Origin of the sequence: Parasedimentitalea denitrificans (assembly GCF_011813015.1) — a bacterium.
GTDB lineage: Bacteria > Pseudomonadota > Alphaproteobacteria > Rhodobacterales > Rhodobacteraceae > Parasedimentitalea > Parasedimentitalea denitrificans.
On sequence record NZ_QHLQ01000006.1, the window covers coordinates 1 to 114344 of the forward strand.

Below are 114344 nucleotides of genomic sequence, written 5' to 3' on the forward strand. Positions count from 1 at the left end.
GAGCCGAACCAGGAATCACAGGAATGTCGTCGCCAGGGTATTCGTAAGAAGACAGCAGCTCGCGGATTTCCATTTCCACCAGTTCCAGCAGCTCTTCATCGTCTACCTGGTCAACTTTGTTCATGTAGACAACCATGTAAGGGATGCCAACCTGGCGACCCAACAGGATGTGCTCACGTGTCTGAGGCATTGGGCCATCAGCAGCGTTAACAACCAGGATAGCGCCGTCCATCTGAGCCGCACCAGTGATCATGTTTTTCACGTAGTCAGCGTGACCTGGGCAGTCAACGTGAGCGTAGTGACGGGTCTCTGTTTCGTACTCAACGTGAGCTGTCGAAATGGTGATACCACGTGCTTTTTCTTCCGGTGCGCCATCGATCTGGTCGTAGGCCTGGAAGTCACCAAAGTACTTGGTGATCGCTGCTGTCAGCGTGGTTTTGCCGTGGTCAACGTGGCCGATGGTGCCGATGTTGACGTGTGGTTTGTTACGTTCGAACTTTTCCTTAGCCATAATGGCCTCCTATTTGTTTGAGGCGAGTGCGCGACAATCGCGCACTCGCTAAATATTTGACGCTTATGCGTATTTCGCCTGGATCTCTTCCGAAATTGCATTCGGAACCGGATCGTAGTGGTCAAACTGCATGGAGAACTGGGCGCGGCCCGAGCTCATCGAACGCAGAGTGTTGATGTAGCCGAACATGTTGGCCAGAGGCACCATGGCGTCGATAGCAATCGCGTGACCGCGAGGCTCTTGGCCAGTTACCTGACCACGACGGGATGTCAGATCACCAATGATACCACCTGTGTATTCTTCAGGTGTGATCACTTCGACCTTCATGATTGGCTCAAGCATCTTCGCACCGGCAAGGCGCATACCTTCACGCATACACATCCGGGATGCGATTTCGAAGGCCAGGATGCTGGAGTCAACGTCGTGGAACTTACCGTCAAGCAGCTGAACCTTAAAGTCGATCACAGGGAAGCCAGCCAGAGGGCCAGAGTCCATGACAGACTTGATGCCTTTTTCAACGCCAGGGATGTATTCCTTAGGCACCGCACCACCAACAATTTTGGATTCGAAGGAGAAACCTTCGCCCGCTTCTGTTGGAGAGATCAGCAGTTTCACTTCGCCGTACTGACCCGAACCACCCGACTGTTTCTTGTGGGTGTAGGTGTGCTCGACTTCGTGACCGATGGTCTCGCGGTAAGCAACCTGAGGGGCACCGATGTTGGCTTCAACCTTGAATTCACGACGCAGACGATCAACCAGAATATCCAGGTGAAGTTCGCCCATGCCTTTCATGATTGTCTGACCGGATTCGATGTCGGTCTCAACACGGAAGGAAGGATCTTCTGCCGCCAGGCGCTGAAGGCCAGTCGACATCTTTTCCTGGTCGCCTTTAGTCTTAGGCTCAACCGCAATCTCGATAACCGGATCAGGGAAGGTCATTGTTTCCAGAACAACAGGTTCGTTGACAGCACAGAGTGTGTCACCGGTTGTTGTGTCCTTCAGACCGCCCAGAGCGATAATGTCGCCAGCGAATGCTTCGCTGATTTCATCACGGTCGTTGGAGTGCATGATCATCATGCGGCCAACGCGCTCTTTTTTACCTTTGGTCGAGTTCAGGAAGCTGTCGCCCTTTTCGAGTTTACCGGAGTAAATACGAGTGAAGGTCAGCGAGCCAACAAAGGGGTCATTCCAGATTTTGAATGCCAGCGCCGAGAACGCCATGTCATCATCCGCACGGCGGGCGATGTTACGGACTTCTTCTTCGTCACCGGGAGCAAAACCCATGTAATCAACAACGTCCAGCGGGCTGGGCAGATAGTCGATTACAGCGTTCAATAGAGGCTGAACACCTTTGTTTTTGAACGCGGAGCCACCAAGCACAGGAACGAATTCCATAGCCAGTGTACCTTTGCGGATCAGGCTGCGCAGCGTGGCTACGTCAGGCTCTTCACCTTCCAGGTAAGCTTCCATTGCGTCGTCGTCCATTTCGACGGCCGCTTCGATCATTTTGCCGCGCCATTCGTCAGCCATGTCTTGCAGGCTTTCACGAATAGGAGCTTTGACCCAAGATGCGCCAAGGTCTTCACCTTCCCACAACCATTCTTCCATGGTTACGAGGTCCAGCAGACCTTCCAGCTCGGTTTCTGCACCGATAGGAATAGCCACTGGAACAGCACGTGTACCGGTACGCTCTTCAATCATGTTTACACAGTTGAAGAAGTCAGCGCCGATCTTGTCCATCTTGTTGACAAAAACCATACGCGGAACTTTGTAGCGGTCAGCCTGACGCCAAACGGTTTCAGTCTGAGGCTCAACACCAGCGTTGGCGTCAAGAACACAGACAGCACCATCGAGAACCGCTAGCGAACGCTCAACTTCAATAGTGAAGTCAACGTGGCCAGGGGTGTCGATGATGTTCATGCGGTGCTTTTCAGAATCCGCAGAAACGCCGTCTTCGGTGCGTTCCCAGAATGTGGTTGTCGCAGCCGAAGTGATGGTGATGCCACGTTCCTGCTCCTGCTCCATGTGATCCATGGTAGCAGCGCCGTCGTGAACTTCGCCGATGTTGTGTGACTTACCAGTATAAAACAGGATGCGCTCGGAGCAGGTAGTTTTACCTGCATCGATGTGCGCCATGATCCCGAAATTACGGTAGCGGTCGAGGGGATATTCGCGAGCCATTGTTCTCGTCCTAATCCTTAGAGGTTACCAGCGATAATGGCTGAATGCTTTGTTAGCATCGGCCATCTTATGGGTGTCTTCGCGCTTTTTAACGGCGGAACCACGGGACTGGACAGCGTCCATAAGCTCGCCTGCAAGGCGCTCTTCCATGGTGTTCTCGTTGCGGGCACGGGAAGCGTTGATCAACCAGCGGATGGCCAGAGCTTCGCGGCGCTCAGGGCGTACTTCAACAGGAACCTGGTAAGTAGCACCACCAACACGGCGCGAACGAACTTCGACCGAAGGTTTGATGTTGTCGAGGGCTTCGTGGAAGACTTCAACAGGCGAACGCTTGATCTTGCTTTCAACGCGATCCATCGCGTTGTAAACGATCCGCTCTGCGACCGACTTCTTACCGTCGATCATCAGGTTGTTCATGAATTTGCTCAATACGCGATCGCCGAATTTGGCGTCGGGTAGAATTTCGCGCTTCTCAGCGGCGTGACGACGTGACATCGAATATTCCTCTTACTTAGGACGCTTCGCGCCGTACTTCGAACGACGTTGTTTACGGTCTTTAACGCCCTGGGTATCCAGAACACCGCGCAGGATGTGGTAACGAACGCCTGGAAGATCCTTTACCCGGCCGCCACGGATCAGAACCACAGAGTGCTCCTGAAGGTTGTGGCTTTCACCTGGGATGTAGGAGATCACTTCGAAACCGTTGGTCAGGCGAACCTTGGCAACTTTCCGCATCGCGGAGTTAGGTTTCTTAGGAGTGGTCGTGTACACGCGTGTGCAGACGCCGCGCTTTTGCGGGCAGCCTTGCATGTGCATGGACTTCGAGCGTTTTACTTTCGGCTGCCGCGGTTTGCGGATCAGCTGTTGAATCGTTGGCATTCCGGTTCATTCCCCGTTTTGCAACTCATGGTCATGCACGCCTAGGCGTGCGGCTCAATTCTTTCACGCTATGATATCACAAGCGCAAAAACCGCAATCGCTCCCATTCCGAGGTGAACGACGCGGTGGGTTTACAGAGGAAGCAAGCGATAGGTGCTTGAATCTTGGTCCACTACAGTTTTGATATCGGCTTATGAGGAGACCCCCAAATGCCGGATAACGCGCGTATATGGGGAGTCGCTGATGATGTCAACAGGGGCCAAGTCAGCCTTATCTGCCTGCTCCATTCCCCGCTGAAACGGCCCGTGGAACAACTTGTCGACAGTCATTGGCCGCGCCATAGTGCTCTATACGTTTCCATTTTGCGATCGAGGTTGAATTTCATGCAAATCATTGGACTGTGCCGGTTCTCATACCCTGCTTATGGTGGGTTCCAAGTAGAACATGATACGATAGAAGAACGGATCGCCTATCTTTATGGTGAGCAACGTATGGAAGAACGTTTTCAACTGATGGAAACCGTCGCCCTGCCCTGCCTGAAAGAACAGACAGATCAGGATTTTGAACTGATCATCGTGATCGGCGACAGCTTGCCTAAACACCATCTTGATCGACTACGTGATCTCTGTGTGGGCATCCCACAGATCCGAATTCATTCCGAGCCGCCAAGGAAACAACGGGCGGTGATGAAAGAGATCCTGAACGCGGCGCGCCGGGATCCATCACAACCCTGCCTTCAGTTCCGCCATGATGACGATGATGCCGTTTCGGTGAACTTTATTGAACGGCTGCGGGGCACGGTGTCAGATTGCTCGGGTCTTGTCGCCAAGAACCGCACCATCGCCTTTGACTTTAATCGCGGCTACGCGGCGAAAGTCGGTGCCAACGGCATAACAGCGACCGAAATCCACCGCCCATACTATGTAGCGTCCCTAGGCATGTATGTGGAAGGTAACTGTCACCTAACCATCATGAACTTTGCCCATGAGAAAATTCACCGGTTCATGCCCACCGTAACAATCACTGACGACCCAATGTTCGTCCGCACCCATAATACATTTAACGACTCACGACAAAAGCCAGTAAAGGCCATTCCGGTCGAGACTCTTACTCCGGAACAGGAAGGTGAGTTTCTCGCCCGGTTCGCAATGGACAGCGATCATATTCGGCGAGTGTTTTCACCCGGCTGAAATCTTCCGTTCGCGGTAAAGCGTGAACAGACCGGTGGCGACGACAATCATGGCCCCCAACAGTGTCAGCACGTCTGGCCAATCGCCAAACACCAACCAACCCAACAGCAAGGCCCAGAGCAACCCAGTGTAGCGGAACGGCGAGATAAAGGCGACGTCTCCAACCCGCATTGTCATGACCGAACAAAGATAGCCGGCGAAAATGAACAAGGCCGCGCCGACAACTGCAGTTAGGCTATGCACTGAAACCGGCTCCCATGTGACCTGTGTAGACGCCACGATCGCGCACAACAGAACTGTGAGCGAGGCCATCAAAGTCACCACCATAGACGGAACCTCGGCCGACATGCGCCGGGTCACCAGATCGCGCGCGGTAATGGCTAAAACCGCTGCCAACGCATAAAGCGTCCCTTCACCGAACCCATCAACACCGGGGCGAATGATCAACAGAACGCCGCAAAACCCAACCAAAATGGCGGACAACCTACGCCAGCCAACAGGCTCGCCAAAGAACACGGCGGCCCCAAGCGTGATGGTCAGCGGCAAACTTTGAAGGATTGCGGTAAGATTGGCTAGGGGTGTCACCATCAGGGCGGTCAGGAACAGATAGGTGGCAGTGACTTCGGCTGCACAACGAGCAGCAATGAGCCCCCAGTCGCGCCGAGGCAAGTTCCACCGGAGCGACCCCATCCGCCGTGCTAGTACATAAATCAGGATGCTGGCAACTGCACCGCGCAGGGTCAGGATCTGCGACAATGGCATCGCGGCCCCGACAGATTTCACCAGCGCATCATTAAAGGTGAACCCCGCCATACTGCCCATCATCAGCAGCGCACCAAGCTGGTTGCCGGTCACTGAAGCAGATCCTGCAAAGTGTCTACCGACAGACCAAAGTGCTGCTTCAACTTTTCGTCGATCTGATCTTTGCTCCAATTACGGGTCAGGCCCATCTGCGTTGGCTGGGATTTGTTGTCGCCATGAATAGTGCGCACAAAGGACGGCACCGAAATATCCGAGAATGTGTTGAAGTGCTGGGCAAACTTTCGGTGGTTATAGCGATAGGGATTGGAACCATGGCCAGCAGGCGCCACCAATGCGGTTCCCGTCGATAAAGGTGCCCTTTCGCAAGCGTCATATATCTCGACGCCATCATCAGTCTTGTGTGCGTAAAAGCCACGGTTGTTAGCAAGAACAAAGGGTGTGCCCGACCCTTGCAAGGGGATCATTCCCAGCGCCAAATGTTTGGCCCGACGCACAAAGTCAAAATCCACGGCGTCATCATCATCCAGCCGAAACAGGATCTGGTGGCTGGCACCGTCCAGCGGCACCGAAGCATAGGCTTGCTTTAACAGGTTGTAGTGATTGCCAGTACCCACAGGGCGAACGACCACATTGGGGTACGGCTCCAACACATCAAGAAGGTGGGCCATATATGGGGCGGGCATGGATTCGGCGGTCAGAACCACCAGAGTAAAGTCTTTGTCGCTTTGCCGAACCAACGACGGCAAGCACAGGGTTTCAAAGATCCGAAATCGAAGCTCCATCCGCTCTTCTGAAAACAGATGCGCGGCAGTTTCCTCAATCGTCTTGAACCGCTCGGAATAATAGGTCGGGCTGAGTACTGAAAAGCGCAACAGTCCAACCATTTTGACACTCAATTCCATAGTTCGCCCCGGAGCTTTTGCTTGTTTTGCCGACCCAATCATCATGAACAGGGAAAGAAAAGAGAAATTTCGACGGTTTCCAGCACGCCCGATGCCTCTGCCATCTGTAATAAAGGGAATGCAGCCAAATTGGTATTTTGAGGTGCTGGAAGTTGCACCATGAAAAAAGCCCCCGCGCATCTCTGCGCGGGGGCTCTTCAATTCATGTGATCAAGCGATCAATCGCGGCTTTCCGGCGTTTCCACCAGATTGTCGAAAGTGTCGCCACCAATGATGTCTTCTTCCATCACAGGGGCAGCCAGGGCTGCAGCAGCTTCGGCCTCTTCGCGGCGCGCTTCGAGCACGACATTGTCGCGACCCTGAGCAATATTGCGCACACGATCGGTAGCACCACCAGTACCGGCTGGGATCAGACGACCAACAATGACGTTCTCTTTCAGACCAACCAGTTTGTCGCGCTTACCCTGTACCGATGCTTCGGTCAGAACTCGTGTGGTTTCCTGGAACGAAGCAGCCGAGATGAACGAACGGGTCTGCAACGAAGCCTTGGTGATCCCAAGCAGGATCGGTTCGCCACGGGCCAAACGACCACCCTTGGAGTCAGCTTTGGCACAGGCCAAGTCGAACTCGTGCTTATCGACGTGTTCGCCCTTGAGCAGGGTGGTGTCACCGCTGTCCAAAACTTCCCACTTCTGCAGCATCTGACGAACGATAACCTCGATGTGCTTATCGTTGATCTTCACGCCCTGCAGACGATAAACGTCCTGCACTTCGTCGATCATGTAGTCAGCCAGCGCTTCGACGCCCATAACCGCAAGAATATCGTGCGGAGCTGGGTTACCGTCCATCAGGTATTCACCCTTAGCGATGAAGTCACCTTCTTGAACCGGGATGTGCTTGCCCTTGGGCACCATGTATTCCACGGTTTCCATTGACTCGTCAGCTGGTTCAATCGAGACGCGACGCTTGTTCTTGTAGTCGCGGCCAAAGCGGACGTAACCATCGATTTCGGCGATGATCGCGTGATCTTTTGGACGACGTGCTTCGAACAGTTCCGCAACCCGTGGCAGACCACCGGTAATATCCTTGGTCTTGGCGCCTTCACGCGGGATACGCGCAATAACGTCACCGGCCTGGACTTCGTCACCGTCTTCAATCGACAGAACCGCGTCAACCGACATGCCATAGTGAACCGGGTGTCCCAGATCATTGCGGACAGGTTCGCCATCTTTGTCCACCAGAATAAGTTCCGGCTTCAGCTCGCCACCCTTTGGAGCCGTACGCCAGTCGATCACGATCTTCTGTGTCATACCGGTGGCTTCATCGGTTTCTTCGCGCAGTGCGATACCGTTCGCCAGATCGACGTATTTAATAGTACCCGCTTTCTCGGCCAGGATTGGCAGAGTGTAGGGATCCCATTCGTACATCTTGTCACCGCGGATCACTTCCTGACCTTCGGATACGAACAGCTTGGAACCATAGGCCAGTTTGTGGCTGGAGCGCTCTTCACCGTGCTCATCCTGGATGATCAGCTTCATGCTGCGGCCCAGAACCATGACTTCGCCGCTGGCGTTCGTCAGTGTCTGTGCGTTCTCAAAGACAATCTTACCGTCAACCGAGGCTTCCTGGAACGACTGCTGACCAGCCTGCGCAACACCACCAATGTGGAATGTACGCATAGTCAGCTGTGTACCAGGTTCACCAATCGACTGCGCCGCGATGATACCGACGGCTTCGCCAGTGTTCACCATGGTACCGCGCGCCAAGTCACGGCCGTAGCACATGACGCAGACGCCTTCTTCGGCCTCACAGGTCAGCGGGCTACGCAGACGGGCAGAGCGAACGCCAGCCTCTTCGATGGCGTCAGCCATACGTTCGTCAATCAGCTGACCATGAGCAACAAGCACATCCTCGGTACCTGGCTTCTTGATGTCTTCGGCTGCAACACGACCCAGAACACGTTCGCCCAGAGTTGCAACAACCTCACCATCGTTGACCGCTGCCACAGCAGTGATCGCAGCATCGGTGCCACAGTCATGATCGCGAACGATACAATCCTGAGCAACGTCCACCAGACGACGGGTCAGATACCCCGAGTTCGCAGTTTTCAAAGCCGTATCCGACAGACCCTTACGGGCACCGTGTGTAGAGTTGAAGTACTCCAACACGGTCAGACCTTCTTTAAAGTTCGAGATAATCGGTGTCTCGATGATGTCGCCGTTTGGCTTGGCCATCAGACCACGCATACCACCCAGCTGTTTCATCTGAGTAACCGAACCACGCGCACCAGAGTGGGCCATCATGTAAACCGAGTTCGGCTCCATTTCAGCACCAGCCTCGTTGCGCTTGGATGCCGAAATGGCACCCATCATCGCGTCGGTGACTTTGTCGTTACACTTGGCCCAGGCATCAACAACTTTGTTGTACTTTTCGCCCTGTGTGATCAGGCCGTCCATGTACTGCTGTTCAAAATCCTTGACCATCTCACGGGTTTCATCAACCAGTGGCCACTTGGTGTCCGGGATCAGCATGTCGTCTTTACCGAACGAGATACCGGCCTTGAACGCCTCTTTAAAGCCCATGGTCATGATCTGGTCACAGAAGATGACCGACTCTTTCTGACCGCAGTAACGGTAGACCGTATCAATAACAGTCTGGACTTCTTTCTTACGCAGCAGGCGGTTGACCAGCTTGAACGGCGCCTTGGCGTTCATTGGCAACAAAGAACCCAGGATCATACGGCCCGGAGTGGTTTCAAAGCGCTCTTGCACTTCGTTACCTTCTTCGTCGATCTGCGTCATCCGTGCAGTGATCTTGGAATGCAGGTGAACCTGCTTGGCATCCAGCGCGTGCTGAACTTCTTCCAGTGACGAGAACACCGAGCCTTCACCCGGCATGCCTTCACGCTCCAGGGTCACATAGTAGAGACCCAAGATCATATCCTGCGACGGAACAATGATCGGAGCACCGTTTGCAGGTGACAGAACGTTGTTGGTCGACATCATCAGAACACGTGCTTCCAACTGGGCCTCAAGGCTCAGTGGAACGTGGACCGCCATCTGGTCACCATCAAAGTCAGCGTTGAACGCCGAACAGACCAGTGGGTGCAGCTGGATAGCCTTACCTTCGATCAGCGTGGGTTCGAATGCCTGAATACCAAGACGGTGCAGTGTAGGCGCACGGTTCAGCATGACTGGGTGTTCGCGGATCACTTCGTCCAGGATATCCCAAACTTCTGGACGCTCTTTTTCAACCAGCTTCTTGGCTTGCTTCACTGTGGAAGACAGACCTTTGGCCTCAAGACGCGAATAGATGAACGGCTTGAACAGCTCCAATGCCATCTTTTTCGGCAGACCACATTGGTGCAGCTTCAGCTCCGGACCAGTCACAATGACCGAACGACCTGAGAAGTCGACGCGCTTACCCAAAAGGTTTTGACGGAAGCGACCTTGCTTACCTTTCAGCATGTCGGACAGCGATTTCAGCGGACGCTTGTTGGCGCCAGTGATTACGCGACCACGACGGCCGTTGTCGAAAAGAGCATCAACCGATTCCTGCAACATCCGCTTTTCGTTACGGACGATGATGTCAGGTGCGCGCAGTTCGATCAGGCGCTTCAGACGGTTGTTCCGGTTAATAACGCGGCGATACAGATCGTTCAGATCCGACGTCGCGAAACGACCGCCATCCAGAGGCACCAGCGGGCGCAGTTCTGGCGGGATCACTGGGATCACAGTCAGAACCATCCACTCAGGGCGGTTGCCGGATTCCAGGAAGCTTTCGACAACCTTCAGGCGCTTGATGATCTTCTTAGGCTTCAGCTCACCAGTGGCTTCGGCCAGATCAGCACGCAGCTGGTCAGCTTCGGCTTCCAGATCGATAGCCGAAAGCATTTCACGGATCGCTTCGGCGCCGATGTTGGCGGTGAAGGCGTCCATGCCATAGGCATCCTGAGCGTCCATGAACTCTTCTTCGGTCATCATCTGACCGTAAGTCAGATCAGTCAGACCGGGTTCGATCACAACGTAGTTTTCGAAGTACAGAACACGTTCCAGATCACGCAGTGTCATGTCCAGCATCAGGCCGATGCGCGATGGCAGCGACTTGAGGAACCAGATGTGTGCTACTGGCGAAGCCAGCTCGATGTGGCCCATACGCTCGCGGCGTACCTTTTGCAGCGTAACTTCAACACCACATTTTTCGCAGACAACGCCGCGATATTTCATGCGCTTATATTTGCCGCACAGACATTCGTAGTCTTTGATAGGGCCAAAGATACGTGCGCAGAACAGGCCATCACGCTCTGGCTTGAACGTACGGTAGTTGATGGTTTCTGGCTTTTTGATTTCGCCATACGACCACGACAGGATCCGCTCTGGCGAGGCCAGCGAGACTTTGATCTCGTCGAACACCTTTGGTGGTGTCAGCGGGTTGAACGGGTTGTTCGTCAGTTCCTGGTTCATTTTTGAATCCTCAAATTCGTGCGGAAGGGTTGTGGGGGTAAGGGCGCGAGACCCTTACTCGTCCACCTCCGCATCCAGGAGTTCCATATTCAGGCCAAGGCCACGAACTTCTTTCACCAGAACGTTAAACGATTCTGGGACGCCTGCTTCGTAGTTGTCCTCGCCCTTGACGATGCTTTCATAGACCTTGGTCCGGCCTGCCACGTCATCCGACTTAACGGTGAGCATTTCCTGCAGGGTATAGGCAGCGCCGTAAGCTTCGAGAGCCCAGACTTCCATTTCCCCGAAACGCTGACCACCGAACTGCGCCTTACCACCCAGCGGCTGCTGAGTAACAAGCGAGTATGGTCCGGTCGAACGTGCGTGGATTTTGTCATCCACCAGGTGGTGCAGTTTCAGCAGGTACTTCATGCCGACGGTAACAGGGCGGGCAAACTGCTCACCTGTACGACCATCAAACAATACCGACTGACCGCTTTCCGAGAAGCCAGCGCGAACCAGAGCGTCATTGACGTCTGCTTCTTTGGCACCATCGAATACCGGAGTAGCGATCGGAACACCGCTGGTAACGTTACCAGCCGCTTCAACCAGCTCTTCCTCGGTCATGTCTGCCAGACCATCGGCATAGACCTGGTCGCCATAGGCGTGCTGCATCGCATCGCGAACTGGGGTCAGGTCGCCGGAACGACGGTACTCACCCAATGCTTCGTCGATGTTGATACCCAGACCGCGAGCGGCCCAACCCATGTGAGTTTCAAGGATCTGACCAACGTTCATACGCGAAGGCACACCCAGGGGGTTCAGACAGAAGTCAACCGGCGTACCATCGGCCAGGAACGGCATGTCTTCCATAGGTACAACCTTGGAAATAACACCTTTGTTCCCGTGACGACCGGCCATTTTATCACCCGGCTGCAGCTTACGCTTCACCGCGATGAATACTTTGACCATCTTCATCACACCTGGCGGCAGATCGTCGCCACGACGGACTTTCTCGACTTTGTCCTCAAAACGGGCATCCAAAGCGCGCTTTTGCACTTCGTACTGCTCGTTCAGAGCCTCAACAGCCTGAGCGCCCTTCTCGTCTTCCAGAGCCAACATCCACCACTGACTGCGGATCATTGAGGTCAGCATTTCCTCGGTGATCACGGTACCACCGCGGATACCGCGTGGACCTTTGACAGCTGTCTGACCCAGCACCATGCCTTTTAGGCGGGCATAGATGTTGCGGTCCAGGATTGTCAGCTCATCGTCGCGGTCACGGGCCAGACGTTCAACTTCTTCACGCTCGATCTGGATCGCACGTTCGTCTTTTTCCACACCGTGGCGGTTAAAGACGCGAACTTCTACGACTGTACCAAAGTCACCTGGCTTGACGCGCAGCGATGTATCGCGAACGTCCGAGGCTTTCTCACCAAAGATGGCGCGCAGCAGTTTTTCTTCTGGCGTCATTGGGCTTTCGCCCTTTGGTGTGATCTTACCAACCAGAATGTCGCCCGGCTCTACATCGGCGCCGATGTAAACAATACCAGCTTCGTCAAGGTTGCGCAGGGCTTCCTCGCCGACGTTTGGAATGTCGCGGGTGATTTCTTCTGGGCCAAGCTTTGTATCACGGGCTGCGACTTCGAATTCTTCGATGTGAACCGATGTGAATACGTCATCACGCGCGATGCGCTCAGAGATCAGGATGGAGTCTTCGTAGTTGTAGCCGTTCCAAGGCATAAACGCGACGACCACGTTTTTACCCAGAGCCAGTTCACCAAGATCCGTAGACGGACCGTCAGCAATAACTTCGCCCTTACGAACAGTGTCACCCACCTTCACCAGCGGACGCTGGTTGATGCAAGTGTTCTGGTTCGAACGCTGGAACTTGCGCATGCGATAGATATCAACGCCTGCATCACCCAGTTCGAGATCAGCTGTCGCGCGGATAACGATACGCTGAGCGTCAACCTGGTCAACGATACCAGCGCGCTTGGCCATGTAGGCCGCACCAGAGTCACGGGCAACAACTTCTTCGATACCGGTTCCGACCAGCGGAGCTTCGGCACGCAGCAGTGGAACCGCCTGACGCATCATGTTCGAACCCATCAGGGCCCGGTTCGCATCGTCGTTTTCTAGGAACGGGATCAGCGAGGCAGCAACAGATACCAACTGCTTGGGCGACACATCGATCAGGTCAACGTTTTCACGCTGCGCCAGTGTGTAGTCACCGGACTGGCGTGTAGACACCAGTTCGTTGATGAAGTTGCCGTTCTCGTCCAGCGTCGCGTTGGCCTGCGCCACAGTGTGACGCATTTCTTCGGTTGCTGACATGTAGTGAACTTCGTCGGTCACGTGACCGTCGGTTACCACACGATAAGGTGTTTCGATGAAGCCGTATTTGTTCACGCGGGCATAAGTAGCCAGCGAGTTGATCAGACCAATGTTCGGGCCTTCAGGCGTTTCAATCGGGCACATCCGACCATAGTGGGTCGGGTGAACGTCGCGTACTTCAAAGCCAGCACGTTCGCGGGTCAAACCGCCAGGTCCAAGCGCCGAGAGACGGCGTTTGTGTGTCACTTCGGACAGCGGGTTGGTTTGGTCCATGAACTGAGACAGCTGCGAGGAACCGAAGAATTCACGCACCGCAGCAGCAGCTGGCTTGGCGTTGATCAGGTCCTGCGGCATCACAGTGTCGATTTCGACCGAAGACATACGCTCTTTGATCGCGCGCTCCATGCGCAGCAGACCAACGCGGTACTGGTTTTCCATCAACTCGCCAACGGAACGCACACGACGGTTGCCCAAGTGGTCAATGTCGTCAACGCCGCCGCGACCATCACGCAGGTCAACCAGCGCTTTGATGCAAGAAATGATATCTTCTTTGCGCAGTGTCCGCTGAGTATCGTCAGCATCCAAAGCCAGACGCATGTTCATTTTCACACGACCAACGGCCGACAGATCATAACGCTCGCTATCGAAGAACAGGGTGTCGAACAGCGCCGAAGCTGCTTCGACGGTGGGTGGCTCACCCGGACGCATAACGCGGTAGATGTCCATGAGCGCGGTGTCGCGACCCATGTTCTTGTCTGCCGCCATAGTGTTGCGCATGTATGGGCCGACATTGATGTTATCGATGTCCAGTACAGGAATCTCGGTGATGCCCGCGTCCATCAGGTCCTTGAGCGAGCCGCCAATGAGCTCACCGGACTTGTCGTATTCCATGGTCAGCTCGTCGCCGGCCTCGACATAGATGGCGCCGTTTTCTTCGTTGATGATATCCTTGGCGACGAATTTGCCCAAGATGTGATCAAACGGAACAAGCAGATCCGAAACAGACCCCTCGTCGATCAGCTTCTTAGCTGCGCGAGGAGTGATTTTCTTGCCGGTTTCAGCAATGATTTCGCCAGTCTTGGCGTCAACCAGATCATAGGTAGGACGGGTGCCGCGCACGCGCTCAGGGAAGAACGGGGTAACCCAACCACGGCCTTGCTCCAGAGTGTAGCTAACGGTGTCATAGTAGGCATCCATGATGCCTTCCTGGTCCAGACCCAGAGCGTAAAGCAGGGTTGTGACAGGCAGTTTGCGGCGACGGTCGATACGCGCAAAGACGATGTCTTTGGCGTCGAATTCAAAGTCCAGCCACGAGCCGCGGTACGGGATGATGCGGCAAGCAAACAGCAGTTTACCTGAAGAGTGGGTTTTGCCTTTGTCGTGATCAAAGAACACACCAGGCGAACGGTGCATCTGCGAAACGATTACCCGCTCGGTGCCGTTCACAACAAATGTGCCGTTCGGTGTCATCAGTGGCATGTCGCCCATGAAGACGTCTTGTTCTTTGATGTCTTTAACCGATTTCGCACCGGTATCTTCATCGATATCGAATACGATCAGACGCAGTGTAACCTTCAGCGGAGCCGCATAGGTCATGTCGCGCTGCATACACTCTTCGACGTCATACTTAGGCTTTTCAAGATCGTATTTCACGAATTCCAGAATGGAAGTTTCGTTGAAATCCTTAATCGGGAAAACCGACTGGAACACGCCATTGATGCCTTCGCCGTCCAACGGCTGGGGTTCATCACCGGAGCGCAAGAAAAGATCATAAGAAGATTTCTGCACCTCAATGAGGTTCGGCATCTCCAGAACTTCACGGATTTTGCCGTAATATGTACGAAGACGTTTCTGGCCAAGGAACGATTGAGCCATGTCAGATGTCACCTTTTTAAATTCTCACCGGTCAAGGATGCCGCCGGGTTCCAGCACCTTGCCCATACGAGACAGCTTGGTCGGATCAATTCATGGCCACCGTCCCGAATGGCGGCCTCCCGATCCATATAACCTCGCCTTAGAAAACGCCTGACTTCATCAGGCCCTTTCTAAGACAGGTTCGGCTGGACCCGGATATTGTCCGGATCCAGCCAAATTTCGAAAGCAGCCCGCAGAGCGAGCCACCCTCAAGCAACCTAAGCTTAGGCCACTTCGACTTCGGCGCCAGCTGCTTCCAGCTTGCCTTTAACGTCTTCAGCTTCGTCTTTCGACACGCCTTCTTTGATCTTGCCGCCAGCTTCGACCAGAGTCTTAGCTTCTTTCAGACCCAGACCAGTGATGCCGCGGACTTCTTTGATCACGTTGATCTTAGAAGCGCCTGGGCTCTTCAGGATCACGTCAAATTCAGTCTTTTCTTCTTCAGCTGCACCGGCGTCGCCACCAGCAGCCATTACAACAGCGCCACCAGCGGCAGGCTCGATGCCATACTCATCTTTGAGGATGGTTTTCAGTTCTTGTGCTTCCAGCAGGGTCAGGCCCACGATGCTTTCTGCGAGTGCTTTCAGATCAGCCATTTTATCAGCTCTTTCCGTTTATCAGTGTGTTTTTCCAACGTCAGGGCACATGCCCCACGCCAGTCATTCAGTGCCAACCGCTTACGCAGCTTCCGCCTTCTCTTCGATGGTCGAAAGGATGCTTGCGATATTGCTTGCAGGTGCGCCAATTGCGCCAGCGATGTTGGAAGCAGGTGCGCCGATGCAGCCAGCGATGGAAGCAATAAGCTCCTCGCGGGAAGGCATTTTCGACACGGCTTCAACGCCAGCAACATCCAGAGCATTCTCACCCATTGCACCACCAAGGATAACGAACTTTTTGTTCTCCTTGGCGAATTCCTGAGCAACCTTGGCCGCAGCCACTGGATCCTCAGAATAGGTTAGAACGGTCATCCCTGTCAGCAGGTCAGAAATGCTTGCACATGACTTTCCCTCGAGGGCGATTTTGGCGAGCCTGTTTTTGGCAACACGCACAGATCCGCCGGCTTCGCGAGCGCGGCCCCGTAGATCTTGCATATCAGCAACTGTCAGACCGACGTAGTGTGATACCACAACAACGCCAGAGCTTTCGAAGATCTGGCCGAGTTCGTCGACCAATTTCTCTTTCTGGGCTCTATCCACAGTTCTCTCCAAATTTGGGATGTCAGACATCCCGGCTCAAGTTTGCCAGGCTTCGAAAAACCCAGCGTTCAGGTCCGTAGTTACGGGGTGAGCCAAAAATCGCCCGAGGGTTTGAAAGTCCTCGATCTTTTTTGTCTTTTCCCGTCTCAGGAGGGAAATTAAGACCCTTAGAAAGGGCCACCCACCATCTTGGACGAAACGAAACAAAGCGCACGACGAATCGCACGCTTCACTTCGCGGTCACACCTAAGAGGATTTTAAGGGCTTTCCAAGCAGAAAATGCAGGTTTCGGCGATATCATCAGACTGTCCAACTGTTGCACCAATGTCAGGTCTGCGCACGGTCTCTTTATGCGAAGTTTTGATTTACCCGTCAGAGTGCTTGCAATCGCGCGATTACCGCCGGCCTCACACCCCGGCACAGGTTCAGGACCCCGGTTGTAAACGGGGCGCTACAGGAATGCATTTACGCACGGGAGATAAAGTCCCCGTCCGTCTCCGCTCTGGTGGTACCACCATCGATATTCGGATCAGATGTTAGGATGCAAATACAGCTGGCTGAACATTGGAAAACCGACACGGGAGAACGCCTAGTCGGCCCATTGGCACGGCCTGTCTATGTGAAAAGGCCCGGAACTGCGGCAGCAGATCCGGGCCTCTAATTTAACAGTCTACGCCGATCTTACTCAGCAGCAGCGTTGTCTACATTAACAGTCACGCCTGGGCCCATAGTCGAGGACAGAGCGATTTTCTGCATGTAGGCACCTTTGGCGCCTGCTGGCTTAGCCTTGGCAACAGCAGAAACAAATGCGCGGATGTTTTCTACCAGCTTAGCTTCGTCAAACGATGCTTTGCCAACACCAGCGTGCACCACGCCACCTTTTTCAGCTTTGAACTGAACTTCGCCACCTTTGGCTGCTTCTACGGCTGCTTTCACATCCATAGTCACAGTGCCAACCTTTGGGTTTGGCATCAGGTTACGTGGGCCCAGAACTTTACCCAGACGACCAACGATTGGCATCATGTCAGGTGTCGCGATGCAACGATCGAAATCGATTGTGCCGCCCTGAATGGTTTCCATCAGGTCTTCTGCACCAATGATGTCAGCGCCAGCAGCCTTGGCTTCGTCAGCCTTGGGGCCACGTGCAAAAACAGCAACGCGCATGGATTTACCAGTGCCGTTTGGCAGGCCGATAACACCACGAACCATCTGGTCAGCGTGACGTGTGTCAACACCCAGGTTCATTGCGATTTCGATGGTTTCATCGAACTTAGCATTGGCATTGGCCTTGATCAGAGCAACAGCTTCTTCAACCGACACATCTACTTTGCCAGCGAATGCTTCGCGCGCAGCGCGAGTACGTTTTCCAAGCTTAGCCATATTACTTCACCTCGATGCCCATAGAGCGGGCAGAGCCCAGGATGATCTGCATAGCGCCTTCGATATCGTTGGCGTTCAGATCTTTCATCTTGGCTTCGGCGATTTCTTTCACCTGAGCCGCGGTCACAGTACCGACGGTTTCGCGCGACGGTGTTTTAGCACCGGACTTAACCTTGGCAGCCTTCTTCAGGAAGTAAGACGCAGGTGGCGTCTTGATGTCCATAGTGAAGGACTTGTCCTGGTAGTAGGTGATCACGGTTGGGCACGGCGCACCGGGCTCCAGATCTGCAGTTTTAGCGTTGAACGCCTTACAGAATTCCATGATGTTAATGCCGCGCTGACCCAGCGCCGGACCAACTGGTGGCGAGGGGTTCGCTTTACCTGCAGGAACCTGCAGCTTCATTGTACCAGCAAGCTTCTTAGCCATTTGGTTTTCCTTTCAACGTGAGCGAAACGCGTTCCGCCCGGTTTGTGTTGCGTGGTCCAGTCCGACATCGCGATGCCTGCAACCTCCCACGAGAGAATCTCGCCCGAAGACGATAATGGCGGCGTGTACGCCTGTTTTGAGATATTGACAAGGGGAGCTGACAAATCAAACCGACAATGATCTGTGGAAGCGCCGCTCAGCCCCTCAAACCGGATGCAAAAGCTGAAAAACCTCTACCGGCTCCCGAATTCCTTTAAAAGTCTGCGCCCCTCTGGACGCAACTTCAAACTGCGTCTCAACCGCGATACCAGCCTTTGGACTCAGCAGAATCTCTCCGTCCTTTGCCTCATCACACAATCGAGCAGCCAAATTGATCGCGGTGCCCGATGCTGTGTAGTCAAACCTGTCTTCGAAGCCAACGATCCCCACCGTGGCATAACCTAACGACACGCCAACCCCAAACCCGAGACGATACCCAAGGCGCTGCCATTGCGCGCAGAGCTCTTTCATCCGCTCGCACATTGCGACAGCCAACCTAACCGCATCCCCTGCCGGGTCGTCACATTTCAGCGGATCGTTGAACAAAGCCATGATGCCGTCCCCCATCCTATGGTCCACACCGGCGCCATGGACATTGATCAGTCGCCCCATCTCTTCGTGATAGGTTTGCAGGACGTCTATGGTTTCCTCTGGTTCCGCCGTTTCACAAAACGCCGTAAATCCGCGGATGTCACAAAACAACACCCCCAACAGCACGCGATGGCTGGACAACACTTTCTCGGAACCGGATTGAATAATGGCGTCAGCAACCGCTGGCGGAAGAAACCGCTTGAGCTTGCCTATCCGCTCAATTTCCCCCACCTGCGCCTGCACCCTTCCCTCCAACTCAGCATTGAGCTGCTCCAAGGCCTTGAACTGGCGCGCATTCTCAATCGCAATCACAGCCTGAGATGCGAAAGCCTGTACCAGAGCAACCTCTTGTTCGCTGAATGGGCATACCTCCTGACGAAACAGGGTGATGTTTCCGATAGCCTTGCCATTCTGGAGCAACGGTACAAACACCACGCTTCGTATCGAAGAATGATCGACCATGGATCGCACCACCGGACTATTGGCCTTATAGAGGTCGCTGTCCCGCATATCAGGCAAAACAACCAAGCGCTCCTCAATGATGGATTTTGCCGCATAGGACACTGACACATCCAACACCATTTGCCCGGTCTCAAACAGCTCAACGGCTTTGGGAAACAGGCCACGATAGGCCGCAAGAACTTGGTGGTCGTCACCGGCCTGCGCCAAGATCAATGCAGACATCGGCGCATTACAAAGCGCCTGAGCGTGGTCGAGAATAGCCTCGAACACCGGCTGGTCGTCATCGCGAGATTGGCTGATGACCTCCAAAATCTCTTGCAAGGCACGTTCGCGAGCTGTCGCATTAACCGACTTTGATGCTGGAACACCGCCTTCTTCGGAAGGGACGTATTGCTCAAATGAGTGCGCCAAAAAATTCCCCGGCCATCATAGTGGATTGGTGACGTTAATGTCCCCATGCTAGCTGAATGCGAGATTCGGGCAAGGTGAGCGTTACAGGCACAATAACGACTGGCACTTCCACCCAACAAAAAAGCCCCGAAGGATATCCCTCGGGGCGTGCAATCACTTCACCATTTGGCTAACTCAGCCCTGTTTAGTAACCTGAGTGAATTCCAATTCGACCGGGGTTTCCCGACCAAAGATCGAAACAGTAACCTTGAGGCGCTGGTTATCTTCGTCAACTTCCTCAACCATACCGTCGAAGTCTTCGAACGGACCTTCGTTGACCTTGACCTTCTCACCCACTTCAAAGTGGATAAGTGTACGAGGCGCTTCTTCGCCTTCCTGCACGCGGTTCAGAATCTGGTTCACCTCGGCGTCACGCATTGGCATCGGACGGCCCTGCGGACCCAAGAAGCCAGTAACGCGGTTGATCGAGTTGATCAGGTGGTATCCGTGGTCGCTCATTTCCATGTGGACCAGAACATAACCCGGCATAAAGCGACGCTCGGTGGTCACCTTTTTACCGCGACGGACTTCGATCACTTCTTCGGTAGGCACCAGAACCTCGTCGATGTCACCATCCAGACCAGTTTCTTCAGCCGTCGTGCGAATCTGTTCTGCGATCTTCTTTTCGAAGTTCGAAAGCACGCTGACCGTATACCACCGTTTCGCCATGAAACTGACCGTCCTTGTTCTGTCGGGTTGGCACCATTGCCTTGCCGTCGCTTGAATTTCCGTTGCAGCCGCTTGCTGCATCTTAACAAAAATCGGCGCGCAACACGAATCGCCGCACGCCTCTGTTTTAGACATGGCCCACCTACCCGCCAATCGAGACGAGATCAAGAGGTACGCCTTCTTTTCGATGAAGCATCAACGCCCCATCCGTCAGCATGGCCTACTTGAACATATCCAGCACGCCAGACAGCCCAAAGCGGATAATGATATCGACCAGAGCAAAGAACACAGCCGTCAGCGCAGCCATGATAAAGACCATTACGGTGGTCAGCAGAACTTCACGGCGGGTCGGCCAGACGATTTTGGAGACCTCGGCCCGAACCTGCTGGATGAACTGAACTGGATTAATAGTGGCCATTTGGCTGGTTCTCTCTGCTAACAATCAGCAAACGACTTAGCTCGTGGCACCACGGAATTCAAGCCCTGTTCGATGCCCGCAGCCCTGCTATCCGCGCCAAGCCCCATAGTGCGTTGGGCCAGAGCCGATTGCAGTCAATTCAATGTTAATTCTACTCACCTATGTAGGGGGCAATCCTACCCGACCTCAGAAGGGTCTTTAATGGGTATAGCGTGATCAGTGAGGTAGAAATCCATGGCTCTCGCCCAGTCTTCAAACACAACCAATCAGCTGAACCAAATCGACGACCTGAACGGTGTAACTGAAACACTCCGCAATGTTCTTCGGTGCAACTCAACGGCAAGCCCGGAAATGGCGCCGCTGGCGACATTGCCCACCCTCCTAAAGAAGCCAGCCGAACCGCCAGTTTCGGAACTGGTAAGACTATCCAACGGTTTTATTGCGGGACGGCTTCGTGCCACCGCCAACGGGGCCGCCGAAATGGTGCGTTCCCGGCAGAAATCTCTGTTCCTTTGGGCACTATTGGGACGATGCTATCTGGAACTGGGCGCCTTCGAAAAGTCGGCGATCTGCCTGACCCGCGCCACTGCCGTTGCGCCACAACTGGGTGAGCTATGGTCATTGCTCGGTGAAGCGTCCGAGAAAGATAACAAAATCGACGAGGCTGCCACCCAGTACCGCAAGGCGGTTGAGCTAGCGCCCAAGCATCTGACTGCACGTTCAAACTTGGGAACACTTCTTGCGTCCTTGGGACAGTTTTCTGCTGCGGACAAACACCTGTCAGCAGCAATTAGCCTAGAACCAAAGGACCCGGTACTTCACTTTAGCCGCGCCGAGGCCCTTTACCAATTGGGGCAGCTAGATGCCGCAAAACAGGGCTACATGTCTGCAATCTCGATTGATCCAGGCTTTGCTGACGCTCAATTCGGCCTAGGTCAAATCAACGCCGAGCAAGGCAACCACGCCGCCGCTATCAGGAATTTCAGCGAGGTTCTGGAAAACGACCCAAATAACGATGCAGCCCGCGTTCTTAAGATGAACCAGATGGCACATATCAACGACTGGAGCTGGTCAACAGAGTATCAGGAGCACCGCAAGCTCCTTGGCCTGCACGGCATCGGTTGTGATCCGCTTTCCCTCATCACACTCGAAGACAATCCGGACCTGCTACGGCTGCGCACCCATGCCTTTGCCGCGCAGGAATTTGGCCCTATCACCCCTCGCCCGCCGGCCCGGGTGTCCCAGCGGCCAAACCGCCTTCGGATCGGTTACTTTGCATCAGACATTGGGGCTCAGGTCGACCGGAACCAGTTGAATGGCCTGATTGAAAATCATGACATGAACCGGTTTGAGGCCTTCGCCTATTCCTATGGAACCAGCCGACAGGTAGATCTGCCTGTTCGCATGTCCGAGAACCTAGCCCGGTTCCGCAATGTGCAAGGCAACAGCAATGCCGAGATCATTGCAATTGCACAGGCAGACAAACTCGACATTGCTGTGGACCTAAGCGGTTACACTCAGGACAGCCGCAGCTCGATTTTTGCCAGCCCGCTGGCTTCTTTGCATATGTCCTATTTGGGCCACCCCGGAACCATGGGGAACACCGCCTTTGACTATCTGATTGGCGATCACACCGTTTGCCCGCCAGGAAGCGAACGTTTCTACTGCGAGCATCTGATCCGCATGCCGGACAGCTTTCAGCTCAATGACGATCAACGTCTGATCTCTAGCCGACAGCTTACCCGGCAGGCCTGCGACCTACCCGACGACGCGTTTGTGTTTTGCAACTTTGGCAGCAACCACAAAATCACCTCGCAGGAATTCGGCATCTGGATGCGATTGCTGTCACAGGTCGAAGGCAGCGTTCTGTGGCTGATGCGAAGCTGCGACCAATCCATGTCCAACCTTCAGCGCGAAGCCTCCGAACAGGGTATCGACCCGGCGCGGTTGATTTTCGCAGACAGGATGCCAAAACCGGAACACCTTGCGCGGCACAAGATCGCAGACTTGTACCTTGATACATTCACCTGCAACGCCCATCGAACGGCCAGTGATGCACTCTGGGCTGGCTTGCCAGTTTTGACCCTCGCTGGGCAGCAGTTTGCCGCTCGTGTCGGTGCAAGCCTGCTGGATGCAGTCGGTCTGCCAGAACTCATCACTCAGACCACGGCAGATTACGAATCCTGCGCCATGGATCTCGCGACATCCCCCGACAGTCTCCTGTCGCTGCGCAGCAAGCTGAAAACCCTTGGGCGACGGGCACCGCTGTTTGATACTCAGAAAATCACCCGATCGCTGGAACTGGGCTTAGACATGGCCTTTGATCGGCACATATCCGGGCAAAGCCCAACACATCTGGACGTTCCCGAAGCATCCGCGTCAGAGCCTATGGTGACGACAAAGACACCAAAGTCCTCAGCCGCCTGATAGAATGTCGATCTCAACCGGGGCGATGTCGCGCGGACGCAGTCCGCGCGCGGCCCAACGGGAGTAGATCATGTAGTGATCGTACGACGGGCGGGAGCCGCTACCAGCGGGTCAATGCGTCCTCGTCTTCGTCCTTGGATGCAACCCAATCTGCCGCCCCGTCGTGCAAAATTTCCTTTTTCCAGAACGGAGCTCGGGACTTCAGATAATCCATCAAATACTCAGCCGCTTCAAACGCATCCTTGCGATGCCGTGAGGCGGTCGCGACCATCATGATCTGTTCACCCAGTTCCAGACGGCCATACCTGTGAATGACCAGCGCGTCACCCAGCGACCAGCGGTCTTTGGCAGTCTGCGCGATTTCAGTCAACGCTTTGAGCGTCATGCCGGGATAGTGTTCGATTTCCATCGCCACCAATCCGCCCTGATCCGCATCTCGGACAATTCCAGTAAAGGTGACTATGGCGCCTGAACCATTGTTGGCTTGGGCAAAGGTCTCGGCCTCAACACCCAAGTCAAAGATTTCTTCCTGTACTGATACCCGCATTGGATCAGCCGCCTGTCATCGGAGGGAAGAATGCCACTTCGCGCACGCCATCCAGCGAAGCGTCAAAATCACTCAGCTCTTGATCCAAGGCCACCCGCAGGGCCGACAGGTCGGAAAAGGCAGCAGCATAGCGGTCCTCACGGGCGCGTAGCTCCTCTACCAATGCCGCGACTGTGGTGGCATTGGTTTCAACACGTTCACGTGGCAGGCCGATGCGTTCGCGAACCCAAGCAAAATAGAGAACGTTCATCAGGTGCTTTCTTTCAGATGTGGGAAGGCCTTACGCAGGTAGTCGGCACCGGTAATCAGTGTCAGCGCAGCAGCAATCCAGAGCAACCACAAACCAACTCGGCCCGTCCAAACCATAGCCTCAAATTTCCAACGAATACCTTGCAAGTCTTCGACCTCGCCCAGCATGATTTGATCGACCAAAGGCTGGTCCATTCCCCAGGCTGCCATGCCCAGGTAATGTTCAAAAATCCCCTGAGCGAAAAGCACAGCAATCGCCACCATCTGAGCGGTCGTCTTCCACTTAGCCAGCTGGGTTACTTTCAACGTGCCGGCTGTGTCCCCAAGGAATTCACGCAGGCCCGAGACGAAAACCTCGCGAAACAGGATAAAGGTGGCGGGTAGCACCAGCCAGGGCGACATCGAAGAATAGCCAACTATCACCATCAGGGCGATCACCACCATCGCCTTGTCCGCGATCGGATCCAGCATGGCACCCAGTTTGGTTTCCTGCTTCCATGTTCGGGCAAGATACCCATCGACCCAGTCGGTCAGCGCTGCAACGACGAACAACATCAATGCAAACCAATCTGCATAGGGCCGACTGAAATAAAGGAACATCACAGCAAGACCAGGAGCGGCCACCAGACGAAGCAAAGTCAGAATATTAGGTACAGTCCATGTCATGGGCGGACCTTAGCTTGCCCGCGCACGAGTGGAAAGCCGATGCAGACAAAATCTGTCCCGAAAGGGACAGATGCCTCCGGCGGGGATATTTAGGGCCAGATGAAGGTCGGATCTTGTCCTATTTTCAGAACGTTGCGGCATCATTTATCCTGAAAGAAGTCATATATTCGCTGCGCCAGCGCAACCGAAACACCATCGACCACCTTAAGATCAGACAGATTAGCGCGGCTTACGGCCTTGGCACTGCCGAAATGCGCCAGCAAGGCGCGCTTGCGACTGGCGCCAACACCCGGCACATCATCGAGTGGTGTGGCGCCAATGGCCTTGGCGCGTTTGGCACGGTGAGTGCCGATGGCAAAGCGGTGGGCCTCGTCTCGCATGCGCTGCACGAAATAGAGTACGGGATCGTTGCGTTGCAGGGCAAAAGGGCGCTGGCCGGTACGGTGGAATTCTTCCTTGCCGTGGTCACGGTCGACCCCCTTGGCAACACCCACCATTGGGATGTCGCCAACGCCGTGTTCTTGCATGATTTCTTCGACCGCCGAGACCTGCCCGGCGCCGCCGTCGATCAACAGCAGGTCAGGCCAATGGCCTTTGCTGCGGTCCGGGTCTTCCTTTTGCAGGCGCGAGAAGCGGCGGTGCAGCACTTCCTTCATCATGCCAAAGTCATCACCGGGGACCAGATCGTCGCCCTTGATGTTGAATTTGCGGTAGGCGTTTTTCATGAACCCTTCGGGGCCGGCCACAATCATGCCCCCTACTGCATTGGTGCCCTGAATATGTGAGTTGTCGTAGACCTCTATCCGATTGGGAGGGCCTTCCAGGTCAAAGGCTTCAGCCAAGCCGCGCAATAGCTTGGCCTGGGTGGCGCTTTCAGACATGCGACGGGCCAGAGATTCGCGGGCATTGCGGACGGCAAAGGCGATCAGTTCAGCCTTTTCACCGCGCTGCGGGGTGATGATCTCAACCTTGTGCGAGACCTTGCCGCTTAGCGCTTCAATCATCAGGTCTTCATTTTCGATACCGTCCGACAGGATCAATTGCCGTGGTGGTTCTTTGTTATCGTAGAACTGACCAATGAAGGCCTCCATCACCTCAGCCGGGCTAACGTCCGCGCCGACCCGTGGGTAGAAATCTTGATTTCCCCAGTTCTGATTGGCACGGACAAAGAAGACCTGCACGCAGGCCTGACCGCCATCCATGTGAAGCCCAATGATATCCGCCTCGGCCACGCCTCGTGGGTTGATACCCTGCGCCGTCTGAACCTGTGTCAAAGCCTTGATACGGTCACGCAAGGCAGCAGCGCGTTCAAATTCCATAGCTTCGGATGCCGCCATCATTTGCTCCGCCAGATCTTCCTGCACTTTGGTTGAACGTCCTGACAAGAAACGTTCGGCATCACGCACGCTGTCGGCATAGTCTTCTTGGCTGATTTCGCCGGTACAGGGCGCCGAGCACCGTTTGATCTGATATTGCAGGCACGGCCTAGTGCGGCTCTCAAACATCGGGTCAGTACAATTGCGCAGTAGAAATGCCTTTTGCAGCTGGTTCAGGGTTCGGTTCACGGCCCCGGCGCTGGCAAAGGGGCCAAAATAGCTGCCCTTTTCCTTGCGCGCGCCGCGGTGTTTTTTGATTTGCGGGTAGTCGTGCGTTTTTCCCAGCAGGATATTCGGAAAGCTTTTGTCGTCGCGCAGCAGCACGTTGTATTTCGGCTTGAGCTGCTTAATCAGGTTCTGTTCCAGCAACAGCGCTTCGGTTTCAGTGCGCGTGGTCAGGAACATCATCGACGTGGTCAGAGCAATCATCCGCTCGATACGCGGACTGTTGCCGGGGCGGCTGTAATTGGACACCCGCGCACGCAGGTTGCGTGCCTTGCCTACATAGAGCACTCGGTTCTCGGCATCGAGCATCCGATACACGCCGGGAGACCCATCCAAAGTCTTCAGGTACCCCAACACAACGGCATATCCGGTGGTTGGCTTAAGTGGCTCAGAGGTGGGTGAATCAGTCATGTTACCAGAGATATGATTCCCTGCCCTGCGCTGCAACGTTCAACCGCGCAGTTCAAGCGCTAACAAATCCACCGATCCTGTGGATAACTGTGGAGATATCTTTTGTTTAAGCGGCAGTTTTCGTTGGAAACGGGTGAATATACAATTCTGCTCAATTATTAGGCACGATTATAAGCGATTGAAATTATTAGACTATCTTTTTAAGGTTTAGTAACACATTGAAAAATAACACATTTTCGTTACATTTCCTCGAAGAAATTACTGCCGGTGCAAAACTTTTTGCAGTTTGCGCGATTACAGCACAGAAACAGTCTACTCGCAATCAACCCTATCAGAGGTTTTCCAGCCCAAATACTGCTGCCATCGCCCCAAATCAACCGCCCAGAAGCCACCGATCCATCCAGCGTATTGACTGGCCTCTCGGCAACTTAATCAGCCTCCGCGCCACACTGCGCACCGCCCCCTGCCCATTGGCGATTGCTGACGTCCAGAGCGTATCCCAGCCTTGTTTATGTCAGCCCCAGCGCAGACGCTAACCGAGTCTGCAACCAATTCGCACGATCAATTCACCTTTGCCCAACGGCACCTGCTCTACAGAACCATCGCCATGTAAGCTAGATAAAGCCCCGACAAGACGAAACCCCAGGCTCGGGTGATGTCTTGCTTAAGGAACACAAATGGAACCAGCAATAGCGACGCCCCTAGCATAACCCACAGGTCAAACGTCAGAAACGCAGATTTGACCGGAATTGGCCCGATAAATGTAGCAACACCAACGATAGCCAACAGATTGAACATGTTCGAGCCGATCACATTGCCCAGAGCTACATCCGCCTGACGTCGCAATGCGGCCATTACAGTTGTGGCCAATTCGGGCAACGAAGTACCTATGGCAATCAGCGTCAGGCCGATCACCCGTTCGCTGACATGGTATGTGCGGGCGATCTCGGTTCCATTGTCGACCAGAATATGAGCCCCCAGCGGCAGGCCAATTAGGCCCAGAACCAGATATACCCCAACCCGCCAATAGGGCATATTGGGGTCTGCTTCCTCGATGTCCTCTAGGTCATCTGCGCCATCATCACAGCACCGACGATGATCCCGCGCCTCGCGGAAAGCCATGCCCAGAACTATGGCCAAAGCGGCCAACAGCACCAGTCCCGACCAGATTGTAAACACGCCGCAGAACGCAAGTCCGATGAACAGGACCGACGCGATCAGCATGTAAATGTAATTTTTCCGGCTATCGCATTCGCTGGTGTGTAGGCCAGTTAGAATTGCAGGTACACCCAAGACCAGCAAGATGTTGGCCGTGTTTGACCCTACAACATTACCAAGTGCGATACTTGGGGCATGCTCTGCCACCGCTTGGATGGCGATCAACAGCTCTGGGGCAGAGGTGCCAAAGGCAACGATTGTCAAACTTACTATCAATGCTGGCACACCCAGCCGGAGGCTTAGGTTTACTGCCCCGCGCACCAGCGCATCCCCGGCTAGCAACAAGATTACCAAGCCCAAGCCTGACATCAGCCATGGCATCATCATCCGCGACGTCCTTTTCCGCAGGCACAGGGCCCTTTACCTATCTTAAAGCGCCCACATTTGGGGCACCGGGCTGATTGCAGCCGCTTTTGTCCGGGGAACCTGAGCTTGCCGAACATTGCCAGCACAGCCATTCCCACCAGAAACAGAGAAACAATCTTGAAGATCATTTCAGAGGCCAAAACGCGCAAAAGCCGCGCGTTCCTCAATGCTGCCTAGCGCCTCTTGCGCCATCGACACACCAAACCGGCTGAGCAACGGCTTTTTCATACCGTAGCGACGAAAGCGAACTTTCTCGCCAAATATGTCCTGCATTTTGGGTTTGAGATGGGCGATGCCGTCGATCAATCCCAATTCCGCTGCCCGGCGCGCCAGCCAAATCTCGCCAGTGAACAGGTTTTGTTCTTCGGTCAGCTTGCCCTCGCGGCGCGTGGTCACATGCTTGATAAAGTTTTGGTGGATGTCACCCAGTAGCACCTTCAGCCGCGCCACGTCTTCGGCGTTTTCAGGGCGGAACGGATCTAGCATCGATTTGCTTTCACCTGCGGTATAGACCCGCCGCTCTACCCCTTGGCGAGCCAAGAGTTCATGGGCGCCGAAACCGGACGAAATAACCCCGATCGAACCCAGAACAGAACTGTCGTCAGCCCAGATTTCGTCCGCCGCAGCTGCCAGCCAATACCCACCCGAGGCGGCAACGTCCTCGACAAAGGCGTAAACCGGCACATTCAGTTCGGTAGAAAGTCGGCGAATACGGGCACCGATCAGCGAGCTTTGCACAGGTGAGCCACCGGGCGAATTGATCTCTAGCGCAACGGCAGCAGGTTTGCCCTTGCGAAATGCGCGGTGGAATACTGGGGCCAAAGCGGCGTCACTTAGCGCGCCACGGCCAGGCATTCCGATTGCACCAGAAAGACGCACGACAGCGACCAGTGGCGGTTTCTTGAGAAAGGGGAGGCGTAATGTCATTAAGCCGATGTAGATCGCCCCCCCGCCCGAAACAAGGTATCGGCGGCCTGCGAAACGTCACGGCGTGAAAAAACAACACACGAGCGGGTAAATTTGCAACGCATTTAGGCGCTGGTTAACATTCAGTCAGCACGTTCACCTATGCGGCACAGTGAAACAAGATCTCCCGCCCGTCTCAGGCATCCAATGGATGCCTGAGACGGGCGGGCATGGCACGCTGACGCGTGCGGGTCGGACTTGGTTACACAGGTCAGCGCGCGGGACGGTGCTTCGCGCCCTGCGCCACGCGATAGCGTGGCGCTACACCCAACGGGAGCAATGCATCAGAGATGCATCTGCGACGGGCGGGAGACCTTGTTTTAGGAACGAATGCGCCAGCCGGTTTTGAAGATCCACCAGATCACGGCCATACAGGCAACCGTAAACCCACCGATCGCCATCAAGCTAAGCCCCACCGGCACATCAGCTGTATCGAAGAACGCCCAGCGGAACCCCGAGATAAGGTAGACCACTGGATTGAACAGAGTGATCTTCTGCCAGATCGGTGGCAGCATTGAGATCGAGTAGAACGAACCGCCCAGGAAAACCAATGGCGTCACAATCATCAGCGGAACCAGCTGCAACTGTTCAAAATTACCGGCCCAGATACCTATGATGAAACCCAGAAGCGCAAAGCTAAGGCAAGTCAGCAGCATAAACAGCACCATCGCAATTGGATGGGCTATGGTCAGATCCACGAACAGGGACGCAGTGGCCAAGATTACCACACCGATAAACAAGGCCTTGGTTGCGGCTGCCCCGACATAGCCCAGCACGATCTCCAGAAAATTGACCGGAGCCGACAACAACTCATAGATAGTCCCGATGAATTTGGGGAAGTAGATCCCAAACGAGGCGTTGGAAATAGCCTGTGTCATCACGCTGAGCATGATCAAGCCCGGCACGATAAATGCGCCGTAGTCGATGCCCTCGACCTGATCAATCCGGCTGCCGATGGCAGCGCCGAAAACCACGAAATATAACGATGTCGACAGCACAGGCGACATAAAGCTCTGCATCAAGGTGCGAAAGAACCGGGCCATTTCAAACCGGTAGATGGATGCTACTGCTGTCCAGTTCATGCGGCATCTCCTGAAACGAGGTCGACAAAGATATCTTCTAGGCTGGATTGACGGGTTTGCACATCTGCCAGCACAAGGCCAGCCTGAGCAACGTCGTTCAGCAAAGCGGTAATGCCAGTGCGTTCCCCGCGTGTGTCATAGGTGTAAATCAGTGCACCACCGCCGTTCGCCAGTTGCAGATCGTGGTGTGCCAGTTCCTCTGGCAGGGCGGCGACCGGAGCAGACAGTTGCACTTCCAGTTGCTTTTTGCCCATGCGGGTCATCAGGTTTTCTTTTTCCTCGACCAGCAACAGGGCACCAGCATTGATTACACCAACCCGATCGGCAATTGCCTCGGCCTCTTCGATGTAGTGCGTGGTGAGGATGATGGTGACGCCCGTCGCCTTTAGCTCGGCGACGATGTTCCACATATCCTTGCGCAGCTCGACATCCACGCCGGCGGTGGGTTCATCCAAGAACAGCACACGTGGCTCGTGGCTTAGCGCCTTGGCGATCAGCACCCGGCGTTTCATGCCGCCAGACAGTTCCATAATCCGGTTCTTGCGCTTGTCCCACAGCGATAGCTTACGCAGGATGTCCTCGATCAGCGCATCATTGCGCGACTTGCCAAACAGCCCACGCGAAAAGCGAACCGTGTTCCAGACTGTCTCAAAGGGTTCCAGGTTGATTTCCTGTGGCACCAGCCCGATCAGAGACCGCGCAGCGCGGAAGTCATTGATGATGTCATGGCCGCCAACTGTCACACTACCTGAGCTAGGCGTGATGATTCCGCAAATCGTCGAAATCAGAGTTGTCTTGCCTGCACCGTTAGGGCCAAGCAACGCCAGGATTTCACCTTCTTCGATGTCCAGGGTCACGCCTTTCAGCGCCTCAAACCCGCCAGAGTATGATTTCCGCAAGTCGCGGATGGTAAGGATTGCAGGCATGACGCTCCCGTTCTGAACTGATCAGTTTGGAACTAGGTAAACATTGGAACCCTCAGCGACCAGAGGGGCATGCCAAAAAAATGATGCGCAAGTAGGTGTGCATCTGTGCAGGGGTTAGCTGCGGGCAATAACTTTCTTTAACCAGCCGTTCTTTTTCCCAGCGTCTGGGGCTGTGTCATTCTCTGCGGCGTCTTCATCCGGGGACAAGACCTGTTGCAGGTTGGTAAAGAACTGATCGGCCATCTTTTTGGCAAAACCGTCGATTAACCGGCTGCCCAATTGCGCTAGCTTTCCGCCGACGCGGGCGTCGACATCATAGGTCAGCAGGGTACCGACCTCGCTGGCACTCAGGGTTACCACTGCGCCTCCCTTGGCAAAGCCTGCCGCGCCGCCCTTACCTTCGCCCGCAATGGTCAGCGTTTCATTTTCAACCAAATCGGACAGTGTCACATGGCCTTTGAACGTCGCCTTAACCGGACCAACCTTCTGCGTGACCGTCGCCTCGAACCCGTCGTCAGGTGAACCGGTCACCTCTTTGGCACCAGGCACGCAGGCCATCAAGACCTCTGAGTTAAGCAGCGCAGCATAGACAGTGGCCGGATCAGCAGCGATCTGTTTCTGGTCACTCATATGCATAGCTGGTCCTTTCTGACATTGCGTTACCCCCGACCCTACCCCTGCCGCTACCCGTCTGCCAAGTCTCGACCGAGCGATTGATCATATCGACTTTGCGTGTCGCTACTGCGCGCGCATTTACCACTTGGCGTGATAGCCAAGCACGTGAGAGGAGCACCATCATGAGCCAGACAATCACCATCGAAGCCCGCAAGGGAATTCTGTTCATCCTTGCCGGGATGGCCGCGATTTCGTTGAATGATGTGCTTATAAAACAATTATCTGGCGGTTATGCACTGCACCAGATCGTTTTTGCCCGCGCCTCTATCGCGCTGGTTTTCACTTTGGTTCTGGTTCACGTCGAAGGTGGGTTTTCGATTCTGAAGACCCGAAATCCGGTCCTTCATGGCATCCGAGGTCTGATGCTGGTGATTTCAAACATGTCGTTTTTTGTCGCATTATCGGTGATGCCCCTAGCCAATGTCACAGCACTGTTTTTTGCGGCACCGCTGTTTATCACACTTCTGTCGATCCCATTGTTGGGCGAGAAGGTCGGAGTAATGCGTATGGGCGCCGTGGTAGTTGGCTTTATAGGCGTTATCATTATGCAACGTCCGTGGGAGGGAAGTGACACTGCGGATATTGATCGCATTGTATTGCTGATGCCATTGCTAGCGGCACTGACATATGCGCTGAACCAGGTATTCACCCGAAAACTGGGCGCCACGACCAAAGCGGCAGCGCTGGCGGTTTATGTGCAGGGCGCGTTCATTCTAGTGTCTATTGGGTTCTACACGGTGGCTGGAGATGGCCGTTATGCCCAAGGCGTTGCCGATCCTTCGCTGCAGTTCCTATTGCGGGCTTGGATCTGGCCTAGTGCAAGCGATTGCTATTTGCTCATCGGTCTAGGCTTTAACGCTGCCATCATCGGGTATTGCCTTAGCCAGGCCTATCGACTGGCAGACGCTGCCACGGTTGCCCCGTTCGAATACATCGGGTTGCCCCTCGCGGTGATGTGGGGCTGGCTGTTCTGGGCAGAGCTACCAGAATGGGAAGTTTGGTTGGGCATGCTACTGATCATGGGGGCTGGCTTGTTTGTATTCTTGCGCGAACAGCAAAAAGCCCGCCAGATTGCCCGCACAGGCGCCCGAGGGAGATACTAAGACATGCTGAACGGCATTCGAATTATCGAGGTCGAGGGCCTGGGCCCCGGACCCTTTGCCGCCATGCTACTGGCTGACCTTGGCGCTGACGTCATCTGCGTGCATCGTAAGGGCGGCGCTGTCACGCCCGGGATGCCCGAACGGTCCATTCTGGATCGCGGCAAACGATCCATCGAGTTGAACCTGAAAGACGCCGATGACGTTCAGACCTTCAAATCGCTGGTAGCCACAGCAGACGGATTGATCGAAGGGTTTCGCCCCGGCGTGATGGAAAAGCTAGGGTTAGGGCCAGATATCTGCCAGGCGCTGAACCCAGCACTGGTGTTTGGTCGCATGACTGGCTGGGGGCAGGATAGCGCGCTGTCGCATACGGCCGGTCATGATCTCAATTACATCTCGCTGTCTGGGGCGCTGTGGTACAGTTCTGCCCCCGGCGATGTGCCGCTAACACCGCCAACTTTGGTTGGCGATATTGGTGGCGGTGCCATGTACCTGGCGGTGGGCATGCTGGCTGCGATCCTAAAGGCCAAAGCCACGGGTCAGGGTTGCGAAGTCGATGCGGCGATCTATGATGGCTCGGCCCATATGATGAACCTGCTTCTGACCATGCGCCAAACCGGAAATTTTGGCATCACGCGCGGGCAAAACCTGCTCGATGGGCCACACTGGAGCCGTACTTACCGATGTGGGGATGGCGGGTTTATTTCTGTGCAAAGTCTGGAGCCCAAATTCTACGCCGAGTTCCTGCGCCTGCTGGAGCTAAGCGAAGACCCCGGATTTCAAAAGCAATATGACCGCGAAAGCTGGCCTACTCTGACCGACCGCCTGATAGGACTATTTGCCAGCCAGCCGCGCGATCACTGGGCTAGGCTGTTCGACGGCAGTGATGCCTGCGTTGCGCCGGTGTTGAACCCCGAAGAGGCAATGAGCCATCCGATGAACAACCGCGCCACATGGGTTACGGCGCAGGGCGCATTACAAGCTGCCCCTGCCCCGCGATTTTCCGGCCAACCAGACTGGACGGCACCACCCAGCCCGTTACGCGGCCAACACACTGCTGAAATTCTGTCTGAATTGGGTATAACCGACTAAGGATCAGTCCTGCTTCTTGGCAGCTGCTGCCGCCTTCATCCGCGCAAGCAGCTCTGCCTTGGATGCATTTTTGCCAAACGGGTTTTTCTTTGACCCTTTGGCGTTGTGCTCTTTGTGCCGAGGTACGTTATTGCCCGCCTTTTGGGGCCCACCGGTTTTCCCGTAATCCATGATCATACCCTTTCAGCTGGTACTCGTTGCCGCGCTCATGCCTGAAACTGCGCGCCACAACAAGGCAAAGACCGGATCCAGCTTCATCTGGCCCTAAATATCCCGGGGGCGAGCAGGCATCTTGGAAACTGTCCAGTGGACAGTTTCGCCTGTGAGCGGGCAGAGCCCAACGAGGGGCTTGCCCCTCGCCCTCAACAGATCAGCCTTCGCGAACCGTGTCGATCATCAGCTGCACGTTGTCCGGATCTGCATCCGGTGTAATGCCATGACCCAGATTAAAGATATGTGCTCCGCCTTTGAACGCCTGAACAATAGCACGGGTTTCATCTACCAGATCCTGACCGCCAGTGACCATATGGCGCGAGGCCAGATTGCCCTGAACACAGCCGTCGACTTGCACGTTTTGCGCAGCCCAGGTCGGCGAGACCGAGTTATCTAGTGCTACACAGTCGACACCCGTAGCTTTGGCAAAGCCGATATACTGCTCACCCGCTTCACGTGGGAAACCGATGATAGGAATGCCCGGGTGGCGCGCTTTTAGAGCGGCGGTGATCTCACGTGCAGGCTCTAGCGCATATTTTTGAAACGCATCGCCCTTGAGTGACCCAGCCCAGCTGTCGAATATCTTGACCACTTCGGCACCTGCCTCGATCTGGCAAGACAGGTATTCGATGGTCGCCGCAGTAATCCGCGCCAGCAGTGCCTCGAACAGGGCATTGTTTTCTTCACGCAGCAGGTGCGCAGGCCCCTGATCCGGGGTGCCACGACCGGCGATCATATAGGTCGCCACGGTCCATGGCGCACCAGCAAAACCGATCAAGGTAGTTTCGGACGGCAGTTCGCGCGACAGGATCTTGACCGTTTCGTAGATCGGGTTCAGGACTTCGTGAATATCGCTGACCGGCCCCAACTTGTCGAAATCGGCCTGTGTGGTCGCGGTAGACAGACGCGGGCCTTCGCCAGTGACAAACCACAGATCGGCGCCCAGCGCCTGTGGCACCAATAGGATATCTGCAAACAGAATCGCCGCATCAAAGCCATAGCGACGGATCGGTTGCAGCGTGACCTCGGCGGCCAATTCAGGATTGTAACACAGCTTAAGGAAATCGCCGGCCTGCGCGCGGGTGGCGCGATACTCGGGCAGATAACGCCCAGCTTGCCGCATCATCCAAATCGGCGGCACATCCTGAGTTTCACCCGCCAGTGAACGCAGCAATTTTTTAGTCTCGGCCATGTCATTCCTCATCTCTCGCTTGCCGACTGAGGTCAGGCCTTAGCGGTGTTTTGTCAAGGCCAAGCCGCGATTAGCAACTATATGAGGCCATGTGACGCGAAATAAGCCTTCCCTATACGTCTTTTCTTTGTCCTACATCAAAGCGAACAAATAACCAGTGCGGCAAATGCAATAGAAGTTTCCACTGGACCGAAAAGTACATTAAGGCTGACGCCATGACATTGATGCTGCCCTCCCCCGCTTCGCCCCTGAAAATCGGCACCCGTGGTTCGCCGCTGGCTCTGGCTCAGGCCTATGAAACCCGCCGCCGTCTGGTTGCTGCGTTTGATTTGCCCGAAGCGGCGTTTGAAATCGTCATCATCAAGACGTCAGGCGACAATCAGGCGCTGATTGCGGCCGACAAGCCGCTGAAAGAGCTGGGTGGCAAAGGCCTGTTCACCAAAGAAATCGAAGAAGACCTGCTGTCCGGCGCGATCGACATCGCGGTGCATTCGATGAAGGACATGCCAGTCGCCCAACCCGATGGGTTACTGCTGGACACTTACCTGCCGCGCGAAGACGTGCGGGATGCATTTGTTTCGCCGGGGGCATCAGGGCTGGACCAGCTTTCCACCGGGGCGGTGGTTGGCACTTCGTCACTGCGCCGCCGCGCTCAGTTGCTGAACCGTCGGCCAGATCTGAAAGTGGTGGAATTCCGCGGTAACGTGCAGACCCGGCTGAAAAAGCTGAGCGATGGCGTGGCCGAATGCACGTTCCTTGCGATGGCAGGCCTGAACCGGTTGAACATGGATGACGTTCCAGCCTCCGCAATCAGTGTCGAGGACATGCTACCCGCCGTAGCGCAGGGTGCCATTGGGATTGAGCGTCGTGGCAATGACAACAATACCGCAGAGATGCTGGCCGCGCTGCATCACACTGAAACAGGCCAACGTCTAGCTGCCGAACGCGCCTTTCTTGCTGCGCTGGATGGCTCCTGCGAAACGCCGATTGCCGGATTGGCTGAACTGGATGGCAATACCCTGCGACTACGTGGCGAGGTTCTGCGCCCTGACGGCAGTGAAGCCATTGCAGCGGACGAGACTTGCGCCGTTGAAGATGGCGCAGATCTGGGCCGAGAGATGGCTGAAAACCTGTTGAAACGCGCCGGCGAAGGTTTCTTTGACTGGCGATAAATCAGTTTTCCGCCCTAGGGCTTATGTAGCCTCGGGGCGGTTGCCTATCTTAGCTGTTTGCCTACGACGCAGAGAGCTGATTGCTCCAGCGTAACCAACTCTCAGGGTTGCCCCTGAACACATTCAGATCCACATCCCCTGCAATACCGGGTACCTTACCGGTGCCGCTGTATTGCCAGAACTGCCAGGACGCTCCGGGATATACCTGTGCAGGATGGCCCGCGACCGACCTTAGCCAGAACTCGGTTCCCGCCAGACGTCCAATCCCCGTATCCTGATAGAAATCAACCGTCGTATAGACCACAGGTCGACGGCCATAATGCGCCTCTAGCATATCGAGGAAACGTTTGGCCTCTCGACGCACCGTTGCACCGTCCGGGCGCTTGGTGCAGGTCGGGGAATGCGGCGTCCACTCCATGTCCAGCACGTGCGGCAACCCATTTTGGGTGCGTGGCACATGTTTGATAAACCAGCGCGCCTGCTGGGCCGCCGGTCGGCAAAAATAGAAATAGTGATAGGCCCCACGCGCCACTCCTGCCCGCTGTGCACCGGTCCAATAGTCGCGGAACTTGGGATCTATGACATCACCGCCCTCAGTCGCCTTGATGTAGGCAAAGGACACTCCGCCAGACCGGACTTTGCGCCAGTCGATGTCTCCCTGCCAACGTGACACATCTATACCGTGAATAGGATAGGACGTCGGTTTGCGCCGTTCCCAATCATAAGGGTCGCTATCGCCAAATCGCGGGTACGTGACCAATCTGGCGACGGCTACGGCTGATGGGTTCGGCACGGCTTGCACAAGCTCGGGTTTTGGTGTGGACGCAGACTGTCGACTACACCCTGCCAGAACGGCTCCTACCACTATCAACCAAATGAACTTGCCCATGACCCCTTCGCCCTAATCCGGCGACACTTGCCAACAACTGCATCCAGAATAACGTCAGAACCGCCCAAGCCTAGAGGTTTGAGCGGTTGCTGAGATCTTTTACGATACAGTCGCCTGTGACCGGACTGCGAGCATAGGAACAAGGCCAGCCTGTTCAGAATTTAGAGAGGCCTATACCCACTTGGCCAGTGGCGGCAGGCTCATCAGCACTGCGTTGGCATCATGGCCGGTTTCAAGACCAAACTTGGTTCCCCGATCATAGACCAGATTGTATTCAGCATAGAGCCCGCGATGCACCAGCTGGGCGTCTTTGTCGGCGTCAGACCAATTCTGCACCCGGCGTTTTTCCACGAGTGGCACAAAGGCAGGCAGAAACGCACGGCCGATGTCTTGTGTCAGGGCAAAATCTTTCTGCCAATCACCACTGTTGCGATCATCCATGAAGATACCGCCAACGCCACGGGCGCGATTACGGTGAGGGATGTAAAAGTACTCATCTGCCCAAGCCTTTAGCTCTGGATAGAGCGACTCTCCATGCGGATCCAAATGCGTTTTTTGCTGATTGTGGAAATGCGCGGTGTCTTCATCATATTCGATACAGGGGTTCAGGTCGGATCCTCCGCCAAACCACCATGCGTGTGGGGTCCAGAACATCCGGGTATTCATGTGTACTGCTGGCGCATGAGGGTTCTGCATGTGCGCGACCAAGGAAATACCGGATGCCCAGAACCGTGGATCGTCCTTCATTCCCGGAATGCCCTTACGCGCGGCCATCGCGTTTTGTGCCCGCTCGCCCAAAGTACCATAAACCTCGGACACGTTGACGCCGACCTTTTCAAACACCCGGCCGCCACGCATGACGCTCATCAACCCGCCGCCAGCATCCGCACCATCGTCGGCCGCGCGCTTGGTCTCTGAAACCTCGAACCGGCCCGGAGCCTGATCAGAGAGCGGCCCTGTATCGTGGCTATCCTCCAATGTATCAAACGCAGCAACGATCTGATCACGCAGTGTACGAAACCATGCAGCGGCCTCGGTTCTTTCGGCCTTCATTTCAGCACTCATGCTTGTGTCTTCCAATGTTGTAATAGAGCGAAGGTATTTTAGTGGACAGGAGCCGCCACCGGATCAAGCAGCGTGCGCCCACCGTCCAGTGTCATCACTTGCCCAGTCACAAAACTGGATGCCTCTGACGCTAGAAACTGTGCCGTTTCGGTCAATTCCGTCGGAGAAGCGATGCGGCCCAGCGGTGTGTGCTGTTCGATATCCTCGCGGTAAGCGCGGTTTTCTTTCAGCACCGCCTTGAGCGAGCCGCTCATCACCGACCCAAAGGCAATGCTATTGACCCGAATGCGATGCGGGGCCAAGGCCACTGACAATGACCGCGTCATCTGATCCATCGCCGCCGAGGACACTGAATAGGCCATCAATTCGGGGTGGGTACGACGGGCCGCGATTGACGACAGATTGATGATCGACCCAAGCGGGCCGTTGTCTTCACGACCTTCGCCCTGCTTTATCATCCGCTTTGCCACCTGCTGAGACAGACGCAGTGTCGGCAGCAGATTCTGTGTTAGCAGCATATGTGTCGAGTCATCATCGGGGTCGAGCGGATCACTGGTCAGCACCTGACGCGCGCCGTTGACTAGGATATCAACCTGATCAAAGGCATCAATGGTGGCAGACAGTAAGTTCGCGATGGTCAGTCGTTCGCGCAAGTCACCAGCAAAGTAGCGAGTACTGCTGTCCTCGGGTTGCTCTCCCACTTCGCGGATCAGTGCTGCCTCGTCCGCATCGGCAAACATCACATTCGCACCGGCAGCGGCAAACTGCTTGCCGATCGCTAGGCCAATACCATTGGCTGCACCCGTCACGATGGCCGTCTTACCGGAAATGGAAAAGGACATATTATTGGGCTCCGTCAGGATTGTGCAAACGTCAGACTAGACCGCATTTGCCTGCTTGGGAACTGTTACCGATAACCTGGTTACCGGCGCGAGCGTTTGGGGCGGAAAGCGTGCAACACCTTGAAACGGTTATCACCCGCAATCTCAGACACCTGCACAAACAGTTCAGACAGGGTTGTCTCATATGGCAGATGCCGGTTCGCGACCATCCACAGGCTACCCGAGGGTGTCAGCACCCGTGCAGCAGTGGCGATAAAGGCCTGCCCCAGCGACGGCTCAGCCTTGCGACCGGTGTGAAACGGTGGGTTCATGATAACGCCATCCAACAGATGTGATGGCTTCCACCCCCGTGCGTCTTCCCAGTAAAACTGAGCGCGCGGGTCTGTCACGTTACGTTTGGCGCAGGACACCGCGTTGTGATCGGCCTCAACCAGATGCAGGTTTTCGATAACGGTATCGCGCTGCAACAGCTGTGCTGACAGGTATCCCCAACCAGAACCAAAATCTACCAGATTGCGCCCCAACTTGGCAGGCAGTGAGTCAGCCAACAAACGCGAAGCAGGGTCAATACCATCCGCCGAGAAGACGCCCGGAGCGGTGACGAAACCGTCGACTTCGCTGAAATCTTCGGCCAGCCAATCGGCAAAAACCTGCCCGTCAGCGGCGACCCAAAACGCTTTACCATGCGCCTTGGAGATCGCAGCAGACGGCTCGGCTATCCTGCGGGCCGCCTTATAGAGCGAATCGATTCCATCCGTTTTGGCTCCATCGATCAGCACTGGACCACTGCTGGCCGCAACGGCTTGGGCAACCAAGTGCCGCGCCAGCGCCTTGGATCTGGGCAAAAAGACTACAGCAGCGGAAACTTCGGTGCCCGGTTCCAGCGCTGCAACACAGTCATAACCGCGTTCGACAAAACCGTCGTGATCCGGGCGCATGGGTTGAACCACCAGCACCTGATCGCGTGGCAGGTCCGACAGATCATGTTCAGCGCGAGGAAGGAAAACAGCAATCTTGCCCGTTGCAGGCACGGCAAAACCACCTGACGTGATCGCCAGGGACAGACGGATGGACATGCGGAGAGCCTCTTATTCTTCTTTTTCCATGGTACATTGCAGCGGATGCTGCTGCCGACGGGCGAAATCCATCACCTGGCTAACTTTGGTTTCGGCAATTTCATGGCTGTAAACACCCACGACCGCCAGGCCCTTTTTGTGGACCACCAACATGATTTCAAACGACTCGGCGTGGGTCATACCAAAGAACCGTTCCAGTACCATCACCACAAATTCCATGGGTGTATAGTCGTCATTTAGCAACAACACCTTATATCGTGGAGGGCGCTGGGTCTTCGGTTTTGTCTTCGTAATGACTCCGGTGTCCGTAGAGTCATCTGACTGGTCCGACATGGTAATGGGCAGCAATGTCATTTGAGGTTCTATCCGGGTCAGGCAAATACGTTCTTGTCCCGCTTATATAACCTCTATGTCGGCAAGGAAAAGAGAAAGCGAGCAAGACTATGGCACGCACTTTAACTACTATCGGTTTCGACGCTGATGATACGCTTTGGCATAACGAGCGATTCTTTCGGATTACACAACAAAGATTCGCTGAATTACTTGCCGATCATACGCCCGTGGATTTGGACCCAGAGCGCCTAAATGACCGTTTGTTGGCCGCCGAAAAACGCAACCTTGGGCGCTATGGCTACGGCGTCAAAGGGTTCACCCTTTCGATGATCGAAACCGCAATCGAAGTGACCGATGCGCGGGTTCCTGCAACTGTCATTCATGAGTTGATAGAGGCCGGGCAAATGATGCTGGCCTTTCCCATAGAACTGCTTCCCCATGCGCGAGAGGCGGTTACGGCACTGGCCGACGATTATCGCGTGGTACTGGTCACCAAGGGGGATCTGCTGGATCAGGAACGCAAGCTGGCCCAATCTGGTTTAGGCGACCTGTTTGATGCAGTCGAAATCGTATCCGAGAAAACACCCGCGATATATCAAGAGATTTTCGCCAATCATCCCGGCGGCGTTGCCCACACGATGATGGTCGGAAATTCGGTCCGTTCAGACGTTTCCCCAATGATTGAAGCCGGAGGCTGGGGGACTTATGTACCTCACAATTTGACTTGGAAATATGAACACGAAACACCCCCCAAGGACGAACCACATTTCAACCAAATCCAAGACCTGTCTGAATTGGCAGGGCTGCTGGCTAAGCTCGGCTAGGACCTGCACTGAACAACGACGTCAGGTGTCAATTACAGTTTTCTTTGCGAAAAACTGGCCCGGAATTAGTTCCCCCCCTTCGCCAAACGCATTATGTTGCCCTGAAAATTTGACTGGGGAACCGCAATGCCGCACGCAGAAATCAAATACTCCACCAACCTTACCGTTGATGCCCCAGCGATATTGGCTGCAATCGAATCTGTGATTTTGGACCACGACAGCGGCGCAGGTGACTGTAAAGGACGCGGCTATCCGACCAGCCACTACTATCACAGTCATGTCCATATTTCTATTGCTGTACTGGCGAAGCCCCATCGCGACGAAGCCTTCTTTAAGGCTTTGCTCAGTAAGCTGGAAACGCGGATTAAGGCGATGATTCCCGAGGCCTGTTACGTCTCTGTAGAGCTTGAGCTCTTGTCCGCTTACTACTCCGCAGGCCCACACATCCCATCAAACTAAGGCGATGAAACTTGTGGCTCGATAGCATCAGATAGCAATAAAATGCCCGCAAAAAGGGTAACACTTCCTTAACGAACGCCCTATCTAGCGTACCGACCTGCACTAACCTACCGTATATTGCCGATACACTAAAGGATGCCACTGATAGCTCCAAAGCGCGTGTATCTTCTAAACTGGTGATGTGTTAACCTCTGATCAGGCAAAAAAAGTCAGCCGGAAAACCGGCGGCATGAGGCAGACATGGCAAATATCGCGCAGGTTCGGTGCATCCTTCCGGCCCGTTTGGGTTTGGGTATTCTAACAGCATTCTGGCTGGGCATTCTGATGCCCTTGGCCGCTAGCGCCGCGCCTTATGCGGCGATGGTGATGGATGCCCGCACGGGTAAGGTTCTTCACTCTCGAAACGCTGACACCCGGCTTCATCCGGCGTCGTTGACCAAGATGATGACGCTGTACATCGTCTTTGAAGCGGTTCGGAACGGTGAAATCTCACTGGACACCAAGATCAAGATCAGCCGCAATGCAACGGCAGAGCCGCCCTCAAAACTGGGTCTTAGAACCGGACAGAAGATCGCCTTGCGTTATCTGATCCGTGCTGCCGCCGTGAAATCCGCAAATGATGCAGCTACTGCTCTGGGCGAGGCTATCTCGGGTTCCGAAGCGGCGTTTGCCCGTCGTATGACACGCACCGCCAAATCGCTGGGCATGACCCGGACGACATTCCGAAACGCACATGGTCTGACGCAGTCAGGGCACCTGTCCACGGCCCGCGACATGACCATTTTGGGGCGTCATATCCTGTATGATTATCCTGAGTATTATAACCTGTTCTCGCGCAAATCGACCGATGCAGGTGTCAAGCATGTGAACAACACCAACCGCCGACTGCTGGGGTCGTACCGCGGCGCGGATGGTATCAAGACCGGATATACCAATGCTGCTGGCTTTAACCTTGTTGCCTCGGCCAAACGCGGCAACGAACGTGTTATCGCCACTGTATTCGGCGGCAAATCCAGCGCTTCTCGGAACGCCAAGGTTGCCGAGCTGCTGAACCTTGGCTTCCGCCAGGCACCGTCACAGGCCAGACTGCGCCGTCCGGCACTGCCGCAATACGTCGGCAATGTCGAAGCACCAGTGGTCGCAGGTGGCGTTGGTAAAACTGTACGACCCAATGGGTTGGTCACCACCAGCCTACGCCCCAAGACCCGTCCAAGCGCCGAAACCACCGAGGAAGTCGTGCAGCTAGCAGAAGCTGGAACCGCGCCTGCGCCAAATACGCCCGAGGTTTCGGAAACCGATCAGAACCTTCTGCAAGCCGGTATTCAGGCCGCCTTGGCCGAGATTGATGAAACACCAGAAGCAACTGTCGCCGTGGCGGAACCTGCCCAAGTCGACGAAGCAGCCGTGCAAGTTGCCAATGCGGTCGTTGTCTCAGCCCCGGAGCCCGTTGCTGTACCCGCTGTATATACCGGACTGCGCCCAGTCGCCCGCCCCGCTAATTTGCGAACATCCGAAGTTGCTGCTGCCGAACCAGTTGTTGTGACCCGTTTGTCCACGTCAGGTGGGCGTCATTGGGGCATCAACGTTGGCCTCTTCAACACACGCTACCAGGCTGAAAAGGTGCTTTTGCGGACCGCCTTGGCTGAAATGTCGACTCTGGACGGTTCCCTGCGGAAGGTTGCAAAATCCAGTCGTGGATTTGAGGCAAACTTCCTTGGGATGACCCAGGAAGGCGCCGATTTGGCCTGCCGTCGCCTGAGCGCCCGCAATATTACCTGCAACCCTATTGGGCCGTCCTAAAACCTCTGGCTGAACAGTGCGTTCTGCTACACACCGTTCAGCAATCACCAGAGCTTAGGGTTTGGGCTGATCGTCCCACTCGTCACTCAGAATGCGACGCGAATCCCCTTCGGGGTCGTCGTACTGATTGCTGCGCACGGTATACAGGAACCCGGCCAGCCCTAGCCCACCGAGGATCAGGGAAATCGGGATCAGAAATGTCAGGACCTGCATTCTTTACCTCAGGCGTAGTGCGTTCAGGGACACTGTAATCGACGACGTCGACATCGCCAAGGCAGCGATCAGTGGTGTCGCCAGGCCGGCCACCGCCAATGGCACCGCAATCACATTGTACAATGTGGCGAGTTGGAAGTTCTCGCGGATGCGTTTGGTGGCACGTTTGGCAACATCACAAGCTTCGGCTATGGGGGTAAGATCCTGCCCTAACAGCACAATATCCGAGGCAACACGCGCAGCATCCAGCGCTGATGCAGGTGAGATCGAAACATGTGCAGCCGTTAGTGCAGCCGTGTCATTCAGCCCATCGCCAACCATCAGCACCTTTTGCCCCTGATCAAACAGAGTCTGAATCAAGTCCACTTTGTCTTCTGGCAAGGCTTCGGCCACCCAATCAGAAACACCAAGCCGTGTCGCCACACCTTCTACTGCTTCACTGGAATCCCCGGAAAGCAGGAATACTTGTTTGCCAGCATCCAGTAGTCCCTGCACGGCTTCGGCAGCGCCAGGGCGCAGCGCGTCGGTGAATTCAAAGCCACGCGGCGCGGCACCATCCCCAGCATCCAGCCAAGCAGTGGTACAAGCATTAGAAGGCGCATCAACCCAAGCCGCACGACCCAGACGCACGCGGGTCCCCTGATATTGCGCCTCAGTGCCAAAGCCCGGCACCTCGCGGATATCTGTGACTTCTGCCGCAGAAACACCTGCGTCCCGTGCGGCTTGGGCCAAGCTACGTGACAGCGGATGCGCCGAGGCCTCGGCCAGAGCCAGCGCCAGTTCCAAGTCTGCTCGGTAGAAATCATCCAGGTTGGTCAGCTGTGGGGTGCCGGCTGTCAGGGTTCCGGTTTTGTCAAAGACCACCGTATCCACCTGCGCCAGCCGTTCCAACGCCGTGGCGTCCTTGATCAGCATCCCCTTGCGGAACAAGCGCCCCGACGCCGCAGTGGTAACCGCAGGTACGGCTAGGCCCAATGCACAGGGGCATGTAATGATCAGTACGGCAGCAGCGATGTTCAACGCCGTGCGCAGATCCCAAGTGTACAAATACCAGCCAGCAAAGCTAAGCGCCGACAGGATGTGCACGCCGGGGGCATATAGTTTGGCTGCGTTGTCGGCCAGTGAGGTATACCGCGACCGGCCAGACTCGGCGATAGCTACCAGATCGCCCATCCGGTGCAACGACGTGTCCTTGCCCACCGCAGTGGCGCGGATGGTCAGCGGCCCGGTCAGGTTGACCTCTCCTGCAGAAATCACTGTGCCCTGCCCCGCAAACACTGGCAGCGTTTCACCTGTCAACAGCGAACGATCCAGCTCGGACTGACCGGACACAACTTCGCCGTCCACCGGCATACGACCACCGGGGCGAACCAAGATCAGATCACCAATCGACAGATCCCCAACCGCAACTTCGGCTTCAACTCCGTCGCGCAGCAGGATGGCACGGGGCACCTCTAGCGCCGCCAGTTCCTCAGCTGCGGATCGCGCCACAGCTCGGGTGCGGAAATCCAGATACCGCCCAGCCAGAAGGAAAAAGGTCAGTGTTAGAGCCGCATCAAAGTACGCATGCTCGCCAGAGAGCGAGGTTTCCCACAGCGATGTAACCAGCGCCAGCACCAGCGCCAGCACGATCGGCACATCCATGTTCAGCCGCCGCACCCGCAGCGCTGTCCATGCGTGTTTGAAGAAAGGTTGTGCAGAAAACGCGATTGCCGGCAGGGTGATCGCCGCCGAGATCCAGTGGAACATGTCCCGCGTCGCATCCGAGGCCCCTGCCCAAACCGAAACAGACAGAAGCATCACGTTCATCGACGCAAACCCAGCCACAGCAAGACGCATCAACAGATCACGCCCGGCCTTGTCGCTTTGGGTTGCAGACAGCACCCCCAGATCCAGTTCATGCGCCTCAAATCCAAGCTTGGTCAGCTCCGGGATCAGATCGGTGGCATGGATGTTGGGGGCAGCCTCGATCAGCGCACGCTTCAAGGTCAGATTAACGCGGGCTGAGTTCACACCGGGGACTGCATTCAGCCCCTTCTCTACCGTCGTTATGCAGGCCTGACAGTGGATACCCGGCAGCGACAGCGCTAAACGTGCGGCTTCTTGGGCCTCATCAGCCGCATCACGGGGCACAACCAGACAGCCTGGACAGGCTGCCAGTGAGGGATTTACCTGGGCTGTCATTTCCGATCAGCCTTTCACGTGCAAAATGACTCGCTGGCTAAACTCGGTGCCATTTTTGGCCCGCGCCACCATGCGGATATTCCAGTTCCCGGCACCCAGTTGTGCCGGTGCGACATAGGCCTTGCCATCGAATTTGAAGTCAGGGTTTTGGTCATCCTGGACGTGGGTGGCGCGGCCTAATGTGGCGGTCAGCTTGACCACCTCTACCGGGTTCCCGTCGGCATCGGTGATCTCTAGCTTTACCTGATCATCGCTTGCCGAAGCATAGACAGACCAGCCAAGCGCAGTCTGTGCGCTGCGGCGGCTGTCAAACTCTTGACTGGCGACATACGAGTTTTTCACCTCAAGCCCGGGAAAGGTTTTCACTGCATTCACAGCCAGAGTGATGTTGACGCCAATGATCACAGCAAAGGCGCCACCAAAGACCATCAGCGCATGGCGTCCTGTAAATTCCCGCTGCGGCTTTTCCGATGTCATCGCTTAGTTCCCCTTGCCGTTAAAGGTGGTGTCTTTGTAGGCGCGTTCACCATTGGCGTTGTCTTCAACCCAGATCCTAAACGGTGTCGCATCCTGGGTCGAGGGCGCCGAGCCCTTGGGGCTGATCACATAGACCCGCTGCTGGTGCGCAGCGTTGGCCTCTACTGGAACCGACGCATAAGGCGTACCTTCGATCTGGATGTGCAACGTAGGATCGCCGGAAACAGAAAGCTTAAACTGGCGCTGCTCTCCATGCTTGTTGCGTAGCTGTACGTCATAGGTATTGCGGATCGAGCCGTCGGACATTGTCACAAACGTTGGATTGCGGACCGGGGCCACTGTCAACTCTATATCGGCGCGAATGAACAAGGCAAAAACAAGCCCAACGCCCACCAGGGTCCACAGCGTCGTATACATGATAGTTCTGGGCCGCAGTATATGCTTCCAGATATTTACGGCAGGTCGCCCAGCACGTTCGTTGCTCTCATCGCTGACCGCCATGTAGTCGATCAAGCCACGTGGCCTGCCGACTTTTTCCATAATCTCATCGCAGGCATCAATACACAGCGCACAGGTTATGCACTCCATTTGCTGGCCGTCGCGAATGTCGATCCCGACCGGGCAGACATTCACACAGGCCATGCAGTCGATACAGTCTCCCTGAGGCTCGGCCGGTTCTGGACCTTTTTTCTTGAGCTTGCCACGGGGTTCACCACGCCAGTCGCGATATCCGACAACCAGAGTGTCTTCGTCCATCATCGCAGCCTGAATACGCGGCCATGGGCAGGCATAGATGCAGATCTGTTCACGGGCGAAACCACCAAAGAAGAAGGTGGTTAGTGTCAGGATGGCCATTGTCGAATAGGCAATCGGATGGGCGTTACCCGTGACCAGATCAACCAGCAGGGTTGGCGCGTCGGCAAAGTAAAATACCCACGCCCCGCCTGTAGCCAAACCAATCAGCAACCACGCCGTCCACTTTGTGACCCGTAAACGGACCTTTCGAAAGTCCAGTTTTTTCTGGTGATACAATCGCAAGCGGGCATTTCGGTCCCCCTCGATCCAGCGCTCGACCAAGATATACAGGTCAGTCCAAACGGTCTGCGGACATGCATAGCCACACCAGACCCGGCCTAAGGCTGAGGTGAACAAGAACAACCCCAACCCTGCCATAATCAACAAACCGGCAACAAAATAGAACTCGTGTGGCCAGATTTCGATCCAGAAGAAGTAAAAACGTCGGCCACCCAGATCCAACAATACCGCCTGATCCGGCAGGCTAGGCCCGCGATCCCAGCGAATCCATGGAACCAAATAGTAGATCCCCAATGTCACAGCCATTATTATCCACTTTAGATTCCGGAATTTACCGGAAACTCTTTTTGGAAAAATGGGCTCCCTAGCGGCGTAAAGGCTGGGGGGGGAATTGGAATCGCTCACGGCAACTCTCCGACTGTTGGCTAATTCCAGTCTTGTCTCAGAAGACTATCAGGTCAACTTTGACATGGATCAAAGGCGTATCGTGAAAACATGTTTTTCACCTACGTCATTGTCGCCGCAGCCACTGAACAAATTTTCGCGCAGTGGGCCGCAGAACACCGGGCCGTGTGACGATATGATAACCGCGGCTATCGTCCTCGCAGAACAATTCGACCAAGCGACCTGATTTCAGATCATCTTCGACGAACATGCGTACGGTGACCACCACCCCTTGCCCTGACCGCACGCCGTCTAGCAATAGGTTACCCGGCACGTGAATTCGGCTTTTTAATTCTGTCGGCTTCACTCCGTATGCCTCGGCCCAGTTGGTGGACTCCGTTGTTCCCAACTCGTCCAGCCAAGGATAATCCACTAATTCTGCTGGGGTGATTTTGCCTTCTGTCTTTAACAACCCCGGCGCAGCAACAATAACCATCGGAGAGGCGAGCAACATTTCAACTTCATGCCCAGGCCAGTCGCCTTTGCCATAACGAATGGCCAAATCAATTCCACCGGGCTTCAGGGTCACAAGGTTAGGTGAAGGGTCCAACATCAAATTGATCTCGGGATGCAACGCACGGAAACCAGCCAGACGTGGCATCAGCCAAGATGAGGCAAAGGAAGAGGTGCACGAGACATGCAAGGGGCGGTTTGCATCAGCACCTTTCAGGTCCTGAATGGCAGCGTCGATTGCCCCAAAACCAAGGTCTAGTGCGCGGGCCAATTGATCTCCCTCAACTGTCAAGGAAAGCGAACGGCCCGAACGGTCCAACAAGGACGCCCCGAGATGGGTCTCTAGTGCGCGTAATTGCTGGCTGATGGCAGCGTGACTTACATTTAGCGCATCACCCGCAAGCGAGACATTTCCGGTCTGCGCAAAGGCAGCAAACGCCCGGAGTGAAGCTAACGGAGGGAACTCAAGCCAGTTCATATGTAAGCCCACCTTACAGGATAAAATTCCAATTGATTCGCATAACAGGTCGTTTTTCGCAAGAGTGAGGCAAGGAAAACTTACATTAAGGAGAAAATCATGTTGAATATTTTTGCAAACAGTATGCTCACCGCCACCCGGATTCAGGACCACACCATTAGCGACGTGCGGGGAAAAACTAAGTCTCCGCAAAAACGCAGCCGGTGGTGGAACCAGACTCCCAAGTCCACTGACCTGAAGAACCTTTAAGTGGCTGCACCTGTCACCCCGCCGCATGGTGCGGTGGAATTTGAACCAATGAAGGGCAAAAAAGGAGCGTCGGCTTTCCAGGAAACGCGCGAACAGATCGGAAAACCGACGCTTTAGCCTACCCCACTGCAAGCAGCCGAGACAGGTATACCGGACTGCCACGGGCCCACATAAGGGGGAGGTACAAAGGCCGCGAGCAGTCGTTGCATACCTTAAATCACTGATTCCACCGGTTGTGTTTGACGCGGATCAAACTCGCAGCATTATTTGACCCTTTGCACACAAAACCTACCCTTTACTGACAAGATGGTGGGGGACGTCGACATGAGGCCGCAAACCAAAGAGCGCATGACCCTTGCCGATGCCGAAATTGGTGCTGTTGCACACCTGTATCGCGCCGAGGTCTACCGAAGCACCATCTGGCGCACTCGACTGGACACGACCACAAACTGGGCGGTTGTGACGTTGGGCGTGGCCCTGTCGATTACCTTTTCTTCCCCCGATGCATCACCACTCCCATTAATCCTGGTTGGCATCCTGATCATTTTCTTTCTGTTACTCGAGGCGAGACGATATCGCTATTTCAACGTCTTTCGTGCCCGTGCGCGCTGGCTTGAACGGCATTTCTACGCGCCGCTGCTGTATGACGGCGATTTGCATATGGAAGAAAACTGGCAAAAGGTGCTTGCGACCGACTATCTGCAGCCAGAATACCACGTCAATTACATGACGTCCGTAGGGCGCCGTATTCGCCATAACTATCTGTGGATTCTTTTAATCCAATCCCTTGCCTATGCTGGTAAAATTCTGGTCCACCCCAGCCCCATCACGTCAGTTCAGCAAGGCATTTCGCGGGCTGACGTTGGTCCGTTACCCGGCGAATTGGTGATCGCCATTGGCGTCGTCTACGTCATAAGTTGGGGCGCCATTGCCATGTGGAGCGGCTGGAGTGATGCCGCGCGCGCCAGTGTTCGACGCTCAAATACTTATATGGGATAAAGACAGAACACACTGATCACGCTGACCAATCTCCAAATGCGAAACGCAGCGCTGTGTAGCGCTGCGTTCGTGAGGGGCAACTAGAGCCCCCAATTTTCGGAACTTTGAAGCCCCCTCAGGAAGCCAAAACTCTGACTTATTCACCGCCGCCAAGCTGGTGAACATAGGCGGTAACAGCACGGATCTGCCATTCGGTCAGACGTGTGTTCCACGCTGGCATAACGCCATATCGTGAATTGTTCACGGTCTCGCTCAAAGTGGAATAGTCACCACCGTACAGCCAGATCGCATCCGCCAGGTTCGGTGCACCCTGATCACGATCACCAGTGCCGTCTTCGGCGTGGCACGACGAACAGTTGTCTTCAAAGACAACGGCACCGGCTTCTACCTTGGATGCATCCTGCGCTTCGCCTGACAGAGACATGACAAAGTTCACAACCTGGTCGATCTCAGCCGGTTCCAGCAACTCATCACGGCCAAAGGCAGGCATCTCAGAGTAGCGCGCTTCGTCGCTGTCTTCGTTGCGGATACCATGAGTGATGGTGGTATGGATGGCTTCCATGTCACCGCCCCACAGCCAGCTGTCGTCCAGCAGGTTAGGATAACCCTTTGCACCAGCCGCGCCAGAACCGTGGCACTGTGCACACCAGGTCATGAAGACCGCATTCCCAGCCGAAGTTGCATAACCGTTCAGCTCCGCATCACCGGCAATCGCCGTCAGATCAGCCGAGGCCAGCTGTGCGTTGATGGCAGCGTTGCCCTCTTCGACTGCAGCAATCTCGTTTGCGACGTTAGCGCGGGTTGACCATCCCAGCACCCCAGAGGTGGCCTGATTGATCATTGGCCATGCTGGGTAGGCAATCGTATAACCGATACCCCAGATGATGGTCAGATACAGACACCACAACCACCAGCGTGGCATCGGGTTATCAAACTCTTCGATCCCGTCCCACACGTGACCGGTGGTGTTTGGATCGCCCTCGAACTTCTTAGACTTTTTTGTCATGTCCTCGCCTCCTTGGATGCGGCGGGTTTATCTGCGCCCATCTGGGGCGCAGGTGCGTCAACGTGGCGAAACGGGATGTTGGCAACATCGTCGTATATCTTGGTGCTGCCGGGGCGAAACGCCCAGATGATAACCGTTACAAAAACAGCAAACAGGAACAGCAGCATCCAGCTATCGGCGAATTCCCTAAGGAAAGTGTAGATATCCATCTGTCCCTCCCTTAGCGGCTAGCAACGGGGGTAAAGGTCGAGAAATCAACCAAAGTACCCAGCATCTGCAGATAGGCCACAAGCGCATCCATTTCAGTCAGCTCTGCACGACCGTCAAAGTTACGCACGCTCACTTTGTCACCATAGCGTTCGATCAGACCGTCATAGTCGCTGTCCGGATCCGCTTGGACCCTAAAGTCAGCCTGAGCACTGGCGATCATCTCATCTGTATACGGCACACCGACCATTGCGTTGGTGGCGATCAGGTCAGCGACATATTTACCGTCGATAATCGTGTCCTCCAGGAAGCCATATTTTGGCATCACAGATTCCGGCACCACTGACTGCGGATCACGCAGGTGATCGACATGCCACTCATCCGAGTAACGCCCGCCGACCCGGGCCAAATCTGGCCCCGTCCGCTTGGACCCCCACTGGTGTGGGTGGTCGTATTTGGACTCTGCCGCCAGTGAGTAGTGGCCGTAGCGCTCTACTTCATCGCGCATTGGACGGATCATCTGGCTGTGGCAGGTGTAGCACCCTTCACGAACGTAGATATCCCGCCCAGTCAGCTCCAGCGGAGTGTAGGGGCGCATGCCCTCTACATCTTCGATGGTGTTTTCCAGCCAGAACAGTGGTGCGATTTGCACCAAACCGCCGATGGACACGACGAGCAGGCTGCAAACCAGCAGCAGGGTCGCGTTGGTCTCGAGGACCTTGTGTTTGTCGAGAAATGACATTGTTTCAGTCCTCCTTATTCAGCTGGAACCGCGACAGTAAGGCTGGCCTCTTTGGCCGGTGCCCGACGAACGGTCATCCACAGGTTGTAACACATGACCACAGCGCCAGAGAGGAACATAAGTCCGCCCAATCCACGCACGATGTTCATTGGAGTTTTGGCAGCAACGGTGTCAGCGAACGAGTTCACCAGGAAGCCGTTGGCATCTACTTCACGCCACATCAGGCCTTCCATGATACCGGTGACCCACATCGACGCGGCGTACAGAACGATACCGATCGTGGCGAGCCAGAAGTGCCAGGACACCAGGCTAAGGCTATAAAGGCGCTCACGCTTCCACAGAACCGGAACCAGATAGTACAGCGCACCAAAGGTGATCATACCGTTCCAGCCCAAGGCTCCCGAGTGCACGTGGCCAATGGTCCAGTCAGTGTAATGGCTCAGCGCGTTCACAGCGCGGATCGACATCATCGGACCTTCAAAGGTCGACATGCCGTAAAAGCCAAGCGAGATCACCATCATCCGGATAACCGGGTCGGTGCGCAGCTTGTCCCATGCACCAGACAGGGTCATCAGACCGTTGATCATGCCACCCCAAGACGGCATCCACAGCACAATCGAGAACACCATGCCCAGCGTTGTCGCCCAGTCAGGCAGCGCTGTGTAGTGCAGGTGGTGTGGACCAGCCCAGATATACAGGAAGATCAGCGCCCAGAAGTGGATGATCGACAGCTTGTACGAGAACACAGGACGTTCGGCCTGTTTCGGGATAAAGTAGTACATCATGCCAAGGAAACCGGCGGTCAGGAAGAAGCCCACAGCGTTGTGGCCGTACCACCATTGAACCATGGCATCCTGCACACCAGAGAAGACCTGCACCGACTTGGAACCCCAGATCGAAACCGGGATCGACAGGTTGTTGACCACGTGAAGCATGGCAACGGTGATGATAAAGGCAAGGTAGAACCAGTTTGCCACATAGATGTGCGGCTCTTTGCGTTTGATCAGCGTGCCTAGGAACACAGCCAGATAAGCAAGCCAGACCACAGTCAGCCAGATGTCCACATACCATTCGGGTTCTGCGTATTCTTTCGACTGCGTACCGCCCAACAGGTAGCCAGTCGCCGCCAGAACGATGAACAACTGATATCCCCAGAACACGAACCATGCTGTGTTGCCGCCCCAAAGGCGCGCAGCACAGGTGCGCTGAACCACATAGAACGATGTGGCGATCAGAGCATTACCACCAAAGGCAAAAATCACCGCCGAGGTGTGCAACGGGCGCAGGCGGCCAAAGTTGGCGTATCCTTCGGCCCATTCAAAGTTCAGCGCCGGAAAGGCCAGCTGAAATGCGATAAAAACACCAGCCAGAAAGCCAACCACACCCCAAAGGGCGGTGGCGATCACACCAGCGCGTACGACACTGTCGAAATATTCATTTTCCACTGACCCGGCCATGACTTGCGGCTCGTCGGTGTTGCGAAGAACGTGGATAAACAGCCCAGCAGCAACGACCATAATAATGATCGCATGCACCAAATAAGCTATATCCCGCGCATAATTGGTCGCAAGCATCGCAAAAAGCACAACCAAACCAAGCGCTATTAGCTTGATATAATTAGACATACTATGTCCCTTTATCTTGCCCCGCGCGATTCTTGTGCCGCGCCAGACGGATTTAGACTGAGCGCTTGATGCAAAATGAAAGCACCTACTGCTTTGATCTACATCAAGACATACTATGACGATCTATGTGTAGCCTCTCCACAGAAAGCAATTAGTGCAGCCGTATTTTGGTAAGTTGCACTGCGCATGAGGTAGAAATGTCCTATAAATCGTTGCTTACAGTACTAACTGCGACCGAAACCGCAAAAACACCGTTAAACCAGCTTGCGACTCTGGCTGGTCATTTTGATGGCCACGCCGAGGCTCTCTGTCTGGGCGTCGACCGAACGCAGACGGGGTATTACTACGCTGGCGCCAATGCCATGGTGCTGCAGGAATCCCTGTCTCGGGCCAAGGAAGAGGCGACGCGGGTGCAAGACCACGCTGAAACGGTGCTGGCAAAATCCGGTGTTAACTGGTCTGCGGAATCCGGCGTCGCTCAAATCGCTGATTTGGGTCGACATGTGGCTCAGCGCGCCCGGTTCTCGGATCTTGTGGTGCTAGGCAAACCCTATGGTCGTGACCGCAATGTCGAAGCAGAGCCCATTGTCGAGGCCGCTCTGTTCGAAGGCCATGCTCCGGTTCTTATGGTCCCTGACAAAGCCAACGTGGTGACGCAACCAAAGACAGTTATGGTGGCCTGGAACGAAAGCGTTGAGGCCCTGACTGCGATCCGCAAAGCGTTACCGTTTTTGGTGAAGGCTGACTTGGTTCGGGTCGTGGTAATTGCCCCCCCTCAGCATGGGCCAGAGCGATCGGATCCTGGCGGCATGCTAAGTCAGATGCTGGCGCGTCATGGGGTAAAATGCGAAATCGACGTGCTCAGCAAATCACTAAGTCGCGTGTCTGACATCCTGAACCGCCACGCCGTCGACACCGCGTCCGAAATGATTGTAATGGGGGCTTACGGGCATTCCCGTTTCCGCGAGGCCATACTCGGTGGCGCAACTCGCAATATGCTGGAACAGGCCACAGTCCCTGTTTTCATGGCGCACTAATGACAGATTTAGGGGGCGCGCTTGCTCGCCCCCTAAATGACCGGCAAAGGGTATCAGCCGATAAACCCGCCATCACCATCGTCACCTGCTTCACTTAGCAGGCGCTCCATGTTCGGCACGGTAATATGACGTTTGCCCTCTAGCTTGATCACATCATCGCGTTTCAGCGCTGACATCTGACGGCTAACTGTTTCTAGGGTCAGACCCAGATAGTCGGCCATTGCCTCACGCGTTAGCGGCAAATCAAACACGATGTTTTTGCCAATGCCATTTGATGCCAGCGAAGCGTCGCGGCGCACAATTATGGACAGCAGGCTAGCGATTTTCTCACGCGCGGTTTTGCGGCCTAGAACCAGCATCCACTCACGCGCTGCGTCCAGCTCATCCAGGGTCATTTCCAAGAGCCGTTGCGCAACATGCGGGGTGCGTTCCATCAATTCTTCGAAAGGTTTCTTTCGAAAGCAGCACATCACAACATCGGTGGTGGCGACCACATTATATGCCGCACCGTCTCGCCCGGGGCGACCAACAAAATCGCTGGGCAGAAGAAGGCCAACCATTTGGGTCCGCCCATCTTCCATGGTCTGTGTCAGAGTTGCGACTCCTGACACGACAGAGCCAACGAAGCCCATTAAGTCTCCAGACCAAATTACGGTCTGGCCAGCCTCGTAGGTTCGGTAGTATTTGATAGCGTCCAGTTCCACCAGCTCATCAGCATTGCAACGCGCGCAAACGGCGCGGTGGCGGATAGGGCAACTTTCACAGTTAACTGAAGTAATATTCGGGGTGCTCATCAATCGTCCCAATTGATCTGGGTCAAGGTTAGTCCTGTTAGACCTCGACTACATTACCCAAATGACACAGGAATCACAATTGGCCAAGCTCGGTTTATTCGACGCCAAAGTGCCGCGCTACACCAGCTATCCAACAGCTCCACAATTCCGTAACGACGTTGATCCGACGCGGTTTTCTGATTGGATATCAAAGATCAAGCCAAACAGCTCGATCTCGCTATACATCCATGTGCCGTTCTGCCGCAGGCTGTGTTGGTTCTGCGCCTGCCGAACTCAGGGCACCCAAAGCGATTCTCCAGTCCGCGCCTATCTTGAGGTTCTGAAGGCTGAAATCGCAATGCTGGGCCGAATCCTGCCCGAAGGTGTGAACCTGTCCCGGTTGCATTGGGGCGGTGGCACGCCGACCCTGCTAACACCAGATATGATGACTGAACTGGCCGGGGCCGTGGCTGAAATTGCGCCTTTTGCCCCTGACGCAGAGTTCTCGGTAGAAATTGATCCTAACGAGATTGACGAACGGCGCCTGGATGCACTGGCCGCCGCAGGTATGAACCGTGCCTCTGTTGGGGTTCAGGATTTTGACCCTGAGATCCAACAAACAATTGGCCGTATTCAAAGCTACGAACTCACTCGCAACGCCATTGAGATGATCCGCGCCCGCGGCATCCACAGCCTAAACGCCGACATCCTGTACGGGCTGCCGCATCAAAACCAGGAACGGATGACAGAAAGCGTTCAAAAGCTGCTGTCGCTGAACCCCGACCGGGTTGCGCTATATGGCTATGCCCATGTTCCCTGGGTGGCCAAACGACAGCAGATGATTCCAACAGATGCATTGCCTACACCACAAGAGCGGCTGGGACTATTCGAAACCGCACGCAAGCTGTTCCTGTGGGATCAATATGCCGAAATCGGAATTGACCACTTTGCCACTCAGACTGACGGGCTGACCACCGCGCAAAAGGCTGGTAAGCTGAAACGCAATTTCCAAGGCTACACCGATGATCAGTCCGAAGTTCTGATCGGCCTTGGGGCGTCTTCGATCTCGCGCTTCCCGCAGGGTTTTGCCCAAAACGCACCTGGAACCTCGGCCCATACCAAAGCGATCCGCGAAGGCTCGTTCTCGGTTACTCGCGGTCACACGTTCCAAGGCGAAGACAAATTGCGCGCCCGCCTGATCGAGTCGTTGATGTGCGATTTCCGGATCAACACAAACGAAATCACCGCTGACTTCGACATCACATCTACCGCGTTGCACCAGATGTTCACCAAGGTTGCCAATGACTTCCCTGATGCGCTGCAGGTTCTGCCGGATGGGCTTTATATCCCCGAGCACGCCCGCCCCCTCACACGGATGATTGCCCGTGGTTTCGATGCCTATGACGAAACCAGTCAGGCCAAGCATTCTGCGGCGATTTGATCGAAGGATAACAAAACAGTTTACCGAGCCGCAGCCAACAGCGTACGGGTATACTCGTGCTGCGGATTGACAAAGATGTCCTCGGCGACCCCTGCTTCGACGACATCCCCCTGTTTCATCACAATGACCTTGTGGGACATGGCGCGCACCACGTTCAGGTCATGGGAAATGAACAGATAGGCCAGCCCGTAACGGCGTTGCAAATCGCGCAACAGATCAACGATTTGCACCTGCACCGTCATATCCAGCGCCGAGGTCGGCTCGTCCAGAACCACCAGTTTTGGGCGTAGTACCATAGCGCGGGCGATGGCGATGCGCTGACGTTGGCCACCAGAAAACTCATGCGGGTAACGGTCCATGGCGATTGGGTCTAATCCCACCTCGGTCATGATATCCGCCACCAGATCACGTGGATCACGGTCAGGGTCAATCTTGTGGATTGCGACACCCTCGGCAATGATCTGCGCACAGGTCATCCGAGGTGATAGCGACCCAAACGGGTCCTGAAACACAATCTGCATGTCCTTGCGAAGCTGCCGCAGGTCCTTGGTCGAATACTTGCGCAGATCGTCGCCATGAAAGTTGACCTCGCCCTCAGAAGCAATCAGCCGCATGATGGCCAGCGCCATTGTGGTCTTGCCTGATCCACTTTCGCCAACAATTCCCAGCGTTTCACCCGCGCGGACGGAAATCGACGAGGGGTTTACCGCCTTTATGTGACCGACAGTGCGTTTCAGTAATCCACGTTGGATCGGAAACCAGACTTTTAGATCATCGGTACGGATCAATTCCTGAGAGTTCGCCGGCACCGGCTCTGGATGCCCTGCAGGTTCAGCCGCCAACAACATTTGCGTATAAGGGTGCTGTGGATTGTCGAAAATCTCGACCGTGGGGCCAGTCTCTACAATCTCACCGTCCTTCATCACGCAGACCTTGTCGGCAATTCGGCGCACGATGTTCAGATCATGGGTAATGAACAACAGTCCCATGCCTTCGCTGGCCTTCAACTCGGCCAACAGGTCTAGGATCTGCGCTTGAATGGTTACATCCAGCGCCGTTGTCGGCTCATCTGCGATCAGAACGTCAGGTTTGTTGGCCAGGGCCATGGCGATCATGATGCGTTGCCGTTGCCCGCCAGAAAGCTGGTGCGGATAAGATCCCAGACGATCTTCGGCGTCACGAATGCCAACTTTATTCAGCAGCTCCAGAATACGGGCCCGAGCCCCTGCCCCCGACAGCCCCTGATGTAATGCCAGTGATTCCGCCAATTGCTTTTCAATGGTGTGTAGCGGGTTCAGCGAGGTCATCGGCTCTTGGAAAATGAAACTGATGTCATTGCCGCGCACGTCCATCAACCGGTCAGCATCGGCGCCGATCATTTCTTGACCGTCGTACAGGACTGAACCTTCGACGATCGCGCTATCACCCAATAGCGAGACTGTGGACAGTGCAGTCACCGACTTACCCGACCCCGACTCGCCCACGAGGGCCACGGTTTCCCCGCGATCCACGGTAAAGGACACGCCCTTTACCGCCATTGATGTCTTACCGTCCTGACGAAAAGAAACACGCAGGTCGTTCACTTGCAAAAGCGCGCTCATGAGAAGGTCTTTCGGGGGTCAAATGCATCCCGCACGCCTTCGAATATGAAGACCAGCAGCGACAGCATGATGGCAAAGGTAAAGAACGCGGTGAAGGCTAGCCAGGGGGCTTCTAGGTTCTGTTTGGCCTGCAGGGTCAACTCTCCTAATGAGGGGGCAGATGACGGCAGACCAAAGCCCAAGAAGTCGAGCCCGGCTAGTGTTCCGATGGTGCCGGTGACGATAAACGGCATGAATGTCAGCGTTGCCACCATTGCATTCGGCAGCATGTGGCGGAACATGATGGTCACATTGCTAACCCCAAGCGCCTTGGCTGCGCGGACATATTCCAAGTTACGCGCGCGCAGGAATTCTGCTCGCACCACGCCCACCAGACCGGTCCAGCCGAACAGGATCATAAGCCCGACCAACAGCCAGAAACTGCGGCCCAGAATGGCGAACAGAATGATGATCACATACAGCTGCGGTGTTGCGCTCCAGATCTCGATCACCCGCTGGAACACCAGATCGGTCCAGCCGCCGAAATACCCCTGAACGGCACCCGCTAGAATTCCCAGAACCGAGGCAGCACCGGTGACTATCAGGGTAAACACGATCGACAGGCGGAACCCGTGGATCACCCGCGCTAGCACATCACGTTTGGTGTCGTCAGTGCCCAACCAGTTCTGCGCATTGGGTGGCAGTGGCGCGGCACCGGGGCGGTCGACAGTGGTGTTGTAGGAATAAGGGATCAGCGGCCACAGGGTCCAGCCCTTCTCAAAGCCCTCAGCCTCGTATGAACCCGAACCAATTTCCGCGATGATTTCTTCAGGCTCATCAAAGCAATCCTCGATGCCACCCGAAACGATCAGACATTCGACCTCGGGGTCGCGATAGATTGCCTCGGTCTGGAAATCACCACCAAAGGCGGTTTCAGGGTAGAAGTTGAACACCGGCATAAAGAGCTCGCCGCGATAACTGACCAAGATCGGTTTGTCGTTGGCGATGAATTCGGCAAATAGCGTAATGCCGAACAACACAGCAAAGATGATCATCGACCAAAAGGCACGGGTGTTACGACGGAAATTGCGCCAGCGGCGTTGATTAAGAGGAGACATAGCCATTTTACCCCTCCCTCTTTTCAAAGTCGATGCGCGGATCAACCAGCACATACATCAAGTCGGAGATGATCCCGACCACCAGGCTCATCAAGCCAAACACAAACAGTGTGCCAAAGATCACCGGATAGTCCCGTGCTACTGCGGCCTCAAACCCCATCCGGCCCAACCCATCCAGCGAGAAGATAGTCTCGATGATCAGCGAGCCTGAGAAGAAGATACCGATGAACACGGCTGGGAAACCAGCAATCACGATCAACATCGCGTTGCGGAACACATGGCCATACAACACGCCGGATTCAGACAACCCCTTGGCGCGGGCGGTGATTACGTATTGCTTCTTGATTTCATCCAGGAACGAGTTCTTGGTCAGCAGCGTCATGGTGGCAAAGGCCGCGATGGTCGAGGCCAGCACCGGCAGCGCGATGTGCCAGACATAGTCAACGATTTTGGCACCTAGGCTTAGCTGGTCCCAATTGTCCGAAGTCAGACCTCGCAGAGGAAAAATCTGCCAATAGGATCCACCAGCAAACAGCACCAGCAGCAGGATGGCAAACAAGAAACCCGGGATCGAGTAAGCCGCAATGATCATGCCACTGGTCCATGTGTCAAACTTGCTGCCATCACGGATCGCCTTGCGGATACCCAGTGGAATCGACACCAGATAGGCAATAATCGTCGACCACAGGCCTAGCGAAATCGATACCGGCATTTTCTCCATCACCAAATCCAGCACACCAATTTTGCGGAAATAGCTCTCACCAAAGTCCAGCCGGGCGTAGTTCCCCAACATGATAAAGAACCGCTGCAACGGCGGCTTATCCAGGCCGAACTGCTCCTCCAGCTCTTTGATGAACTCGTCTGGCAGTCCACGCGACCCAACATATTGCTCACTGGAACTTTCGCCCATGGTTTCGACGTCTGACCCACCACCGGCAAAGCCTTCGAACACATCTCCCCCGCCCTGCATCTCGGCAATGATCTGTTCCACGGGGCCACCGGGGACAAATTGCACAAGGGCAAAGTTAATAACCATAATGCCCAGCAAAGTTGGGATGATCAGCAAAAACCGGCGGAGGATATATGCAGCCATGACGCGCGCCTACCGCAACGCGCCAGAGGAAATCAGAGCCGCGGCGTTATCTTGGTCGATCCACCAAAGGTCATCAAATCCCAGTGCATAAGGTGGCAGATTTTCCGGGAATTTATACATATCCCAATAAGCCACCCAGTATTTACCCAGATACCATGTCGGCACCATGATCCGTTTTGACAACAGCACTCGGTCCAACGCCCGTGCATTGGCCTGCAACTCTTCGGTGGTTGTGGCTCCAACGATATTGTCGATCAGCGGCTGGATGTCCGGCCCATGAACACCCGTTGGGTTAAACAGTGAATAGGCCGCATCTTCCTCGCCGAACATCTGGTACAACCCGGTCGAAGGCTGCAGAGAGCTGCGATAGCCCGCCAGCATCATGTCGAAATCCCGGTCCCGACGGCGTGCAGTGAACTGCGCATTGTCGATCCGGTTATAACGGGCATCGACGCCCATGATCACCAGATTGTCGACATAAGGTTGAATGATCCGGTCCAGTGTTGGCTGATCAGACAGAAACTCTACCCGCAGTGTCTCACCTGCGGCGTTTCGACGAATACCGTCATCACCAACCGCCCATCCGGCTGCATCAAGCAGTTTCATCGCCTTGCGCAGGTTGCGGCGGTCGTTCTGGCGTTTCCCGCTGGATTCATGCGCGACAACAACCTCTGTGCTCAGGATCTTTGGATCCAGTGCATCACCTAGGCTCTGCAATATTTCTAGCTCGCGTCCCTCGGGTAGCCCCTTAGCCTGAAGGTCAGTACCTTGCCAGAACGAATGGCGCTGTTGGAACAAGCCATATTGCAGGCTCTCGTTGGTCCACTCGAAATTATAGCCCAATTGCAGGGCGGCGCGGACCTGAATGTCCTGAAACTGTGGCCGATCAAGGTTGAAGACAAACCCACTGGCGTTTGGCACATCACCATCAAAGAAATCACCTTTGATGACATCACCTGCATGCAATGCAGGGAAGTCATATGCCGTGGCCCAGCTTTTTGAGTTATTTTCCTGGCGCAGCGTAAAGGCGCCGGACTTGAATCCCTCCATCGCGGCAATAGCGTCGGTAAAGTATTCGATCCGGATGCTGTCATAGTTATGACGGCCGATGTTCACGTTCAGATGGTCACCCCAATAGTCCGGGTTGCGTTTGTAAACCACGCGCCGGTTAATGTCATAACTATCCAGCGCATAGGGCCCGGATCCGATACCCGGATCTAGCCGCGGTTCGTCCAGACGACGGTTTTCGGGATCGGCCTCGAACCACGCTTTTGAATAAATCGGGGTGCCGCCAACTTGGCTGATCATCCCACGACGCGGAAAATCTGGCGAGAAATAGAATTTGACCCGGTGCGGGCTCAGCGCCTCTGCTTTGGGGATACGTTTCCGCACCGCCTCGGCATAAGATTTCAGGCCCTGATCCAGAAGGATATTATGGGAAAACACCACATCATCTGCAGTTACTGGCGAACCGTCAGAGAATGTCGCTTCGGGGCGCATGTTGAAAATGACCCAGTCCTGGCTTTCCGGGTACTCAAGACTTTCTGCAACCAGCCCATAGTAGGATGCAGGTTCGTCGTATGACGGGGTTAGCAACGATTCAAAATGCTCGGTCGAACGTGCCGCGCCACGGCCCTTGCGGGTGTAGGGGTTGAAACTGTCGAATGTCCCCTGCGCACCATAGGACAGTTCGCCGCCGCGTGGGGCATCCGGGTTCACATAGTCAAAATGAGCGAAGCCCGCAGGATACTTTAAATCACCAAATTCCGAAAACCCGTGGCTGGTGATTATTTTTTCCTCAGCGCGCGCCAAAGTGGCAAAGCCAATCGCCAGGATTAATCCCATTGCCAGAACAGCCAAGGCACGGAGCCTCTCCGTTTGATTAATCACGCGAGCTCGTACAGCGCTGCGGGGTTTGTTCATCTGCCAGTCCTCCCATTCCCGGATCTTTTCGATCTGGTGTGTAAATACCAAGCTAAAGCTCGGGGGTGGTAACATTCAAGTTGCGATTCCGTGTTTCTTTGCTTGTGGATGCGGCATTCAGCAGTTCAGCGCCGACTATCGGTAACATTGTTGTATCACATAGTGCGCCATGCCACTTTCGACCACACATTGTATTCTGGAGAATGAACTATGATTTTACGCAAAACTCTTTCTCGCGGCCTGACTGGTGTCATTTTGGGCACCACAGGGTTGGTTGCCGCCTGCGCTCAGCAAGAAGAAGAGCCCGTGGCCATGGCCAACCCTGCCGCAGTCTATTGTGAGGAAACCGGCGGGCAGCACGTCATTCGGGATGGCAAAGGTGGGCAAATTGGGGTCTGCATCCTGCCAGATGGCCGCGAGGTTGTTGCCTGGGATTATTACAGGAACAACAATCCCGCATAATACACCCCAAAATAGAAAAAGGCCGCTGCACTTGGCAGCGACCTTTTAATTCAGAAATGATCCGTGGATCAATCGTCCAGGCTGTCCAGATAAGCGATCAGGTTAACCCGGTCTTTTTGCTTTTTCAGACCAGAGAAGCTCATCGAGGTACCGCTGGCATAGCTGCTAGGCTTGGTCAGGAAGGCGTCCAGCTCTTCTGCGGTCCAAGTACCGTCGGACATGCCTGACAAGGCACCCGAGTAGCCAAATCCATCAGCTGATGCGATCGGACGACCGACAACACCATAAAGGAACGGGCCAGTTGAGTTATTTCCGTCGTCCAGCTTGTGGCAGGCCGAACATTTCTTGAAGACTTTGGCACCCTTGCCAACGTCAGCCGAGGCCATCAGCTCATCAAAGCTAACTTCAGCCACAGCTTCTTGCTCGCCGGCCTCTTCAATTTCAATCACATAGGCTGCCTCTCCGTGAGACTCCACGTGATAAAGTCCTTCTGCTGCCCATTTGCCCAAAAGGAGAACCAACAACGCGCCGCACAATGCTGCGGCCGCTTTGGTAATGGTCATTGTGTCAAACATGGTTGCGCTTCCGTTTCATATAACTGAAGGCGTGTCTAAGGCTTCCCCTGCCAACTGGCAAGGTATAGACAGTGCGGTGAAATGCCCATTATCAGATCTTTTGCACGGAATTCACAAAAATGACCGGTAAAATTGCCATCCAAGGGGAGCTCGGCTCTTACAGTCACGAGGCCTGTCGCAATGCGCGGCCCGGATTAGAGGTTCTACCCTGCCGTACATTTGAAGACGCTATTGACGCTGTACGTAACGGAACGGCCGAACAAGCCATGCTTCCGGTCGAAAATTCTACCTATGGGCGGGTTGCTGATATCCACCGCCTCCTGCCGCATAGCGGATTACACATCGTAGACGAAGCTTTTGTGCGGGTTCACATCAACCTGCTGGCCGTGCCCGGTGCGACGCTAGAAGATATTCAAGAGGCACACTCACATCTGGTGCTACTGCCCCAATGTGCGAGTTTCCTACGCGAACATGAGATTCGCGGCCGTGTCAGCCCCGACAACGCCCGTGCCGCCCGTGAAGTTGCTGAACGCGGCGATGTCCAACATGCTGCTTTGGCAAGCGAACTGGCCGGCGAGATCTATGGATTGGATGTACTGGCCCGCCATATTGAGGACGAGGGCAACAACACCACGCGTTTTGTCATCATGTCGCCAGAACTCAACACCACCCGGCGTGGTGCCCATGGTATGATCACCAGCTTTGTGTTCCAGGTCCGCAACATTCCGGCAGCGCTGTACAAGGCGATGGGTGGTTTTGCGACCAATGGTGTCAACATGACCAAGCTGGAAAGCTATATGGTCGATGGCTCGTTCACCGCGACACAGTTTTACGCTGATATTGATGGGCATCCAGATGATGCAAACGTCCAACTGGCGCTGGACGAATTGGCTTATTTCACCACCAACATCGAAATCCTAGGGGTTTTCCCAGCCGATAACGGAAGGTTCTGATCTACCAAGAACAGTGTCAGGGTGCGTGGTCATATGCACCCTGAAACGACTTAGGCGATCCGGCTCAGGCGTTCCTCGGTCAACTTAGCGAATTCTGCTACACGCTTCTTGAACCGCTTGGTCAGTTTAGACTTGGCCAGTTTCAAAGATTGCACCAACAGCCGCCCAGACAGCGTTTTGGGGCTAAGGTCCAGTGTAACCACCATCCGGGTCCGGCCCGGGGACAGGGCCAGCAGTTCAACATTCAGACCACCCTCAACACCACCGCCATCAGCGGACAGGTGCATTCCGGTTACTGGATCGTACTCCGTCAGGACCAGATGCATATCGCGGGACTTGCCGCGAAAAGAGAACGTCACGTCCCACGCCAAACCACTGCTCGGCGCCGCGACATCCCCAATCCTGTGTACTTCCACACCACGGCGGATTGCCGAGCGTTCAAAGCCTTCAAATTCACTCAGAACCGAGAAAACCTCTGCAATTGGGGCCTCAATATCTTCTTTGCTGACAAACTTCATTTTTGCCCCCTTCAAGTGCTTATGTACACCGATGTATCAGATGTGGTGTCATTACTCACTTCAATCCAGCGTATCTGCAAGCCAGTTTTGCAACAAAAAGTGTGCAATTGCACCTTTCCGAGATGGTTTAATGTCAGGGTGTTCGCCAGAGAACACAGTCATCATATCAGCGCGGCTAACCCATAGTGCATCTTCAATCTCGGTGTGATCAATGGTCAGATCGCGACCCAACGCGGTTCCCGCACAGCCAAACATCAGCGACATGGGGAACGGCCAAGGCTGGCTAGAAAGGTAGGACACCTCACCGACTTTCACCCCTGCCTCTTCCAGAACTTCACGACGGACTGCCGCCTCTAGCGTTTCGCCGGGTTCAACAAATCCTGCCAGCAAGGAATACATTCCCTCGGGCCACCCCGGTGACCGTCCCATCAGAACTGAATCGCCATGGGTGATCAGCATGATCACCACCGGGTCTGTCCGCGGAAAGTGCGAGGTGTTGCAGGCATCGCAATTTCGCTGCCATCCAGCCTGCGCAACCTGACTTGGTTGACCACACCGGGCACAGAACTGGTGGCTTTTATGCCAAGAAAGCACCGCATTGGCCGTTGCGGCCAGCTCGGCCTCTAGTGGCGTCAGAAATGCCATCATTCGGCGTAATTCGGTAAATACATGACCCGTAGGTAAATCCGGGTGTTGCTGTTCACTGGCGTCGGCAAAGCTGGCCAACATGGCCTGATCCAGCGCATCTGGTGTCCAGTCGCTCATGTCACCGGCAAACTGCGGCACCCCAGCGGGCGTCAAACCCAGAAAAATGGAACTTTGATGATACTTCTCTGCCAATGGGTGATCCGTTGTGATCATCACCAACTGATCCGGAGAAGATCCGCGACCGCTGCGCTCAGACAGTGGCTTCCCCTGCCAAACCAACAAGACAGAGGCCTGCGGATCACCCCAGGCCGCAGCCAAGGCATCCGCGTCATCCCGTAGATGTGCGGCCCGATCCAGACCACCACCGCCAAAGGTCACTTGTTCTGCTCGCTTCACCCTAAGCCCCTCTCTTTACGCCTAAAATTTATCACACCACATCTGGCCAACCTGCCTAAAAAACACGCTACGTGCATTTTTAACAATCAACTGACGTCGTGCATCTTGCAGGTCGGCCCTTGGACTGCCACACATAAAGTTAAAAGTCCAAGCCCGAAGCACGCTAGCTAGGACACGGGGCCGCCGTACCGGCTTTATGGTTAAATATGTATGTAATTGTGACTAGGCAGAAGCCTTAATCACTGGTTTCAACGCACCAAAGAAAAAGCGCCCAACAAGGCGCCGCAAAGACAAGACTGGCGTCAGACGCATCGAACACAGAACGTTGAGAGAAACCGAACGATCCAACCCAAAGCACCAGGTCAGCCTGCGTGTTATGGCGACTACTGATCTGCACATGAACCTGCTTGGCTATGATTACTATCGCGACCAAGCAGACCCTAGCGTGGGCCTTGCGCATACTGCATCTTTGATTGCTGGCGCTCGCGACGAAGCGACCCGCTTAGGCGCGGTTACCTTGTTGCTGGACAATGGCGACTCCATGCAGGGCACTCCTTTAGGCGAACAGCCCGATGCCCGCTCGCCGCATCCGCTGATGAAGGCCTTTCAGGTGTTGAGCTATGATGCCATTGGCTTGGGAAATCATGACTTCAACTTCGGACTAGATACGCTCGAGCACATCCTGAAGACTGCCCCATGCCCTGTCATATGCTCAAATATGAAGGCAGCCTCACCTGAGACAAAATTGCCTTTCGTCGCCTCCGCGATCTTGGAACGGCAAATGTTGGATCATCCTGATGCGCCGCCTGTCCGCATCGGCCTGTTGTCAGTGCTGCCAGAGCAAACCGTGCAATGGGACGCGCATCTGCTACAAGACCGCGTTCAGATGATGAACATTGTGCAGTCAGCCCGCACCACCAGTGCAGCCCTGCGTGCCGCCGGATGTGACATCGTCATCGCCCTTGCGCATACGGGTCTCGGGCATGAAACAGACCCCGACAATTCCGAAAACGCATTGCAACACCTAGTGCAAATCGATGACATCGACGCCCTGATCGGCGGGCACACCCACCTGCGTTTGCCCGATCCTGCCACGCCGTTCTCCAAGCCCGTTGTGATGCCGGGGGCCTTTGGCTCTCACCTTGGGGTGATCGATCTGCGACTGAAACATGGCGACGACGGCTGGAAACTGGATGCTTGGGATTGCGGCCTGCGCCCCATTTCCCAACGCACCACAACCGGAGAGCTAGCACCACTCGTGACCGAGGACGCCGCCTTGGTTTCGGCACTGGCAGAAGATCATGCAGCCACTGTAGAGCGCATAAATGCGCCAGTCGGCCAGATCGAACACTCTCTACATTCATACTTCACATTCTTTGCCCCTGATCGCGCCCTTGCATTGGTCGCCTGCGCTCAGGCGGCTGAGCTACGCGAGCAGTTAAAAAACACACCAGCCTGCGAACTACCGCTATTATCAGCAGTTTCCCCCTGTAAGTTCGGTGCTCGAACAGGCCCCGGTCACTTTACTGATGTACCAGCCGGCCCCCTTAGCCGCCGCCATGTAGCAGATCTGCATATATTTCCGAACTATCTGAATGCCGTCTCGATTTCCGGCGCAATGGTGCTTGAGTGGTTGGAAATGTTGGCAGGCATGTTCAATCAGATCACCCCTGGCACCGATAGCACCCCGTTGATTGATTTCGATCGGGCTGGCCATAATTTTGATGTCCTACACGGGTTGGACTATCAAATTGACCTATCCGTCCCCGCACGCTTTCATGCCTCGGGCAAACTGGCAGACCCTCAGGCACACCGAATTCGCGACCCGCTCTGGAATGGCAAGCCAATTGATCCTGACCAGCAGTTTGTCGTGGCGGTCAACAGCCACCGCGCGGCGGGTGGCGGCAATTTCCCAATGGTTCAGCAGGCAACCCAGATCCCACTGCCCCGGTGTTCGATACAGGATATTGTCTACGACTATTTGAACGGCACACTGCCAACCGATCCTTTGGCAGCGGCTTCACCTCCGTGGCGTTTGGCGCCCATGCCAGGGTCACATGCCCTTGTCTATACTGGCCCTGCGGCCCGGCGTTACCTGGAAGAACTATCCCACATGAACCTCCCGCTACCCGAGCCCACCCCGGACGGGTTCCTGCAACTGAAAATTCCATTGTAAGTCGACACCACGCACGGCTTGTCTTTCGCCTCGCAGCCGCCTATATCGGGATTCGAGAGGTTGGCGCGGGCAAGCGCCTCGCCAACCTGGTCAGATCCGGAAGGAAGCAGCCACAACGAGCCCCGCTTGGGTCGATGTCCAGCCTCTCACCTTATTTCGGCTTGCAGTGCAGGCCCATACCCAACGGAGCATCGCTCCCACAGCCTGAATGGAGGGCCTGATGATTGTAGCAGTACCGACCCTTCAGGCAGCGCAGTCCTGATTCGGCCCACGGCCAACTCCCTGCCTGAACTCCCCTCCTGTTGTGATGCGCGTTCGCCATCGCAAGGGTCTTTCTACGTTCAAATACAGGCAGAGCCATGACGCTTACCTATTCAGACCTTGGATGGTCTAACTTTTTTCAATCCCAACAAGACGTGGACGTCGACCTGACGCCCTATCGCATTTCGGCCGTGCATCGTGACAAGCTGACCGGCCTGTCACCCAACGGTGAAATCCAATTGCTGCCTGATCGCTTGACCGGTGAATTTGCCGTTGGCGACTGGGTGCTGGCCAATGCAGCAGACCAAGTCTGCGAGCGGCTGGAGCGCCAAACCGAACTAAGCCGCCGTGCCGCCGGAACCGACGCCCGCGAGCAACTGATCGCCGCAAATGTCGATGTGCTGTTCATCACCACCTCCTGCAACGCTGATTTCAACCTCGCACGTTTGGAACGCTATCTGGCGCTGGCGCACCAGTCAGGCTGTTATCCGGTGGTGGTACTAACCAAGGCTGATGTCTGCGAAGATGCCAGTGTGTATCGCAAGCAGGCGGAATCGCTGGCGGCGTCGCTGACCGTGCTGACTTTGGATGCCAAGAACCCCGACGACGTCACGCAGCTATTGGCCTGGGTGAAACCCAGCCAAACGGCTGCATTGGTCGGATCATCCGGCGTTGGCAAAACAACCTTGACGAATGGATTGACCGGCAGCAAGGACGCCGTGCGCGACATTCGCGAGGACGACTCCAAGGGTCGCCACACCACCACCGCACGCTACCTGCGCCGCATGGTCAACGGTGGCTGGCTGATCGACACCCCCGGCATGCGCGCCCTTCGCATCAAGGACGCCGACGAAGGGGTCGAGGAAGTCTTCTCTGACTTGATGGAAATCGCCCAAAGTTGCCGGTTCAACGACTGCTCCCATAACGGCGAGCCAGGCTGCGCAGTCACAGCTGCGGTCAAATCTGGTACGCTTGAACTCGCCCGTGTTGAACGCTGGCAGAAACTTCAGCGCGATGAAGAGCGAAACACCGAAACCCTTGTGCAGTCACGCCGCCGCGACAAGGGGCTCGGCAAGATGATCAAGTCCATGAAGCGCGATCACAAAGGGCGCAAGGGGTACTAACCCCTGCCCAAAGGCGTGCCCACTAGGGCGCGCCTTGTTCCGGCACCAGCGTTGGCCACAGCACGGAATTTCTCCGCGCAAATGCCCCCAGATGCCCCACCTTTTTCAGGCCAAAATCACTTGGCTTTAGCTCTGTTCGGGTTTGCTCCACATCCCCGTAGACGCCCCCCAACCGCCAAACACAGTCCGGTGGGATCAGGTCATCATCACTCAGCGCAAACAGATCGACTGGCACGTCCCAACTCTGCCAGTCCGGCAACGGCAACTCGTCGCCCACCTCTGACAAATAGCTCCCCGGCGTGGTGCACCATTTACGCCACTGCCAGTACACACTGGCTGGAAGGTCCTCCCCCAGCCTTAGCGCCTTGGCTGGCAAGTAACCCATCAACTTGACCAACAGTGGCACGTGCCCAAACCAAAAGCTAAGCGCCAGCGCTCTGTACGGCCAGGGGTGATCGTTGTGATGTACCAGCCCGCCTGCCACCACAATCATTCGGTCGATATCTTCAATGCCATCTTGCAGCGGCATCAGCATGCCCCCCAGCGAATGCCCAACCACCCAAAGCGGGACGTCCGGATAATGTCTCCGCATTTCATCCCGTGCGGCAGGCTGTTCTACCATTGCCCAACGGGCCATCGTGGCGTCTGACTTACGCATGGACCGCTCAGCCGAGGCGCCAAAGTCACTGTAGTCATAGGTCAAGCAGGCCATCCCACGCTCTGCCGCCAGCCAGCGGGCAAAGTGACGATAGAAGCTTTGCGGTACACCCGTTGCACCATTCAAAACCACCGCCGCACGCGGGCGGCCGTTGGGGCGATATAGCTGCCCTGCCAACGGCATCCCTACGGCGTCAAACTTTACTGAATCGACCCTAACTTGGGCATCTGGATCGAAATTGACAGCATCTAGCACGTAGCATCCTCCTAGACCGATTGGTCCACACGACACATCTGGACCAATCGGTCTAGACATGTCAAGCTGTCGAAATGAATGATATTGCAGCCCCTCAAAAAGCCTCCAAACCGCGCCCAACCAAGGATCGGTTGATCCGTGCGGCAGCACAGCTGTTTAGCAATCGCGGTTATCACGGGGTTGGTTTGGCCGAGATCTTGGCCGAGGCGCAGGCCCCCAAGGGCTCGATGTACCACCACTTTCCGAATGGAAAATCCGATCTGGCGATGGCCTCTGCCACATGGGCGTCAGATCAGATCCTGCTGCTGATTGCAGCCTCGTTTGAACCCTCAGACAGTTTTGTCGAGGGGGCCACAACGCTGTGCCATAAACTAGCGGATCTGTTTGAAGTGACCGGCAAATGGTGTGGCTGCCCGATTTCATCAACGTTGTTCGAAGGCCCGGATAATGCCGAGTTTCACAGCCATGCGGCACATCTATTCGAAGGTTGGATAACCGAAGTAGATTATCACGCTCAACGTCTAGGCCTGCCCAAAGAAAGGGCGGCAATGGCAGCGCAGAACTTCTACATCTTGCTGCAAGGCGGATGGCAACTGGCTCGTGTGCGCCGTGATTCGCAGGTCATCCGCGCCCTGCCCGCGCTTTTGCACTACAAGCCTGCCGCACCCGGCGAAGCCTGCTCTGACACATAAACTCAGTCGTGCACCTGACGACGCGGACCATAGGCCCACTGCATCTGCTCTAACGTCTCTACCGCGCAGGGCCGCAGGGCACGCAGTCTGGCCAACGCCAGCTCTGGTCTCTCGCCACATTCAATCATCAGCCGCAGCACCACCATACCAGAACGACCACAGCCGCCACGGCAATGCACCAGCACCCGACCGCCCCCAACCAAGGCCTTGCGCGCCATATGGCTAACCAAAGGCCACTTCGTCAAAATTTCCGGCGTTGGCACGCCGAAATCCTCAATGGGCAAGTGAACCCATCGACTGGCCAGACTTTGAATATCAGTCCCCAGCGTACTACCGCCAACGGCCACGTGCTCGGCCTCGGTCGTCATGGAAATAACCAAACCGGGTTTCCAATCGTGAATATGCTCCAGATCGCCGCGATAATCGCCACTGGCACCGGGCAACGGACAAAGCGCCAGAATGCCGTCCGCCACTGAAAGCGCATGAATCACCAACGCGCCGCTATTCTGCTCGATCTCCTTAGATTGCATCGTCTCTCCCTGCTGGCTTGCGCCAGTATTGTTATCCTTGTCGCACCTGCTGAATTCGTTAGTCCGCCCAACTGTAGCCTCGACTTACGGTTGCGCAAAAACGTTTTACGCAGAACTGCGTTCATTCTTGGCCTGCAAAGACCGAAAATCGCCATTTCAGACCTCAAAACAGGATTGTGCCCGCCCTCACCTCCGCAACAGCGGTGGACGAAACCGGCCAGCTTGCTTACCCTGCGCAAAACCAGAATGACCCCGAATCCGGCACGAGTACTTATGAGCGACACACCCAACGACGCAGGCAACGACGCCGGATCAAGCCAATATCAGGTTCTGGCCCGCAAATATCGCCCTGAAACCTTTGCCGACCTCGTCGGTCAGGACGCCATGGTGCGGACGCTGAAAAACGCGTTTGAGGCAGACCGGATCGCCCAAGCGTTCATCATGACCGGCATTCGCGGCACCGGTAAAACCACCACCGCGCGGATCATTGCCAAGGGTATGAACTGTATCGGCCCCGATGGTACAGGCACCCCAACAACAGAACCTTGTGGAGTATGCGAACACTGCGTCGCCATCATGGAAGGCCGCCATGTTGACGTGATGGAAATGGATGCTGCCAGCCGCACCGGCGTTGGCGATATCCGCGAGATCATTGATTCAGTTGCCTATCGCGCCGCCTCGGCCCGCTACAAGATTTACATCATCGATGAGGTCCACATGCTGTCGACCAGCGCGTTCAACGCGCTGCTAAAGACGCTGGAAGAACCGCCATCACATGTGAAATTCATCTTTGCCACCACCGAAATCCGCAAGGTGCCAGTCACTGTCCTGTCGCGCTGCCAACGGTTTGACCTGCGTCGGATTGAACCCGAGGTGATGATTGCGCTGATCAGCAAGATCGCCAGTGCCGAAGGTGCGCAGATTTCTGACGATGCCCTCGCCCTGATCACCCGCGCCGCCGAAGGCTCGGCCCGCGATGCGACCTCGCTGTTGGATCAGGCCATTTCCCACGGGGCAGGCGAAACATCCGCCGATCAAGTGCGCGCTATGCTGGGCCTTGCCGATCGCGGCCGTGTGCTGGATCTGATCGACATGATCCTGCGCGGTGATGCCGCCGCCGCCCTGACCGAGCTGGGCGCGCAATACGCCGAAGGGGCTGACCCCCTGGCTGTGTTGCGGGATTTAGCCGAGATCACTCACTGGGTATCGGTGGTGAAAATCACCCCGGATGCGGCAGAAGACCCAACGATATCACCCGATGAACGCGCCCGTGGCAGCAAAATGGCCGAAGCCCTGCCAATGCGGGTGCTGACCCGGATGTGGCAGATGTTGCTCAAGGCGCTGGAAGAAGTCGCCGCAGCCCCCAATTCGATGATGGCGGCCGAGATGGCAGTGATCCGGCTGACCCATGTCGCCGACCTGCCCAGCCCCGAAGAACTGATCCGCAAATTGCAGGACATGCCAACTCCGCCGCCCGCAGCCCCACCATCCGGGCCCGGTGGAGGCATGGCACCCGATGGCGGCGCCGCCATGGGCAGTGCCTATAACAACGGTCAATCCGGCGCCGGCGGCCCTGTTGCGTCTGGGGGCAACGGAACAACGCTGGCCCTTGCACCGCAAGCGGATGCCGCGCTGGCCCGCTATCCCAGCTTTGAACACGTAGTCGAATTGGTCCGCACCCACCGGGATGTGAAACTACTGGTCGACGTCGAGACCGGCGTGCGACTGGTGTCTTACCAGCCCGGACGGATCGAGTTCACGCCGACGGACAACGCTCCATCAAGCCTGGCTTCGCGATTGGGATCCAGCCTGCAAAACTGGACCGGTAGCCGCTGGGCCGTTGTGATTACGTCAGGCGGCGACGCCCAGACCATCGCGGAAAAGAACGACGCCGCCGAAAACGCACTGCGCGCCGAGGCCACAGCGCACCCGCTGGTGCAGGCGGTGCTGGAGAGTTTTCCCAAGGCCAAGATCACCCGCATCCGCACCGCCGAGGAACTTCAGGCAGAGATTGCCGCTGATGCTCTGCCAGAGGTCGAGGACGAATGGGATCCGTTTGAGGACGGCTAACCAGCCGTCCCCAGATTTCAATCAGATCAACTGAGCAAATCGGCTGTTGTTGCGACTTTGGCATACCCCATCGCCAGTGGGGCCATAAACGCTGCATGCACCTGCTCGGCGTTTACCTCAACACTGCCAAACGCCATTTCTTTGGCACCGCAGGCGTCCTCGACCACAGTGACTTGGAACCCATAGTCCGCCGCCGCACGTGCGGTGGCATCAATGCACATCTGGCTCATCGCGCCGCATATGGTGACGGCTTCGATCCCGGCCTCGTGCAGCAGGCCCAACAGACCAGTGTCATGGAAACTGTTGGCACGCGCTTTGGTTAGCACCACCTCCCCCGCTTTCGGCGCCACCGAGGCATGGATCTCGGCTCCCACCGTTCCGGGCCGAAAAAACGGCGCCTCGGGTGAGTCATTTTCATGCCGGATATGAACCACCAAATTATCTTTTTCCCGTGCATTGGCCAACAGGCCAGCGGCGTTGGTTGAAACGCGTTCCATCTGGTGCAGCGGCCAATCCCCACCGTCGAAATAGTCGTTCTGGATATCCACAATAATCAGAGTAGTCTTGGGCATCGTTTTCTCCTTGATGCTGTTTCACAGTCTTTTTGACCAAGGTTGACCTGCAGCGCGATTGGCAGATATGACAATAAATATGCCAGTTGCGCCAAATCCGATTATTGCCCTAGTAGACTATCGCGGCGTCCAACGTTCAGCCCTGTGGGGGCTAGCGGATATGTTTGCCCTATTGCCCAGCTTGCAGGACGACCAATCCGGCCCCGAAATCCGTGTTATAGACTCTACTAATCCGGACCCACGCCCCTGTGACGCCTTTGTTTTCCCGCCCTCAATAGATGGCAGTCGGGGCATCGATGCACCGCAGTTGCTGGACTGGGCAGTCACCCAGCATCACGCTGGCGCACTGGCCTGCTCCGTTTGCGCTGGTGCGTTTTGGTTGGGTCATGCCGAACTGCTGAACGGACGCCCGGCCACCACCCATTGGGCCTTAGAAGCCGAATTTAGAGCCGCTTTTCCCAAAGCGGACCTGCGCGCCGAACACATTCTGATCGACGATCATGACATCATAACTGCCGGAGGGTTGATGGCCTGGCTCGATCTGGGCCTACACCTGACCGGGCGCTGGTATGGCAGCGATGCTGTTTCACGCCTAGCGCGGCATTTGCTCATCGACCCAGCTGGACGCGAGCAACGGCACTACTCTAGCTTTCGCCCCAACCGCAGCCATGGCGATGTGCAAATTCTGACAGCGCAACGCCACATGGAGCGGCAGGTTCAAGAGCAAATGCAGGCCGAGCAACTGGCCGAGCTGGCGGGTATGTCCCTGCGGACCTTCATGCGCCGGTTTCAGTCAGCCACCGGCTATCCGCCTGCCACCTACCTGCAGGCCCTGCGGATAGAGAAAGCCCGCGCTGCACTGGAACGTGGCGGTGACAGTGTCAGTGAAATCGCCTGGAGCGTCGGCTATCAGGATCTGTCGGCCTTTTCCCGCGTTTTCAAGGCTCGAACCGGCCTTAGCCCCGGTGCCTATCGACGCCGGTTCCATATCCGGCCCCAACATCGATCCATAGCTGACTGACCCCCGCTTTCCCCTTGAATGGCAGGGGTGGCAACCGTATTTAACAGGCAAAACCATCCTATAGGAGAGATCTAATGCTCAAAGGCCTCGGCGGTCTTGGTGATATGGCCAAGATGATGAAATCTGCACAAGACCTGCAATCCAAAATGACCGAGATGCAGGACGAATTGCACAACGTCATGGTCATCGGCGAATCCGGTGCTGGACTGGTCAAGGCAACCGCCAGCGCCAAAGGCGAGCTGAAGGCGCTGGACATTGACCCTTCGATCTTTAACGGCGACGACAAGGAAGTGGTCGAGGACCTGATCCTGGCTGCCGTCAAAGACGCCCAAGCTAAAGCGACCGAAAAAGCGCAGGAAGAAATGGCGCGCCTGACCGAGAGCATGGGCCTGCCCAAGGACATCAAGCTGCCGTTCTAAGGTATGTATGTCTTAAAACCCCTTGTGTTCGCCCTGTCGTTTCTGGTGCCTGCCGCTGCGCAGGCCCAGGATTGGGCGACGCGTGAGGCCTGCGCGGTCACCTCGGCCGAGATCGACCCGCAGGTTCTGCCTGAAACGCTGCTTGCCACACTTCGAGCAGACGCCGCCAAAATGCCCAATCCGATTGGGCGGTTCTGGCGCATCCAATCCCCGGACGGTGCCGTGTCGCACCTATGGGGCACCATGCATTCAAATGACCCACTGGTTCTGGATCTGCCAGTTATCGTGCAGAAACGGATTACGGACGCCCGTGTCATAGCCATGGAATTCGATCCCGTGTTTACCTCTCGTAAGGCCATCAGGGATCATCAGAAACAAGAGTTGTTTCGTCCGGAAAACAGCACCTACAACTTCGACGACTCTGGACTAGATCCGCTGATAGTCGAGTGGATACACACCCGCCTTGACGGGTTGGGCTGGGGCCGCGACGCTGCGGATTATCTGACCTTACCCGTTGTTGTAGAGAGTATTCTGACGGATCCCTGCAATGACTTTGCGGTGGGTGTGTTGCCTGATCAGGACAGCATGATCCAGACCCTAGGCATGATTGGTGGCGGAAGTATTCTAGGCCTGGAAACCCCGAGCGCTCTAACCGACCACCTGAGTGAGCCCCAAAATCAGGGGACAGCCCTGTCCATTCTGGCCGTATACGGTGCCTATCTTGACCCAGAAACAAGTACAGCCAACCGGCCAACGAGTTTCGCGCTGTATCTGCAAGGTGAGTTGGCGCTGGAGCGCGCCTGGGAAAAAGCCATCCTGAACGGCGTCTACGGACCTGATCTGGCTCAGCTATACCAACGCCGAGCAGACGCGTATCTACTGGACCAACGCAACCAAGCATTCCTGCAAACTGCCAAACATGACCTGCAACAGGGCGGTGTATTCATGGCAATCGGATCATTCCATTTGCCCGGCGAACAGGGCATGATCGAACTACTGCGACAGGCGGGCTATACCGTTTCCCGCATCCCCCTGCCCGGCGAAACTCCGGACACCCCTGCCGGAGCAAGCCAGGAATGAGCAATTCTACAGATGACATCGAGATCCTGATTGATCTGATGGCCAAACTACCTGGCCTTGGACCACGTTCGGCCCGGCGCGCGGTCCTCCACCTGATCCGCAAGCGCGCGTTACTGCTGACCCCACTGGCCGATTCTATGAGCCAGGTCGCTATCAGCGCCCGCGAATGCCTGAACTGCGGCAACGTCGGCACCTCTGAAATCTGCGACATCTGCGAAGACGAGAAACGCGCCAACGGCGAGCTTTGTGTGGTCGAAGACGTCGGTGACCTTTGGGCGATGGAGCGCGCAGGGGTGTTCAAAGGCCGCTATCACGTGCTGGGTGGCACCCTGTCCGCACTAGACGCCATCGGCCCCGAAGAACTGCGCATTCCGCGACTGGTGGACCGTGTCACAGCCGAGGCCGTCAGCGAAGTGATCCTTGCCCTGAATGCCACCATCGACGGCCAGACCACCGCCCATTACATCGCCGACCAGCTACAGGATCAGGTCAAGCTGACCACCCTGGCGCAGGGTGTGCCCATTGGTGGTGAGCTGGATTATCTGGACGACGGAACCATCACCGCCGCAATGCGGGCCCGTAAAGAAATCTGAACAAGCCCCACTTTTTCAAATGGCTTGGGATTAGACCTGCGCTGTTTACAGCGCCCGCAATAATATTTGACCTGCAAGCACAGCAACCACAGCCCCGGCAAGAATCTCTAGCATCGCAGCCGCCCGCACAGCTCCTGCGCCCTGAACTTTCGTCAACGCCCCTTTGCGCACTGTCACCGCGGCGACCGCCACCGCAACTGTGAGCATGGCGGTGCCGAGCCCCATGGCAAAGGTGCCGGCGATCCCTGCCCACAAAATTCCCATGCGCCAGGTCATAAGCAACAAAAACAGGGCCCCAGTACACGGCCGAACGGCCACTGCACCAATAATAGCCAGCGCGTCTCGAAGGGATGACACATTTGCAGCCTCTTCTGCCGTCGGTCCATGCCGGTGGCCACAGGATGGGCAGGTTTCGCCATCATGTGCACCGTGGTGTTCGTGGTCATGAGCGTCATGGTTATGCTGCGCCGACGCCCGGCTAGAAAGCAGCCGTCTTAAGCCCCGTATCAGCAGCCACAGGCCGACAAGTGAGATCAGCCCGTAAGACAAGGGTGCCAGAACGTCATCCGCCGCGCTGGTCAACTGTTCTCTGCTCCAGTCCAACAGCAGTAGCCCCCCAGCCACTAACAGCACCGCCATAGCAGCCTGTGCCAGCGATGCCGCCACTGACAAACCTGCCAACCTCAGCAGTGGCACAGGTTTACCGATGCCATAGCCTCCGATCACCAGCTTGCCGTGGCCTGGCCCAGCCGCATGGAAAAACCCGTAGGCAAAACACAAGGTCAGCAGCGTCGCAAATGCCCCCGGCTCTCCAGCGCGAAGCGCCCGCAGGCCTCTGGCCAAGGCATTCTGAACTTCCCGCTGCCCCTCAGCTGCCCAGATGAGCACTGCTTCGGAACCACCAAAGGCCCAAAGCCAGATCGCAAATGCAACAATGGCAACGACTGCAGCAAACAAGGGAGTATTGCCGCGCATCTTATGCGCCGCAGCTTAGCCGTACGGTATCGGCAAAGGCCTCTCCGACTTCGGGGTAGGCCTCCTCTGCCTGACCCGTCGGCTTGGAGTACAACAGCTCTTCGACCATGTCGTAGGCGGAGTTCAGATCTGGTGGAGTTACTTCACCCACACATCCACCGGTGACCTCTAAGCCGCGATTCAGGGTATAAGCAGTATAGTAGGTTGGGTCGTAGGCCTTGAATACGACGCCATTCGCTGCAACCGGATCTATCAGTTCTCGGCGGTGGCGAGTGGTGATACGTCCGTCAGAAACGGTGGTTTCCAGATGCACCCCGTCGCCAATCGCCAGTGCCTCTCCGTTTCGCGTTAAATAGGTGTCACCGTCGAACCCTTCGCTCCACTGCAGGTCAAACCCCTTTAGTTTCTCCAACTCGTCTGCTGTCAGCTCCCCATCAAAGTCCGAATCCAACCCCAGATCCTCAAAGATCAGCAGCGAATAGAACTCGTCATAGGCCCATGTCACCTCTACGGCTTGCAGCTGTCCGGGTTCCGAAACGACAACCTTCAGAGCCATATCAACAAAAATATGCGGGTGTGCACTGGCCCCATTGGGGCCGAGCGTAAGAGCAGCAAGCAAAGGCAGAAACTGTTTCATACCCTTTCAGTAGGCTTCCATGCTCGTTTCATCAAGTTGCGCCTAAGAGAACGGGCCACTTTCGGCAGTTGAATGCCCGCGACTCAACGTTCAAATGCATCGATACGTATGAGTGCGACAAAGAAACAGGCCTCCCGAATAACGGAAGGCCTGCAAAACTTATTCTGTCGAACCCGAAGCTAATGCCGTGATTCAGATACTCCAAACGCGATCAGCCGCGCGGATCGTCGCTGTCATCATCCTCGTCTTCATCACCGCCACCGGCTGGCAGGTTAAAGAAGCTGTCAGCGTCAACCGGAGCTTCTCTGCTTGGCGCGTCGTCTTCCGAACCACCCAATGTAAAGGCCTCAAGGCCTTCCATACCACTTGGGATCTTAGGCTCGGCTTCCATTTCCAGCGACTGCTCGGTGCTGACCAGCTTGCGACGCTCGTCATCGCTCATCACGCCACCTTCGGCAGCCTTCTTGGCCACGGCTTTTTGCACGGCCTGGTCCAGCTCAGACTGTTTACACAGGCCTAGCGCCACCGGATCAACCGGCTGAATGTTTGCAATGTTCCAGTGGGTGCGTTCACGGATCGCCTGGATAGTTGGCTTGGTTGTACCCACCAGTTTCGAGATCTGGCTGTCAGCCAATTCCGGGTGAAACTTAACCAACCAATAGATCGAGGCCGGGCGGTCCTGACGCTTGGAAAGCGGTGTGTAACGCGGACCACGGCGCTTTTCTTCACCCGAAGCTGCAGCGTAAAACTTGAGCTTCAGCTTGTGCAGCGGGTTTCCCTCGGCTGCAGTGATCTCTTCCTGAGTCAGCTGGTTGTTGGCGACCGGGTCAAAACCCTTCACACCTTGGGCAACATCGCCATCAGCGATACCCTGTACTTCCAGCTCGTGCAGATCAACAAAGTCCGCAATCTGTTTAAAGCTGATGGTGGTATTGTCCACCAGCCACACAGCGGTTGCTTTGGCCATCAACGGTTTTGCCATGTGCTCATCTCCATTTACAACACATCTTCCCCGCCGCCTGAAATAGGCTGCCCCGCCTTAGGGGTCTGGTTTCCATTGTCGGGGAATTTGAACCCTATATAGTCGCGATATTTCAATTTGGGAAGAGCCGAATGCACAGGATGATTTTGACAGTTGGATTTGCCCTTTGGGCCATGGGCATCGGGGCCGCAAACGCCGACGGTGAAAAGGCGGGAGAGTTCGACTATTACGTCCTTGCTCTCAGCTGGTCCCCCAACTGGTGTGCCCTCGAAGGTGACGCGCGTGATTCTGACCAATGCGATCCCCGCCACGATTATGGCTGGACCCTGCACGGGTTATGGCCCCAATTTCACCGGGGCTGGCCCAGCTACTGCCGCACCACAGTCGCGCCGCCCACACGTCGGATGAGCGGCGAGATGACCGACATCATGGGCAGCGCCGGTCTTGCCTGGCACCAATGGAAGAAACACGGCACCTGCGCCGGCCTGCAGGCGCAAAGCTACTACGACCTGATGCGCGAGGCCTATAGCCGTGTTGAACGCCCTGCCATTTTCCGGAAACTAGAAAAAGAAGTCTCCCTGCCTGCATCATTGATCGAAGAAGCCTTTCTAAAGGCCAACCCAGACTTGGAGAAAGACATGTTCACGGTGACATGCCGCGACGGTTACATCCAAGAGGCCCGTGTTTGCCTGTCGCGTGATCTGGATCCGGTGCCCTGTGGCCGGGACGTGATTCAGGATTGTCGTTTAAAAAACGCGCGTTTTACCCCTATCCGATTGCATCAGCACACCAAAAGGTAGGCCCGCGCACCAATTTTAGTTCATTGAGCGGGCCGAAGTGCCCCCGATCGTGGATATTACTTGACCTTCGCGACTGTCGGGTCATGTTGCTTCAGCCTGTTTGATTGACGACCTGATGCCTCTACACGTTGTTCATCAATGGGAAAAACTCTCTCAGGTAGAGTCACATTCCCGGCACTAAAACGGAAACACGCCCCCTTTAGGCTAGTATTACACATATGCCGTACCGGCCCTGCCAATACGGCACCTTCCGTCCCAGACAGTGTAAGGAGCCCGCTCATGGCAAGAACAATTGGCAACCCGCTTAGCTGGCTGTTTCAGCATGCCGAAACCACCAGTCACCACATCTCTGCATCAGTCGAGCAAATGGGCAGCGAACTGACCCGCGAAATGCCCAAGGTCCGGCGACTTGAACTGTCAGACCTGAAGTACGCACTCAAAGCCGGGGCCGACGATTTTGCCGCCTGCCGCAGTGATGCAATGTTCCTGGTTCTGCTCTATCCTCTCATCGGACTAGTGATGGCTGTTACTGGATTTTCGATGAATCTGCTTCCACTGCTGGTGCCAATGATCATGGGTTTTGCCATTATCGGCCCGCTGGCCGCAGTTGGCTTATATGAAATGTCCAGCCGCCGCGAGGCAGGGTTCGAGCCCAAATGGATGGATGCTTTTGACGTGATTCGCTCACCATCTTTTGGCGCGATTCTGATGCTCGGCCTTTATCTCACAGTGCTCTTCGTTGGCTGGCTGATCTGCGCCAATTCCGTCTACACATGGACATTAGGACCCGAAGCCCCCAGTTCGCTGGCCGCCTTCGCAACCGACACTTTCACGACCCCTGCAGGTTGGGTGATGATTATTGTTGGAAGCGGTCTTGGCGCCCTCTTTGCGCTGGCCGCGTTGGCCATCAGCGTCGTGTCCTTCCCGTTACTGCTAGACCGCCACGTCGGGCTACCAGTCGCCGTCATCACCTCGGTCCGGGTGCTCCGCGCCAGTCCCGTAGTCACATTGGCATGGGGCGCATTGATCGGCACCAGCTTGGTGATCGCCTCAATTCCGCTTTTACTAGGGTTGGTAGTTGTAGTGCCGATTTTCGGCCATGCAACTTGGCACCTCTATCGCCGCGCCGTGGAATAGCCAGCCGATAGCAACACATGACTTTTGGCCGCTGCGGTGCGGCCAAAAGTCTGTGCTTGGCCACCAAGTACCTCTACCCCGCCACCTTCAGCACAATTTTGCCGATATGACCCGAGCTTTCCATTCGGGCATGCGCAGCTGCGGCGTCCTCCAGTGTAAACTCGCTATCCATCACCGGCGCGACCTGTCCAGATTCGATCAGGGGCCAAACCACCTCGCTCAAATCCTCAGCAATCCGCGCTTTGGCCAAGTCGCTCTGCGGCCGCAGGGTTGATCCCGTCACCGTCAATCGCCGCATCATGATCTGAGCAAAGTTCAGCTCGACCTTGGGACCGGTCAGGAACGCGATCTGCACCAGCCGTCCGTCATTGGCCAGTGTCTTGATGTTGCGCGGGATGTAATCGCCGCCCACCATGTCCAAGATCAGATCTGCGCCGCCCTCAGCCTGCAAAACCTCAACAAAATCCTCATCGCGGTAGTTGATCGCCCGTTCGGCGCCCAGATCCAGACAGGCCTGACATTTCTCGTCTAACCCGGCCGTGGTAAACACCCGCGCGCCAAGAACGTTGGCCAGCTGAATCGCCGTCGTGCCAATGCCGCTGGACCCACCATGCACCAGAAACCGCTCACCAGCCTGCAACCCACCGCGCGTGAACACATTCGACCACACGGTAAAGAACGTCTCAGGCAGGCAAGCCGCCTGCTTTAGATCCAGCCCCTTGGGCACCGGCAGGCAATGCGCCGCCGGGGTCGTCACATATTCGGCATAGCCCCCACCGGGCAACAACCCACAAACCAGATCGCCCAGCGCTAACCCGCTGACACCAGCCCCAACAGCCACGACCTCACCCGAAGCCTCAAGCCCCGGAAGATCACTGGCACCGGGTGGTGGCGCATAGGCCCCTGCCCGTTGCAGGGCGTCCGGCCGGTTGACCCCGGCATAGGCCACCTTGATCACCACTTGACCATGCCCTGGTTCGGGAACCGGCCTTTCGGTCAGTTGCAACACATCCGGGCCACCTGGGGTGGAAATCTCAACAGCGCGCATCATCTCACTCATCCGGGTTCCTTTCCTTTGCCCTATGCCTAGCACCCCTGCGCACAGCTGCAAACGGTTCTACCGCTGTGACAGATCGCCCAGTTAAGAGTCATGCGGGACCGCGCCGCGCTTGCGCGGCGCCATGCCCAACGGGTGAAGGGCATGATAATGCCCGACAACGGGCGGGAGCCCCGGATATATTGGACTGGAAAAGCCGTTACCGGCGCGGGGGCAGTGATCCTGGCAGGTCCTCTGCCACTTGCGGACGCTTGATCTGGTCAGCCAACCAGTTCGGCCCCGCCAGAAACGGCTTCAAAAGTGGATTAGCCTGTACCTCTGCCTTCAGCTTCTCAAACTGCATGACGTTATCAATCCGACGGTTCAGGAAATCCCAGCTGGCTTGATGCTCCAGACTGTCATCTCCCAGCCAGTACAACACCGTCGCGGTATAGACTGCGGATAGCGATGCGCGCTTGGTGTACCAGTTGATGTCATCTGACCCATCGCCCAGCGCATTCCAGATCGCATCCACAGTGCCCCAGATCGCCTTAGCACCGTCAGCGGCATATTGTGGCAACGTCAGCATAGTGGTGCCACGTCGAACAGCCTCTTTATCATCCACAGCTTCCAGCCGGTACCGAATGGCGGCGGCAATCTTGTCGCGAAACCGCAGCCCTGTCAGGTCCTCTGACTTCAAGCGTTGCAACATCAATGCGTCACCCCGCGCATGATAGGCCAGCGCCAGATCCACCGCCCCACGCGGACAGATCGCCCGTGCCAAAACCGCATCCACATCGGCATCCTTACACGCCGCGGTGAACGTCGCCTCGGTCCATCCGTCAAACGGCACATGCATCAGCGCCGCATCCAACAACGCATCCGTGGTGGCGTTTTGCGCCTGTTTGTGCTCGGTCTTCATCCCGGATCTCCCCGCTTATTCTGCTCACACCCTACCTGCCCCAATACTAGACAAAAAGGCCCTGTTTTGCTATAGCTCCTCTACCTGCAAGGCCTTGCAACTCAACTTAGAAAGGTGGTGAAAACCACATGCAGGTTAGCGTTCGCGACAACAATGTTGATCAGGCGCTTCGTGCCCTGAAGAAAAAGCTGCAGCGTGAAGGCGTCTTCCGCGAAATGAAGCTCAAACAACAGTTTGAGAAACCGTCCGAGAAGAAGGCCCGTGAAAAAGCCGAAGCTGTCCGCCGTGCCCGCAAACTGGCACGAAAGAAAGCACAGCGCGAAGGAATGATGTAAATCACCCAATCCGGCTTTGACTGGCTCTTTAAAGTGCGACAATTTTGGGTGACCGGCAATTGTCCATAGTAACACCCGAGTTCCCCCCGTGGCCCCACCCATAGGAGGGTGGCTATTGCCGTGTACGTTTTGTTTTGTGCCTGCAACGGCCGACAACGTCCTCGCTTAAGCGAGCGCAAATATGGGCCATCTAGAAACCTTAAACTCGGATCCGGAGCCTTCACAAGTGCTCGCAAGCAGGTGTACAAAGCGCTCATAATTCGATATAGTAAATCTATAAACAGTAGACGGCATCCCCTGCCCTCAACTGTCCATGGTGGCTGGCACCAATAGTCAGCCTCCGCACATCCTGAAGCGGTCACTCTGGCAGAGACTTCCCCCCTTGATTTTTGATCAAAACCGTGACCGTTTCGGGAGCACTCTACCGCCCAAAATTATAAAAAGTAGAAATTCATTTTGAATTGGGCATGATTAAACCAACAATTCTCGGCCCACCCAAGACGCGGGCACACCTGCAAACTGATAAACCAAACTATGGCATATTGGACCGTTACCGCTTCTATTTCGTGCGGCAAAATGACAAGGGGGCAAGAATGCTTCACCGAGTGATCTTCATTGTGGTCGGACTTCTGCTTGCAGGGGCATCCTTTGCTGCTGATCGCGTCGCGCTTGTCATTGGAAATTCTGAATACATCGACCCACAGATCAATGACCTTCCCAATTCCGCTCAGGACGCCTTGGACATATCCCGCACCCTTCAGAACTTGGGCTTTCGCGTCATCACTGGGATTGATGTCACCCGAGCCCAACTCCTGACACTGGCCCAGGACGTCCAAAGATCCCTCTCACCAGATGACGTCGCATTGTTCTACTTTGCCGGTCATGCGATCCAGCTGGGGTCCGAGAACTTTTTGATCCCGGTGGATGCTTACGGCTCTGACGAGGAAACGATCCGAAAGCGATCCGTAAAACTGCAAACGGTTCTTGCCGAAATGGAGAGCAGAGCAGATCGCAACATCATCATTCTGGATGCTTGCCGTAATAACCCCTTCGTCCTGCCCAATACCGGGCGATCCATCGGTGGGCAGACCCGCGGACTGGCCAAGATTGACGCTGGCGTTGGCTCTTTCATTGCCTTTTCGACCCAGCCCGGCAACGTCGCCTTGGATGGCACTGGCCGTAACAGCCCCTTTACCGAGGCACTGCTGAAGCACCTCCCATCCCAAAGCGATGACCTGCACGAGGTCATGCGAAAAGTGCGCCGCGATGTGGTGCAAAAAACCAATGGCACACAAATCCCATGGGAGAACTCCTCTCTCATCGACCGGATCTACATTGCAGGCCTTGCCCCGCCTGCGGCCACTTCTCAGCCAATTGCCACACCAGCCCCGGTACCTGCGCCTATGCCGATCCCTGTACCATCACAGCCGATTGCTCCGCAGGGCTTCAACCATCAGGTCGCTGGCCTTGACCCAAACGGAGACGGGTTTCTTGCCCTTCGGTCCGGCACCACCTCTAATGCAACCCGATTGATGAAAATGCCCGAAGGCACGCCCCTTCAGGTCTTGGGCCAGAACGGAGCATGGTTCAACGTTCGGACCCTTTCCGGAGCCCAAGGATGGGCACACTCGAACTGGATCCGCTTCACCGGTGCCCGCAGTACGCAACCGCAGGAAACCTGCGATAGTCTCTGGCTGCAACGAAACGCCATTTTCGCCAGAAACGGCTATTGTTTTCAGGGCGCACGCGGCCGTCAGGCATTTTCTAACGTAGGCTGCAGGGTCGGATTATCAGCCGGGCAAATCCCCTTGTCCCCAGCCGAACGGCAAGAGGTCCAGCGCCTAACCGCCCGTGAAAGCGTTTTGCAATGCCGGTAGGACAAGGTGCCAGGCTAAAAGAGCTATCAGCGCAATTGGTCGTAATCATCTCTGCCAAGCCGGATTGCGATATGTGCCGACAAAACACATCAAGAAGCAAACTCTTGAAAATCAAATAACTTCCCATAACCCGCTTTTACCAAAGCCTTCTTCAACGGATCAGAGAAAAACAACAGGTGGGTCACATGTGCATCCGCCCAGAAATCCAACGATGTGGAGAACCCCGGCGTCTGGGGGTTGGCTATCGCATCCAACTCTAAGCGAAGTCGCCCTTGAATCGTGCCTAACTCAAACAGCGCCGGTTTGATCCAAGCTTGCTCCAATCCCAATTCCCGGTTCACCACCGGACGCTGTTCCCGGGTTATGACATGGTAATAAAACCCGTCATGTTTTTTTGCCTTCCCGGTTTCATCAAACAGCTCCACTCGGTGCAGGATCGTATCGCCGAGGTTGAATTGTTCCATGACCAGTTTTGCTGTCTCATCCACGTATAGCCCGTCAATACTCAGCAATTTCCGCAGTTTGCGTTTGGCGCCGTCAACATCATGAGCAATCTTGATATGTGGAAGTCTGGAAGCATCGAACTTTCGCCCTGCGACCACAGACACAGCAATCTGTTGTCCCATCTCGTGTGGGACTTGGTCTTTCGGGTAGCCATAGTAAAAATGAGACGAAGGTCGTCGCAAAAACTCACTGACCCAAATTTTACCGCCATACTGTTGCCCAATCCTCTTAAGCATCTCAAATCTCTTTCAAAAGAACGCCGGTGTGTTTGCTCAAGCCGATCAGGTTTTTGCGGCTTTTACACTTCCTTCAACTGATACATTGGCGGCGTTTTCAGCCCTGCTTGGTCAATGGCGGCTTTCAAACTGTCCGAGACATAATAATCGAACCCCGAAATGCCGGTCTCCTGCGAGACAAAGCCCCGCCAGATGTGGTGATCGCCAATAACGCTTCGCGACAATGCGATACCATGTGCGTGATCCCCTAAAGGGGCACGCATTTTTGCAATTCGAACCGATTTTTTCCAACTCCCCGGGTCGCTTCTTTCCCGATCCCAAGCGTCCAACGCCGTGAGAACCCGGAGAGTAAAGTACTCGCTGGAATACGTTTCTCCCGAGCGTTGTATGATCTTGATCGGTCGAAACTGATGCCGCCCAGGTTCCAGTTTCTCGATCAACTCACGAAACCGTGCTGTGACGGCAACGCCCAAGCCAAGAAGAACGACATCGCCCAAGGCCTTATATGGTTTTGCCAAGACAAAGCCTTTTGGCAACAAGTCCTCGTCTATGGCCTGCAACCCATGTAGACAATCACGAGTGAAATCGGACTTGAACTGCGAAAAGAACTCATGTGCCGTCGCCCCATCGGCCGACATATCGTTGAAACGTTGTTCAAGATGCTCCCAATAATCAGGCATTTCAGCTTCTGGAAAAAATTTTCCGTAGGTTGAAGGAGTATCAAATCCATAAACCATGCTTTGTCTCCAAAACCCTCTTCTTAATTTCAGTGTTCCAGAACGAACCGGCACTCCTGAGCCTGATACCCGGTCACCCCGTGGGCTTTGAACGCTTCGTGAAGCGCTTCGGATGCAATTGAGCAGAAAGTAACATCCTCCGTGTTTGGGTGGTTTATCCCAGAAAAGTACCAATTATCGCCATCATTCACCTTGTTGAAAATTGTTAATCTAAGTGTTGAATATCAGTGTTCGTCGAAGCGAATCCTAGCTTCGAACCCGGTTAATCCCGCCGCTTGTAATCGCTGCCACAGCTCTTCCGAGAAAAAGGAATGTTGCGTTGACCTCATATCTCTCCAGGCCCCAAATCCTTTGATCCGATCCGCGTAGACCGAAAACTTCGAATAGGAGCCGACCTGAAGTGACGCCAGTTCGCCGCGTGAACTATTCAAACCCACCAACTGCAAATTGCTGTCTTCAGTACGGATCGCATTAATGGGCCTTAGGATGCGCATGAAATAATAGGTCGCCAGCAGCGTTCCATCGTGGCTTTCGACCGCAGTTGGCACAAAGTGATGTACGCCGGGATCAAATTCCTTGACCAAATCGCGAAACGCCTGGCTGACGACAATTCCCACATCGCTACTGTCGTAATCCAGTAGCGTGGAACCTTTCCTGAGAACAAGCCGATCGGGGTAAAACTCCGTCGGCACCCGTGCCCTTAAGTCCTCCCAAATATCGATCTTCGATGCATCCGGTGTAATTCCGGTTTCCTTAGCCTCTGCCACCAAGGCAGAAAGGCCTTCACGACGTACTCGGTTTCGTTCTTTTTCCAGATACTCTAGTAGTGCTTTTGTCATCTCCCAGCCATCATGGTCCGGAGTGCTCAGATTGACATAGTCTTTGTATCCAGTGACCTGAAGCGTAACGCCCACCTCAATACACCTTCGGCACGTACAGCTCATCCGGCAGAACCTGCCGTTCGTAATTCGGGTTATACTCCCGATCCGGCAGGTCCACCTTCTCGCTGGAAACCTCGGTATAGGGGATCTGCGACAGCAAATGTTCGATGCAGTTCAGCCGCTCGCGCTTTTTATCATTACCTTCAACTACATACCACGGCGCCTCGGGGATGTTGGTCCGCGCCAGCATGTCTTCCTTGGCCTTGGTGTATTGCTCCCAACGGATACGGCTTTCCAGATCCATCGGCGACAGCTTCCACTGCTTCATCGGATCGTGGATCCGCATCATAAACCGCAACTGCTGTTCTTCGTCGGTGATCGAGAACCAGTATTTCAGCACGATGGTATTGGACCGCACCAGCATTCGTTCAAATTCGGGAACATCCTTGAAAAAGGTCTCGACCTGATCCTCGTCCGCAAATCCCATCACCCGTTCCACACCGGCCCGGTTGTACCAAGACCGGTCAAACAGCACGATCTCACCGCCCGATGGCAGATAGGGCACATAGCGTTGGAAATACCACTGGCTTTGCTCACGACGGCTGGGCGCTGGCAGCGCCACAACCCGCGCCACGCGAGGGTCCAGTCGCTGAGTGATCCGCTTGATCACACCGCCCTTACCGGCGGCATCGCGACCTTCCATGATCACCAGCACCTTTGACCCGGTTTTCACCACCCAATCCTGCAGCTTGATCAATTCAGCCTGCAACCGCAGCAAATTGCGGAAATAGACACTCCGTTCCAACATCTCGGGATGCTGCGCGCGATAGATCTTGCGCAGCTCCATCGTCAGCATTGGCTCGGCAGTCTCGAACTCGATCGCTTCGTCCAGCATGTCCTGAAGCTCTTCTTCTAGCCAGTCCAGTGTGGTGCTGTCATCTTCACGAGTCACAGATATCTCCTTTGGTAACAAAAACTGCCTACAACGCCCGACGGCGCAACAGTAAATTCAATTCGAAATTGGGCTGTCCCTATAGGGAAACCCCAAATCGCCCGAGGTTCAACCCGAAAGCGGGAATTCCCCGCTATCTGGCCGCTGCAAGGATCATATCTGCGGCCTTTTCCGCAATCATTATGGTCGGCGCATTGGTGTTGCCGCTGGTGATCGTCGGCATCACGCTGGCATCCACCACCCGCAGCCCGGTTACCCCTCGCAGGCGCAGCTCAGGATCCAGCGGTGCCGTAGCGTCAGGCCCCATATGCACGGTACAAGTTGGGTGGAAAATCGTGGTCCCCACATCCCCCGCCGCCTTGACCAGATCCGCCTCAGCGTCCGAGGCAACACCGGGTTTCATCTCTTCAGGCGCATAACGCTGCATTGGCCCCTGTTTGATGATCTGGCGCGCCTGCCGGATCGCTGCCACAGCCACCTGCCTGTCACCCTCGGTCGACAGATAGTTCGGCGCAATGCGCGGCGCATCCTTCGGATCGGCCGAGGTAATCTGCACCGTTCCCCGGCTCTCTGGTCGCAGGTTGCAAATGCTGGCGGTCAGGCCGGGGAAATCATGCAACGGCTGACCAAAGGCCTCCAGTGTCAGAGGCTGCACGTGGTATTCCAGATCAGGCGTTTCCAGGTCAGGCCGAGACCGGGAGAACGCCCCCAACTGGCTTGGCGCCATAGACATCGGCCCGGATCGCTTGAACGCATATTCCATGCCGATCTTGGCCTTACCCCACAGCGAGTTCGCCAAGGTATTCAGCGTCTTTGCCCCGGTTAGCCGCCAAGCACAACGCAGTTGCAAATGGTCCTGCAGGTTGCCGCCAATCGCAGGCATGTCCCGCAACACTTCAACCCCATGCTCTTGCAGCAATTCTGCTGGCCCCAACCCGGATAGTTGCAAGATCTGCGGCGAATTCACCGCCCCAGCCGAGAGGATCACCTCGCCCTTGGCACGGGCCTGTTTCACCTGCCCGCCCTGTTCATACTCAACCCCAACGGCGCGGCCCTGTTCGATCACAATCCGGCGTGTATGCGCCTGTGTCTCGACCTTCAGGTTCTCACCCGTCGTGGTGCGCAAGAACGCCTTGGCCGTGTTCATCCGCCAGCCGCCACGTTGGTTCACACGGAAATAGCCAACGCCTTCGTTATTGCCGGTGTTGAAATCAGTGACATGTGGCAGCCCCCATGCCTGCGCCGCCTCGGACCAGTGATCCAGCACGTCCCAGTGCAGGCGCTGGTTCTCGACCCGCCATTCACCGCCTTCCCCGTGCATCTCGGATGGGCCTTCGACGTAATCCTCGGATTTCTTGAAATAGGGCAGCACATCGTCCCAGCCCCAACCTGGATTGCCCCGTTGACGCCAACCATCATAATCCGCCGCTTGTCCGCGCAGGTACAGCATCCCGTTGATCGACGAACACCCGCCCAGCACCTTACCACGTGGATAAATCAACGACCGGCCGTTCAACCCAGGCTCCTCGGCCGTCTTGTACATCCAGTCAGTGCGCGGATTGCCGATGCAGTACAGATAGCCCATCGGGATATGCACCCAGTGGTAGTTATCCTTGCCGCCGGCCTCTAGCAGCAGCACCCGGTGGCCCGCCTCGCTCAGCCGTTTGGCCAGCACACAACCCGCGCTCCCCGCGCCCACAACGATATAGTCCCAGTCCATGCCTGCCTCCGCCATTTTTCAGCATCAGAGCACATCCATTAACAAGACAACAGATGCAGTTTTGCAGTGACCAACCCAATTTCATAACCTGCGATGCTTCGGCGGCGTTTTCTTGGCCGCCCTTACGATCAGGCTACATTGAATGGTGAATGTTACACCCTGTGCCGCGCTCAATATGGCTGAAAGGCGATCATGCAAATTTCGACATTTTTCCCTGGTGACCTTGGCTTACAATCCTTGAAAGACCTTAACTCAGTCTCCTCGGCAGAGCCTGACCCGCAACTGGATAATGCTGAGCATTTTGTCTTTTCCCAACAGGAAGACGCGCCTCATCCCGCCACGAACCAACCCCACAACAACGCGTACTTAGACGCCACATTGCAAAGCGATGTCTCCGCGTTATCCGACGACTTGATTTTTGCGCTGTCCAATGGAAACCGCACAGGTCAACAAACTGAAACATTGCCCGACAACTGGGCCAACGCCAAGCCGGAGGGTGTAGGTGGCGGCAACGGAAATGGGAACGGTAACAACGGCGGCGGCGATGGGGATGGCGATACCGGTGTTCTGGACCGCTATGTCAGCGGTGGCAGCGCCAAGAAGAGTTTCAACGTCGAAGTCGAGTTCTCAGGCACATGGACAGCTGACTTGCAGGGGGCCTTTATCGAGGCCGCAGACTATCTCAGCAGTATTATCCTTGGCGATATTACCGACATCCGACGCGGCCCCTACGCCACCGACGACATCACCATATCGGCCGCATTGATTGAAATTGACGGCCCTGGCATAATTTTAGGCCAGGCAGGCCCAACTGTGTATCGCACAGCAAACTATCTGCCAGCTGCCGGGATCATGGAGTTTGATATTGCCGATGCAGCAACTTTTGCAAGCCAAGGACAGTGGACTGCCATTGTCCTGCACGAAATGATGCACACCCTGGGATTTGGCACCATGTGGGACCTAATGGGGCTGACTTCCGGGTCAGTCAGCGGCGGCGACATGCGTTTTACCGGCGCACTCGCCACCTCGTATTACAACACAGAACTGATAGCCGAGGCCGCATCAGACAACGGCTCAGCCAATGGGGTACCTATCGAAACTGACGGCAGCCCCGGCACTGCTGGGGGCCACTGGGACGAAGACTTATTTAACAACGAGATCATGACAGGATACATTGATAACCCAAACTACATGTCCAACATGACAATCGCCGCACTCGAGGACATGGGGTACGACACCGTCATTGACGACCCCAACGCCCCTAACGATGCCTTTGGCCCGATCCCGGCAGATACATTGCTGGATCTCTTTGCCTAACGACCACGACCTTAAACAGGCAACGCCGTGGTCTTGAATACCGTCCTCAGTGCAAACGAGCTTTGCATCTGCGCCACTCCGGGCAACCGCGCCAAATACTGGCGGTGGATTCGGGCAAAATCATCTGTGTTTTCAGACACCACCTTTAACAGATAGTCCGCAGTCCCTGCCATCAGGTGGCACTCCAGCACATCCGGAATACGCGACACCGCCTTCTCGAACGCATCCAGCACCTCATCGGCTTGACCAGACAGTGTAATCTCGACAAACACTGTGCTGGGTACCTGCATTTTCCGGGCATCCAGCAACGCCACATAATCACGAATGTATCCATCACTTTCCAATCGCTGCACCCGCCGATGACAGGCCGAGGCTGACAGATTCACCCGTTCACTCAGGTCGGCGTTGGAAATTCGCCCCTGCTTTTGCAACATTGTTAAAATCCGGCGATCCGTCTGATCAAGTGACATTTTAGCGAAGATCCTTGCATGAACATCCCCTTATAAGCGAAGAATCTTCGAATGATAGGTTTTTATTTTGCCCAAAAAAGCAGCATTTTCTGTTATACTCCTCCTAATATCAGGGCAAGTTTTTGGAGGAAAGACTCATGAAAATCGGCTGCCCCACAGAGATTAAACCACAAGAATTCCGCGTAGGTATGACACCTGACGCCGCCCGCGAAGCGGTCAACCATGGCCACGACGTCGTTATTCAGGAAGGCGCCGGCTTGGGCTCGGGCTTCCCTGACACAGATTACATTGAAGCTGGCGCAACAATCATCGCCACTGCCGAAGAAATCTTTGCCACTGCGGACATGATCGTAAAGGTCAAGGAACCGCAGGCTGTCGAGCGCAAAATGCTGCGCCCAGACCAGCTGTTGTTCACATACCTGCACCTGGCCCCAGATCCAGAGCAGACACACGATCTGCTGGCAAGCGGCTGTACTGCGATTGCCTATGAAACAGTGACCGATGACCGTGGCGGGTTGCCTCTGCTGGCGCCAATGTCAGAAGTTGCCGGTCGTCTGGCTCCACAGGTTGGTGCTTGGACCCTGCAAAAGGCCAACGGCGGCCGCGGCGTTCTGATGGGCGGCGTTCCTGGTGTTGCCCCGGCCAAGGTCGTCGTCATCGGTGGCGGTGTTGTTGGCACCCACGCAGCCAAGGTTGCTGCTGGCATGGGCGCAGATGTCACTGTTCTGGACCGTTCCCTGAACCGTCTGAAGTACCTCGACGACGTATTTGGCCGTGACTTCAAAAACCAGTACGCTACCGCAGGTGCTACACTGGATCTGGTCCGTCAGGCCGACATGGTAATCGGTGCGGTTCTGATCCCAGGTGCGGCTGCACCAAAACTGATCACCCGCACACAGCTGTCAGAAATGAAGCCCGGCGCAGCCATCGTTGACGTAGCCATCGACCAAGGCGGTTGTTTTGAAACCTCCAAGGCGACCACACACGGCGACCCAATCTATGATGTCGACGGCATCATGCACTACTGTGTTGCTAACATGCCGGGTGCCGTTGCACGCACCTCGACCATCGCCTTGGGCAACGCCACCATGCCGTTCATGCTGGCCTTGGCCAACAAAGGCTGGCGTCAGGCCTGTGCCGACGATGCGCACCTGCTGAACGGGTTGAACGTGCACGCTGGTCAGCTGACATACTACGCTGTGGGCAAAGCACTGGGCATTGATGTTGTGTCACCCAGCATCGCAGTCAAACAGTAAACAATCAAAATCCATTACCCGGCCCCCGCTTGATCCAAGCGGGGGCCGTTTCTTTTACAACATTCTCGCGACATCACTTTGCAACGCGCAATCACGACCGAAATGGGCCAACAAAGATCGTCATCCGAACAACGGTCTCTGAAAATTAGCTAAAATTACCTTTACCGATTAAAAAGCCTGCATTAGGGAGCGCGGATGCTTCCAAGCACCTAAAATTGATAGACGGAGAGATTTCGATGGAAGATTTAGTAGAACAGGGTTTCGCATATTGGCCCATGGTATTGAACGCCGTTAAGGCCCTTGTCGTCCTAATCGTTGGTTGGATGGCTGCCGGCATGATTTCAGGCGCTATTCGCAAACGCATCAACGCGACCCCTGAAATTGACCCCACCCTAGGGAATTTCGTCGCCAGCATGATCCGCTGGGCGTTGATTGCTGTTGTTCTGATCGCAGTTCTTGGCCTGTTCGGTATCGAGGCTACCAGCCTTGTCGCCATGATGGGCGCTGCCACTCTGGCTATCGGTCTTGCTCTACAGGGCACGCTGAGTGATCTAGCTGCTGGCTTTATGCTGGTTCTGTTTCGCCCATATAAGCTGGGTCAGTTTGTCGACATCGGCGGTACGTCCGGCACCGTCAAAGATCTGAACCTGTTCGTCACAGAACTGGCGACTCCTGACAACGTGCAAATCATCATTCCCAATGGTCAGGCCTGGGGTTCGGTCATCACCAACTTCTCTCACCACGAAACGCGCCGTGTAGATATGGTGTTCGGCATTGATTACGGTGATGACGCCAACAAAGCCAAGGAGATCATCCTAAAGCAAGTTGCCGCTGATACACGAGTCCTCAAAGATCCAGAGCCTTGGGTACGTGTTACCAATTTGGGCGATAGTTCCGTCGACCTGACGACACGAATCTGGTGTGACGCTGCTGACTACTGGGAACTGAAATTTGCCATCACACTGGCCGTCAAAGAAGCCTTTGACGCCGAAGGCATCTCGATCCCATATCCGCACTCTGTGGAAATCCAGAAACAAGCCTAAAGCAAAGCGCCCTCGCCACAGTGTGGGGGCGTACTACAACTTGCCTTGTTGGCCGCTTGGCAGCTCGCCAAACTCAACCATGGCACCGGTCTCATCAGTAAACGACCACTGCGCCACCAGGAACTGATAGCTGCGGGTTTCCCACCCAGACATATCGCGCAGGAAATGCGGCCGCCACGTTCCCTCGACATGAACCGGGAAACGGATGTTGTCGATATTGATCTGCTGCTGATTTCTGCTTGCGTCACGGACAGCATTTGAAAACGTCCGCTCCAGACACATTTCAAGCGGCGCAGTTTCCACCGCCCGACGGCCGGCAAAGATCACATCAATCTGGGTGTCTTTCTGAAAGAACCCTTTGATCACCAAATCACCACGACTAGAGCGCGCCTTGTGCGGAACCAACTCGATATCAAACGGCACAACACCCTTTTTGAAAAGACCGGAATCCTCTCTGACTGGGGTGATCGATGTGGCTGGGGCACGGCGATTCTGTATCAAGTATTCAGCTCCGGGTCATAGTAGGGCCGCCTCACCCTAAGGGAGGCAGACGTTCATTAGACGCACAGAATACCCCAATCCCAGTTAAGGAACGGTTGATCAGGCGCCAATGCTGGCGCCCAACTTCACTTTACCCGATGCATAACCAGGGTTGGCAGGCCGTTAAAATCAGCCTCCCCGCTAACTTCATAGCCAATTTTTCGCGCCACATTATGAGAGGCAGTATGGTCCGGGTCAAAGATACATGCCGTCTTTGGCCAGTCCCGCTCCGCATCCGCCCATTGATGAATTCGCGCCACCGCTTCGGTCGCCAGCCCACGCCCATGAGCCGCTGTTGCAATCACCCAACCGGCTTCTGGCACGCCATCCAACGAAGGCGTCATATCCCGCTTGAAGTCGGCAAACCCGACCTCGCCCAGAAACTCTCCGGTTTCCTTGTCGGTGACCGCCCAATAGCCAAACCCAAGCGCCTGCCAATGCCCAATGTAGCGCAGCAAGCGAGACCACGAATCTGAAGCGGTTGAAGGCTTTCCGGTGATAAACTCCACGACCTTCGGATCCGCCCACATCGCGGCCACATCGTCAAAATCCTCCACCCGATGCGGGCGGAGGATCAGACGTTCAGTCTCTAATATTGGCGCGCTCATGCTGGCAGTTTACCACTCAGCACATAGGTCAGGATCTCAACCACCTGACGGGGCTCCTCGGCCACGGCCAGCGCTGCAGCGTGAACCTCTTTCAACGCATGCTGATGCTCGGGTGGGTTCAACACGATGATCGACTTACCCAGTGCTGCGGCATAGCCAGCGTCAAAGGCAGCATTCCACTGTTTGTATTTTTCACCAAAGCGCACCACCACCACATCTGCATCCTCAATGCCCTTGCGTGTGCGAATGGCATTGACCATCGCGCCCTTGTGGTCGTGCCAGTATTTGTTGCTCTCGGCCCCCAGAATAGCCACGCCGCAGTCATCGCTTGAATCGTGGTCGGTGACAGGGCTGTTGAACGTGACATCCAGTGATGCCGCGCCCTCAGTGATCTGTTCGCGCCAGTCAGAGTGGATCTCACCCGAAAGATAAACATTCAATGTCATGTATTTAGCCCCTTGTTGTATCTGGCCCGTTGGCCTCTGCTAGCAGGACTGCAACCTCGCTGTCGTCAACCTGCCGAAAATCTCTGTAATGCGCGCCAACCGACCAAAGTGGCTTTGGACGAAGCAGGCAGATCACAGTATCCACCAGCTCGGACAATTCGTCCACCACCTCTGGTGCCGCCACCGGCACCGCCAGGACAATCCGTTCGGGCGCGCGCGATTTCAAACCCACCAGCGCGGCGCGTACCGTCGCGCCGGTGGCAATGCCGTCATCGACGACGACGGCAGTACGGCCCGTTAGATCAACGGCCTCTCGCGCGCCCAGATACATCTCTCGGCGCTTGGCAATTTCAGCCCGTTTACTCTCCAGCGTCGCATCAAAGTCGGTCATTGCCAGCTTTAGCGCCGCAATCAGTGACTTGTTGAATACCGGCGCGGCACCCTCGACCACGGCCCCTGCCGCCAATTCAGGATTGCCCGGCATGCCGATCTTGCGCACCAAGATCAGATCCAGCGGGGCCTGCAGCGCCTTGGCGATCGGCACAGCCACCGGAACGCCCCCACGCGGCAACGCCAATACCACCGGCTTGACCAGTGGTATTTCTAACAACCTCTGCGCCAGTTCCTCACCAGCGGATGTGCGGTCTTCAAACATGTCTCCCCCGCCCTGCGACCTAGCGCAAAGCGGGCAAAGATCACCAGTCAGAGACGCCGTGCGACAACAAAGTGACTAGGTGGTTTGGCCGGGTAGTCGCCAGTCTCGATGATCTCAAAACCCGCGTCTGTGATTTGGCGTTCGAAATCATCCATCCGCCGAAAGGCAACAAACGGTGCCTTGCCCATCATCTGCATCAGCGGAACAACCATCCGCAACAAACGGAACTTCCAGCTGGCGCCATTCTCTGGTTCGCAAATGCTCTTGGAAATGAACAACCCGCCGGGTTTTACCAACGCCTGGACGCGGCTCAGCGCACCATCCAGATCCTCAACCAGATGCAGCAGGTTAAACGCCAGAACCACATCAAACGGTCCATCCGGCGCACCCGCAATATCACAAACCGCAAACTCAAGGTTCGAGGCCCCGGCGTCCCAAACCTTTTCGCGCGCGATGTCGATCATTGCCGAAGACCCATCGCTCACCGTGTAACGCGCCACCGACCCCGCCAGATGTAGCGCCGTGGTGCCGGTCCCTGCCCCCAGTTCCAGCGCGTTATCGTCCGCCTTTAGATAGGATCGTGTCCGCGCCAACGTGATCTCATAGGCCTCGGGATCACCGATCTTGGATTTCGCGTATTTGGCCGCGGCATTGTCCCAGAACTGAGCACTCTGTTGCATGACTGTCTCCTTTGGGCGGAAACTACCCCTTAATCATCCATACGGGAATTGCCGAAAATCGCAGGTTGCTTATACATTATTGTATGAGCATCCTTCCGAATGACCTGAACTGGAACCACCTGCGCGCCTTTCTGACCACGGCTGATGCAGGGTCCCTGTCGGCAGCCGCCCTTCAACTGGGCCAGACGCAACCCACCCTCAGCCGTCAGGTCGCCGCACTAGAGGCTGAGCTGGACATGCTGCTGTTCGAACGTATCGGCAAGCAGCTGGAAGTGACACAAGCCGGGTTGGACCTGCTGGAACACCTGCGCCCGATGCAAGCGGCGGCAGAACAGGTCGCGCTCACCGCTTCCGGCCAATCGCAAAGCATCGCTGGACAGGTCAAAATCACCGCCAGCGATGTCTTCTCGGCCCACCGCCTACCCGACGTGGTGCATGTACTGCGGCACAAGGCACCTGACCTACAGGTCGAGATCATCGCCGCCAATGATATCCGGGATTTGATGCGCCGCGAGGCAGACATTGCCATTCGCCACGTGCAGCCGGAACAACCTGATCTGATTGCCCGAAAACTGAACGACCTGCCCGCCCATTTCTACGCCAGTCATGACTATCTGGCCCAACATGGCACACCATTGACGCTGGCAGACATGTCCCGGCACGATCTTATCAGCTTTGGCTCTGCTGAACGAATGATCGAGGCCCTTGCCCCGCTGGGTATGTCCGTAACAGAACGGAATTTCCCCTGCGGCTCGGAAAGCGGATTGGTTGGCTGGGAACTGGCGAAACGGGGCCTTGGCATCATCCCGATGAGCACCATTCTTGGCGATAAAAGCCCCGAGATGGTGCGGGTCCTGCCCGATGCAGAGCCGTTTATGATCCCGATCTGGCTGGTCACTCACCGCGAGCTGCACAGCAGCCGCAGTATCCGGTTGGTATTTGATACACTGGCTGAGTTCTTGTCAGAAAACTGAACCAAAGCCCGGCAACGCCGGGCCGCGCCTGACCTTCCCCACGGGAAGGCGCTTTGCACCTCCCCAAGGTCAGGCGCGGCCCTTTTGTGGATAGACATTACCAATACAAAAAACGCGCCCCAATGGGACGCGCTCTCTATTCTCAGCTCAGGCTTAGATTACCCGCGCAACGTACCGCCGGTTGCCTTGGTCACCTTGGCCACGATCTTCTCGCTCACTGCCTCAATTTCCTTTTCCTTCAGCGTCTTGTCCTTGGGTTGCAGACGTACAGTGATCGCCAGCGATTTCTTGCCCTCGCCCAAGCTACCACCGATGAATTCATCGAACACACGCACATTGGTGATCAGCGCCTTGTCGGCTCCACCTGCAGCATTGACCAATGTCAGCGCCTCAACGCTGTCATCCACCACAAAGGCAAAGTCACGCTCAACCGCCTGCAGATCACTCTGGTTCAATGCGCCACGCGATGCACCAGTTTTGCGCGGCATCGGGATCTCATCCGGCCAGATGGTGAATGCAACTGCATCACCCTTGATACCCATTTCTGACAGCACCTTGGGGTGCACCTCGCCAAAGATGCCCATGACCTTTTTCGGGCCCAGGCAAATCTTGCCGTGGCGACCCGGATGCCAACAGTTATCTGCACCGCGCAGGATCTGTACCTTGGCAGGTGCACCGATCGCCGCCAGTACCGCTTCGATATCCGCCTTAGCATCAAACACATCCACAGCACGGGATTCACCATGCACGTCTTTGGGGCCATTACGGCCAACCAGCAACCCGGTGATCAGATTGTGCTGCTCACCCGGCTCGCCACCGTGGAAGGCAGGGCCAACTTCGAACAGGGCCAGATCGGTGTATCCACGCGCCTGATTGCGCGCCGCAGCCTGCAACAGGCCAGGCAACAGCGCCGGACGCAGATGCGACATCTCGGACGAAATCGGGTTCGCCAGCATGGTGGCGTCGGTGCCTCCGCCAAACAACTCAGCCGAAGGCTGGTCGATGAAGGTGTAGCTGACAACCTCGTTATAACCCAGCGCAGCACAGGTACGGCGTGCCATCTGCTGGCGGCGCTGCTGCGGTGTCATCACCGGCTTGGGAATACCATCGGTGATACGCGGCAATGGCTTGCCTTCCAGCTTGGTCAGCGATGCAATCCGCGCCACTTCCTCGACCAGATCAGCCGAGCCCTGTACGTCAGGGCGCCAGCTGGGCACATGTGCCAAGTTGCCCTCTAGGCGAAAGCCAAGACGGGTCAATGTCTGACGCTGCTCGGATTCAGGAATATCCATGCCCACCAGCGACTGCACCCGCGCCGCATCCAGCGTGTAGGACCGCGCATGGTTTGGCACGTCGCCAGCAACCACAACCTCGGACGCCTCACCGCCACACAGATCCAAGATCATCTGCGTCGCCAGCTCCAGCCCTTCCATGGTGAACTCGGGGTCTACACCACGTTCAAACCGATAGCGCGCATCCGAGTTGATTTTCAGTGCACGACCGGTCAGGGCAATCTGCACATGATCCCAGAACGCGCTTTCCAGAAACACGTCAACCGTGTCCTCGGTACAGCCGGTCTCTAGACCACCCATAATACCGGCAACACTCTCGGGGCCGTTGTTATCCGAAATCACCATCTGACCGGCAGAGAAGGTGTATTCCTTGTCGTCCAGCGCCATCAGCGTCTCGCCGCCTGTCGCGCGGTGCACCCGCAGATCGCCCTGCACCTTGGCCGCATCAAAAACGTGCAGCGGACGGTTCTGGTCGTAGGTAAAGAAGTTGGTGATATCCACCAGTTTCGAGATCGGACGCAGGCCAATCGCAGTCAAACGGTCCTGCAACCACTGCGGGCTGGGGCCGTTCTGCACACCCTTGATCAGACGACCGGTGAACAGCGGGCAGCCGTCCAGCGTGTCTTCGTCGATGGTGACGTTGATCGGGCTGGCAAAGCTGCCTTCGACCGGCGCGTAATCCTTGGTCTTCAGAGTGCCCAGACCACGGGCGGCCAGATCGCGGGCAATACCGTAGATCCCCAGCGCATCTGGGCGGTTCGGCGTGATCGCAATCTCGATCACCGTATCCACCTTGGACGGGTCATTTTCAGCCAGCCAGTCGATGAACTTGTCACCCACCGCACCCGAAGGCAGCTCAATGATACCGTCGTGCTCGTCTGACAGCTCCAGCTCACGCTCGGAGGCCATCATGCCATAGGATTCGACACCACGGATTTTGCCGACGCCGATGGTGATATCGAGGCCCGGAATATACATGCCCGGCTTACAGACCACCACAGTGATACCTTCACGGGCATTGGGCGCGCCACAGATGATCTGCATCTCGCCCTCATCCGTATCGACCTTGCACACTCGCAGCTTGTCGGCGTCGGGGTGTTTTTCAGCGTGTTTGACATAGCCCAGGGTAAAATCCTTGAGCCGCTCAGCCGGGTTGCTGATCTCTTCGACTTCCAGACCCAGATCGGTCAGAGTCTCGGCGATTTCGTCCACTGATGCGTCAGTGTCGAGGTGATCTTTCAGCCAGGAAAGAGTGAATTTCATCGGTCAAGGATCCCTTGGCAAGCCATACGTGTTACCCGCAGGCAATGGCAAAGATTGCGCCGGGGTGCAAGACTTGGTCGCGGTGCGGGGCAAGGATAGCCGGGAATGCGGCTTAAAAGCTTGTTTCGTTGCCCGATGGAACCATGCCATCTGAATTTACTTGTTAGCCTCCAGTCTGGAGATTGGGTTCAACTGTTCTTCGATAGTTTTAACCGACGAGCTAATCTTCTGACCCAATTCGTCCTCCTTAGAAAGACTTCCGTACAGGTCACGCTTAAGCTTCATCTTGTGATTTCGATCTTCCTGCGAACGCTCTGAATTTTCACTACGAGCATAATCCGCTAACAGTTCAATTGATATCGCAACTCGATTTCTGACTTTGAATAGCTCCTCTACGGCCTGGTCAACATTCTCATTTCCTATGACTGCTCGAACTCGAATTTGTGCGTTTCGTAGGTCTTTGAACAATTCGTTGTATTTCGCGATCCGTTCATATCGACGCTGATAAGGGTAGATTCTGTCGCCGATTTTATCCTTCGGAATAGAATCCATAGGATTACGTATGTCACGCAAAGCATCATCAGCATTATGTGCCAGAGCGACCAATTCCTCAGCAACGGTGGAGCGCCGAAGCTCACGAGCTTCCGTCCGCCACAGGCTCAACTGACGAAAAGCAGCAATGACGCTAATTCCAATCACAAAAGTACCCAAATCACCTAAGACAGATGCTACAGGTCCAACCCACCCAAAATCCCGACAAACATTCTCACAAACCGTCATCACTTCAACAGAAGCCATTCCCTCAATCCCTCAAACCAAATGCAATTTTGAGGAGAGCATAGCGCTCACAGCAAGGTAGACGCAATCGCCCCAATACTAAGGGCAGTGCCTGACCTTGGGGAGGAGCAAAGCGCCTTCCCGGGGGGAAGGTCAGGCGCGGCCCGGCGTGCCGCCGGGCGAAACAGAACCAGTGACATGAAACGCAAAACGCCCGCCTTTTACAGACGGGCGCAAAGCGGGGCTGTTGCCCAAAACGTATGAGTTAGCGGCTCAAACCACCATGCAAACTAGGCATATCCAGACACTGGAAGCCATAGTGGCGCAGCCAGCGCAGGTCGGAATCAAAGAACGCGCGCAGATCTGGAATGCCGTATTTCAGCATCGCCAGACGGTCGATGCCGATACCGAACGCAAAGCCCTGATAGACATCCGGGTCGATGCCACCGGCAGCGATCACCTTGGGGTGCACCATGCCAGAGCCAAGGATCTCCATCCAGTCGTCGCCTTCGCCGATCTTCAGCGTGCCGTCTTTCCACGAGCAACGAATATCAACCTCGGCCGATGGCTCGGTGAACGGGAAGTGACTGGCGCGGAAGCGAAGCTCAACGTCATCTACCTCAAAGAACGACTTCACGAATTCCTCAAGCGTCCATTTCAGGTTCGCCATCGAAATGTCGGTGTCCAGCGCTAGACCTTCGACCTGGTGGAACATCGGCGTGTGGGTTTGGTCATAGTCGGCGCGGTAGACGCCGCCCGGACAGATGATACGCAGCGGCGCGCCCATCTTCTCCATCGAGCGGATCTGCACCGGAGACGTGTGGGTGCGCAGCACGTGCGGTGGGCGGTCGTCGCCCTCGGCGCGGTGCATATAGAACGTGTCCATCTCGGCCCGCGCAGGGTGGTGGCTGGGGATGTTCAGCGCGTCAAAGTTATACCAGTCGGTATCAATGCGCGGCCCTTCGGCAACGGAAAAACCCAGCTCGGCAAAGATCGCCGTCAGCTCTTCCTGTGCCTGACTAACCGGGTGCAACGTACCAACGCGGCTGGCACGGGTAGGCAGGGTGACATCCAGCCATTCGGTGCGCAGACGTTCGTCCAGTGCGGCATCGGCCAGACCGGCTTTTTTGGCTGCCAGCGCCGAGTTTATCTCGTTCTTCAGCGCGTTCAGCGCCGGACCGGCCACTTGGCGTTCCTCGGGCGTCATCTTGCCCAGCTCACGCATCTTCAGCGCCACTTCGCCCTTTTTGCCCACGGCAGCGACCCGAATGGTCTCTAGCGCGTTCTCATCGGCGGCATCGGCAATTTGGCTTAGATATTTTGACTTAAGATCGTCCATGACGGTCCCCTGAATTTCGCTTAGGCCCTGCTATCACAGCCGCCGGTGAAAGCAAGTATCCCAGATACGTCATTGTGACACTGTGCCCGATATGTGCCCCTGCCCTTGCCAAATCCGCACAATAAAAGCAGGTTTCGCGCAGGAGGACCCAGCATGACGCCAATCACTGATCTCGATACCCTGCACAGCCACTACGGAGAGGCGGTTCCGGCCTCAAAAACCAAGGTCGTACAGGCCATGACGCCAATGTATCGACAGTGGATAGATCAGTCTCGGTTCACCGTTCTTTCCACAGTGGGCCCCGAAGGCACCGATGCCAGCCCGCGTGGCGATGATGGCTCGGTGGTGCATGTTGCCGATGACAAAACTCTGTGGCTGCCCGACTGGCGCGGCAATAACCGGATCGACTGCCTGCGCAACATCGTGCGCGACAATCGGGTCAGCCTGATGTTCATGGTGCCCGGCTGCAATAACGTGGTTCGTATCAATGGCACCGCCTACCTGACTGCTGATGAGCAAGCCCGAGAGCACTTCAAACGCAAGAACATCCTGCCCGCCACCGTCGCCGTCATCACCATTGGCGAGATGTATTTCCAATGCGCCAAGGCGATCATGCGGTCCAAAATCTGGAACGGTGAAGACGAGAGCAAAAGCATCCCAACAGCTGGTCAGTTCATCAAAGAACAAAAGGAAGACTTTGAGGGCGAAGCCTATGACAAGGGCTATGCCGAATACGCCAAGCCTCGGATGTGGTGAGGTATCCGCTCCAACCTACGCCGGATCTCTGATCAATCAGGAAACTGCCAGCATTTGTGCTACTCTCACTGACAGAGGAAAACGCAAGGGGGCGGATCCATGGCACATGTAGATTGGTACATCGAAGGTCGGAGCTTTGGGGGCTGCAATTGTAACTATGGCTGCCCCTGCCAGTTCGAAGATCTACCCACCCACGGTCACTGCACCGGGTTCGAGGTGTTGCATATCGACAAGGGACACTTTGGTGACATCGATCTGAGCGGTCAAAAAATCGCGCTGCTATACGCTTGGCCGGGCCCAATATACGAAGGCAATGGGGCGATGCAGGTCATCATTGATGACGGTGCAACCCCAGACCAACACGACGCGCTAAACCGGGTTCTTCAAGGTGAGGAAACCGACCCAGAAGCCTCCCACTGGTGGGTCTACCGCGCCATGTGCAGCACAGTTCACGACACCCTGACAAAACGCATCAACTTTGAGGTCGATATCGAATCCCGCAAAGCACATGTCGCAATTCCCGGCGTGCTGAAATCATCAGGGCGCCCCATTCAGGCGCCACATGGTGGAGGCGAGCACCGGGTCAGGATCGACATCCCCAATGGTATTGAATTCACACTGGCCGAAATCGGCAGTTCTTCCAGTTCCGCGTCGGGCGCCATTACGTTTGATCTGAGCGACACCTACGGGCAGTGGTCAATCCTTCGACATGGCCCCCACGGCGTGCAAAGTTAAGCCCTATATCTGCCAGATGTTGATTGTTTGCAGAGAATGCCTCAGTCGAGTAAATTCGCTTGCCTGACAGGCTTGTATCCGTGACACCAACGGCCCATGTTGCCCCTGCAGCGAGAGGAAGGGAGTATTGTGTCTGATAAGGTCAAGCGGAAACTGACAACTATTCTGGCAGCCGATGCCGCGGGTTTTAGCCGGGCAATGGACGCCGACGAGGTGGGCACCTATGCAGCCCTGCACGCTGCACGCGAGGTGTTTGGCAAGCTGATCACCCGCCATGGAGGCCGTATCGCCAATACAGCCGGCGACGGGCTAATCGCTGATTTTCCCTCGGCTGTTGAGGCCGCCCAATGCGCGATTGAGGTGCAGAACGAGCTGGTCTCGCAAGACGCCGCACTAAAGTTCAGGATCGGCGTTCACCTAGGCGATGTGATTGTAGACGGCGAAGATCTGATCGGCGAAGGCGTCAACCTTGCCGCCAGATTGCAGAGCATGGCGGAACCCGGCGGTGTGCTGATCTCGCAGCAGGTTTATGACCAAGTGCACAGCAAACTGACAATCGGGTTTGAATACCTAGGCGAAAAGCGCCCGCGCGATCTGCCGGATGATATTCCGATCTACCGCATCGCGATGTCGCAATCTGCCAATCCCCACCGTGTGAACCCAATACCGTTTACCCAAGCCTATAAGTCGACACCAAAGCAAAGCGCCGGTGGTTCCTCACCTAAGCATCCCGACCTTTCACGCACTGTCAGACTGACAGCGATGATTAGCGGAGCCCTTGTTCTGATCAATCTGGTAAGTGGCGGCGGAGTCTGGGCGCACTGGGCAATTCTGGTAGCGGCATCAATCGCAGCCCTAAACATGGCTGACACTTTGGTCCCCGAGAAAATCAGCCGACTTGTCCCAGCGCGTCATGTGATCATCATTGCCTCGCTCACGCTGGTGAATATCTTTAGCTGGACTGGCTATCTGTGGGTATTGTGGCCCGCCGGAGGCTTGCTGGTGGCCGCATTCGTGCGGAAAACTCTGTCACGACCGGAATAAGCCTCAAATAGGCCAAGCCACTCAAAACACGTCAATGCAAAGAACGAAAAAGGCCGCCCCGGATGGAGCGGCCTTTAATCTGTCAGTGTGCAGCTGGCGCTTAAGCGGCCAGAGCAGACTGAGCCTGGCGCACGATGGCACCAAATGCTTCGGGCTCGTGTACGGCCAGGTCAGCCAGAACCTTACGGTCGACTTCGATGCCGGCCAGGTTCAGACCGTTGATGAAGCGGCTGTATGTCAGAGCTTCGTCGTGGCTACGAACAGCAGCGTTGATACGCTGGATCCACAGAGCGCGGAAATTGCGCTTACGCTGCTTCCGGTCGCGTGTTGCGTATTGGTTGGCCTTGTCGACAGCCTGTGTAGCTACCTTGAAGACACTTTTACGACGGCCGTAGTAACCTTTGGCTGCCTTGACGATTTTCCGATGACGGGCGTGGGTTTTAACACCACCTTTTACGCGGGACATATTACGTGCTCCTCTTAACGGTCGTAGGGCATGAAGCCCTTGATGATTTTCGCATCTGGGGCTGAGAGAGCGGTTGTGCCGCGTGCATTACGGATGAATTTCTTTGTGCGTTTGATCATGCCGTGCTGTTTACCAGCTTGGCTAGCGATCACTTTACCGGTCGCACTGACCTTAAAGCGCTTCTTAGCGCTCGATTTTGTCTTCATTTTGGGCATTTCCGGCTCCTATGGTTCGGGTTCGGTTTTCACACAACACGGCATGCCACTTCCGGCCGGTCGCGCGATAAGAACTGCCCTTTACGAAAGCCTGACAACAAGGGCAAGATGATTCTTATAGATATCGCCCAATAACCGAGAAAAATACGTCCGGGATCTGATCAATCTGATAACCGCCGGGTTTGGTTGTCATTGCAAAGAGCAACAACCCAAACGCAATAAGGACCGTCAGCGCCGAAGCCCGTGGAGGTCTTCGGTCGCTGAGTGCAGATAGGATCGACGGGATTGAAAGCCCGCCGATCACCAAGCCCAAAATCAGGGCTAAATCGGTATCCATTATAGTTTACCTCATATAAATGAGGATCAGCTTATTCCGGGTCGGTGCTGTAAATCAAACGTTCATCACAGGGGGCAACCCGCAGAATGTTTGTGGTGCCCGGCACGTTGAACGGCACACCCGCAGTCACAACGATCTGATCCGTTTCAGTCGCAAAGCCACCTGCCCGTGCCGACCGAGCCGCGCTAACAACGGCGCCTTTGAACCGGTTCAGCTCCAACGTCATGACGCAGTTACAGCCCCAGCTAAGCGCCAGACGGCGTGCGGTGCGCGGGACCGAGGTCAGCGCCAGGATCGGCACGCTAGGACGTTCACGCGCTGTCAACAGCGCTGTGGTGCCGCTCTGGGTGAAACAGCAGATCGCCTTGACGTCAGTCTTTTCCGCAATCTCACGTGCTGCCGCCACAATACCATCAGCGATCGTGTTGCCCTTGGCCGTGCGAGAGGCCGCGATGATATCGGCGTAGGTCGGGTCTGCCTCGACCTCGATGGCGACGTTGTTCATTGTCTGCACAGCTTCGATCGGATAATCGCCTGCCGCAGATTCCGCGCTCAGCATCACCGCATCGGCGCCCTCATAGATCGCCGTAGCAACGTCCGACACTTCGGCACGGGTCGGCATTGGGCTTTCGATCATGCTCTCTAGCATCTGAGTGGCCACAATCACCGGCTTGGCCGCTGCACGACACTTGCGCACCAGACGTTTCTGGATTGGAGGAACCGCAGACACAGGCAATTCAACGCCCAGATCACCACGCGCCACCATGATACCATCCGAGGCATCTAGGATTTCAGCAAAGCTATCGACAGCCAATGGTTTTTCGATCTTGCTCAGGATAGCCGCCCGGCCATCGGCCAGCGCGCGGGCTTCGAACACATCTTTGGCGCGCTGTACAAACGAAAGGGCCAGCCAATCTACGCCGAGGTTACAGACGAACTCCAGATCCTTGCGGTCCTTTTCAGACAGAGCGGCCAGAGGCAGCTCAACATCTGGTACATTCACGCCTTTACGGTTGGATATGGTGCCGCCAATTTCGACGGTACAGTCGGCAAAGCCATCGCCGCAAGAGTCGACAACCAAACGGATCTTACCGTCATTGACCAGCAGGTGCGCGCCAATTTCCAGGGCTTGGAAAATCTCGGGGTGCGGCAGGCAAACGCGGTTCAGGTCGCCCTCGGCCTCGTCCAGATCCATGCGGAACTTGGCACCAATTACCAGCTCTTCCGAGCCATTGGCAAATACACCAACACGCAATTTCGGGCCCTGTAGATCAGCGAGGATACAGATCGGGCTGTCCAGCTCTTCTTCAACTCGGCGGATAATGGCGTGCTTTTCAGCGATCTCGTCATGAGTGCCGTGTGACATGTTCAAACGAAACACATCAGCGCCCGCTTCATGCAGCGCCTTGATGGCCGAGTAGGTCTCCGATGCGGGCCCCAGGGTGGCTACAATCTTTACATTGCGCTGGCGTCTCATAGGGGCGGCTCCTTCGGATTATTTGTATTGTGATCGCAAACAGTAGTCGGGGACCTTATCGTGCAAATCCCCATTTGCTGCAACTCCCCTATAGTTTTGACCATCAAGATGACAGGCCAATGACGATAATTCCTCAATCTGCCCACTATTTAGGCAGTTTCCGACGTTTGCCGCCGCCACAACCTTACCCAACGTCAACTTTAACGATTTTCAACCGCACATCATTGTGAGAAGGAGGGCGCCCCCCCATATTTGGAGGGAAGGAACTTCAAGTCCCCTTTTAGAAAGGAGGGTGTCATGACCCTTGCTACTATGACCACATTCTTTGGTTGGATGACTGTCCTCAACATCGGCTTACTGGCTATCACCGCCATTATGCTGCTCGTCGGACGCGAAAAGTTATCGGCCCTACATGCAGGCATGTTCAACATGGAAGCCAGCGATGTGAAAAAGGTCTACTTCAAGTACATCGCCAACTACAAAATCCTGACGCTGGTGTTCTGTCTGGTGCCCTACATCGCGCTAAAGCTGATGTAATCCGGCAAACCAACCCGCATTGAACGACTGACGTCCGTTTGCTAGTCACGCAGGCGGACGTATTTGTTTTGAAGGAGCGCATCGATGGATCCGCAGACCGAGATTGAACTCCAGGCCGCCGCATTCCGCCGCCTGCAGAAACACCTGATGGAAGACCGCACCGACGCGCAGAACATCGACATGATGAACCTTGCCGGCTTCTGCCGCAACTGCCTGTCACGCTGGTATCAGGAAGCCGCGAACGAGCGTGGCATCGAGATGGACAAGAACGAAGCTCGTGAGATTTTCTACGGCATGACCATGGACGAGTGGAAAGCCAACTATCAGACCGACGCCAGCCCCAAAAAGCAGGCCGAATTCGAAGTCGCGTTCAAAGAAAACGTAACCGACAAAAGCTAAGCGATAATGTAGGAGAGCGGAGGTTAAACTCCGCTCTCCTATGGCCTCAGCTTCCCTGCGACGCCAGTAATTGCGCGCCATGCGGGTTATCAATCACCATGAGCCATGTCCCGTCTGGTTGACGACGCAACACTGCGACTGACAGCCCTGACTGCCCAATCTCTGTTCCGTCCGGCGCACGACCTGACATCTGCCATGGCGTGATGTGCAGGGCAGTGTCCCCCGCGATAAAGACCTCATGTTCACCAAATTCGAAAACTGGGTCCACTGCTGACATCCCGGTGAACATGGCCCGCAATGTATCTGGATCCGACACCGGTTGTCCGGGTTCAAACATCACCGTTGCAGTGTCTTCGTAGGTTGCCATCACCCCGTCGATATCCTTGGCCATAAAGGCACTGCTCATCGTGGTGATAGTTTCCAGTACTTTTTGTTGTTCAGTGGTCATTGGCTTTCCTTCTGCTGCCAGTGTGATTGGGGCCGACAAGACAAGCGCCATCAGCCATGCAAATGCATGTTTCATAAGAGTATTCCTTTGGTTTGAGTTTAGGGTGGAGGGGTTATTTAGGGTCCGGTGGGTTCACAATCTGCAGCACCTTGGCTGCCAGATTATCCGTTGCCGCCAAGGGGCCGGTGGCTTGCTGTAATTTCTGCGCCACCAGGGCAGCTTCGGTCTTGGCCGCGACTTGACGGACATCCCGATAGCTCGGTGCATCCTGCAATAGTGCGGAGGGGCTATCGCCAATCCGCCCTGATGCCAGCGCTGCTGGCAGGCGGCGCGGACAGGAACACGGCGCATCAGAATTGGCTAGGCCGCAGCTTCTGGCGGTGAAGGCCAGAAGCTTGGACCGCGCCCGCGACAGTCGCTGGCGATAAGTGGCAGATGGGACATCCAAGGCATTCGCCGCCTCGCGATGATCCATCTCAAGAATGTCTCCAAGGACATAGGCCGCGCGGTGGTTTGCATCCAGACACAGCAGCATCGCCATAGTGCAGCGCACCCGCAACTCGTTCAGCATCACATGGTCCTCGGGGGCGGCGGCAGAGTCATCTGCCAACCCGTCCAGCAGATCTTCTGCAAACACCTCAAAGCTCAGCCCCGGATCACGGGCCAGCATTTTCTTGGCGGTCAAAAGATAGTTCGACGCAACCCGGTAGACCCAGGTTTCAAACTTGCTGTCGCCCTTGAACGTCGACAGTTTTGTCACCACCCGGATCAGAATTTCCTGCGTCGCATCCTGCGCCAGACTGGCATCCCCCACCATTCTGAGCGCCAAATGGTGCACCCGGTCTTGTATGTGTTTAACCAGCTGCTCCAGCGCGGCTGCATCCCCCTGCTGCGCCTGCGCGACAATGCTGTTGATACTCTGACCCATTCGGCTGTCCTTTGCTGTTGTCTAATAGGTTAGACACTCGCGCGACTAAATGTGTGACAGACTTTTTGAATATTTTTTCAATCACTCGTCTGTTCAGCACTAGATCGTCGTCTCACCTGCTCTGTCAAAGATTCAAAGTGAGCCGGTTTGGGAGATCTCGACCAGTGCGGACAGGACTGCATCTGCTGCAACAGAGGCCAGGATCATGCCCATGACCCGGCTAACAATGGCAGCGCCCGAGTTTCCGATCACCCGAATGATTGGGTCAGCAAGCACCATGAACAGGCACGCGACAGCCAAGACACCTGCCATAACCACACCAGTTATTGCCTGATCTCCGACCCCGTATTGGGCGTTGTCCGTCAGCATTACGATGGCCAGCATCGCACCGGGAGAGGCCAGCGAAGGCACCGCCAGTGGGAAAATTGCAGGGGATGGCGCAGAGTCTTGCGCCTGCTCATCCACCTCGACAGATTGTTTGTCACTTGCCGGCTTAGACTCGCCAAAAATCATTGTCAGGGCAAACAGGAACAATACGATCCCCCCTGCCACCTGGAACGACAGCAGGCTAATGCCCAATGCGTCAATCAACAGCTGACCAAACATCAGAAAGAACAGCAGTACGGCAATACTAACCACGGTGGCCAGTAACGCCGTTTTTCGTCGATCTGATGCCGCCATGCCGGCCGTGACAGCAATAAAGACGGGAATTGTGCCAATCGGGTCGATGACAACCCACAAGGTAATGAAACGTTCAAATAAATCCATGGCCGCACATGAACCACATGCGCCAGCCCGATGCACGATCAATTCCACAGCGCGCAACTATACCCGCAAGATCCCGCCCACAAAAGCAAGCCGAGTTCGAAGTCGCATTCAAAGAGAACGTGACTGATAAGAGCTAAATCCCAGGCCAAGGAGACAGCCCAAATGGACCGACTCAACCTATCAACTCACATGGCGGCGCGATCAAACCACCGCCATATTTGTCGAAACTTCCCTACTGCCAAGCAGGTTCAATAATACCCTTTTCGCGGATCTGGTTCAGGATCTGAGCCGCCCTCAGCGACTGATAGTTGATCCCCGAAGCATTCAGCGTCGCGCCCTCTTGGAAGGGGTAGCCTTGCATGGTGGTCAGGAATTTTTGCACCACTTCCTGAATGGGCACAAACAGCCACATCTGGTCACCATACCAGCGCAAGTACATGCCGGATTCTTCCCACATTTCTTCAAACGGATCGGCCCGTAGGTTGATGATCGTTGGCCAAAGGGTCTCTACCCGCACCGCCTCGGCGATATTCTTGCCTTCGTAATATGCAAAATGAACTTTCCAATCGTTCCACCGCACGGCGTTCAATTCACCATCTGCGGAGAAATAGAAAATCTGATCCCGCTCGCTTTCGCCTTCACCGGCCAGATAGGCGGACTGGTCATAGCCATCCAGGTGAACTTTCCACTCTTTGCTGTTAGCGGTGAAACCATCTTTCAGCTTCTCAACAACATCAGGAACACCAGCCGCAGCCAGCAGGGTTGGCATCCAGTCTTCCTGGCTGAAGATCCCATTGAACTTGGCACCTTGTTTCACAACTCCCGGCCAGCGGATCAGTTGCGGCACACGGAAACCGCCTTCCCAGGTCGTACCCTTTTCACCATGGAATGGCGTTATACCGCCATCCGGCCAGGTGAACTTCTCAGCCCCGTTGTCAGTTGAGTACACCACGATGGTATTGTCATCGATGCCCAGCTCTTCGAGCTTGTCCAGCAACAGCCCTACGTGGTCGTCATGTTCCACCATGCCATCCGGGTACAGGCCAATACCTGTGCGACCGACGGCTTCGGGCTTTAGCCGGGTCCAGACATGCATCCGGGTTGCGTTGAACCACATAAAGAACGGCTTATCCTGCGCCACAGATCGCTCCATAAAGTCCAGTCCAGCCGCCAGAAACTCCTCATCCGCGGTTTCCATCCGTTTTTGGGTCATCGGACCAGTGTCTTCGATCTGCCCATCTGCCGACGACCGGATCACCCCGCGTGGGCCATATTTTTCGCGAAATTCGGGGTCCTTTGGGTAGTAATAGGTTTCTGGCTCTTCCTCGGCATTCAGGTGATAAAGATTGCCAAAGAATTCATCAAAGCCATGGTTTGTCGGCAGGTGATTGTCCTGATCGCCCAAATGGTTCTTGCCGAACTGCCCAGTAGCATAACCTTGATCCTTGAGCAGATCAGCGATGGTCGGCGTCCAATCCGGAATTCCATGTTCCGACCCCGGCATCCCAATAGTCAAAAGCCCCGTCCGGAACGGATGCTGACCGGTGATAAAAGACGCCCGCCCCGCCGTACAGGTCTGCTGCGCATAGGCGTCAGTGAACATACCGCCCTCAGCCGCCAACCGGTCAATGTTCGGGGTCTGATAGCCCATCATTCCGTGATTGTAGGCACTGATATTGTACATCCCGATATCGTCACCCCAGATCACCAGGATATTGGGCTTGTCGTTTTGCGCCGCTGCAATAGTTGCGGAAACTGCCGCCCCAACCACAGCCACAGCCACACATCTAATAGCTTGAAACAATATCCGCATAAAAAA

General features: G+C 55.6%; 114 protein-coding genes and 1 other RNA gene. 36 read left to right on the plus strand and 79 right to left on the minus strand.

Annotation, left to right across the window (positions count from 1 at the left end):
- The 5 genes from DL239_RS07800 to DL239_RS21440 all read right to left on the minus strand — a co-directional run.
- Positions 1 to 511, minus strand: a 511-nt coding sequence (locus tag DL239_RS07800) for a GTP-binding protein (RefSeq protein ID WP_167683455.1), incomplete at its 3' end; no start/stop codon positions are given.
- 63 nt (positions 512 to 574) lie between these two features.
- Positions 575 to 2692 (minus strand): elongation factor G, encoded by a 2118-nt coding sequence (fusA, locus tag DL239_RS07805; protein WP_167683456.1) that lies wholly within the window; start codon positions 2690 to 2692, stop codon positions 575 to 577.
- Positions 2693 to 2716: 24 nt separating this feature from the next.
- Positions 2717 to 3187 (minus strand): 30S ribosomal protein S7, encoded by a 471-nt coding sequence (gene rpsG / locus DL239_RS07810; RefSeq protein ID WP_138163922.1) that lies wholly within the window; start codon positions 3185 to 3187, stop codon positions 2717 to 2719.
- A gap of 12 nt (positions 3188 to 3199) precedes the next feature.
- Positions 3200 to 3571: a 30S ribosomal protein S12 gene (gene rpsL / locus DL239_RS07815; RefSeq protein ID WP_127750150.1), complete on the minus strand. Its 372-nt coding sequence runs from the start codon at positions 3569 to 3571 to the stop codon at positions 3200 to 3202.
- A gap of 191 nt (positions 3572 to 3762) precedes the next feature.
- On the minus strand, positions 3763 to 3900 hold the full coding sequence (locus DL239_RS21440) for a hypothetical protein (protein ID WP_206188391.1): 138 nt from the start codon (positions 3898 to 3900) through the stop codon (positions 3763 to 3765).
- A 54-nt stretch (positions 3901 to 3954) separates the two neighbouring features.
- On the opposite strand from DL239_RS21440, the gene DL239_RS07820 reads away from it, so the two are divergent.
- Positions 3955 to 4761: a putative rhamnosyl transferase gene (locus DL239_RS07820; protein ID WP_167683457.1), complete on the plus strand. Its 807-nt coding sequence runs from the start codon at positions 3955 to 3957 to the stop codon at positions 4759 to 4761.
- On the opposite strand, the gene DL239_RS07825 is transcribed toward DL239_RS07820, so the two are convergent.
- The 11 genes from DL239_RS07825 to secE form a co-directional block, all read right to left on the minus strand.
- Positions 4750 to 5616, minus strand: coding sequence for a DMT family transporter (locus DL239_RS07825; protein WP_167683458.1), 867 nt, complete (start codon positions 5614 to 5616; stop codon positions 4750 to 4752). The genes DL239_RS07820 and DL239_RS07825 overlap by 12 nt on opposite strands.
- Positions 5613 to 6425 (minus strand): glycosyltransferase, encoded by an 813-nt coding sequence (locus DL239_RS07830; protein ID WP_167683459.1) that lies wholly within the window; start codon positions 6423 to 6425, stop codon positions 5613 to 5615. The genes DL239_RS07825 and DL239_RS07830 overlap by 4 nt, the downstream gene beginning before the upstream one ends.
- Before the next feature lie 218 nt (positions 6426 to 6643).
- Positions 6644 to 10888, minus strand: a complete 4245-nt coding sequence (gene rpoC / locus DL239_RS07835; protein WP_167683460.1) for a DNA-directed RNA polymerase subunit beta' — start codon at positions 10886 to 10888, stop codon at positions 6644 to 6646.
- Between the two features lie 54 nt (positions 10889 to 10942).
- Entirely contained in the window at positions 10943 to 15079 is a 4137-nt protein-coding gene (gene rpoB / locus DL239_RS07840) for a DNA-directed RNA polymerase subunit beta (protein WP_167683461.1), read from the minus strand.
- 263 nt (positions 15080 to 15342) lie between these two features.
- The gene (gene rplL, locus DL239_RS07845) at positions 15343 to 15714 is read right to left on the minus strand and encodes a 50S ribosomal protein L7/L12 (protein WP_167683462.1); all 372 of its coding nucleotides are present in this window, start codon (positions 15712 to 15714) and stop codon (positions 15343 to 15345) included.
- A gap of 81 nt (positions 15715 to 15795) precedes the next feature.
- On the minus strand, positions 15796 to 16314 hold the full coding sequence (gene rplJ, locus DL239_RS07850) for a 50S ribosomal protein L10 (RefSeq protein ID WP_167683463.1): 519 nt from the start codon (positions 16312 to 16314) through the stop codon (positions 15796 to 15798).
- A 681-nt stretch (positions 16315 to 16995) separates the two neighbouring features.
- Positions 16996 to 17694 (minus strand): 50S ribosomal protein L1, encoded by a 699-nt coding sequence (gene rplA / locus DL239_RS07855; protein ID WP_167683464.1) that lies wholly within the window; start codon positions 17692 to 17694, stop codon positions 16996 to 16998.
- A gap of 1 nt (position 17695) precedes the next feature.
- Positions 17696 to 18121: a 50S ribosomal protein L11 gene (gene rplK, locus DL239_RS07860; protein ID WP_167683465.1), complete on the minus strand. Its 426-nt coding sequence runs from the start codon at positions 18119 to 18121 to the stop codon at positions 17696 to 17698.
- A gap of 204 nt (positions 18122 to 18325) precedes the next feature.
- A complete protein-coding gene (locus DL239_RS07865) occupies positions 18326 to 19624 on the minus strand; it encodes an adenylate/guanylate cyclase domain-containing protein (RefSeq protein ID WP_167683466.1) in 1299 nt (432 codons plus the stop codon).
- A gap of 174 nt (positions 19625 to 19798) precedes the next feature.
- Positions 19799 to 20332, minus strand: a complete 534-nt coding sequence (gene nusG / locus DL239_RS07870; protein WP_167683467.1) for a transcription termination/antitermination protein NusG — start codon at positions 20330 to 20332, stop codon at positions 19799 to 19801.
- Between the two features lie 220 nt (positions 20333 to 20552).
- Positions 20553 to 20750, minus strand: a complete 198-nt coding sequence (secE, locus tag DL239_RS07875) for a preprotein translocase subunit SecE (RefSeq protein ID WP_167683468.1) — start codon at positions 20748 to 20750, stop codon at positions 20553 to 20555.
- Positions 20751 to 20984: 234 nt separating this feature from the next.
- On the opposite strand from secE, the gene DL239_RS07880 reads away from it, so the two are divergent.
- The gene (locus DL239_RS07880; protein ID WP_167683469.1) at positions 20985 to 23177 is read left to right on the plus strand and encodes an O-linked N-acetylglucosamine transferase, SPINDLY family protein; all 2193 of its coding nucleotides are present in this window, start codon (positions 20985 to 20987) and stop codon (positions 23175 to 23177) included.
- A 100-nt stretch (positions 23178 to 23277) separates the two neighbouring features.
- Here DL239_RS07880 and DL239_RS07885 read toward each other — a convergent pair whose 3' ends face one another.
- From DL239_RS07885 to DL239_RS07925, 9 genes are all read right to left on the minus strand, one after another.
- Positions 23278 to 23724 (minus strand): molybdenum cofactor biosynthesis protein MoaE, encoded by a 447-nt coding sequence (locus DL239_RS07885; protein WP_167683470.1) that lies wholly within the window; start codon positions 23722 to 23724, stop codon positions 23278 to 23280.
- Between the two features lie 4 nt (positions 23725 to 23728).
- Entirely contained in the window at positions 23729 to 23974 is a 246-nt protein-coding gene (gene moaD, locus DL239_RS07890; protein WP_167683471.1) for a molybdopterin converting factor subunit 1, read from the minus strand.
- Positions 23974 to 24639, minus strand: coding sequence for a CDP-diacylglycerol--glycerol-3-phosphate 3-phosphatidyltransferase (gene pgsA / locus DL239_RS07895; RefSeq protein WP_167683472.1), 666 nt, complete (start codon positions 24637 to 24639; stop codon positions 23974 to 23976). Before pgsA ends, moaD begins: the two co-directional genes overlap by 1 nt.
- A 140-nt stretch (positions 24640 to 24779) precedes the next feature.
- Entirely contained in the window at positions 24780 to 26651 is a 1872-nt protein-coding gene (gene uvrC / locus DL239_RS07900; protein ID WP_167683473.1) for an excinuclease ABC subunit UvrC, read from the minus strand.
- A gap of 591 nt (positions 26652 to 27242) precedes the next feature.
- On the minus strand, positions 27243 to 28193 hold the full coding sequence (locus tag DL239_RS07905; RefSeq protein WP_167683646.1) for a calcium/sodium antiporter: 951 nt from the start codon (positions 28191 to 28193) through the stop codon (positions 27243 to 27245).
- A 171-nt stretch (positions 28194 to 28364) separates the two neighbouring features.
- Entirely contained in the window at positions 28365 to 29162 is a 798-nt protein-coding gene (locus tag DL239_RS07910) for a S49 family peptidase (protein WP_167683474.1), read from the minus strand.
- A 359-nt stretch (positions 29163 to 29521) separates the two neighbouring features.
- Positions 29522 to 30283 carry an ABC transporter permease gene (locus DL239_RS07915; RefSeq protein WP_167683475.1) on the minus strand — a complete coding sequence of 254 codons (762 nt, stop codon included), beginning with the start codon at positions 30281 to 30283 and terminating at the stop codon, positions 29522 to 29524.
- Positions 30280 to 31209: an ABC transporter ATP-binding protein gene (locus DL239_RS07920; protein WP_167683476.1), complete on the minus strand. Its 930-nt coding sequence runs from the start codon at positions 31207 to 31209 to the stop codon at positions 30280 to 30282. Before DL239_RS07920 ends, DL239_RS07915 begins: the two co-directional genes overlap by 4 nt.
- A gap of 114 nt (positions 31210 to 31323) precedes the next feature.
- Positions 31324 to 31845: an SRPBCC family protein gene (locus DL239_RS07925; RefSeq protein ID WP_167683477.1), complete on the minus strand. Its 522-nt coding sequence runs from the start codon at positions 31843 to 31845 to the stop codon at positions 31324 to 31326.
- A gap of 161 nt (positions 31846 to 32006) precedes the next feature.
- Between DL239_RS07925 and DL239_RS07930 the strand changes: the two genes are divergently transcribed.
- Together DL239_RS07930 and DL239_RS07935 are read left to right on the plus strand one after the other, a co-directional pair.
- Positions 32007 to 32987: a DMT family transporter gene (locus DL239_RS07930; RefSeq protein ID WP_167683478.1), complete on the plus strand. Its 981-nt coding sequence runs from the start codon at positions 32007 to 32009 to the stop codon at positions 32985 to 32987.
- A 3-nt stretch (positions 32988 to 32990) separates the two neighbouring features.
- Positions 32991 to 34079, plus strand: coding sequence for a CaiB/BaiF CoA transferase family protein (locus DL239_RS07935; RefSeq protein WP_167683479.1), 1089 nt, complete (start codon positions 32991 to 32993; stop codon positions 34077 to 34079).
- A gap of 3 nt (positions 34080 to 34082) precedes the next feature.
- On the opposite strand, the gene DL239_RS07940 is transcribed toward DL239_RS07935, so the two are convergent.
- Positions 34083 to 34250 carry a hypothetical protein gene (locus DL239_RS07940; RefSeq protein ID WP_167683480.1) on the minus strand — a complete coding sequence of 56 codons (168 nt, stop codon included), beginning with the start codon at positions 34248 to 34250 and terminating at the stop codon, positions 34083 to 34085.
- A gap of 199 nt (positions 34251 to 34449) precedes the next feature.
- The gene (gene hemE / locus DL239_RS07945; protein ID WP_167683481.1) at positions 34450 to 35484 is read right to left on the minus strand and encodes a uroporphyrinogen decarboxylase; all 1035 of its coding nucleotides are present in this window, start codon (positions 35482 to 35484) and stop codon (positions 34450 to 34452) included.
- Between the two features lie 215 nt (positions 35485 to 35699).
- Between hemE and hemC the strand changes: the two genes are divergently transcribed.
- Positions 35700 to 36656, plus strand: coding sequence for a hydroxymethylbilane synthase (hemC, locus tag DL239_RS07950; protein WP_167683482.1), 957 nt, complete (start codon positions 35700 to 35702; stop codon positions 36654 to 36656).
- Between the two features lie 61 nt (positions 36657 to 36717).
- Here hemC and DL239_RS07955 read toward each other — a convergent pair whose 3' ends face one another.
- The 5 genes from DL239_RS07955 to clpS all read right to left on the minus strand — a co-directional run bounded on the left by DL239_RS07955 (position 36718) and on the right by clpS (position 40882).
- Entirely contained in the window at positions 36718 to 37545 is an 828-nt protein-coding gene (locus DL239_RS07955) for a glycoside hydrolase family 25 protein (RefSeq protein WP_167683483.1), read from the minus strand.
- Between the two features lie 171 nt (positions 37546 to 37716).
- The gene (hemF, locus tag DL239_RS07960; protein WP_167683484.1) at positions 37717 to 38610 is read right to left on the minus strand and encodes an oxygen-dependent coproporphyrinogen oxidase; all 894 of its coding nucleotides are present in this window, start codon (positions 38608 to 38610) and stop codon (positions 37717 to 37719) included.
- Between the two features lie 38 nt (positions 38611 to 38648).
- Positions 38649 to 39452, minus strand: a complete 804-nt coding sequence (locus DL239_RS07965; protein WP_167683485.1) for an SDR family NAD(P)-dependent oxidoreductase — start codon at positions 39450 to 39452, stop codon at positions 38649 to 38651.
- Between the two features lie 80 nt (positions 39453 to 39532).
- The gene (locus DL239_RS07970) at positions 39533 to 40528 is read right to left on the minus strand and encodes a class I SAM-dependent methyltransferase (RefSeq protein ID WP_167683486.1); all 996 of its coding nucleotides are present in this window, start codon (positions 40526 to 40528) and stop codon (positions 39533 to 39535) included.
- Positions 40529 to 40540: 12 nt separating this feature from the next.
- Entirely contained in the window at positions 40541 to 40882 is a 342-nt protein-coding gene (clpS, locus tag DL239_RS07975; RefSeq protein ID WP_167683487.1) for an ATP-dependent Clp protease adapter ClpS, read from the minus strand.
- Positions 40883 to 40971: 89 nt separating this feature from the next.
- Here clpS and DL239_RS07980 point away from each other — a divergent pair, with 89 nt between their 5' ends.
- The 3 genes from DL239_RS07980 (at position 40972) to DL239_RS07990 (ending at position 43944) form a co-directional block, all read left to right on the plus strand.
- Positions 40972 to 41685: an HAD family hydrolase gene (locus tag DL239_RS07980; RefSeq protein ID WP_167683488.1), complete on the plus strand. Its 714-nt coding sequence runs from the start codon at positions 40972 to 40974 to the stop codon at positions 41683 to 41685.
- 126 nt (positions 41686 to 41811) lie between these two features.
- Positions 41812 to 42144, plus strand: coding sequence for a hypothetical protein (locus DL239_RS07985; RefSeq protein WP_167683489.1), 333 nt, complete (start codon positions 41812 to 41814; stop codon positions 42142 to 42144).
- A gap of 240 nt (positions 42145 to 42384) precedes the next feature.
- A complete protein-coding gene (locus DL239_RS07990; RefSeq protein ID WP_167683490.1) occupies positions 42385 to 43944 on the plus strand; it encodes a D-alanyl-D-alanine carboxypeptidase family protein in 1560 nt (519 codons plus the stop codon).
- 54 nt (positions 43945 to 43998) lie between these two features.
- On the opposite strand, the gene ccoS is transcribed toward DL239_RS07990, so the two are convergent.
- The 5 genes from ccoS to DL239_RS08015 all read right to left on the minus strand — a co-directional run bounded on the left by ccoS (position 43999) and on the right by DL239_RS08015 (position 49228).
- Positions 43999 to 44157 (minus strand): cbb3-type cytochrome oxidase assembly protein CcoS, encoded by a 159-nt coding sequence (ccoS, locus tag DL239_RS07995; protein WP_167683491.1) that lies wholly within the window; start codon positions 44155 to 44157, stop codon positions 43999 to 44001.
- 3 nt (positions 44158 to 44160) lie between these two features.
- Positions 44161 to 46341 (minus strand): heavy metal translocating P-type ATPase, encoded by a 2181-nt coding sequence (locus tag DL239_RS08000; protein ID WP_167683492.1) that lies wholly within the window; start codon positions 46339 to 46341, stop codon positions 44161 to 44163.
- A gap of 6 nt (positions 46342 to 46347) precedes the next feature.
- Positions 46348 to 46818 (minus strand): FixH family protein, encoded by a 471-nt coding sequence (locus DL239_RS08005; RefSeq protein ID WP_167683493.1) that lies wholly within the window; start codon positions 46816 to 46818, stop codon positions 46348 to 46350.
- 3 nt (positions 46819 to 46821) lie between these two features.
- Positions 46822 to 48258, minus strand: a complete 1437-nt coding sequence (gene ccoG, locus DL239_RS08010) for a cytochrome c oxidase accessory protein CcoG (RefSeq protein ID WP_167683494.1) — start codon at positions 48256 to 48258, stop codon at positions 46822 to 46824.
- 106 nt (positions 48259 to 48364) lie between these two features.
- Positions 48365 to 49228: a LysR family transcriptional regulator gene (locus DL239_RS08015; RefSeq protein WP_167683495.1), complete on the minus strand. Its 864-nt coding sequence runs from the start codon at positions 49226 to 49228 to the stop codon at positions 48365 to 48367.
- A gap of 99 nt (positions 49229 to 49327) precedes the next feature.
- Here DL239_RS08015 and DL239_RS08020 point away from each other — a divergent pair, with 99 nt between their 5' ends.
- Both DL239_RS08020 and DL239_RS08025 read left to right on the plus strand, forming a co-directional pair.
- Positions 49328 to 49477, plus strand: coding sequence for a hypothetical protein (locus DL239_RS08020; RefSeq protein WP_167683496.1), 150 nt, complete (start codon positions 49328 to 49330; stop codon positions 49475 to 49477).
- A gap of 324 nt (positions 49478 to 49801) precedes the next feature.
- The gene (locus DL239_RS08025) at positions 49802 to 50476 is read left to right on the plus strand and encodes a DUF2270 domain-containing protein (RefSeq protein WP_167683497.1); all 675 of its coding nucleotides are present in this window, start codon (positions 49802 to 49804) and stop codon (positions 50474 to 50476) included.
- A gap of 136 nt (positions 50477 to 50612) precedes the next feature.
- Here the strand turns inward: DL239_RS08025 and ccoP are convergent, their stop codons facing one another.
- Genes ccoP through ccoN form a run of 4 tightly spaced genes read right to left on the minus strand, consistent with a single transcriptional unit; the run spans position 50613 to position 54056 of the window.
- Positions 50613 to 51482, minus strand: a complete 870-nt coding sequence (gene ccoP, locus DL239_RS08030) for a cytochrome-c oxidase, cbb3-type subunit III (RefSeq protein ID WP_167683498.1) — start codon at positions 51480 to 51482, stop codon at positions 50613 to 50615.
- Positions 51479 to 51691 carry a cbb3-type cytochrome c oxidase subunit 3 gene (locus DL239_RS08035; RefSeq protein ID WP_167683499.1) on the minus strand — a complete coding sequence of 71 codons (213 nt, stop codon included), beginning with the start codon at positions 51689 to 51691 and terminating at the stop codon, positions 51479 to 51481. Before DL239_RS08035 ends, ccoP begins: the two co-directional genes overlap by 4 nt.
- Before the next feature lie 11 nt (positions 51692 to 51702).
- Positions 51703 to 52431 carry a cytochrome-c oxidase, cbb3-type subunit II gene (gene ccoO, locus DL239_RS08040; RefSeq protein WP_167683500.1) on the minus strand — a complete coding sequence of 243 codons (729 nt, stop codon included), beginning with the start codon at positions 52429 to 52431 and terminating at the stop codon, positions 51703 to 51705.
- A gap of 14 nt (positions 52432 to 52445) precedes the next feature.
- Entirely contained in the window at positions 52446 to 54056 is a 1611-nt protein-coding gene (gene ccoN, locus DL239_RS08045) for a cytochrome-c oxidase, cbb3-type subunit I (protein ID WP_167683501.1), read from the minus strand.
- A 197-nt stretch (positions 54057 to 54253) separates the two neighbouring features.
- Between ccoN and DL239_RS08050 the strand changes: the two genes are divergently transcribed.
- Entirely contained in the window at positions 54254 to 55093 is an 840-nt protein-coding gene (locus DL239_RS08050) for a universal stress protein (protein WP_167683502.1), read from the plus strand.
- Between the two features lie 53 nt (positions 55094 to 55146).
- Here DL239_RS08050 and fnrL read toward each other — a convergent pair whose 3' ends face one another.
- Positions 55147 to 55887 (minus strand): transcriptional regulator FnrL, encoded by a 741-nt coding sequence (gene fnrL, locus DL239_RS08055; RefSeq protein WP_167683503.1) that lies wholly within the window; start codon positions 55885 to 55887, stop codon positions 55147 to 55149.
- A 61-nt stretch (positions 55888 to 55948) separates the two neighbouring features.
- Between fnrL and hemN the strand changes: the two genes are divergently transcribed.
- The gene (gene hemN / locus DL239_RS08060) at positions 55949 to 57307 is read left to right on the plus strand and encodes an oxygen-independent coproporphyrinogen III oxidase (RefSeq protein ID WP_167683504.1); all 1359 of its coding nucleotides are present in this window, start codon (positions 55949 to 55951) and stop codon (positions 57305 to 57307) included.
- A gap of 20 nt (positions 57308 to 57327) precedes the next feature.
- Here the strand turns inward: hemN and DL239_RS08065 are convergent, their stop codons facing one another.
- From DL239_RS08065 to DL239_RS08080, 4 genes are read right to left on the minus strand one after another with little or no spacing between them, the layout of a single operon-like run.
- On the minus strand, positions 57328 to 58908 hold the full coding sequence (locus tag DL239_RS08065; protein WP_167683505.1) for an ABC transporter ATP-binding protein: 1581 nt from the start codon (positions 58906 to 58908) through the stop codon (positions 57328 to 57330).
- Complete coding sequence (locus DL239_RS08070; RefSeq protein ID WP_167683506.1) at positions 58905 to 60011, minus strand: ABC transporter permease; 1107 nt, start codon at positions 60009 to 60011, stop codon at positions 58905 to 58907. The genes DL239_RS08065 and DL239_RS08070 overlap by 4 nt, the downstream gene beginning before the upstream one ends.
- A 1-nt stretch (position 60012) precedes the next feature.
- Positions 60013 to 61098 carry a microcin C ABC transporter permease YejB gene (locus DL239_RS08075; protein ID WP_167683507.1) on the minus strand — a complete coding sequence of 362 codons (1086 nt, stop codon included), beginning with the start codon at positions 61096 to 61098 and terminating at the stop codon, positions 60013 to 60015.
- Positions 61099 to 61107: 9 nt separating this feature from the next.
- Positions 61108 to 63021, minus strand: a complete 1914-nt coding sequence (locus DL239_RS08080; RefSeq protein ID WP_167683508.1) for an extracellular solute-binding protein — start codon at positions 63019 to 63021, stop codon at positions 61108 to 61110.
- Positions 63022 to 63231: 210 nt separating this feature from the next.
- Between DL239_RS08080 and DL239_RS08085 the strand changes: the two genes are divergently transcribed.
- Positions 63232 to 63483, plus strand: a complete 252-nt coding sequence (locus DL239_RS08085) for a putative hemolysin (RefSeq protein WP_167683509.1) — start codon at positions 63232 to 63234, stop codon at positions 63481 to 63483.
- Positions 63484 to 63551: 68 nt separating this feature from the next.
- Here the strand turns inward: DL239_RS08085 and DL239_RS08090 are convergent, their stop codons facing one another.
- Positions 63552 to 64058, minus strand: a complete 507-nt coding sequence (locus DL239_RS08090) for a c-type cytochrome (protein ID WP_167683510.1) — start codon at positions 64056 to 64058, stop codon at positions 63552 to 63554.
- Positions 64059 to 64177: 119 nt separating this feature from the next.
- Here DL239_RS08090 and DL239_RS08095 point away from each other — a divergent pair, with 119 nt between their 5' ends.
- Positions 64178 to 65011 (plus strand): prephenate dehydratase, encoded by an 834-nt coding sequence (locus tag DL239_RS08095; protein WP_167683511.1) that lies wholly within the window; start codon positions 64178 to 64180, stop codon positions 65009 to 65011.
- 50 nt (positions 65012 to 65061) lie between these two features.
- Here DL239_RS08095 and DL239_RS08100 read toward each other — a convergent pair whose 3' ends face one another.
- On the minus strand, positions 65062 to 65529 hold the full coding sequence (locus DL239_RS08100; protein WP_167683512.1) for an SRPBCC family protein: 468 nt from the start codon (positions 65527 to 65529) through the stop codon (positions 65062 to 65064).
- Positions 65530 to 65589: 60 nt separating this feature from the next.
- A complete protein-coding gene (gene nudC / locus DL239_RS08105) occupies positions 65590 to 66573 on the minus strand; it encodes an NAD(+) diphosphatase (protein ID WP_167683513.1) in 984 nt (327 codons plus the stop codon).
- 325 nt (positions 66574 to 66898) lie between these two features.
- On the opposite strand from nudC, the gene DL239_RS08110 reads away from it, so the two are divergent.
- From DL239_RS08110 to rsgA, 3 genes are all read left to right on the plus strand, one after another.
- Positions 66899 to 68749, plus strand: a complete 1851-nt coding sequence (locus DL239_RS08110) for a 5'-nucleotidase C-terminal domain-containing protein (RefSeq protein WP_240931809.1) — start codon at positions 66899 to 66901, stop codon at positions 68747 to 68749.
- A gap of 53 nt (positions 68750 to 68802) precedes the next feature.
- Positions 68803 to 68901, plus strand: an RNA gene (gene ffs, locus DL239_RS08115) — signal recognition particle sRNA small type.
- Between the two features lie 207 nt (positions 68902 to 69108).
- The gene (gene rsgA, locus DL239_RS08120; protein ID WP_167683514.1) at positions 69109 to 70134 is read left to right on the plus strand and encodes a ribosome small subunit-dependent GTPase A; all 1026 of its coding nucleotides are present in this window, start codon (positions 69109 to 69111) and stop codon (positions 70132 to 70134) included.
- 22 nt (positions 70135 to 70156) lie between these two features.
- On the opposite strand, the gene DL239_RS08125 is transcribed toward rsgA, so the two are convergent.
- Positions 70157 to 71047: an alpha/beta hydrolase family protein gene (locus DL239_RS08125; protein ID WP_369410550.1), complete on the minus strand. Its 891-nt coding sequence runs from the start codon at positions 71045 to 71047 to the stop codon at positions 70157 to 70159.
- A 74-nt stretch (positions 71048 to 71121) separates the two neighbouring features.
- Between DL239_RS08125 and DL239_RS08130 the strand changes: the two genes are divergently transcribed.
- A complete protein-coding gene (locus DL239_RS08130; RefSeq protein ID WP_167683516.1) occupies positions 71122 to 71739 on the plus strand; it encodes a TetR/AcrR family transcriptional regulator in 618 nt (205 codons plus the stop codon).
- 2 nt (positions 71740 to 71741) lie between these two features.
- On the opposite strand, the gene DL239_RS08135 is transcribed toward DL239_RS08130, so the two are convergent.
- Entirely contained in the window at positions 71742 to 72269 is a 528-nt protein-coding gene (locus tag DL239_RS08135) for a protein-tyrosine phosphatase family protein (RefSeq protein WP_167683517.1), read from the minus strand.
- A gap of 273 nt (positions 72270 to 72542) precedes the next feature.
- Between DL239_RS08135 and DL239_RS08140 the strand changes: the two genes are divergently transcribed.
- Positions 72543 to 74339 (plus strand): DNA polymerase III subunit gamma/tau, encoded by a 1797-nt coding sequence (locus DL239_RS08140; RefSeq protein ID WP_167683518.1) that lies wholly within the window; start codon positions 72543 to 72545, stop codon positions 74337 to 74339.
- A gap of 26 nt (positions 74340 to 74365) precedes the next feature.
- On the opposite strand, the gene DL239_RS08145 is transcribed toward DL239_RS08140, so the two are convergent.
- A complete protein-coding gene (locus DL239_RS08145; protein WP_167683519.1) occupies positions 74366 to 74911 on the minus strand; it encodes a cysteine hydrolase family protein in 546 nt (181 codons plus the stop codon).
- Between the two features lie 67 nt (positions 74912 to 74978).
- Between DL239_RS08145 and DL239_RS08150 the strand changes: the two genes are divergently transcribed.
- The 4 genes from DL239_RS08150 to recR all read left to right on the plus strand — a co-directional run bounded on the left by DL239_RS08150 (position 74979) and on the right by recR (position 78024).
- Positions 74979 to 75932 carry a GlxA family transcriptional regulator gene (locus DL239_RS08150; RefSeq protein WP_167683520.1) on the plus strand — a complete coding sequence of 318 codons (954 nt, stop codon included), beginning with the start codon at positions 74979 to 74981 and terminating at the stop codon, positions 75930 to 75932.
- Positions 75933 to 76006: 74 nt separating this feature from the next.
- Positions 76007 to 76351, plus strand: a complete 345-nt coding sequence (locus tag DL239_RS08155; RefSeq protein WP_167683521.1) for a YbaB/EbfC family nucleoid-associated protein — start codon at positions 76007 to 76009, stop codon at positions 76349 to 76351.
- Between the two features lie 3 nt (positions 76352 to 76354).
- Positions 76355 to 77431, plus strand: coding sequence for a TraB/GumN family protein (locus DL239_RS08160; RefSeq protein ID WP_167683522.1), 1077 nt, complete (start codon positions 76355 to 76357; stop codon positions 77429 to 77431).
- Complete coding sequence (gene recR / locus DL239_RS08165) at positions 77428 to 78024, plus strand: recombination mediator RecR (RefSeq protein ID WP_167683523.1); 597 nt, start codon at positions 77428 to 77430, stop codon at positions 78022 to 78024. Before DL239_RS08160 ends, recR begins: the two co-directional genes overlap by 4 nt.
- A gap of 45 nt (positions 78025 to 78069) precedes the next feature.
- Here recR and DL239_RS08170 read toward each other — a convergent pair whose 3' ends face one another.
- The 3 genes from DL239_RS08170 to DL239_RS08180 all read right to left on the minus strand — a co-directional run bounded on the left by DL239_RS08170 (position 78070) and on the right by DL239_RS08180 (position 80618).
- On the minus strand, positions 78070 to 78999 hold the full coding sequence (locus DL239_RS08170) for a nickel/cobalt transporter (protein WP_167683524.1): 930 nt from the start codon (positions 78997 to 78999) through the stop codon (positions 78070 to 78072).
- A gap of 1 nt (position 79000) precedes the next feature.
- On the minus strand, positions 79001 to 79636 hold the full coding sequence (locus DL239_RS08175) for a DUF1007 family protein (protein ID WP_167683525.1): 636 nt from the start codon (positions 79634 to 79636) through the stop codon (positions 79001 to 79003).
- A 211-nt stretch (positions 79637 to 79847) separates the two neighbouring features.
- A complete protein-coding gene (locus tag DL239_RS08180; RefSeq protein WP_167683526.1) occupies positions 79848 to 80618 on the minus strand; it encodes a DUF1013 domain-containing protein in 771 nt (256 codons plus the stop codon).
- A 131-nt stretch (positions 80619 to 80749) separates the two neighbouring features.
- Between DL239_RS08180 and DL239_RS08185 the strand changes: the two genes are divergently transcribed.
- Entirely contained in the window at positions 80750 to 81418 is a 669-nt protein-coding gene (locus DL239_RS08185; protein ID WP_167683527.1) for a ribonuclease T2 family protein, read from the plus strand.
- A gap of 279 nt (positions 81419 to 81697) precedes the next feature.
- Positions 81698 to 82555, plus strand: a complete 858-nt coding sequence (locus DL239_RS08190; RefSeq protein WP_167683528.1) for a DUF2189 domain-containing protein — start codon at positions 81698 to 81700, stop codon at positions 82553 to 82555.
- Positions 82556 to 82628: 73 nt separating this feature from the next.
- Here DL239_RS08190 and DL239_RS08195 read toward each other — a convergent pair whose 3' ends face one another.
- Entirely contained in the window at positions 82629 to 83615 is a 987-nt protein-coding gene (locus DL239_RS08195; protein ID WP_167683529.1) for an NAD(P)H-quinone oxidoreductase, read from the minus strand.
- 196 nt (positions 83616 to 83811) lie between these two features.
- On the minus strand, positions 83812 to 84513 hold the full coding sequence (locus DL239_RS08200) for a COQ9 family protein (protein ID WP_167683530.1): 702 nt from the start codon (positions 84511 to 84513) through the stop codon (positions 83812 to 83814).
- A gap of 128 nt (positions 84514 to 84641) precedes the next feature.
- Between DL239_RS08200 and rpsU the strand changes: the two genes are divergently transcribed.
- On the plus strand, positions 84642 to 84848 hold the full coding sequence (gene rpsU, locus DL239_RS08205) for a 30S ribosomal protein S21 (RefSeq protein WP_167683531.1): 207 nt from the start codon (positions 84642 to 84644) through the stop codon (positions 84846 to 84848).
- Positions 84849 to 85441: 593 nt separating this feature from the next.
- The gene (locus tag DL239_RS08210; RefSeq protein WP_167683532.1) at positions 85442 to 86725 is read left to right on the plus strand and encodes a caspase family protein; all 1284 of its coding nucleotides are present in this window, start codon (positions 85442 to 85444) and stop codon (positions 86723 to 86725) included.
- An 89-nt stretch (positions 86726 to 86814) separates the two neighbouring features.
- Here DL239_RS08210 and DL239_RS08215 read toward each other — a convergent pair whose 3' ends face one another.
- From DL239_RS08215 to DL239_RS08235, 5 genes are all read right to left on the minus strand, one after another.
- Positions 86815 to 87465 (minus strand): hypothetical protein, encoded by a 651-nt coding sequence (locus DL239_RS08215; RefSeq protein ID WP_167683533.1) that lies wholly within the window; start codon positions 87463 to 87465, stop codon positions 86815 to 86817.
- A gap of 62 nt (positions 87466 to 87527) precedes the next feature.
- Positions 87528 to 88202: an imm11 family protein gene (locus tag DL239_RS08220; RefSeq protein WP_206188393.1), complete on the minus strand. Its 675-nt coding sequence runs from the start codon at positions 88200 to 88202 to the stop codon at positions 87528 to 87530.
- A 224-nt stretch (positions 88203 to 88426) separates the two neighbouring features.
- Positions 88427 to 89116 carry an imm11 family protein gene (locus DL239_RS08225; protein ID WP_167683535.1) on the minus strand — a complete coding sequence of 230 codons (690 nt, stop codon included), beginning with the start codon at positions 89114 to 89116 and terminating at the stop codon, positions 88427 to 88429.
- A 1-nt stretch (position 89117) separates the two neighbouring features.
- A complete protein-coding gene (gene ppk2 / locus DL239_RS08230) occupies positions 89118 to 89978 on the minus strand; it encodes a polyphosphate kinase 2 (protein ID WP_206188401.1) in 861 nt (286 codons plus the stop codon).
- A gap of 190 nt (positions 89979 to 90168) precedes the next feature.
- Positions 90169 to 91755 (minus strand): GMC family oxidoreductase, encoded by a 1587-nt coding sequence (locus DL239_RS08235; RefSeq protein WP_167683537.1) that lies wholly within the window; start codon positions 91753 to 91755, stop codon positions 90169 to 90171.
- Positions 91756 to 91947: 192 nt separating this feature from the next.
- Here DL239_RS08235 and DL239_RS08240 point away from each other — a divergent pair, with 192 nt between their 5' ends.
- Complete coding sequence (locus DL239_RS08240) at positions 91948 to 93072, plus strand: leishmanolysin-related zinc metalloendopeptidase (protein ID WP_206188394.1); 1125 nt, start codon at positions 91948 to 91950, stop codon at positions 93070 to 93072.
- A gap of 11 nt (positions 93073 to 93083) precedes the next feature.
- Here the strand turns inward: DL239_RS08240 and DL239_RS08245 are convergent, their stop codons facing one another.
- Positions 93084 to 93542 carry an Lrp/AsnC family transcriptional regulator gene (locus DL239_RS08245; RefSeq protein WP_167683539.1) on the minus strand — a complete coding sequence of 153 codons (459 nt, stop codon included), beginning with the start codon at positions 93540 to 93542 and terminating at the stop codon, positions 93084 to 93086.
- Between the two features lie 137 nt (positions 93543 to 93679).
- Between DL239_RS08245 and ald the strand changes: the two genes are divergently transcribed.
- Together ald and DL239_RS08255 are read left to right on the plus strand one after the other, a co-directional pair.
- Positions 93680 to 94798 carry an alanine dehydrogenase gene (gene ald, locus DL239_RS08250; RefSeq protein WP_167683540.1) on the plus strand — a complete coding sequence of 373 codons (1119 nt, stop codon included), beginning with the start codon at positions 93680 to 93682 and terminating at the stop codon, positions 94796 to 94798.
- A 236-nt stretch (positions 94799 to 95034) separates the two neighbouring features.
- Entirely contained in the window at positions 95035 to 95841 is an 807-nt protein-coding gene (locus DL239_RS08255) for a mechanosensitive ion channel family protein (RefSeq protein WP_167683541.1), read from the plus strand.
- Between the two features lie 33 nt (positions 95842 to 95874).
- On the opposite strand, the gene DL239_RS08260 is transcribed toward DL239_RS08255, so the two are convergent.
- The 5 genes from DL239_RS08260 to DL239_RS08280 all read right to left on the minus strand — a co-directional run bounded on the left by DL239_RS08260 (position 95875) and on the right by DL239_RS08280 (position 98770).
- A complete protein-coding gene (locus DL239_RS08260) occupies positions 95875 to 96342 on the minus strand; it encodes a hypothetical protein (protein WP_167683542.1) in 468 nt (155 codons plus the stop codon).
- A gap of 125 nt (positions 96343 to 96467) precedes the next feature.
- Entirely contained in the window at positions 96468 to 96989 is a 522-nt protein-coding gene (locus DL239_RS08265; RefSeq protein WP_167683543.1) for a GNAT family N-acetyltransferase, read from the minus strand.
- Complete coding sequence (locus DL239_RS08270; protein WP_167683544.1) at positions 96986 to 97435, minus strand: YtoQ family protein; 450 nt, start codon at positions 97433 to 97435, stop codon at positions 96986 to 96988. The genes DL239_RS08265 and DL239_RS08270 overlap by 4 nt, the downstream gene beginning before the upstream one ends.
- 4 nt (positions 97436 to 97439) lie before the next feature.
- The gene (locus DL239_RS08275; protein WP_167683545.1) at positions 97440 to 98090 is read right to left on the minus strand and encodes a phosphoribosyltransferase; all 651 of its coding nucleotides are present in this window, start codon (positions 98088 to 98090) and stop codon (positions 97440 to 97442) included.
- A 47-nt stretch (positions 98091 to 98137) separates the two neighbouring features.
- Positions 98138 to 98770: a class I SAM-dependent methyltransferase gene (locus tag DL239_RS08280; RefSeq protein ID WP_167683546.1), complete on the minus strand. Its 633-nt coding sequence runs from the start codon at positions 98768 to 98770 to the stop codon at positions 98138 to 98140.
- Between the two features lie 83 nt (positions 98771 to 98853).
- On the opposite strand from DL239_RS08280, the gene DL239_RS08285 reads away from it, so the two are divergent.
- Positions 98854 to 99744, plus strand: a complete 891-nt coding sequence (locus tag DL239_RS08285; RefSeq protein WP_167683547.1) for a LysR family transcriptional regulator — start codon at positions 98854 to 98856, stop codon at positions 99742 to 99744.
- Between the two features lie 158 nt (positions 99745 to 99902).
- Here the strand turns inward: DL239_RS08285 and pheT are convergent, their stop codons facing one another.
- From pheT to pheS, 3 genes are all read right to left on the minus strand, one after another.
- Positions 99903 to 102299, minus strand: coding sequence for a phenylalanine--tRNA ligase subunit beta (gene pheT, locus DL239_RS08290; protein WP_167683548.1), 2397 nt, complete (start codon positions 102297 to 102299; stop codon positions 99903 to 99905).
- A gap of 156 nt (positions 102300 to 102455) precedes the next feature.
- On the minus strand, positions 102456 to 103097 hold the full coding sequence (locus tag DL239_RS08295; RefSeq protein WP_167683549.1) for a hypothetical protein: 642 nt from the start codon (positions 103095 to 103097) through the stop codon (positions 102456 to 102458).
- Positions 103098 to 103341: 244 nt separating this feature from the next.
- Positions 103342 to 104415 carry a phenylalanine--tRNA ligase subunit alpha gene (gene pheS, locus DL239_RS08300; RefSeq protein WP_167683550.1) on the minus strand — a complete coding sequence of 358 codons (1074 nt, stop codon included), beginning with the start codon at positions 104413 to 104415 and terminating at the stop codon, positions 103342 to 103344.
- 153 nt (positions 104416 to 104568) lie between these two features.
- On the opposite strand from pheS, the gene DL239_RS08305 reads away from it, so the two are divergent.
- The 3 genes from DL239_RS08305 to DL239_RS08315 all read left to right on the plus strand — a co-directional run bounded on the left by DL239_RS08305 (position 104569) and on the right by DL239_RS08315 (position 106950).
- Positions 104569 to 105171, plus strand: a complete 603-nt coding sequence (locus DL239_RS08305; protein WP_167683551.1) for a pyridoxamine 5'-phosphate oxidase family protein — start codon at positions 104569 to 104571, stop codon at positions 105169 to 105171.
- A 99-nt stretch (positions 105172 to 105270) separates the two neighbouring features.
- Complete coding sequence (locus DL239_RS08310; RefSeq protein ID WP_167683552.1) at positions 105271 to 105906, plus strand: DUF1326 domain-containing protein; 636 nt, start codon at positions 105271 to 105273, stop codon at positions 105904 to 105906.
- Positions 105907 to 106035: 129 nt separating this feature from the next.
- The gene (locus DL239_RS08315; protein WP_167683553.1) at positions 106036 to 106950 is read left to right on the plus strand and encodes an adenylate/guanylate cyclase domain-containing protein; all 915 of its coding nucleotides are present in this window, start codon (positions 106036 to 106038) and stop codon (positions 106948 to 106950) included.
- A 100-nt stretch (positions 106951 to 107050) separates the two neighbouring features.
- Here the strand turns inward: DL239_RS08315 and rplT are convergent, their stop codons facing one another.
- From rplT to pyk, 4 genes are all read right to left on the minus strand, one after another.
- Positions 107051 to 107416 carry a 50S ribosomal protein L20 gene (gene rplT / locus DL239_RS08320; RefSeq protein WP_167683554.1) on the minus strand — a complete coding sequence of 122 codons (366 nt, stop codon included), beginning with the start codon at positions 107414 to 107416 and terminating at the stop codon, positions 107051 to 107053.
- A 14-nt stretch (positions 107417 to 107430) separates the two neighbouring features.
- Positions 107431 to 107631, minus strand: coding sequence for a 50S ribosomal protein L35 (rpmI, locus tag DL239_RS08325; RefSeq protein ID WP_127750234.1), 201 nt, complete (start codon positions 107629 to 107631; stop codon positions 107431 to 107433).
- A 115-nt stretch (positions 107632 to 107746) separates the two neighbouring features.
- Positions 107747 to 107968 (minus strand): hypothetical protein, encoded by a 222-nt coding sequence (locus DL239_RS08330; RefSeq protein WP_167683555.1) that lies wholly within the window; start codon positions 107966 to 107968, stop codon positions 107747 to 107749.
- 31 nt (positions 107969 to 107999) lie between these two features.
- Positions 108000 to 109445: a pyruvate kinase gene (gene pyk / locus DL239_RS08335; RefSeq protein WP_167683556.1), complete on the minus strand. Its 1446-nt coding sequence runs from the start codon at positions 109443 to 109445 to the stop codon at positions 108000 to 108002.
- 297 nt (positions 109446 to 109742) lie between these two features.
- Between pyk and DL239_RS08340 the strand changes: the two genes are divergently transcribed.
- The gene (locus DL239_RS08340) at positions 109743 to 109982 is read left to right on the plus strand and encodes a DUF6868 family protein (RefSeq protein ID WP_167683557.1); all 240 of its coding nucleotides are present in this window, start codon (positions 109743 to 109745) and stop codon (positions 109980 to 109982) included.
- Positions 109983 to 110066: 84 nt separating this feature from the next.
- Positions 110067 to 110381 (plus strand): DUF1244 domain-containing protein, encoded by a 315-nt coding sequence (locus tag DL239_RS08345; RefSeq protein ID WP_167683558.1) that lies wholly within the window; start codon positions 110067 to 110069, stop codon positions 110379 to 110381.
- Positions 110382 to 110427: 46 nt separating this feature from the next.
- Here the strand turns inward: DL239_RS08345 and DL239_RS08350 are convergent, their stop codons facing one another.
- The 4 genes from DL239_RS08350 to DL239_RS08365 form a co-directional block, all read right to left on the minus strand.
- Positions 110428 to 110904, minus strand: a complete 477-nt coding sequence (locus DL239_RS08350) for a YybH family protein (RefSeq protein ID WP_167683559.1) — start codon at positions 110902 to 110904, stop codon at positions 110428 to 110430.
- A gap of 37 nt (positions 110905 to 110941) precedes the next feature.
- Positions 110942 to 111757, minus strand: a complete 816-nt coding sequence (locus tag DL239_RS08355; protein WP_167683560.1) for an RNA polymerase sigma factor — start codon at positions 111755 to 111757, stop codon at positions 110942 to 110944.
- A 132-nt stretch (positions 111758 to 111889) separates the two neighbouring features.
- On the minus strand, positions 111890 to 112525 hold the full coding sequence (locus tag DL239_RS08360) for a MarC family protein (RefSeq protein ID WP_167683561.1): 636 nt from the start codon (positions 112523 to 112525) through the stop codon (positions 111890 to 111892).
- A gap of 232 nt (positions 112526 to 112757) precedes the next feature.
- Positions 112758 to 114338: an arylsulfatase gene (locus tag DL239_RS08365; protein WP_167683562.1), complete on the minus strand. Its 1581-nt coding sequence runs from the start codon at positions 114336 to 114338 to the stop codon at positions 112758 to 112760.
- Between the last annotated feature and the right edge of the window lie 6 nt (positions 114339 to 114344).

Coding starts and splice junctions, on each gene's coding strand:
- fusA (WP_167683456.1), bottom strand. CDS start 2,692: ATGGCTCGCGAATATCCCCTCGACCGCTACCGTAATTTCGGGATCATG.
- rpsG (WP_138163922.1), bottom strand. CDS start 3,187: ATGTCACGTCGTCACGCCGCTGAGAAGCGCGAAATTCTACCCGACGCC.
- rpsL (WP_127750150.1), bottom strand. CDS start 3,571: ATGCCAACGATTCAACAGCTGATCCGCAAACCGCGGCAGCCGAAAGTA.
- DL239_RS21440 (WP_206188391.1), bottom strand. CDS start 3,900: ATGACTGTCGACAAGTTGTTCCACGGGCCGTTTCAGCGGGGAATGGAG.
- DL239_RS07820 (WP_167683457.1), top strand. CDS start 3,955: ATGCAAATCATTGGACTGTGCCGGTTCTCATACCCTGCTTATGGTGGG.
- DL239_RS07830 (WP_167683459.1), bottom strand. CDS start 6,425: ATGGAATTGAGTGTCAAAATGGTTGGACTGTTGCGCTTTTCAGTACTC.
- rpoC (WP_167683460.1), bottom strand. CDS start 10,888: ATGAACCAGGAACTGACGAACAACCCGTTCAACCCGCTGACACCACCA.
- rpoB (WP_167683461.1), bottom strand. CDS start 15,079: ATGGCTCAATCGTTCCTTGGCCAGAAACGTCTTCGTACATATTACGGC.
- rplL (WP_167683462.1), bottom strand. CDS start 15,714: ATGGCTGATCTGAAAGCACTCGCAGAAAGCATCGTGGGCCTGACCCTG.
- rplA (WP_167683464.1), bottom strand. CDS start 17,694: ATGGCTAAGCTTGGAAAACGTACTCGCGCTGCGCGCGAAGCATTCGCT.
- rplK (WP_167683465.1), bottom strand. CDS start 18,121: ATGGCTAAGAAGCTTGCTGGTACAATGAAGCTGCAGGTTCCTGCAGGT.
- nusG (WP_167683467.1), bottom strand. CDS start 20,332: ATGGCGAAACGGTGGTATACGGTCAGCGTGCTTTCGAACTTCGAAAAG.
- secE (WP_167683468.1), bottom strand. CDS start 20,750: ATGGCCACTATTAATCCAGTTCAGTTCATCCAGCAGGTTCGGGCCGAG.
- DL239_RS07880 (WP_167683469.1), top strand. CDS start 20,985: ATGGCTCTCGCCCAGTCTTCAAACACAACCAATCAGCTGAACCAAATC.
- DL239_RS07885 (WP_167683470.1), bottom strand. CDS start 23,724: ATGCGGGTATCAGTACAGGAAGAAATCTTTGACTTGGGTGTTGAGGCC.
- moaD (WP_167683471.1), bottom strand. CDS start 23,974: ATGAACGTTCTCTATTTTGCTTGGGTTCGCGAACGCATCGGCCTGCCA.
- pgsA (WP_167683472.1), bottom strand. CDS start 24,639: ATGACATGGACTGTACCTAATATTCTGACTTTGCTTCGTCTGGTGGCC.
- uvrC (WP_167683473.1), bottom strand. CDS start 26,651: ATGACTGATTCACCCACCTCTGAGCCACTTAAGCCAACCACCGGATAT.
- DL239_RS07905 (WP_167683646.1), bottom strand. CDS start 28,193: ATGATGCCATGGCTGATGTCAGGCTTGGGCTTGGTAATCTTGTTGCTA.
- DL239_RS07910 (WP_167683474.1), bottom strand. CDS start 29,162: ATGACATTACGCCTCCCCTTTCTCAAGAAACCGCCACTGGTCGCTGTC.
- DL239_RS07915 (WP_167683475.1), bottom strand. CDS start 30,283: ATGAACTGGACAGCAGTAGCATCCATCTACCGGTTTGAAATGGCCCGG.
- DL239_RS07920 (WP_167683476.1), bottom strand. CDS start 31,209: ATGCCTGCAATCCTTACCATCCGCGACTTGCGGAAATCATACTCTGGC.
- DL239_RS07925 (WP_167683477.1), bottom strand. CDS start 31,845: ATGCATATGAGTGACCAGAAACAGATCGCTGCTGATCCGGCCACTGTC.
- DL239_RS07930 (WP_167683478.1), top strand. CDS start 32,007: ATGAGCCAGACAATCACCATCGAAGCCCGCAAGGGAATTCTGTTCATC.
- DL239_RS07935 (WP_167683479.1), top strand. CDS start 32,991: ATGCTGAACGGCATTCGAATTATCGAGGTCGAGGGCCTGGGCCCCGGA.
- DL239_RS07940 (WP_167683480.1), bottom strand. CDS start 34,250: ATGGATTACGGGAAAACCGGTGGGCCCCAAAAGGCGGGCAATAACGTA.
- hemE (WP_167683481.1), bottom strand. CDS start 35,484: ATGGCCGAGACTAAAAAATTGCTGCGTTCACTGGCGGGTGAAACTCAG.
- hemC (WP_167683482.1), top strand. CDS start 35,700: ATGACATTGATGCTGCCCTCCCCCGCTTCGCCCCTGAAAATCGGCACC.
- DL239_RS07955 (WP_167683483.1), bottom strand. CDS start 37,545: ATGGGCAAGTTCATTTGGTTGATAGTGGTAGGAGCCGTTCTGGCAGGG.
- hemF (WP_167683484.1), bottom strand. CDS start 38,610: ATGAGTGCTGAAATGAAGGCCGAAAGAACCGAGGCCGCTGCATGGTTT.
- DL239_RS07965 (WP_167683485.1), bottom strand. CDS start 39,452: ATGTCCTTTTCCATTTCCGGTAAGACGGCCATCGTGACGGGTGCAGCC.
- DL239_RS07970 (WP_167683486.1), bottom strand. CDS start 40,528: ATGTCCATCCGTCTGTCCCTGGCGATCACGTCAGGTGGTTTTGCCGTG.
- clpS (WP_167683487.1), bottom strand. CDS start 40,882: ATGACATTGCTGCCCATTACCATGTCGGACCAGTCAGATGACTCTACG.
- DL239_RS07980 (WP_167683488.1), top strand. CDS start 40,972: ATGGCACGCACTTTAACTACTATCGGTTTCGACGCTGATGATACGCTT.
- DL239_RS07985 (WP_167683489.1), top strand. CDS start 41,812: ATGCCGCACGCAGAAATCAAATACTCCACCAACCTTACCGTTGATGCC.
- DL239_RS07990 (WP_167683490.1), top strand. CDS start 42,385: ATGGCAAATATCGCGCAGGTTCGGTGCATCCTTCCGGCCCGTTTGGGT.
- ccoS (WP_167683491.1), bottom strand. CDS start 44,157: ATGCAGGTCCTGACATTTCTGATCCCGATTTCCCTGATCCTCGGTGGG.
- DL239_RS08000 (WP_167683492.1), bottom strand. CDS start 46,341: ATGACAGCCCAGGTAAATCCCTCACTGGCAGCCTGTCCAGGCTGTCTG.
- DL239_RS08005 (WP_167683493.1), bottom strand. CDS start 46,818: ATGACATCGGAAAAGCCGCAGCGGGAATTTACAGGACGCCATGCGCTG.
- DL239_RS08015 (WP_167683495.1), bottom strand. CDS start 49,228: ATGAACTGGCTTGAGTTCCCTCCGTTAGCTTCACTCCGGGCGTTTGCT.
- DL239_RS08020 (WP_167683496.1), top strand. CDS start 49,328: ATGTTGAATATTTTTGCAAACAGTATGCTCACCGCCACCCGGATTCAG.
- DL239_RS08025 (WP_167683497.1), top strand. CDS start 49,802: ATGAGGCCGCAAACCAAAGAGCGCATGACCCTTGCCGATGCCGAAATT.
- ccoP (WP_167683498.1), bottom strand. CDS start 51,482: ATGACAAAAAAGTCTAAGAAGTTCGAGGGCGATCCAAACACCACCGGT.
- DL239_RS08035 (WP_167683499.1), bottom strand. CDS start 51,691: ATGGATATCTACACTTTCCTTAGGGAATTCGCCGATAGCTGGATGCTG.
- ccoO (WP_167683500.1), bottom strand. CDS start 52,431: ATGTCATTTCTCGACAAACACAAGGTCCTCGAGACCAACGCGACCCTG.
- ccoN (WP_167683501.1), bottom strand. CDS start 54,056: ATGTCTAATTATATCAAGCTAATAGCGCTTGGTTTGGTTGTGCTTTTT.
- DL239_RS08050 (WP_167683502.1), top strand. CDS start 54,254: ATGTCCTATAAATCGTTGCTTACAGTACTAACTGCGACCGAAACCGCA.
- fnrL (WP_167683503.1), bottom strand. CDS start 55,887: ATGAGCACCCCGAATATTACTTCAGTTAACTGTGAAAGTTGCCCTATC.
- hemN (WP_167683504.1), top strand. CDS start 55,949: ATGACACAGGAATCACAATTGGCCAAGCTCGGTTTATTCGACGCCAAA.
- DL239_RS08065 (WP_167683505.1), bottom strand. CDS start 58,908: ATGAGCGCGCTTTTGCAAGTGAACGACCTGCGTGTTTCTTTTCGTCAG.
- DL239_RS08070 (WP_167683506.1), bottom strand. CDS start 60,011: ATGGCTATGTCTCCTCTTAATCAACGCCGCTGGCGCAATTTCCGTCGT.
- DL239_RS08075 (WP_167683507.1), bottom strand. CDS start 61,098: ATGGCTGCATATATCCTCCGCCGGTTTTTGCTGATCATCCCAACTTTG.
- DL239_RS08080 (WP_167683508.1), bottom strand. CDS start 63,021: ATGAACAAACCCCGCAGCGCTGTACGAGCTCGCGTGATTAATCAAACG.
- DL239_RS08085 (WP_167683509.1), top strand. CDS start 63,232: ATGATTTTACGCAAAACTCTTTCTCGCGGCCTGACTGGTGTCATTTTG.
- DL239_RS08090 (WP_167683510.1), bottom strand. CDS start 64,058: ATGTTTGACACAATGACCATTACCAAAGCGGCCGCAGCATTGTGCGGC.
- DL239_RS08095 (WP_167683511.1), top strand. CDS start 64,178: ATGACCGGTAAAATTGCCATCCAAGGGGAGCTCGGCTCTTACAGTCAC.
- DL239_RS08100 (WP_167683512.1), bottom strand. CDS start 65,529: ATGAAGTTTGTCAGCAAAGAAGATATTGAGGCCCCAATTGCAGAGGTT.
- rsgA (WP_167683514.1), top strand. CDS start 69,109: ATGACGCTTACCTATTCAGACCTTGGATGGTCTAACTTTTTTCAATCC.
- DL239_RS08130 (WP_167683516.1), top strand. CDS start 71,122: ATGAATGATATTGCAGCCCCTCAAAAAGCCTCCAAACCGCGCCCAACC.
- DL239_RS08135 (WP_167683517.1), bottom strand. CDS start 72,269: ATGCAATCTAAGGAGATCGAGCAGAATAGCGGCGCGTTGGTGATTCAT.
- DL239_RS08140 (WP_167683518.1), top strand. CDS start 72,543: ATGAGCGACACACCCAACGACGCAGGCAACGACGCCGGATCAAGCCAA.
- DL239_RS08145 (WP_167683519.1), bottom strand. CDS start 74,911: ATGCCCAAGACTACTCTGATTATTGTGGATATCCAGAACGACTATTTC.
- DL239_RS08150 (WP_167683520.1), top strand. CDS start 74,979: ATGACAATAAATATGCCAGTTGCGCCAAATCCGATTATTGCCCTAGTA.
- DL239_RS08155 (WP_167683521.1), top strand. CDS start 76,007: ATGCTCAAAGGCCTCGGCGGTCTTGGTGATATGGCCAAGATGATGAAA.
- DL239_RS08160 (WP_167683522.1), top strand. CDS start 76,355: ATGTATGTCTTAAAACCCCTTGTGTTCGCCCTGTCGTTTCTGGTGCCT.
- recR (WP_167683523.1), top strand. CDS start 77,428: ATGAGCAATTCTACAGATGACATCGAGATCCTGATTGATCTGATGGCC.
- DL239_RS08170 (WP_167683524.1), bottom strand. CDS start 78,999: ATGCGCGGCAATACTCCCTTGTTTGCTGCAGTCGTTGCCATTGTTGCA.
- DL239_RS08175 (WP_167683525.1), bottom strand. CDS start 79,636: ATGAAACAGTTTCTGCCTTTGCTTGCTGCTCTTACGCTCGGCCCCAAT.
- DL239_RS08180 (WP_167683526.1), bottom strand. CDS start 80,618: ATGGCAAAACCGTTGATGGCCAAAGCAACCGCTGTGTGGCTGGTGGAC.
- DL239_RS08185 (WP_167683527.1), top strand. CDS start 80,750: ATGCACAGGATGATTTTGACAGTTGGATTTGCCCTTTGGGCCATGGGC.
- DL239_RS08190 (WP_167683528.1), top strand. CDS start 81,698: ATGGCAAGAACAATTGGCAACCCGCTTAGCTGGCTGTTTCAGCATGCC.
- DL239_RS08195 (WP_167683529.1), bottom strand. CDS start 83,615: ATGAGTGAGATGATGCGCGCTGTTGAGATTTCCACCCCAGGTGGCCCG.
- DL239_RS08200 (WP_167683530.1), bottom strand. CDS start 84,513: ATGAAGACCGAGCACAAACAGGCGCAAAACGCCACCACGGATGCGTTG.
- rpsU (WP_167683531.1), top strand. CDS start 84,642: ATGCAGGTTAGCGTTCGCGACAACAATGTTGATCAGGCGCTTCGTGCC.
- DL239_RS08210 (WP_167683532.1), top strand. CDS start 85,442: ATGCTTCACCGAGTGATCTTCATTGTGGTCGGACTTCTGCTTGCAGGG.
- DL239_RS08215 (WP_167683533.1), bottom strand. CDS start 87,465: ATGCTTAAGAGGATTGGGCAACAGTATGGCGGTAAAATTTGGGTCAGT.
- DL239_RS08220 (WP_206188393.1), bottom strand. CDS start 88,202: ATGGTTTATGGATTTGATACTCCTTCAACCTACGGAAAATTTTTTCCA.
- ppk2 (WP_206188401.1), bottom strand. CDS start 89,978: ATGCTGGACGAAGCGATCGAGTTCGAGACTGCCGAGCCAATGCTGACG.
- DL239_RS08235 (WP_167683537.1), bottom strand. CDS start 91,755: ATGGACTGGGACTATATCGTTGTGGGCGCGGGGAGCGCGGGTTGTGTG.
- DL239_RS08240 (WP_206188394.1), top strand. CDS start 91,948: ATGCAAATTTCGACATTTTTCCCTGGTGACCTTGGCTTACAATCCTTG.
- DL239_RS08245 (WP_167683539.1), bottom strand. CDS start 93,542: ATGTCACTTGATCAGACGGATCGCCGGATTTTAACAATGTTGCAAAAG.
- ald (WP_167683540.1), top strand. CDS start 93,680: ATGAAAATCGGCTGCCCCACAGAGATTAAACCACAAGAATTCCGCGTA.
- DL239_RS08255 (WP_167683541.1), top strand. CDS start 95,035: ATGGAAGATTTAGTAGAACAGGGTTTCGCATATTGGCCCATGGTATTG.
- DL239_RS08265 (WP_167683543.1), bottom strand. CDS start 96,989: ATGAGCGCGCCAATATTAGAGACTGAACGTCTGATCCTCCGCCCGCAT.
- DL239_RS08270 (WP_167683544.1), bottom strand. CDS start 97,435: ATGACATTGAATGTTTATCTTTCGGGTGAGATCCACTCTGACTGGCGC.
- DL239_RS08275 (WP_167683545.1), bottom strand. CDS start 98,090: ATGTTTGAAGACCGCACATCCGCTGGTGAGGAACTGGCGCAGAGGTTG.
- DL239_RS08280 (WP_167683546.1), bottom strand. CDS start 98,770: ATGCAACAGAGTGCTCAGTTCTGGGACAATGCCGCGGCCAAATACGCG.
- DL239_RS08285 (WP_167683547.1), top strand. CDS start 98,854: ATGAGCATCCTTCCGAATGACCTGAACTGGAACCACCTGCGCGCCTTT.
- pheT (WP_167683548.1), bottom strand. CDS start 102,299: ATGAAATTCACTCTTTCCTGGCTGAAAGATCACCTCGACACTGACGCA.
- DL239_RS08295 (WP_167683549.1), bottom strand. CDS start 103,097: ATGGCTTCTGTTGAAGTGATGACGGTTTGTGAGAATGTTTGTCGGGAT.
- pheS (WP_167683550.1), bottom strand. CDS start 104,415: ATGGACGATCTTAAGTCAAAATATCTAAGCCAAATTGCCGATGCCGCC.
- DL239_RS08305 (WP_167683551.1), top strand. CDS start 104,569: ATGACGCCAATCACTGATCTCGATACCCTGCACAGCCACTACGGAGAG.
- DL239_RS08310 (WP_167683552.1), top strand. CDS start 105,271: ATGGCACATGTAGATTGGTACATCGAAGGTCGGAGCTTTGGGGGCTGC.
- rplT (WP_167683554.1), bottom strand. CDS start 107,416: ATGTCCCGCGTAAAAGGTGGTGTTAAAACCCACGCCCGTCATCGGAAA.
- rpmI (WP_127750234.1), bottom strand. CDS start 107,631: ATGCCCAAAATGAAGACAAAATCGAGCGCTAAGAAGCGCTTTAAGGTC.
- DL239_RS08330 (WP_167683555.1), bottom strand. CDS start 107,968: ATGGATACCGATTTAGCCCTGATTTTGGGCTTGGTGATCGGCGGGCTT.
- pyk (WP_167683556.1), bottom strand. CDS start 109,445: ATGAGACGCCAGCGCAATGTAAAGATTGTAGCCACCCTGGGGCCCGCA.
- DL239_RS08340 (WP_167683557.1), top strand. CDS start 109,743: ATGACCCTTGCTACTATGACCACATTCTTTGGTTGGATGACTGTCCTC.
- DL239_RS08345 (WP_167683558.1), top strand. CDS start 110,067: ATGGATCCGCAGACCGAGATTGAACTCCAGGCCGCCGCATTCCGCCGC.
- DL239_RS08350 (WP_167683559.1), bottom strand. CDS start 110,904: ATGAAACATGCATTTGCATGGCTGATGGCGCTTGTCTTGTCGGCCCCA.
- DL239_RS08355 (WP_167683560.1), bottom strand. CDS start 111,757: ATGGGTCAGAGTATCAACAGCATTGTCGCGCAGGCGCAGCAGGGGGAT.
- DL239_RS08360 (WP_167683561.1), bottom strand. CDS start 112,525: ATGGATTTATTTGAACGTTTCATTACCTTGTGGGTTGTCATCGACCCG.
- DL239_RS08365 (WP_167683562.1), bottom strand. CDS start 114,338: ATGCGGATATTGTTTCAAGCTATTAGATGTGTGGCTGTGGCTGTGGTT.